A 115,343-nucleotide genomic window follows, 5' to 3' on the forward strand; every position below is an offset into this window, starting at 1 on the left:
CCCGCACCTCGGCGAGGCTCTCGAAGTCGGCGCGGAAATGCGCCGCCGGCCGCACCCGGGCCACCGCGTCGGCGAGACGACGCGGATCACGCCCCACCAGGACCACCTCGTCACCGCGCGCGGTGAACTGCTCCGCGGCGGCCAGCCCCACACCGGAGCTGCCGCCGGTGACCACGATCGTCGCCATCCCGCCATCGTATTCACGATCGTGGGGATCCGCGCCCGGTCATGGGTACCGTGGAGATGTGTGGATCACGGCGGTGGGTGGCGCGACGGTGCGCCGGATGGCTTGGTGGGTGCTGCTCACCTGCACGGTCATCGGGCTGGCGTCGATGCACACCCTCGGTCATGGGCGGGTCGCCGGCTCCCACGGGGCGCATCTCGCCGGCGGCCCGGCTTCCGCGCCGTCTCCCTTCCCTCTCGGGTCCTCCGCGCCGTCTCCCTTTCTCCTCGTCTCTTCCGCCTCGTCTGTCCTTGTCGCTCCTCTGGTCGGTCTTCATTCGGTCGGCTCTCTTGTGGGCGGGCCGGCTGTCGGCTCACCTTCGGAGGACCACGAGTCGGGTGGCGGGCATGGCTCGGCGTGGAGTGTCTGCCTGGCGGTGCTCGCCGGGCTGACGGCGGCGGTGTCGCTGCTGGCCTGGCTTCTGCTGCGACGGCGGGCCGGCTCCCCGGTGGGCGTGCCCGCGTTCGTGTTCTCCGCCGGGTGGGTGATTCCGAGGGCGCCGCCTTCGCTGCAGGCCGGCTTGCGGCTGGCGGTGACATCGGTGATGCGCATATAGCGGGATTTGTCGCCCGCTGTTGTCATCTCCGATCAAGGAAAGGCCCTCGATGTCCCGCATGTTGCTGCGCCGCGCCCTCCCGGCCGGCGCTCTGTCCCTGACCCTCGCCGTCACCGCCTGCAGCGGGGGTGGTCACTCCTCCGGCCACTCCGGCGCCGGAGCCACACCCGCATCCGCACCCGTCTCCGCTTCGCCCGGGGCCGTGTTCAACGACGCCGATGTGGCGTTCGCCGAGCACATGAGCGTCCACCACCAGCAGGCCGTCGTGATGTCGGCCCTGGCCGCCGAACGCGCCTCCGACCCCCGGGTGAAGGAGCTGGCGGCCACGATCGAGGCCGCGCAGTCCCCGGAGATCGCCACCATGGCCGGCTGGCTCTCCGACTGGGGCCGCCCACCCGTCGCCACGGGTGACGGCCACGGCACCGGCCACGAGTCGATGCCCGGCATGATGTCCGCCGCCGACATGACGAAACTGGCCGAATCCACCGGCGAGGCCTTCGACCGCCAGTTCCTCACCATGATGATCGCCCACCACGAGGGCGCCGTGACGATGGCCGAGGACCAGATCGCCGACGGCGCCAACCCGGAGGCCAAAGCCCTGGCCGCGAAGATCGTCACCGACCAGCAGGCGGAGATCGCCACCATGAAGGCGATGTTGTAGGGGCCGTCCGTCGTCGCGGTCGGCCTTCGTCGTACCACAGGATCGCGGCGGGCCGGGAAGAGACCGGGAGTGCCCTCTCCCGGGATCGCCCCGAACCCGCCGCGATCCTGTTGATGGCTCGCATCGTCCTCGGGCCGGAGTGTCGAACACCTGCCTCGGCATTGGTCCGCCGTCGGGCTCACCGTTCGCCCGAGAGGCGCGATGTGCGTCCGGTGCCGGTCACCCTTTGGCTTGCCGTTCGCCCGGGAGGCGCGATCTGCGTCCGGTGCTGGTCACCCTTTGGCTCACCGTTCGCCTGGGAGGCGAGGTGCGTCCGGTGTCGGTCGCCGTAAGCTCGCCGTTCGGCCGGGAGGCGATCTGCGTCCGGCGCCGGTCATCCTTTGGCTCGCCGTTCGCCCGGCAGGCGATATGCGCCCGGTGCGGGTCCGTTCGCGTTCGCCCCCCTTTGGGAGCCCGCAACTGCGCCCGATCCCCGCACTGGGTGACCCCCGCGCCCGTCCCCCGCCCGTGCCGCGTTTGCCCGTGCCGCGTCCCTTGAGCTTGATCTCGGTCAGTGGGTGTGGGGCTGGTGGCCGGCGTGATACCGGTGCGTCACCGCGTGGCCCTTGCCGCGAGCGATCAGCCACCGGTTGACCGGCACGGTCAGCACGAACGCCACCGCCAGGGCGAAGGCGAGCGAGCCCCAGAACAGGGGGTTTGCCAGGCCGGCCTCCATCGCGCCGGGCACCACGAGCATGATCGCGTTGTCGATGATCTCCATGACGACGATCGACACCGTGTCGGCGGCGAGTGCCACCTTCAGCGCGTCACGGACACCGATGCCGGAACGCAGTAGCGGCCGCATGGTCAGCGCATAGCCGAAGACGAACGCCAGTCCGATCGCGAGCGCCACGGTGGGGCCGGCGGTCCAGCCCAGCGCGGTGCCGATCACCATGCCGAGCACCTCGCCGATGGCGCAGCCGGTGAGGCAGTGCAGTGTCGCCTGTGCCGCCGTTCGCCACGAGGCGGATCCGTGCGTGCTGTGGTTCATGAGCCTCTCCCTCTACTTTGCGGTCAACATACCCCCAGGGGGTATCAGAGGGAAGGGGAGTCGTGTCCCGGGGGTTGTGACGCGTACCGCCGCGGTCTGTCGATCATCCGTTCTAAAAACCTGGTGGCGCGGGGCGCCCAAGGTTGCGTTTTTGTCGTAGGGGGGTGTTAGTCTCTGCGGTAGTTAGAACGGATGTTCTAAAGGATGTTCGTTCGGCTCCGGGAGCGTGTTTCGCGGCTCGCCTCCCGGGTGCGGCGCCCGCGAAGCGCTGCACACGTGGTCCGGGCATTCGCGGGTCCGGGCCTCGTTCAAGGCAGGCCGTCGCTCGCCGCCCCCGACCCCCGGTGGCGGGCGACGGACCAGCCGGCGGTGCCGGCCGGGTGTGGTGTGGGGAAGCTTCACACCTGGCCGGCTTGCCGTCGGGCGGTCCGAGTGGCCGCCCACCGGGGCTCCGGCCGCCCGTTGGAGCCCCGGTCTCCGGCTTGGGCCGGTAACGGCATGCTGCGTCTTCCTCCGCAGCGATCGGTTCGACCTACCAACGTCGGATGCGGAACGAGCGAGGAGAAACGACGATGGCGAGCACCCAGGCCCCGGACCTCATGGCGGCTCCCGGTCCGGCACACAAAACCCCGGCCCAAGCGCCTGCCGTCCCGGCCCAGCCAGGCCCGCCGCGGCTCGGCTCGGCTCCCGCCTCTCATCCATCTGCCGTCCCGGCTCAGGCCGGTCCCGCGCAGGTCGGTGCGGCTTCGCGGTCGGAGGCTCCTACGGTGCCGGCTCACATGCTGCCCCATCGCACTCCCGCTCAGCTGCTGGCGATCGCCCACGAGGGTTTGACCGAGGCGGCGACGACCGGGCCGGACGGGTTGCGCTACGCGACGGCGCATCTGGCCGCCCTGCGTGCGGCTGCGGCCTTGATCGCCGCGAGGGCCCGCCCTTCCGCGCCCGGGCGCAGAGCTCGTGCGACCAGCGCCTGGTCGCTGCTGGTCCTGGTGGCGCCGGAGTTCAGCGACTGGGCCGGCTATTTCGCTCTCGGCGCGAGCAAGCGCGCCGCCGCCGAGGCCGGCATTCCCCACGTGGTCAGCGCCCGTGAGGCCGATGACCTGCTACGGGCAGCCGAGCAGTTCGTCACCGTGGCCGAGTCCTCCCTCGGCTTCTCCTACCAGCCCCCACTGGCCGCATGACCACCCGCGGCGTCCCTGCCGTGCACACGCCTTCCCTGGCGGATGCGCGCCCTGAGCCTTCCTTCCGCCTCCTGAGATTCGTCAGCGGGCGTGCACTTCCGCCCCTGAGATTCGTCAGCGGGCGTGCGCTTCCGGCCTTCTCTTCGAGCCTCCACCGGGTGCGCTTCGCCGATGGGCGTCTCCTTCGGGCGTTCGCCGCGCGCGCTTTGCAGGTGGGTGCACATCTTCGCCGTCTCTCTCGGCCGCCCGCGTTGAGCCCTTCACCAGCGGTCGCATCCTCGGCCGCCCACCCCGCGCCCTCTGCCGGTCGGCGGGCTTCCTTGGACTTCCCCGCTGCCGGGCATTTCCGGCCCTCCCCACGGCCGGCACGAGGATTCACCTGAGTGCGTGATCAAGGGCGATGGTCGGCTGAGAGTGTGCCCGCCCGGCCGTGACCGTCGCCGGATATGACGACGGCGGCATTCGGCTGTGTTCGTGCGGTGTCCTCGGGTGGGAGACGTGGCTCGGTGTCTTCCGTCCCGGCGGGCATCCCGCTCGGAGCGTCGATGGGCGGGCTGCCGGTTCTTCTTCGGCGGCGGCGTCAGCCTTCTTTGGCGGGGCGTAGGCCTTCTTCGCCGGAGCTGACCGGGGTGAACGGTGGGGCGGCGTGGTGGTGCCGGTGGGGAGTCCGTTCATGTGACCGGGGTTGCCGTCCGGTGGTGCTTTACGGGGAGCAGCAGAGCGAGGCATGACGTGGCTGGGCGCATGATCAGTGGTGCGAACGCCCTCACAGGACTGGTCCGGACGGCTACCGGAACCGGTGAGCTGGACGTGGACCGGACGCTGCCGGTGGCGGCTGAGTTGAGTGGGCTGCTGCCGGGACGCGCGCTGCGCCGGGGCAGCACCGTCGCCGTTGCCAACGGGCAGATCCTGCCGGCCGGTGTGGACAGGTCGTTGCGGACTGCTTCAGCTAGGTCCTCTGACGCGGGCTCGACGTCCCGGCCGGGCATACCGGCGGGTCGCGGCTTTCCGCCGATCAGCGCAGACGTGCCGACCAGCCCGGGCCGGGCGGGATCTCCTGTGTCGTCCCGGGAGCTCGGGCCCGATCGTGCGGCCCGGCCCGGCCGATCCGATCCGACCGACGACACGGATCTTCCCAACCGTGTGCTGCCCGGCGGCGCCAGCGTGCCTGGCGGCGCCCGAGCTGGCGGTGCCGCTGGTCTGCCCGGAGGAGAGGGATCGGTCGGAGGGGCTGGTTTGTCCGGAGGGCGAGGAACGGTCGGTGCGAGTGATCTATCTGGAGGGGTGGGGCCGGTCGGAAGGGCTGGTTTGTCCGGAGGGCGAGGAACGGTCGGTGCGAGTGATCTATCCGAAGGGATGGGGCCGGTCGGAGGGGCCGGTTTGTCCGGAGGGCGAGGAACGGTCGGTGCGAGTGATCTATCCGGAGGGGTGGGGCCGGTCGGTGGGGCTGTTCTGTCCGGACGAGGGCCGGGTGGTGGGGCTGGTCTGTCCGGAGAAGGGGGACCGGTCGGTCGGGCTGGTCTGGCCGTGGGGGCCGGGGCGGTGAACGGGACCGGTCTGTCTGTCGGTGCTGGGCCGGTGGGAGCCGGGGGCTCGGTGGCGCGGGGTGGTGCGGGGCGGGACCCGGCGGCTGGGCGGGGACTTTCGCTGGTGGACGGCGGGGTGCGGGGTTCGGCGGCCGGGGTCGGGGTGTCGGCTGGTGGGGGGACCTCGCTGATGCTGGCTCTGTTGTCGGCGGCATCACGGGGTGGGGCCTGGTGTGCGGTTGTCGGGATGCCCGCGCTGGGGGCTGTCGCCGCTGCCGAGAGTGGCATCGTGCTCGAGCGGCTCGCGCTCGTTCCGGATCCGGGACCGGACTGGCCCACGGTGGTGGCCGCGCTGATCGACGGGGTGGATGTGGTGGTCACGGCTGTTCCCGGGCCGGTCTCGTCGTCGATCGTCAGCCGGCTGGCGGCCCGGGCGCGGCAGCGGGGGAGTCTGCTGGTGCCGTTCGGCGACTGGGCCGGGGCGGATGTAAGCCTGCGTGTCGGTGAGGGGCACTGGGAAGGGCTCGGGTCCGGGCGGGGCAGGCTGCGTCGTCGTGAGGTCACCGTGGTGGCGCAGGGTCGTGGAGCGGCCGCCCGCCCGCGGCAGATCACCATGTGGATGCCGGGTGTCGTGGTTCGTTCTGCCGCGCCCGGTGCCCGGCCTCCCACACCGAACACGCCGGAGCCCGTTACGCCGCCCTCGCCATGGGCCGGCGACAGGACGGATCGGGCCGGCGGCAGGGCAGATCGGGCCGGCGGCAGGACGGATCTGGCTGGCGGTGACGGTTCTGGGTCGCGCTTGCCGAGGACCGGTGACAAGGCGGAGTGGGCCGGCGAAAAGGCGGATCGGGCCGGCGGCGGGGCCGCACGGGCCGGTGGTGACGGATCGGGGGCGGCTCCTTCGCGGGTCGATGGCGGATCGGGGGGTGCCCGGCCGGTGATCGCCGGTGGCCCGTCGGCGCCGGGGGAACCCGGGACTGCCGTCGGCTCCACGGCCTCGTCCGGCGATCGGGGCCGGGTGGCCTCCGTGCCGGGGCGAGGGCTGTCGATCTGCCCGCCACCTTTCGAGGGGGAGGGCCCGCCACCTTCCGAGGGGGAGGGGATGTAGGTGGAGGCGGGGATTCGTACGTTGCTGGTCTGGTGTCCGGACTGGCCTGTCGTCGCCGCGGAGATCGTGGTCGGGGTGATGGCTTCGGAGCCGGTTGCGGTGTTCGCCGGGAATCGGGTGCTGGCCTGTTCCGAGGCCGCCCGGCGGGAGGGGGTTCGGCGGGGGCTCCGGCGGCGGGAGGCGCAGGGGCGCTGCCCGCGACTGGTGGTCGTGGAGCACGATCCCGGGCGGGATGCCCGGGCGTTCGAGCCGGTGGTGGCGGCGGTCGAAGAGGTGGTGGCGGGGGTCGAGGTGCTGCGGCCGGGGGTGTGCGCGGCGGCGGTACGAGGGCCGGCGCGCTACTTCGGCGGGGAGGAGGCCGCGGCGGAGCGGGTCGTCGAGCAGGTGGCGCTGGCCTGTGCGGTGGAGAGCCAGATCGGGATCGCGGACGGGGTGTTCGCGGCCGGGATCGCGGCGCGTACCGGGCGAGTCGTGGAAGCCGGTGGCAGCCGGGCGTTCCTGTCACCCGTACCCATTGATGCTCTTGAAGAACCCCAGCTCACCGACCTGCTGAAGCGTCTCGGGGTGGTGACCCTCGGGGATTTCGCGGCGCTGCCGCCGGGGGATGTGCTGACCCGGTTCGGGTTCGAGGGGGCGCTGGCGCACCGGCTCGCGTCGGGTGGGGACGTCCGGCCGCTCGCGGTGCGTCGGCCGCCGCCGGACCTGGCGGTCGAGGAGACCTACGACGAGACGCTGGATCGGGTGGACGTGGCCGCGTTCGCCGGGCGGGTGCTGGCTGAGCGGCTGCACGAGCGGCTCGCCGCGCACGGGCTGGCGTGCACCCGGCTCGGGATCGAGGCGGTCACCGCGGACGGGCAGGAGCTGGTCCGGGTGTGGCGGCACGACGGGATGCTGACGTCCGCGGCCATCGCCGAGCGGGTGCGATGGCAGCTGGACGGATGGCTGACGGGGGCCCGGCGCGGGCGGGTGGCCCAGCCCACGGCGGGGCTGGTGCGGCTGCGGCTGGTGCCGGACGGGGTGCTGGCGCATGTCGGGCTGCAGCCGGGGCTGTGGGGGGAGACGGGAGCCGGGCGGGAGCGGGCGCATCGGGCGTTCAGCCGGGTGCAGGGGCTGCTGGGGCCGGAGTCGGTGTTGACGCCGGTGCTCGGTGGCGGGCGGTCGCCGGACGATCAGGTGCGGCTGGTGCCGTGGGGTGACGAGCGGGAGCCTGAGCGGCCGGCCGCGGACCAGACCGAGCCGATTCCGGGGATCGACACCGTTCCTCTGTTGGGGGCGGGGAGTGAGGAACGGACGGCCGCCGGCTTCACCATGATCGAGGTGGGCCGGAAGCGGCGGCGCGGTAAAGCCGCCCGTCCGGCGCCGCTGCCACCGTGGCCGGGGCGGCTGCCGCGGCCCGCACCGGCGGTGGTGCCGGCGCATCCGCTGCCTGCGGCGGTGTACGACGAGGCCGGCGCCCCGGTCGGCGTGAGCGCCCGCCTGGAGGTGACCGGCGTCCCCGCCACGCTGCGGATCGACCGCCGTCAGCCGGTGGCGATCATCGGCTGGGCCGGTCCGTGGCCGGTGGACGAGCGCTGGTGGGCGCCGGGCGAGGCGCGTCGGCGGGCCCGGTTCCAGATGCTGTTGGAGGACGGCCGGGCGCTGCTGCTGTCGCTGGCCGGCGGTCACTGGATGGTGGAGGCGATCTATGACTGAGGACTGCGCCGATGGGCTTCAATAATCCGGACATCCCCTGGTCGAAGCTGGAGGGGGCACTGTCGGGGCGGACCGTGGTGGATCCGCTGGCGATCGACGGCGACGGCGGGGACTCGCCGGCCTGGTCACGGAAGCGGGAGCCGTACCGGGCCGCGCCGGGCCTGGTGCGGTCGGAGAGCCGGACGGCGTACGCCGAACTGCACTGCCATACCAACTTCAGTTTCCTGGACGGCGCGAGTCACCCGGAGGAGCTGGCCGAGGAGGCGGCGCGGCTGGGGCTGACCGGGCTGGCGGTGACCGACCACGACGGCCTGTACGGGGTGGTCCGGTTCTCGCAGGCCGCCCGGGAGCTGGAGCTGCCGACGATCTTCGGCGCCGAGTTGTCGCTGGGTCTGACCCGTCCGCGCAGTGGTGAGCCGGACCCCGAGGGGCCGCATCTGCTGGCGCTGGCGCACGGTCACGAGGGGTATGCCCGGCTGGCCCGGGTGATCTCCGAGGCGCAGCTCCGGGGCGGGGAGAAGGGCCGCCCCGACTACGGGAGTCTGGAGCAGACGGCCGAGCTGCTGCGCGATCACGTCCTGGTGTTGACCGGCTGCCGCAAGGGCCCGGTCCCGCTGGCCCTGGCCACGGGGGCCTCTCCGCAGCGGCCTACGAGCTGGACCGTCTCGTGGCGGGCTTCGGCTCCCCGAACGTGGCGGTCGAGCTGACCGATCACGGCGACCCGTACGACGGCGACCGCAACGACGTCCTGTTCGACCTGGCCGGCAGCCGTGGCCTGGAGGTGGTGGCCACCAACAACGTGCACTACGCGACCCCGTCGCGCCGTCGGCTGGCGACCGCCCTGGCCGCGGTCCGGGCCCGTCGCAGCCTGGACGAGATGGACGGCTGGCTGCCCGCGGCCGGGGCCGCCCACCTGCGCAGCGGGGACGAGATGGCCCGCCGGTTCGCCGACTATCCGGGCGCCGTGGAGAACGCCGCGATGTACGGCGACGGCCTGGCCTTCAGCCTGGATCTGGTGGCGCCCCGGCTGCCGGACTATCCGGTGCCGCCCGGCCACACCGAGATGAGCTGGCTGCGGGAGCTGACGATGCGGGGCGCCGCGGTCCGCTACCGGGACGATCCCAAGGCCTACGAGCAGCTGGAGTACGAGCTCCGCATGATCGAGGAGCTGGGCTTCCCGGGCTACTTCCTGGTGGTGTACGACATCGTCCGGTTCTGCCGGGCCAACGACATCTACTGCCAGGGGCGGGGCTCGGCCGCCAACTCCGCGGTCTGTTTCGCGCTGTTCATCACGAATGTCGACGCGGTGAAGCATCGGCTGCTCTTCGAGCGGTTCCTCACGGCGGAGCGGGACGGCCCACCGGACATCGACGTGGACATCGAGTCCGACCGGCGCGAGGAGGTCATCCAGTACGTCTACCGTCGATACGGCCGGGAGCACACCGCCCAGGTCGCCAATGTGATCTCCTACCGTCCCAGGTCGGCCGTGCGGGACATGGCGCGGGCCTTCGGGTTCTCCCCGGGCCAGCAGGACGCCTGGAGCAAGCAGATCGACCGGTGGGGCGACGTGGCGGCCGGCGAGGACATCCCGGACAGCGTCGTCGCGGCGGCGAACGAGGTGCAGGACTTCCCCGCCACCTGGGCATCCACTCCGGTGGCATGGTCATCTGCGACCGGCCGATCATCGAGGTCTGCCCGGTCGAGTGGGGCCGGATGCCGGGCCGCACCGTGCTCCAGTGGGACAAGGACGACTGTGCCGCCGTCGACCTGGTCAAGTTCGACCTGCTCGGGCTGGGCATGCTGTCGGCGTTGCACTACGCGTACGACATGATCCACGACGAGCTGGACATCGGGACGATGCCGCTCGACGACCCCGAGGTCTACGCGATGCTGTGCCGGGCCGACTCGGTCGGCGTCTTCCAGGTGGAGAGCCGCGCGCAGATGGCCACGCTGCCCCGCCTCAAGCCACACGAGTTCTATGACCTGGTCATCGAGGTGGCGCTGATCCGGCCCGGGCCGATCCAGGGCGGTTCGGTTCACCCGTACATCCGGCGGAAGAACGGTCTGGAGAAACCGGATGTGCCGCACCCGCTGATGGCGAACGCCCTGGCCAAGACGCTGGGGGTGCCGCTCTTCCAGGAGCAGCTGATGCAGCTGGCGATCGACGTCGCCGGCTTCGACCCGGCGGAGGCCGACCAGCTGCGGCGCGCGATGGGCTCGAAACGCTCCATGGAGCGGATGGAGAGGATCAAGAACAGGCTGTACGAGGGGATGGCCGCCAACGGGATCACCGGAGCGCTGGCCGACGACCTGTTCGTGAAGCTCTCCGCGTTCGCCAGCTACGGCTTCCCGGAGAGCCACGCCATGAGCTTCGCCTATCTGGTCTACGCGAGCGCCTGGCTCAAGCGCTACCACCCGGCGGCGTTCTGCGCGGCCCTGCTCAACGCGCAGCCGATGGGCTTCTACTCGCCACAGACGCTGGTCGACGACGCGCGGCGGCACGGGGTCGAGGTGCGGCGGCCGGACATCAACCGCAGCGACGCGGCGGCGACGCTGGAGACGACACCGCAGACCCGGCATCGCAGCGAGCCGGGGGAGCCCCCGCACACGTGGGGACTCGGCGGCCCGGCGGTCCGGCAGGGGCTCGCCCGCATTCGCACGATCGGTGACGACCTCGCCACGAGGATCGAGCGGGAACGGCGTGACCATGGCCCTTATCGGTCGATGACGGATCTTGCACGGCGTACCGGATGCTCTGCCGGCCATCTGGAGGCCCTCGCCACCGCCGACGCCTTCGCGAGTTTCGGGCTGTCGCGCCGTGAGGCGCTCTGGGCCGCGGGAGCGGCCGCCCAGGACAAACCGGACCGCCTGCCGGGGACGGTGACCGGCGTCGAGGCGCCCACGCTGCCCGGCATGAGCGATGTGGACGTGCTGGTCGCGGACGTGTGGGCGACCGGGCTGTCACCGGAGACGCATCCGGCGCGGTTCCTGCGGGCCGAGCTGGACCGGGCCGGGGCGCTGCCGATCGAGAAGCTGGCCGGGGTGGAGGGCGGTACCCGGGTGCGGGTCGGCGGCATCGTCACGCACCGGCAGCGGCCGGCGACCGCCGGCGGGGTGACCTTCGTGAACCTGGAGGACGAGACCGGGATGCTGAACGTGACCTGCTCGCCCGGGCTGTGGCTGCGCTACCGGCGGGTGGCCCGGACCAGCGTGGCGCTGCTGGTGCGGGGGCGGCTGGAGAAGGTGGAGGGGGTGCTCAACCTGATCGCGGACCGGCTCGACGCGGTGTCCCCACCAGTTACCACGACATCCCGTGATTTCCGGTGATTTGCACCTTTGGCGGTGTACGGTGCACTGCGAAAGTCATCCGGGGGTGCATCATGATCCGTACGATGATCGGTCTCGCCACAGCGTTCGCCGTGCTGGCCGGACCGACCGGACCGGCGACGGCTGCCGGTCCGTCGAAACTCACGCTCGCCTACGAGACCAGGTCGGTGAAGCTCACCTGTGCTCCCGCCGGCGGCGGCCACCCGAAAGCCGATCAGGCCTGCGCCACCCTGAGCGGTATCGGTGGCAACCCGGCCAAGCTGAAAGGCGGCGACTCGCTCTGCATGCTGCTCTACCAGCCCGTCACGGCCAGTGTGAAAGGCACCTGGCGAGGTAAGGCGGTGAAGTGGCGGCAGACCTTCGGCAACAGCTGCGAGATGACCCGCGCCACCGGTGTCCTCTTCGACTTTTAGATGGACGTCGCCGATAGGCTGCTCGCGTGGAAACTTCTGCGCGTACCGGCCGCCCGCACGTCACGGCTCGCACCGCCGCGGTCTGGGCCGTGCTGCGGCGTGAGCTCGACCGGCAGGCCGGCCGCGAGCTGACGGTGCTCGACGTCGGCGGCGGGACCGGCGGCTTCGCGGTGCCACTCGCCGAGGGCGGCCACACCGTCACCGTCATCGACGCCAGCCCCGACGCGCTCGCCGCCCTCACCCGCCGGGCCGCCGACGCGGGAGTCGCCGACCGGGTCCGGGCCGTGCAGGGCGACGGCGACGCGCTCGCCTCCCTCGTCGAGCCGGGCAGCGCCGACCTCATCCTCTGCCACTCGGTCCTCGAGGTCGTCGACGACCCGTCCCGCGTGGTCGCCGCGATCGCCGCCGCGCTCCGGCCGGGCGGCGCGGTCAGCGTCCTGGTCGCCGGCCGGGCCGCGGCGATCCTCGGCCGGGCCGTCAACGGGCACCTCAAGGCGGCCTCCGCGCTGGTCACCGATCCGGCGGGCCGGGCCGGGCCGCGCGACACGCTGCTGCGCCGCTACGACGCGACGGGCGCCACCGATCTGCTCACCGCCGCGGGGCTCCAGGTCGAGGACACCCAGGGGGTACGCGTGGTGGCCGATCTCCTGCCCGCCACGGTGCTCGAGGAGGACCCGCAGGCCGTCCTCGAGCTCGAGCTCGCGCTGAGCAACCGTGCGCCGTTCCGGGATGTGGCGTCCCAGCTGCACCTGTTCGCCCGGCGCCCGTTCAGCGGGGTCGTCCCGGGGCTGTCGTGACCAGCGACCCCGGCGCGCCTCGCCCGGACCCGCCCCTCCCCGCCTCGCCGGGCTTCGCGCCGGCTCCGGGTGGGCGGGTGCTGCCGCCCGTTCCCGAGGACGGTCTGCCGGCGGAGGCGTTCCGCACGGTGACGCCCGCGTACGGCGCCGGCAGTCTGGCCGACGTCATGCCGAGCGTGTCCGCCGTCCTGGGGGTGCCGGGCGCACCGGACGTCCTCGGCCTCGGCGAGCGGCTGGCCGGGGTGGACCGGATCGGAGTGCTGCTGGTGGACGGCCTCGGGGCGTACCAGCTGCCGACGGCCGCGCCGTTCGCGCCGACTCTCGCGTCCCTCTCCGGCCCGACCCTGACCACCGGGTTCCCGTCGACCACCCCGGTCAGCCTGGTGACCGTCGGCACCGGCGCACCGCCGGGAGCGCACGGGATCCTCGGCTTCACCGTCCGGCGGCCCGACGGGCGGACGCTCAATCACATCCACTGGGGCGACGACCCCGATCCGTACCAGTGGCAGCCTCTGCCGACCGCTTTCGAGACCGCCGCGGCCGCCGGGGTCGCCGTCACCCTGGTCAGCCGTTCTCTCTACCGGGGGAGCGGGCTGAGCGTCGCGGCCCACCGGGGCGCCCGCTATCACGTGGCCGACGACGGGCCGGCCGTCGCCGAGGGCATGCTGGCGGCGCTGCGCTCCGGGCCCGGCCTGGTCTACGGCTATCACCCCGACCTCGACAAGGCCGGCCACGAGTACGGGGTGGCCTCATCCGCCTGGCAGGACGCGGCCCGCGGTGTCGACGCGATCCTGGACCGTCTCGTCCACGAGCTGCCGCCGACCGCCGCGCTGCTGGTCATCGCCGACCACGGCCAGCTCAACGTGCCCGCCACCGACCGGTACGACCTGTCCACCGGCCCACTCGCCGCCGGACTGGCCGGGGTCTCCGGCGAGCCGCGGGCCCGCTACCTGCACGTTCTCGACGGGGCGCTGGACGATGTGCAGGCCACCTGGCAGGGCGTGCTCGGCGCGGACGCCCGGGTGATGCGCCGGGACGAGGCGATCGCCGAGGGGTGGTACGGACCGGTGGCCCCGGCGCACAAGGACCGGATCGGGGACCTCGTGGTCCTCTGCCTGAACCGGGCGGTCGTGGTGGCGTCCGCCTGGGAGCCGCCGATGGCGGGGCAGCTGGTGGCCTACCACGGGTCGGTCACGGCGGCCGAGATGACCGTACCGCTGTTGATCGTCCGATAAGATCTATTTGCGTCAGTCGATTTGTCCGCCTTCCGGCAGCAACTCTGCCGATCATGTGTTGAGGCAGCTCACGGCGCGTGATCAGGGCCACATGCTGCGGTGACGGACGCGTTGTGTGGCCGGGTGATCGGTCTTTTGGGACGAACCGATCTTCCGGACATGGAAAATCACCCGCACTCGGCGGTCGTCCCGCTTTCCGACCCGCCAAGCCGCTCGTAGACTTGCGTGGTAAGGCAGCCGACGGCTGCCCCGCATCATCACACCTGCACCACCCCGACCCCACCACGGGGCCGGACATGCGCCCGGGGAGGAATGCCGTGCCGCTCTCGGAGCACGAGCAGCGGCTGTTCGATCAGATCGAGCGGTCGCTTGCCGAGGACCCCAAGTTCGCCTCGGCTGTGCGGGCCAGCGACCCGCGTTTCCACGCACGGCGCCGGCTTCTCGTCGCCGCGTTCGTGATCGTCATTGGTTTGGCACTGCTCGTCTACGGAGCCGTCAGCCAGAACACGCCGCTCGGCGTTGCCGGATTCGTCGTGATGCTCGGATCGGCGGCCTTCGCCATGCAGTCACGCCGCCGCACCCAGACGCCCGACCTGAAATCCGTCGGCGGTACAGCGTCCCGACGCACCCGCCAGAGCCGCAAGAGCGGCGGCTTCCTCGAACGCCTCGAGGACCGTTGGCGTCAGCGCCCGGAGGGGCATCGCTGACCCAGCCGAGCCGGCCCTGACCCGGCTCCCGACGAACGGCGGCCGATCCCCGGCCGCCGTCGTCGTGCTTCCGCTTGCCCGGGCCGTCGTTCGTCGTGCTTCCGCTTGCCCGGGCCGTCGTTCGTCGTGCTTCCGCTTGCCCGGGCCGTCGTTCGTCGTGCTTCCGCTTGCCCGGGCCGTCGTTCGTCGTGCTTCCGCTTGCCCGGGCCGTCGTTCGTCGTGCTTCCGCTTGCCCGGGCCGTCGTTCGTCGTGCTTCCGCTTGCCCGGGCCGTCGTTCGTCGTGCTTCCGCTTGCCCGGGCCGTCGTTCGTCGTGCTTCCGCTTGCCCGGGCCGTCGTTCGTCGTGCTTCCGCTTGCCCGGGCCGTCGTTCGTCGTGCTTCCGCTTGCCCGGGCCGTCGTTCGTCGTGCTCCCGCTTGCCCGGGCCGCTGTCGTCGTGCTCCCGCATGCCCCGGCCGCCCCACAAGCGCCCGCTGCACCCGCCGTCCCGCACATCGCGCTGCGTCCGCCGTCCCGCATGTCGCGCGGTGTCGCTGTTCCGCATGTCGGGTTGTATCTGCTGTTCCGCATGTTCGCGCGGCGTCGCCGCCCCGCTTTCGCGTCGCCTCACTTCTGCGTCCGTGCTGCTTCTGCGTCCGTGCTGTGTCGCCGACCAACGTCTTCGTCCGCGCCTGTCCCTCCGCGCCCGATTCTCCACCGCGTCCGCAATGCCTGCTGCGCCTGCGTTGGTGCCCCTGACCCCGTGCCGCCGGACGTGGTCTCTGTCGCGTCCGTAATGCCCACTGCGACCGTATTGTCTCCTGGCCCGTGCTGCGATCTTGTGCATTTATGGCTAGGGCGATGACCAGGAACGTTGACGGGGTTGGCGATCTAGTATCGGCCCAGGGGCGTGCCCTCGACCCCGCGAAGGTTGGTGGTCATCGCACTAGATCACCTTTTGGAGGGTCCGCGCCGCCGTCGGCCAGCTGTACCTCAGCCCGGTCGTGAGGTCGCCGGAAACCGCCGACGCATTGGTATGCGTCGCCGGAAACCGCCGATGCATTGGTCCGGGGATTGGCCACCGGTGCTCCCGCCTCGCCGCCGCGATGACAGGCGCACACGAACACCGATTGTGCGACCCCACCCACGCCCCCACGACGACCCGCGCACACGAAACCCCGATCGTGGACGTTCATCACCGCCTGGACGATGACCAGCGCACACGCAACCGCTACGTGTGCGCCCATTACCGCAGGCGGCCACGCAGAAGATCAACCACACGAGGTGTCGCGGACATCGGCATCCCGACGTCGGCGACCCCTGAGCAGACCTCCCGCGGGCAGCGGAAACTTGATCCCGGAAGGTCTCCGGCGAAGCTCTCGAAGTCGGGGTCGATGCCGGGACGACACTCATATCCGCTGCCGGATCCCGGCCGTTCTCGCCGCCCCTGTACAGGCGGTGGCTGAACCCTGTCCCGGCACCGGGCACACCGACCGCGCCGGCCGCTCCGGTCAAGGACGCCGACCGCCCCGGCGCGGGGCGCTGTGCCCACCCGGCCCGCCGATCGGGTCGGGCTGCGGACAGGACAATCAACAGAATGGCGCTTCGATGGCCGTTTTCCATGTAGCCCGTGCAGACCCTCTCTTGGGGATGCGCGCGGGGTGCGCGGGGTGCGCGGGGTGCGCGGAGTGCGGGTGCGGGGTGCGGGGTGCGCGGGGTGAGCGGGGTGCCCGGGGTGCGCGGGGTGCGGGGTGCGCGGGGTGCGCGGGGTGCCCGGGGTGCGCGGGGTGCGGGGTGCGCGGGGTGCGGGGTGCGCGGGGTGCGCGCGGTGCGGGGTGCGGGGTGTGCGGGGTGCGCGGGGTGCGAGGCGGGCGGGGACGTGCGGGGCGTGCGGCGGCGCGGGGGGACGGATCGGCTCGGGGCACGGTGGGTCTTGGCCGGGACCACCGCATGGGCCCGGCGCTCGCGTTTCGGCCGGGAGCAGGGCCGACGTCGCGTGGTAGGACGGGACGACCCGGATTTGCGGTGCGGGGTGGCCGTACGAGAAAAGCGATGGACGCCGTCACGGAAGACGGCGCCCATCGCCGGCAGCGGACCGGAAGGGTCAGCGGGTTCGGGTGAGTAGGCGGCGGGGGTTGAAGCGGGTCATGGACTCGCGGAGGCCGGCGAGGCGTTCCGCGGTCCGGGTGGACCACTCGGACATGCCCAGGCGCCAGCTGAGCAGCACCGACGGCGGCAGCAGGGTGGCGCGGAGGCGGGTCCGACGGGAGGCCGAGCCGGACATGCCGGAGCGGATCCGGCGGAGCGCCGACGTCAGCTCGGCGCCCTGGAGGGGCTGCCGGGCGTAGCGTGCGCGTTCCTCGGCGGTGCCCAGCAGGGTCGCCGCGTCGGCCGGCTCGCCGGTCAGGGACAGGTCCCGGACCAGGCGCTGGGCGGTGACCCGTGGCGTCTCGGTCGGGTCGACCAGGACCTGGAAGTCGACCATCGAGTCGATCAGCTCGTCCCACGCGGCGTGCGCGTCATCGCGGGCCCGCCCGGTCTCGGCGGTGACGGTGAGGTCGGTGATGCCCTCCGCCGACAGCACCACCGGGGCCTCCGGGACCGTGGCGGCATGCCGTCGACGCCGCACCAGGACCCGGTGCAGGGCCGGGACCAGCAGGAGCGCCAGCAGCAGGGCGATGCCCGCGGCGATCCACAGGCCGGTCCAGTCGGTCGTCTCGGGGGCCGGGCCGGTGGTGCCGGCCTGATCCTCGCCGACGCCGGACTTGTCGGGGCCGTTGGCGGCGCCCGGGTCACCGGAGGAGTCCGGGGCGACCGCGCCGGGGCCCGTCGAGGTGGACGCGGTCGGCGTGGGCCGGTCGACGTCCGGCGCCCAGTTCGAGCCGGAGCGGGCCGAGCCGGTGACCCCGGCGGCCGGGGTGGCGTCGAACGGCACCCAGCCGAAGCCCTGGAAGTAGACCTCGGTCCAGGCGTGGGCGTTGCGGTTGGTGATCGTGTAGACGCCGTTGCCGGCCGGGGTGCCGCGGGTGAAGCCGAACGCCACCCGCGCCGGGATGCCGGCCGCGCGGACCATCCAGGCCATCGCCGCCGCGTACTGCTGGCAGTACCCGGTCTTGCTGGTCAGGAAGTCGGCGATCTCCGAGGCCTTGCCGGTGGTCTGGGTGGCCAGGCTGTACTGGAAGCCGTTGTCCTTGGAGAACCAGTTGTAGATCGCCCGGACCTTGTCGTAATCGGTGTTCTTGCCCTTGGTCAGCCGCGCCACCTCGGTCTCGACCGTGGCGTCGCCGGGAGTGGCGGTGTACGCCATCAGCGCGTCGTTCGGTGAGAGCGTCGGTGCCTGCCTCAGCTCCTCGGCGGTGTACCGGGCACGCAGGTAGGTGACGTCGTACGCCTGGTCGCGGGTGGTCGTCCGGCTGGAGTAGAGCACCTGCTGGTTCTGGTCGTACGCCCACGAGCCGTTGAGGTTGTCGACCCCGATGGCGTAGTTGTACAGCGGCGCCATGTTCTGTTGGAGATCCTTGGTGATCTCCACCCGGGCACGGTGCTCGGTGTAGCTGCTCAGGCGGGTCGCCGCCTGTCGCCGTGGATCGGGCAGGCCCAGGCCGAGCCCGCTGCCCCGGGGCGACTCGTTGCCGAAGCCGTTGGCGTTGAGCACGTCCGCGATGGCGAACCGCAGGTAGAACGGCTCGGGCTCGTCGGTGGTGACCTTGAGCAGCGGAATCGTGGTGGTGTGGTTGAGCTGGCCGCTGAGCGAGGCGAACAGGTTGATCTTCCCGCCGGTCCCGTTGCCGTTGCCCGGGCCCGTCCCGGAGCCGGTCTGGGTGAGCTGGGTGAGCAGGCCACCCTCCACGGTCGGCACGGCCAGCGGCAGCACCACGGCCACGAGCATGCCGGCCACGCCGATCCGCCGGCCGGCCGCGGCCAGCGGGGACGGCTCCCAGACGTCGACGTCGCGCCCGTCGCCGGTGAAGCGGCGGCCGAAGCGGCGCACCCGGTCGACGTTGTCGGCGACGAGCAGCCACATGAAGCCGGCCGCGCCGATGACGAACGGGATCGCCGGGACGCTGTCGGTGTAGACGGCGACCGGGATCGAGTAGATGGCGAGCATCGGCAGGCCGGCCAGGGCCGGCCGGCGGAACACCGCGGTCAGCAGGTCGACCACGATGGTGACCGCGCCGACGCCGAGGACGGCGACGAAGAGCAGACCGTCCCGGTCGGGAACCGGCACCCCGAAGGAGCGGGTGTCCTCCCCGGCCTCCCGGAGCAACTCCGCGAAGTGGGCGAAGGTGTCCGGAGTCGGGACGATGATCTCTTTACCGCTCGAGAACATCCAGGTCAGAGCGAGGAGCAGGGCCAGCGTCATGCCGGCGGCCTGCGCCCACGTGGGGAACCGGAACGTCCGGGTGGTCACCGCGGCGCCCTCGATCAGCGCCACGGCGAGCACGCACTGCGCGATCCAGGTCCACGACTCGAAGATCGCGGTGAGCGGTGCGGCGGCGAGAAGCGTGGCCCCCGCGGCCACCAGGCCGAGACGGCGGCGCCCGGTCATCGGGTCACCCCGCTGACCGTCGTCTCCGCCATCGCGGCGCGGTAGGCGAAGCCCTGCGACCCGCGGGCCACCGTCGGCCAGAGCGCGGCCAGGGTGTCGCCGTGCGTCACCGGAACCGACCGCCAGCCGGCCCGGATCAGCGCCAGCGACGCGGCCGCGTGCTCCCGCTCCGCCTCGGCGACGCCCGACGGCACCCAGGTGGAGGTGTCGATCGCGAAGCCGATGCAGGAGGCGCCGTTGCCGCGCAGGCCGCTGAGCAGCTCCGCCTCGGCCACCGTCAGCGCGCCGAACAGGCCGATCACCAGACCTCCGTCGTTGCGCCGCCGGACGTGCTCGATCAGCACCGAGACGTCGCTGGCCTGGTCGGATTTGACGTCGGCCAGAGTGTCCAGGATCAGGCCCTCGCCGCCGCCCTCGATCGCGTCGATGTCGGTGCCCGAGCCGGTCACCAGGCGCACCTTGTAGCCGCTCTCACGCAGGTGGACGGCGATGCTGGCGGCCGCCGAGACGGCCCACTCGAAGCTCGCGGTCGGGCCCTCGCCACGGTGGGCGAAGGCCCGGGTGTCCAGCACGACCGTGGCCCGGCTCTCCCAGGGCTGCTCCTCGCGACGGACCATCAGCTCACCGGTACGGGCGGTCGACCGCCAGTGCACCCGGCGCAGATCGTCGCCGCGACGGTACTCCCGGGTGGCCGCGTCGTCCTCGCCGTGCACCGCCACCGAGCGGGCACGGCTCTCGCCGGTCCCCGCATACTCCCCGGCGAGCCGCACCCGGGGGAGCGTGAACACCTGCGGGATCACGGTCAGCCGGTCGACGCTGGGGAACGACCGGGTCAGCTCGCACAGCCCGAACGGGTCGGTGAGACGCACCATCAGCGGGCCGATCGGGTAGCGGCCGCGCACGTCGGCACGCACCGTGTACGCCACCGAACTGGCCTGGTGCGCACCGAGGCGCTCCAGCACGACCCGGGGGCGGCTGCCCAGCGCGTACGGCAGGCGGTCCTCCAGAAGCATGGTGCCGGTGGGCAGCCGGGACAGGTTCTGCAGCCGCAGGATGACCCGCGCACTGGACCCGACCGGTGTCCGGGCCGGCTCGAGCGAGCGGGTGCAGGCCAGCTTGTACCGGCTGCGCCCGACATACCAGGCGGCCAGCAGCGGCAGCACGGCCAGCAGCACCGCCACCCGCAGCAGGTCGCTCTCGCCGAGGATGAGCGCGGAGACCGCGGCGGCGATCGCCGCGGCCAGGAACGAGCGGCCGCGCGTGGTGAGTCCCCGCAGCGCCTCCCGCATGCTCATCGCCCCCGGGACTCGTACGAGGCGCGGCCGTCCCGGGTGTCGTAGGGATTGCGGGCGTGCGGCAGTGGCAGCCGGTGCACGATCTCCGAGACGATGGCATCCGTGGTACGCCGGTTGAGCTGGGCGTCCGCGGTCGGGATGATGCGGTGCGCGAGGACCGGCACGGCCAGCGCCTGCAGGTCGTCGGGGAGCACGTAGTCGCGGCCCTCGAGCGCCGCCACGGCCTTGGCCGTGCGGATCAGCTGCAGCGTGCACCGGGGCGACGCGCCGAGCCGGATCTCCGGGGCCTCCCGGGTCGCGGTGACCAGGGCGATCGCGTACTGCTGCACGGCGTCGGCGGCGTGCACCGCGCGGGCCGTCTCGATCAGCCGCCGGACCGTGGCCGCGTCGGTGACCGCACGCAGATCGTTCAGCGGGTCGTGATCGTTCTGCCCGGCCAGCATGGCCAGCTCGGCCCGCGGGTCCGGGTAGCCCATCGCGATCCGGGCGGTGAACCGGTCGCGCTGCGCCTCGGGAAGGGGGTAGGTGCCCTCCATCTCGATCGGGTTCTGCGTGGCCACCACCATGAACGGCGCCTGCAGCTCGTACGTCGTGCCGTCGACCGTGACCTGCCGCTCCTCCATGCACTCCAGGAGGGCGGACTGGGTCTTCGGCGAGGCCCGGTTGATCTCGTCGCCGACCACCAGGTTGGCGAAGACCGCGCCCGGCTTGAACTCGAAGTCGCGCGTCTCCTGGTTGTAGACGCTGACGCCGGTCACGTCGCTGGGCAGCAGGTCGGGCGTGAACTGGATGCGCCGCACCGAACAGTCGATCGAGCGGGCCAGCGCCTTGGCCAGTTTCGTCTTGCCGACGCCCGGCACGTCCTCGATCAGCAGGTGGCCCTCGGCGATCAGGACCGCGAGCGCCAGCCGGACCGTCGCGCTCTTGCCCTCGATGACCTGCTCGATATTGGCCATGATGGCTTGGGCCGCGGCGCGGAACTCGGCGGTCGTCAGCGGGCCTGACGGCTCACCCCAGGTCGGCGTTGTCACGGGCCTCCTCCAAAACGTGTCTACCCCCGTAAGGCGGCGATCACCCACCGTCAAGGGCACCGTAAGGTCGCGGGCGCCCAGCGGCCGTGGGCCTCCGGCGCTCGTTGCCCGTCCCCACAGGTTAGCCCCGTCCGCGCGCAACGCCGAAAGGCCTGATCGAGGGGTATTCGGACGAACTCGGGCCATCCGCCATCCCAGGCCGGTCGCCTGTGGACAGCCGGGAGTATGTCACGCGCCCGCCATACCGGTCGCCGTCCGTGACGAACGGGGGGTATCATCCACGCATGGCTCGGTTCGTTCTGCTCCTTAGCCAGCCGTGCTGATCCGCTGACCCGACGCGGACCAGGCACGGCAACCCCTCCTGTGCGAGGGGCTTTTTTGTGCCCTTCGGAGCCTCCTGACCGAAATAAAGACGAGACGAGATGGTGAAGATGAGCGAGACCGAGACCCCGCCCTTCCGTTACACCGCCGCGCTGGCCGGCGACATCGAGCGGCGCTGGCAGGACCACTGGGACGCGAACGGGACGTTCCACGCGCCCAACCCGGCCGGCGAGCTGGCCGACCCCGAGCATCCCCGGGCCGGCGCTCCGAAGCTGCACGTGCAGGACATGTTCCCGTACCCCTCCGGCGCCGGCCTGCACGTCGGGCACCCGCTGGGCTACATCGGCACCGACTGTTACACCCGGTACAAGCGGCAGGCCGGCTACAACGTGCTGCACCCGATGGGCTTCGACGCGTTCGGCCTGCCCGCCGAGCAGTACGCGGTGCAGACCGGCACGCACCCGGCGGTCACCACCGCGGCGAACGTCGAGCGGTACCGGCATCAGCTGCGCCGGCTGGGGCTGGCGTACGACGACCGGCGCTCGTTCTCGACGACCGACCCGGAGTACTACCGCTGGACCCAGTGGATCTTCCTGCAGGTCTTCAACTCCTGGTTCGACCCCTCAGTGGGCAAGGCAAGACCCATTCAAGAGCTGATCGACTCGTACGAATCAGGCGCTCGTGGTCCTGAATGGGCCGGTCTGTCCGCTGTCGAGAAGCGCAAGGTGATCGACGACCACCGCCTGGCGTACGTCTCCGAGGCGCCCGTCAACTGGTGCCCCGGGCTGGGCACCGTGCTGGCCAACGAGGAGGTCACCCCGGACGGCCGGTCCGAGCGGGGCAACTTCCCGGTCTTCCAGCGCAGCCTGAAGCAGTGGATGATGCGGATCACCGCGTACGGTGACCGCCTGGTCGAGGACCTGGACGCGCTGGACTGGCCCGAGCCGGTCAAGCTGATGCAGCGCAACTGGATCGGCCGGTCCCGTGGCGCCCACGTCGACTTCCCGATCGACGGCAGTCACATCCGGGTGTTCACCACGCGCCCGGACACCCTGTTCGGCGCCACGTACATGGTGCTGGCCCCGGAGCACCGGCTGGTCGACTCGATCGTGCCGGCGGTCTGGCCGGAGGGCACCCACGACGTCTGGACCGGTGGCCACGCGACCCCGGCCGAGGCGGTGGCGGCCTACCGGGCGACCGCCGCGGCGAAGACCGAGGAGGAGCGGACCGCCGACGGCAAGGTCAAGACCGGCGTCTTCACCGGCGCCTACGCGATCAACCCGGTCAACGACGAGCGTGTGCCGGTGTTCATCGCCGACTACGTGCTGGCCGGCTACGGCACCGGCGCGATCATGGCGGTGCCCGCGCACGACGAGCGTGACTTCGAGTTCGCGACGGTGTTCGAGCTGCCGGTGATCCGGACCATCGAGACGCCCGAGGGCTTCGAGGGCGCCTATGTCGGCGACGGCGCGGTGATCAACTCCGGCTTCCTGAACGGGCTGAACAAGGACGACGCCAAGGCCGCGATGATCACCTGGCTGGAGGAGAACGGCAAGGGCAGCGGCGCGACCACCTACCGCCTGCGGGACTGGCTGTTCAGCCGCCAGCGGTACTGGGGCGAGCCGTTCCCGATCGTCTACGACGAGACCGGCCTGCCGATCGCGCTGCCCGAGTCGATGCTGCCGGTGGTGCTGCCCGACGTCGACGACTTCTCGCCGCGCACCTTCGACCCGGACGACGCGAACTCCGAGCCGGAGACGCCGCTGTCGCGCAAGAAGGACTGGGTGCAGGTCGAGCTGGACCTGGGCGACGGCCCGAAGACCTACACCCGCGAGACCAACACCATGCCCCAGTGGGCCGGCTCCTGCTGGTACGAACTGCGCTACCTGGACCCGAAGAACGAGAAGTCCCTGGTCGACCCGGAGAACGAGGCCTACTGGATGGGCCCGCGCTCCGAGGGCGACCCGGGCGGCGTCGACCTGTACGTCGGTGGCGTCGAGCACGCCGTCCTGCACCTGCTGTACGCCCGCTTCTGGCACAAGGTGCTGTTCGACCTGGGCCACGTCTCGTCGTTCGAGCCGTTCAAGAAGCTGTTCAACCAGGGCTACATCCAGGCGTACGCGTACCAGGACGCCCGTGGTGTCTACGTGGCGGCCGAGGAGGTCGTCGAGCGTGACGGCAAGTACTGGTTCGGCGACCAGCAGGTGACCCGCAGCTACGGCAAGATGGGCAAGTCGCTGAAGAACGTCGTCACCCCCGACGAGATGTGCGAGCAGTACGGCGCCGACACGTTCCGGGTGTACGAGATGGCGATGGGCCCGCTGGACGTCTCCCGTCCGTGGGAGACGCGCGCCGTCGTCGGTTCGCAGCGCTTCCTGCAGCGTGCCTGGCGCCTGGTCGTCGACGAGGAGACCGGCGCCGTCCGCGTCTCCGACGAGCCGCTGGACCCGAAGACCCGCAAGGTCCTGCACCGGATCATCGCCGGGGTCCGCGAGGACCTGGAGGAACTGCGGTTCAACACGGCCATCGCCAAGCTGATCGAGCTGACCAACACGCTGACCCCGCTGGGGACGGTGTCGCGGGAGGCGATCGAGCCGCTGGTGCTGATGATCTCGCCGTTCGCGCCGCACCTGGCCGAGGAGCTGTGGGGCAAGCTGGGCCACGAGGGCTCGCTGGCGTACACGGCCTTCCCGGTCGCCGACCCGGCCCAGCTGGTCGCCGAAGCGATCACCTACCCGGTGCAGGTCAACGGCAAGGTCCGCGGCCGGGTCGAGGTCTCCCCGGAGACGCCCGAGGACGAGGTACGCGCAGCCGCGCTGGCCGCCGTCGCCGAGGCGCTGGCCGGCAAGGAGCCCAAGAAGGTCATCGTGGTGAAGGGCCGCCTGGTCAGCGTCGTCGTCTGACCACTGCTTGGTACGGCCCGTCACCGGTTCCGGGGGCGGGCCGTCGGCCTGTTTGGATGGGCGCATGCCTGACGTGCTGCTCGTCGAACCGCTGACCGCACCCGTCGACGCGACCGTCCGGCCGCCCGGCTCCAAGAGCATCACCAACCGGGCGCTGCTCTGCGCCGCGCTCGCACCCGGCACGTCCACGCTCACCGGGGTCCTCTTCGCCGACGACACCCGCGCCATGATGGGCGCCGTGGCCGCGCTCGGCGCCGGTGTCGAGGCCGACGAGCAGGCCTGCACGGTCACGGTCACGGGCATCGACCCGGCCGTCGCGGGCGGCGCCGGCACGATCGACGCCCGCCAGTCCGGCACCACCTCGCGGTTCATCCTGCCCGCTGCGGCCCTCCTGCACGGACGAACCGTCGTCGACGGCGCCGAGCAGCTCCGGGCCCGGCCATTCGGGCCGGTCCTCGACGCGTTGCGGCAGATCGGCGCCGGCGTCGAGGAGCTGGGCAACCCCGGGTTCCTGCCGGCCGCCGTCACCGGGCCCGCCCACGGCGGAGCCGTCGAGGTGAGCGGCCACATCTCCAGCCAGTTCCTCTCCGGGCTGCTGATGGCCGGGCCGCTGATGGCCGGCGGGCTGGCCGTCTCGCTGACGTCGCCGCTGGTCTCGGTGCCCTACGTGGAGATGACCAAGGCGGTGATGGCGGCGTTCGGCGTCACCGTCGACGGGCTGACCGTTCCGGCCGGCGGCTACCGGCCCGCCCGCTACGCGATCGAGCCCGACGCCAGTGCGGCCTCCTACTTCCTCGGTGCGGCGGCCATCACAGGCGGTCAGGTCACCGTCTCCGGTCTGGGCGCGGAGAGCCTTCAAGGAGATGTACGGTTCGCCGACGTCCTCGAACGGATGGGCGCTTCGGTGAGCCGTACCACGGATTCGCTGACCGTCCGTGCCTCCGGCCGCCTACACGGCGTCGACGTCGACATGGCCGATATCTCGGACACCGCGCAGACTCTCGCGGCCGTGGCCGTCTTCGCCGACTCCCCGACCCGGGTCCGCGGCATCGGCTTCATCCGCGGCAAGGAGACCGACCGCATCGGCGCCGTCGTGACAGAGCTCCGCCGCGCCGGCATCGACGCCGTCGAGGACACCGACGGCTTCACCATCCACCCCGGCACCCCGAAGCCGACGCGTTTCGCCACCTACGAGGACCACCGCATGGCGATGAGCCTCTCCCTGATCGGCCTCCGAACCCCCGGCATCGAGATCACAGACCCCGGTTGCGTCTCCAAGACCTACCCCGCCTACTTCACCGACCTCGCCACCCTCTGACCCGCCCTACACCCAATCCCGCGGGCAGCGCCCGTGTCTCCGGACGGCCCCGGCGCCTTCGGGTGGCGCCCGTGCCCGGTGCCCGTGCCGCGCGCGTCGAGTGCCGTGGTGCGTTCCGCGTCCGCCTTCCCCCTCGCGCCGAGTTCGACCGTGCGGCTCAGGCCCGCCTTGCGTCCCGCGCCCGCGTTGTCCCGCGCCCTTCCCTGTACCCGTGTTCGTCCCCTAACGCGTCCGTTCTGCGCCCGGGCATCCGGGCCGCGTTCGCGTTCCCAGGTGGTGACGGCTCGTTCACCGGTGGATCCGTCACCCTCGACCTTGTTGATGCTCGTGCCACTCACGCCATCGCGGAACATCACGGGCTCGTGGTGACGAGTGCAGGATCGGATCAGTCGGGTTGCCGGCTTGATCGGCGCTCGCTCTTAGTCGGGGCGCTCAGAGCGCCCGTTCACCTCCCCGGCCGCCCTTGCGGCCCTCCTATGGGCGGTAGCTGAGCCCGGTCGCGATACCGGGTGAGCCGATCGTCCCCGCGATGGGCCGTGCGTTCACCTGGAGGACTGATCGGGTGCGGCCGCCACCAGCGAAGGTCCGGTGAGTGGGCAACCAGCCCGGCGGCGGCGCTGCGGTCCTGATCCGGGCCTGCGTCGCGCGGACCCTCGAGAACGGATAGCCGTGGTTGTGGGCCGATGGTCGTACAAGAAGGGCGGGGTTGGTGGTGATCACCGCCTGCGGTGGACCGGCGGGTCGGGCGTGGGGAGGCTGGAGTCGGGTGGGGAACGCCTGCGGTGGGTTGCCGGTCGGGCGTGCGGAGGGGCGAAGTGGGCGTGAAACGCCTTCGAGGTGGCGGCTGGCAGGGGGAAGGCGGCACCGTGGGGAGCGCCTGTGCTGAGTGGCCGGCCGCCAGAGAGGGTGCGCCACCGGGGGAGGCGACCCCGATGGGTCGCTGCCCGGCTCTCGAAGGGCCGGCATCGCGTGGGGGTGCGGAGGCGGCGGTGATCGCCGATAGGGGTCAGGCGGGGATGGCCTCGCGGCGGGCGGTGTGCCGCCAGCGGAGGATGATCGCGGTGGAGAGGATGAAGCTGAACACGGCGGGAGCGAGGGTGAGCAGGTTCATCTCGCCGGGGGCGGCGACCGCGGCGCCGATGATGGCGTAGGTGACCGTGGAGGGGATGGCCGCGATCGTGGTGCCGAGCAGGTAGCGCTTGCGGCACACGCTGGTGGCGCCGTAGGCGTAGCCGACCAGGCCGAACGGGGCCAGGGGCAGGAAGCGGACCAGCAGGACGGCGGCCAGGCCGCGGCGGTTGAGCCAGCCGTCGAGGCGGGCCAGGCGGCTGCCGGCTCGGGCCTGGAGGGCGCCCCGGCCGGCCCATCGGCCCGCGTAGTACGTGGCGACGGCGGCGATCACCGCGGCGGCCAGGGCGGCGGCGCCTCCGGTGACGGCGCCCAGGAGGGCGCCGCAGGTCATCGTGATGAGGGTACGCGGGACCAGCACCGACAGCAGCATGCCGCCGAGGACCGCGACCGCCACGACAGCGCTCGGGCCCATCGCGGACAGTGTCTCGGCGATCTCCCGGAGCGGGAGGAGCGCCGAGACTGCGGCGAGGGCGCCCACACCGACGGCGAGTAGGGCGATCCGGGTGGTACGACGCTTCCACCCGGGGGTGTTGCCGGCTTGCTCAACTGCCTGAGGGTCCGCGGTGTCGGTGCCCCGCGGGGCGATCAGGTTGTCGGTCATGCAGGCCTACCGCCCCAACTGTCGTCGGTTATGGACAAGGTCTCGGGATCGGGTCACGCCGGCTGCCACCGCGAGTGGTGCGGCGTGCAGCCGATCAGGTCAGGCGGGAGCCGCCGCGGCGAGTCGTTCGGACCGGAGCCGGTCGGCCCAAGTGTCGTCGAGAGGGGCAAGCCTATCCGCGCCGGTCGCCCAACGCAGTAGCAGATCGGCTATCGCCGGGTTGCGGGCGAGCGCCGGGCCGTGCGAATACGTGCCGAGGATCTTGCCGGCCCAGGCGCCCTCGGTCTGGCCGTCGTTGCCGATGCCGCCGGTCACCCGGGCGAGTGGCGCGGCGTGGGCGCCCAGATGCGTACGCCCACCGTGGTTCTCGAAGCCGGTGAGCGGCGGCAGGCCGAGCCGTGGGTCGATGTCACCGCGGAGCTCGCCGACCGCCCGGGTCTCGCCCCGGTCGGAGGTGATGTCCAGCAGTCCCAGCCCGGCGCACTTGGCCCCCTTGGCGTAGAACGAGTGACCGAGCAGCTGGTAACCGGCGCAGATGGAGAGGATCGCGGCGCCCTGGGCGACGGCCTGGTGCAGGCCCTGGTCGGCGATGAGGCGCTGGGCGGCCAGAGCCTGCGGGCCGTCCTCGCCGCCGCCGATCAGGTAGATGTCGGCGGTGTGCGGCATCCGCTGGTCGGAGCGGACCTCGTAGGTCTCGGCCGGGATGCCGCGCTCGGCGGCGCGCCGGGCGAGGATCAGCATGTTGCCGCGGTCGCCATAGGTCGAGAGCAGATCGGGGTAGATCCACACGATCCGAAGGGCTTCAGTTGACACGGTCCAACTCCGCTCGGATGTCCTGGAACGCCGTGTAGTTGGCGATCACTTCGAGGCGGCCGGGCGGCACCGACCGCAGCGCCTCGTCGAATGTCTGTACGTGCCGGAACTGCACCTGGTTCACCTGGAGGCGCACGGCCAGGTCGTACGCCCGGTCGCCGGTGATCAGCACGGGCCGGTCGCGCAGCGGGGAGAAGTCGACGTCGTAGAGCCACGACGTGTCGAGCCCGTCGGGGTCGCGCGCGTTGATCGAGAGCAGCGTCGGTGCCTGGTCGGCCATGTCGAAGGCCTCCAGCCAGCTCGCCGGGTTCTTCGCGAGGAGCAGCCGGATGTTGCGGCCGTCCCGGTCGACCTGGGCGTAGCGGCCGGCGATCGACGCGACCCGGGAGAGCCGGGGGAGCGCCTCGATCGGCCGGACCCCGAACTCGGCGGCCACGGCCAGGGCGGTCGCCGCGTTGCCGATGTTGACCTTGCCGGGCAGTTGCAGCTTGACCAGGTGCCAGTCACCTCGCGGGTCGATCACGCCCTCGTCCTCGACGACCCACTGCGGGCGTGGGCGGCGCAGCGGGCAGCCGGTGCACCACCAGTCACCCTGCTGGCGCTCGATCGGGTGGCCGCTCTCCGGGCAGACGAACGAGTCGTCGAGCCATCGCTGGCCGGCGCTGAACCAGGTGATCTGCTGGCTGCCGGACGCGGCCCACACCACCATCGGGTCGTCGGAGTTGGCGACCACCCGGATCTCGGGGTGGCCGGCGAGGGCCGTCTTCCACAACTGCGCCATCATCGCCACCTCCTTCGCCCGGTCGAGCTGGTCGCGGGAGAGGTTGAGCAGCGCCACGACCTTGGGCTTGGTCTGGTCGATGACCTGCGCCAGGTAGTGCTCGTCGACCTCGAGGACCGCGAACGGGGTGTGCCCCTCCTTGGCCAGCGCCGAGGTGTGGCCGGTCGGCATGTTGGCGCCGAACGAGTTGGTGGCGACCCGGCCGAGGACACCGACCGCGGCCGCGGTCAGGCGGGTCGTCGTGGTCTTGCCGTTGGTCCCGGAGACCAGCGCGACGGCACGGCCGACCGCGAGGTGGGTCAGCAGGTCAGGATCGATCTTGAGGCCGATCCAGCCGCCGATCACCGAACCGTCGCCGCGGCCCGCGGCCCTGGAGAGCGCCGCCGCGGTCTTCGACACGGAGGTCGCGACCTTGGCGATGAGAGGCATTCCGTCCGTCACGCCAGCGAGGGTACCGGACTCGAACGTTACGACGCGTTGCCAGACCGTCAAGATCACGATGTGGCCGGTGTTTTCCCCGGTCCGGGCTTTTCGGACGTGTGGCCCGTTAGTGACGGGACTATTTGTGTGTTCTGTTTCACCCGTAACCTTCAACGCAGCGTATCTGCCCCATTACCTTCGGTGGGAGCAATTGTCTCGTGGAGGTAACAAACTGGACACCGACAGATGTGCCAATCACGGAGCGTGACATTCCTCCCGCTGACGATCATGGCCGGACTCGGGTACCAAAGATTCGCCGGACGCATTCCGCTCGCCGGCCGCACCGGATCGGTTCACGCCGAGCCCTGCCCCGGGCCGGACCGGTGCGACACCGCAGTTGAGCCACACAGACAAGGCATTCGGGGCAGGGACGGGGGACCCAATACCGGTCCGTCCGGCGCCGCGGAGGCTCTCCGTGGCTCGCCGGGAGGACCTTGGGGTGAAGCCGCCCACCCGCGGCCGGGCAACCTTCCCGCCCGAACCCGACAGCTAACCTCGCAGGCGTGCCGGAGGGATCTCTTCACCGTGCACGAACACAGTTCGAGCCGGCGCCGCCGCGCGTCCATCGGCACCGGAACCGTCGCACTGTCCCTGGGTCTCTGCCTCTGTGCCGGGCAGTTGATCGCCGCGTCACCCGCGGCGGCCGCCACGACCCCCGCCGTCACCCCGGTCGCCGCCGCTGCGGTGGCACCGAAGGTCACACCCTCGATGTGGTCGGCGGCGAGCACCCGCAGCCTCAAGTGGGGCTCCACCCTCAAGGTCACCGCCAAGGTGATCGACCCCAACACCAAGCAGGTCGCCAAGGGCACCGTGCGGCTCCAGGGCTACAGCAACGGCGCGTGGCGCACCTGGGACACGGAGACCGTCAAGAACGGCGTGGTCTCGCTCACCGCCAAGCCGACCAGCACCGTCTGGGTCCGGACCGTCTTCACCGGGACCGGCTACAACCAGAAGGTCACCAGCAAGGTCAAGGTGACGGTCAAGGCCAGCGGTGCCAAGGTGCTGGCGGAGGCCAAGAAGCACAAGGGCGCGCTGTACAAGTACGGGGCGTCCGGCCCCAAGCGCTTCGACTGCTCGGGCTTCACCAAGTACGTCTACAAGAAGGCGGCCGGTAAGAGCCTGCCTCACAAGGCGAACACGCAGCAGAAGTACGGCAAGTCCGTCGCGAAGGGCAAGAAGCAGGTCGGTGACCTGATCATCTTCCGCAACGGGTCGTACGGCTACCACGCGGGCATCTACGCCGGCAACGGCTACGTCTACGACTCACCCCACACCGGTGCCCGGGTCGGCAAGCACAAGATCTGGAACAAGAACTACGTGGTGCGCCGCCTGGTCGCCTGACCGGTTGCACGGCGGCAGTAAGAAGTGTCGTCTGACCGGTTTGCACAGCGGCAGTAGTAAGTAAGGAATAGCAGCGACGCCCGTGGGGCGTGACCTGAGTCGGGTCACGTCCCACGGGCGTCTCTTGTGTTCGGGCGATGTGGATTCCACTGTGAGCGCCCACTTTCCTCCCCCGGGGTGCCCCACTTCCCTCCACGGGGGACCGGAATCGGGCTTCTGCCGGCATATCGGCGGGCGGTTTCGGCCCTCGCAGGCTCCATGTCGGAAACCAGACCTTGTTGATCATGGTCACGCCCTCCACTCCACCCCACCGCCTGTGAACTGGGATTACGTCCGTGAGAACGGCTCGTGAGGGTTTGCTTTTGGGTTGCAGGTGGAGGGAAGTGGAGTAGAGTGGGGCGCAGTGGCAGGGCGGAGGAGCGACGCCGGACCTGCCGGCCCGAGTTGACAGGCGATCCGCTCCCTCCGCGATGGAGCGGCCGCCACGGCAAAGGGGTGGGGGCCGATGTTCCTCGGCACGCACACCCCCCGCCTGGACGAGAAGGGCCGGCTGATCCTCCCGGCGAAGTTCCGTGACGGGTTGGCGGGAGGTGTCGTGATCACGAAAGGGCAGGAGCGCTGTCTGTACGTGTTCCCGATGCCGGAGTTCCAGCGCATCGCCGGTCAGCTGCGCGAGGCACCGGTCACCAACAAGGCGGCCCGGGCGTACAGCCGGGTCTTCTTCGCGAGTGCCCATGACGAGGTTCCCGACAAGCAGGGCAGGGTGACGATTCCTGCCCATTTGCGGGAGTATGCCAGTCTTGGTCGCGATCTCGTGGTGATCGGTGCGAGCACCCGGGTCGAGATCTGGGACAAGCAGTCCTGGGATGAGTACCTCTCGGCGAGCGAGGAAGAGTTCGCCGACATCGAGGAGGGGGTGCTGCCCGGCGGACTGTAGGCGTGGCACTCGGACGGCCGGCTGGTTCGGCCCGGACGCCACTGCCGCCGTACTGCGAGATCTCCAGCCGCTCCCGCTCCTGGCGCCTCTTCCCCGGCGCCAGGCGCGTGTCCGGAGCCGGTTCGCCGGCGCGGGACATGAGCGGATGGGGATCTGGCGGTATGGACGGGCGACCGGGCCGAGCGGCAACGGGACAACGAACGAGTGGGACGCGAGCGGGCACGGCAATGGGGGTCGACATGGGGGAGCCGCGAGGCACGCACGTGCCGGTGTTGCTCGAGCGCTGTCTCGAGCTGCTCGATCCCGCCCTCACGTTGCCGGGCGCTGTTCACGTCGACTTCACGCTCGGTCTGGGCGGGCACGCCGAGGCGGTCCTCGAGCGGTATCCGGAGGTGGTCCTGGTCGGACTCGACCGGGACACCGAGGCCCTGGCGCATGCCCGGCACCGGCTGATCCGTTTCGGTGACCGCGTGCACCTGGTCCACGCCGTCTACGACGAGCTGCCACGGGTTCTCGACGAGCTGGGGATCCCGGCGATCCACAGTGGGCTCTTCGACCTCGGGGTCTCCTCGTTGCAGCTGGACGAGGCGGATCGCGGTTTCGCGTATGCGCAGGACGCGCCCTTGGACATGCGGATGGACCAGTCCCGCGGGATGACCGCGGAGGAGGTCGTCAACACGTACGAGCCGGGTGATCTTGTTCGCGTTTTGCGGCAGTACGGCGAGGAGAAGTTCGCGCCGCGGATCGTCTCGTCGCTCGTGCGGGAGCGGGCGAAGTCACGGATCACCTCCACGGCGCGGTTGGCCGAGCTGGTGAAGGACGCCATTCCGGCCGCCGCGCGGCGAACGGGTGGAAATCCCGCAAAAAGGACATTTCAGGCACTACGCATTGAGGTGAACAGGGAGTTGGAGGCGCTCGAGGGAGCGGTTCCGGCGGCTTTGGACGCGTTGGCGCCACGTGGGCGCCTTGTGGTGATGAGTTATCAATCGTTGGAGGACAGGATCGTCAAGCGCGAGCTCGCCGCGAGGTCGCGCAGCACCGGGCCGGTCGACCTTCCGGTCGAGCTCCCGGGCACCGGTCCGAGCCTGAGGCTGCTGACCCGCGGGTCGGAGCTGCCCAGCGAGGCTGAGGTGGCGGCGAACCCGAGGGCGGCCTCGGTGAAACTGCGCGCGGTGGAGCGGATCGACGAGCAGGAGCAGGCGAGCAGGTTCGAGAAGGCGTTCGGCGCCGGCCGCGAGCGGCCCCGAATGTCTACAACGCGTGGGGGACGAGGGCGGATACGCCCGGGGGCGAATGTAGAGGGGGAGGGACGAGCATGAGCGAGCGATCCGAAGCGCCGCGGTCGGGGGGCCGATCGGCGCAGCCGCGCACCACGCGCCGGAGCAGCCGCGATGCCGAGACCACGAGGGGCGGCGCTCGGGGGACGCGCCGTTCCGAACCGGCCGACACGCGCCGGTCAGGGATCCGGAGCCGGGGGGCTCAGGATGCGGCACCGGTCGATGGCGCGACCGCGCTGTCGATCGAGGTGACGGGGGATCCGGCGCCGATCCCGGGTCGTCTGCGCCTCTGGGTGGCGCCGCCGATCCCGGTCCGGGCGCCGCGCGCCGCCTTCGCCACGGCGATCATCGCCGTGGTGCTGGTCGGTGTGGTCGGCATCCTGCTGATCAACACGGCGACCGTGGAGCAGTCGTTCCGGCTGGACGCGCTCCGCAACGAGAAGACCACGCTGGACCAGCGGCAGCACGACCTGCAGCGGCAGATCGTCGATGCGTCCGGTCCGGGCAAGCTGCACGCCGCCGCGAAGCGACTGGGCCTGGTCCAGGCCGAGAAGCCGGCGGTCGTCTGGCTGCCGAACGGCGAGATCGTCGGGATGCCGGTGCCCGGCAAGGGCCCGACGGCGCCGACCACCGACGACGGGCTGCGCGAGGACCTCACGCCGTCCGCCGCGGCCGGGCGGTAGGCCCGCATGTCGCCGCGAGCCGACGACGAGACACCGCGCCGGGGCACTTCGCCCCGGCGCGGTTCGTCGCGTGACCTGCCGGGCGAGGAGCCCGAGGAGACCCCACGCGACAACCGGCGCGGCCGCTCCAGCATCGGGGAGGCACGTGCCTACACCCCGCGCGGGCGGACCGTGGCCGAGCGCGGCCGGACGCCCCGTGAGAGCGGCCGCAACGCCGACCCCTTCCGGCCGGCGCTGCAGGTCCTCGACGGCGGCGAGGGTGGCCAGCGGAGCCGGGCGCGCGGCCGCACCACCGAGCCGCCGCCCCAGCGCGAGCAGCCCAAGCCCCGGGAGCAGGCCAAGCCCCGGGAGCAGGCCAAGCCCCGGGAGCAGCTCAAGCCCCGGGCGAAGGCGCGGGAGCAGGAGAAGCCGCGGGAAAGGGTCCGGACGCGCGAGCCGGAGCGGCCCCGGAAGAAGGCGCCGGAGCGCCGGAGGCCGGTCCCGGCGGAGCCGCCGAAGCTCGCCAGCAGCACCCGGCGGCTGCGGCTCGGCACCGTCCTGGCGCTCTCGCTCTTCGTCACCATCGGCGTGCGCCTGGTGGTGCTGCAGGTCGCCACCTCCCCGGCGGAGGCGGCCAGCCTGCTGGAGCTGCGCGAGAACAGGCTGAGCAGCGTCAAGCTGCCGGCGCCGCGCGGCAGCATCCTGGACCGCAACGGCAACGTCCTGGCGCACAGCGTGGAGGCGCGGTACGTCTACGCCGACCCGGAGAACGCGGGCCTGCGAAGGAGCATCCCCGCCACGGCCGCGAAGCTGGCGCCCCTGCTGGGTGTCCCGCAGTCCGAGCTGGCCGCGAACATGCAGCGCAAGCAGGTGCTCGGGCAGTGGACGAAGTTCCGCTACCTGGACCGCGGCGTGGACCTGGGGGTCGCCGAGCAGATCGACGCCCTGAACCTGGACGGTATCTACACGCACCCCGACGAGCGGCGTGACGTGCCCGGTGGTGACCTCGCGTCCAACCTGATCGGGTTCACCGGCGAGGAGGGGCGCGGCCTGGAGGGCCTCGAGGCGCGCTACGACAACCTGCTGCACGGCACCGACGGCAAGCGGGTCTTCGAGGTCGGCACGGGCAAGCTCAACAAGCCGATCCCGGGCGGGTTCCAGCAGGACGTCGAGGCCCGGCCGGGCAACTCGCTGCAGCTCACCATCGACCAGGACCTGCAGTTCCAGGTGCAGCGGGTCCTGGACTCGGCGGGCAAGAAGAAGAACGCGCGGGTCGGCGGCGCGGTGGTGCTCGACGCCCGTACCGGCGAGGTGCTGGCGCAGGCCAGCTATCCGTTCTACAACGCGGCGAAGCCGAATTCGGTGGATCCGATCGAACGCGTCGACATGCCGAGCGCCGTCGTCACCGATCCGGGGTCGAGCCACAAGGCGTTCATCTTCGGCGCGGCGCTGCAGGAGGGCGTCGTCAAGCCGGACGAGCTGATCCCGATCAGCCCGGCGATCAAGAAGGGCGACACCACCTTCGAGGACACCCACCCGCAGGAGAAGGGCAGCCGGATGACGCTGCCGGGGCTGCTCGCCTTCTCCTCGAACGTGGGCACCATCCTGCTCGCCGACCGGCTCGGCAAGGAGAAGGTCTACGAGTACCAGCAGAAGTTCGGGCTGGGCAAGGCCACCGGCGAGGGGATGCCGGCCGAGGCCGAGGGCGACCTGCTGGAGACGGCCGATTGGAGCGGCTCGTCGTACGGCTCGGTGCCGATCGGGCACAGCGTGTCGGCCACGCTGATCCAGATGGCGGCCGGGTACGGCGCGATCGCCAACGACGGCGTCTACATCCAGCCGCACCTGATCAAGGCGACCATCTCCGGCGAGGACGGTGCGGAGACGCCGGCCCCCACGCCGTCGACGCACCGGGTCCTGGACGCGGACGTCGCCAAGGAGCTGCGCCTGATCATGGAGTCGGTGACCACGGTCGAGCACGCCACCGGTCTCGCGGCTCAGGTGCCCGGCTACCGGGTGGCGGGCAAGACCGGCACCGGCAAGCTGCTCGTCAACGGGCAGTACACCAGCAACAACGCCAGCTCGTTCGTCGGCATGGCCCCGGCCGAGAACCCGCGTTACGTGATCGCGGTGTCGATGGACGTCAGTAGCGGTGGCGGCGGTGACGTCGCGGCTCCGGCCTTCAGCGAGATGATGTCCTACGTCCTTCGCCAGAACCATGTGCCGCCGTCCGGCACCAAGGCGCCAGATTTCAAGATCAAGGAATGACGCGGGTCGCATGGCGTTGACGACGAGCCGTCGGAGACGGGGTAGGGTCTGACGCCGTGTCCGGCATTCCACGTCCCGAGACCGTGGAGCCGTGCCTGCTGGCGCGGCTCGCGGAGCTGTTAACGGCCGATCTGACCGGCGGTGACGTCCCGGTTACCGGCATTACACACAGTAGTCGGGAGGTGCGCCCGGGTGATCTCTACGCGGCGCTCCCCGGCGCCAACCGGCACGGCGCCGAGTTCGTGGCCGACGCCGCGCGCTCCGGCGCGGTAGCCGTCCTGACCGACCCGGCCGGCCGTGCGGCGGCCGTCGCCGCCGGTCTGCCGGTTCTGGTGGCCGACGACCCGCGGGCGGTGCTCGGCGCGGCCTCGGCGGCGATCTACGGGGAGCCGTCGCGGCGCCTGCAGATGATCGGCATCACCGGGACGGCCGGGAAGACCTCCACGTCGTACCTGGTCGAGGCCGGTCTGCGGGCCGCGGGCAGGGTGACCGGGCTGGTCGGCACGGTGGAGACCCGGCTCGGCGACCTGGTGGTCAAGAGCGTGCGGACCACGCCGGAGGCCACCGACCTGCAGGCGATCCTGGCCACCGGTGTCGAGCGCGGCGTCGAGGCGGTGGTCATGGAGGTCTCCAGCCACGCGCTGGTGATGGGCCGGGCCGGTGGCATCCGCTTCGCGGCCGGTGGCTACACCAACTTCGGCCAGGACCACCTCGACTTCCACCCCACCTCGGAGGACTACTTCGAGGCCAAGGCCCGGCTCTTCGACGGCAGGTCCGCCGCCGAGGTGCTCAACTTCGACGACCCGGCGCTGCGCCCCCTGTTCAAGCCGTCGACGATCACCTATTCGGCGGCCGGCGACCCGGCCGCGACCTGGTGGGCCACCGATGTGCGCCCGTCCGATTTCGGTCAGCTCTTCACCGCGCACGGACCGGACGGCGTGACCGTCGAGACCGGCGTCACGCTGCCCGGCCTGCACAACGTCGCGAACGCGCTGCTGGCTCTCGCCCTGCTGGTCGCGGTGGGCGTGGACGCCCACGTCGCCGGCGCCGGCATCGCCGCCTGCCGTGGGGTGCCGGGCCGCTTGGAGCTGGTGCAGGCGCCCGGCGAGATCCTGGGTGTGGTCGATTACGCCCACAAGCCCAACGCGATCGTCGCGGCGCTCACCGCGCTGCGCGGGCTCGCTGCCGCGCGCGGTGGGCGGCTGATCTGCGTCATCGGCGCCGGCGGCGACCGCGACCAGGGAAAACGGCCTCTGATGGGCGAGGCCGCGGCGCAGGGGTCCGACCTGGTGATCGTCACCGACGACAACCCCAGGACCGAGGACCCCGCTTTCGTACGATCGGCGGTCCGCGTGGGCGCGGAAGAGGCGTCCACGCCCGCGAAGATCATCGAAGTGGCCGGCCGACGCTCCGCCATCGCCGAGGCCGTCCGCCTGGCCTCGGCCGGTGACGTGATCGCGGTGCTGGGTAAGGGCAACGAACTCGGCCAGGAGGTGAACGGCGAGGTGCTGCCGTTCGACGACCGTGTCGAGCTGGCAGCCGCTCTGGAGGCGCGCGCATGATCGACCTGACCCTGGCGGAGATCGCCGCGATCACCGGTGGCCGGGTCGTCGGCGACCCGTCGGTGCTCGTCACCGGCGACGTCGAGTACGACTCCCGCAAGATCGGCCCGGGCGGCCTGTTCCTCGCCTTCGCCGGTGAGAAGGCCGACGGCCACGACTTCGCGGGCGCCGCCGTCGAGCGGGGCGCCGCCGCCGTGCTCGGCTCCCGCGACACCGGCGTGCCCGGCGTCGTCGTGGAGGACCCGCTGGCGGCGGTGGCCGCCCTGGCCCGTGCCGTGGTGGCCCGGCTGGACGACCTCACCGTGATCGGGTTGACCGGCTCGTCCGGCAAGACCACCACCAAGGACTACATCGGGCAGCTGTTGTCCCGGCTCGGTCCCACGGTGGCGCTGCCCGGCTCGCTCAACAACGAGCTGGGTTTCCCGTACACCGTCCTGCGTGCCTCCGAGCGGACCCGGTTCCTGGTGCTGGAGATGGGCGCCCGCGGTGTCGGGCACATCCGGTACCTGACCGGAATCGCCCGCCCGTCGATCGGCGTCGTGCTGAACATCGGCGCCGCCCACATCGGCGAGTTCGGCTCCAAGGAGGGCACCGCGCTGGCCAAGGGCGAGCTGGTCGAGGCTCTCCCGGACACCGGCGTGGCGGTCCTCAACGCCGACGACCCGCTGGTGGCCCCGATGGCGTCGCGCACCTCGGCCCGGGTGGTCCTGGTCGGGTCGACCGGATCGCTGACCGCCTCGGACGTCACGCTCGACGCGGCCGGGCGGGCGTCGTACACGATCTCCGACGGCACCCGGTCGGGGGTCGTCCGGCTCACCACCGCCGGCGAGCACCAGGTCGCGAACACCCTGGCCGCGGGCGCTGTGGCGCTGGCCGCCGGGATGGACTTCGACGACCTGGTGACGGCGCTCGGCGAGGTCGGCATCGCCTCCGAGCGCCGGATGGACGTCTACACCCGCCCCGACGGGGTCACGGTCGTCGACGACTCGTACAACGCCAATCCGTCGTCGACCTCGGCCGCTCTGCGGGCGCTGGCGGCGATGGGCGGCGGCAAGCGCACCACCGCCGTGCTCGGCTTCATGGCCGAGCTCGGCGAGCACGAGGTGTCCGGTCACGCCGAGGTCGGGCGGCTCGCCGCCGAACTGGGCGTGGACCGGCTGATCGCGGTGACCGGCGGGGCGGGTCCGATTCTGGACGGCGCCGCCGCGGTGGATGGCTGGCGGGGTACGGGGCTCCTCGCCGACGACCAGGCCGCCGCGATCGAGATCCTGCGCCACGATCTGCGCGCCGACGATGTCGTGCTGGTCAAGGGTTCCCGGTACCGGACATGGGACGTCGCCGACTGGCTGCGGCGTACCGAGGAGGTTTAGCCCGTGAGGGCAGTAATCGTCGCGGCCGCGGTCGCCTTTCTCATCTCGCTCTTCGGCACGCCCCTCGCGATCCGGGTCTTCTCGGCGCTCAAGGCCGGGCAGCCGATCCGCACCATCGGACCCGCCACCCACATGGGCAAGCGGGGCACCCCGACCATGGGCGGCGTGGCGTTCATCATCGCCACCGTCTTCGCCTATGCCGCCGGGCATCTGGCGCTGACCACTCTGCCGGACCGGCAGATCGCCCAGGAGAAGCCGACCATGACCGCCCTGGTCCTGCTCGGCATCTTCGTCTTCTGTGGCGCGGTCGGCTTCCTGGACGACTTCCTGAAGGTGCGCAAGAAGAACTCGGACGGCCTCAGCGCCAAGGGCAAGCTGCTCGGGCAGCTGTTGATCGGCACCGTGTTCGGCATCGCCGCGCTGTACTTCCCGAGCACCAACGGCCAGACCGTCGCCAGCGAGAAGATCTCCTTCATCCGGGACGTGAGCTGGCTGGACGTCGGCAAGGTCGGCTCGGTAATGGTGTTCGTCTTCGTGATCATGGCGATGTCGAACGGCGTGAACCTCACCGACGGCCTCGACGGTCTCGCCACCGGCGCGTCGATCCTGGTCCTCGGCGCCTACTCGCTGATCGGGTTCTGGCAGTACCGGCACTGGTGCGGTGACAACGACTACGTCGGCCAGGCCGGCTCGCAGACCGCACAACACTGTTATCAGGTCCGGGACCCACTCGAGATCGCGATGATCGCGGCCGCGGCGGCCGCGGCCTGTGTCGGCTTCCTCTGGTGGAACACCAACCCGGCCCGGATCTTCATGGGTGACACCGGCGCGCTCGCGCTGGGCGGCCTGATCGGCGGCCTGGCCGTGGCCACCCGCACCACGCTGCTCTCGGTCATCATCGGCGGCCTGTTCGTCATCATCACGATGTCCGTGGTCATCCAGATCATCTCGTTCAAGACCACCGGTAAGCGGGTCTTCCGGATGTCGCCGCTGCAGCACCACTTCGAGCTGGCCGGCTGGAGCGAGGTCAACATCGTGGTCCGGTTCTGGATCATCGCGGGCATCTGCGCGGCGATCGGCCTGGGACTGTTCTACAGCGAGCATCTGGCGGTCATGGGGTAGTGCAGATCTCCCCGCGACACGCCATCGGCGTGACGGGGAGAGATGTGGACATCGGACGATGATGGGGGTATGGCGGACGACCGATCTCAGCAGGCCCGCCCGTCACTGAGCCGGCAGCTCCTGCCCGCCGTGCACGGGCTGCTGGCCAGACCCCTGTCCTCGTACTACCTGCTGATCGCGAGCGGCGCGCTGCTGCTGCTGATCGGTCTCACCATGGTCTTCTCGGCCACCAGCGTGAAGGCGTTCGCGGAGAAGGGCAACGCGTTCACCGAGATCAGCAGCCAGGCGGTGTACGCGCTACTCGGCCTGGTCGCCTTCTGGATCTTCCAGCGGCTGCCCACGGTCACGTTACGGGTGATCGGCCGGGGCCTGCTCGCCCTGTCCGTCGCCCTGCTCACCCTCCTGGCCGCCATGAACGCGCTGGCCTCGGTCGGGGTGCTGAGCCGCAACAGCGACGGCGACCCGACGCTCGGCCCGCTCGTGGCCGACCTGAACTGGCTGGTCTTCGGCTCGTTCAGCATGCAGCCGGGTGAGCTGGCGAAACTGGCCATGGTGCTCTGGACCGCCGACGTGATCGCCCGCAAGGGCCCGGCCCTGGGCCACTGGCGGGAGCTGGCGATGCCGCTGTTCCCCGTGCTCGGCCTGCTCTTCGTCCTCGTCGGCTACAACGACCTGGGCACCATGCTGGTGCTGCTGGCGCTGATCGTCGGCCTGCTCTGGGCGGCCGGGGTCCGGCTGCGGGTCTTCGGCGCGCTGGGCGTGCTGGGCCTGGCCGGCGTCGGCCTGCTGATCGCGGCGGCGTCCCGGGGCGCCGGCTCCGGCACCGCGGGCGAGGAGAACTACCGGTGGCGGCGGCTGACCGCCTTCCTGGAGCCGCTGGCCGACTGCGACACCACCACCGAGGCCGGGCGTTCCTGCTACCAGCTGGCGCAGGGCCGGTCGGCGATCTTCGAGGGCGGCTGGTTCGGCGTCGGCCTGGGCAAGAGCGCCCTCAAGTGGGGCTGGGTGCCGGAGGCGGGCAACGACTTCATCTTCGCGATCGTGGCCGAGGAGCTCGGTGTGGTCGGCTGCGGCGTGGTGCTGGCCCTGCTGTCGGTGCTGGCCTACACCGGGTTCCGGATCGCCCGCCGGGTCAACGACCCGTTCCGCCGTCTCGCCGCCACCGCCATCACCACCTGGCTGGTCGCCCAGGCCGTGATCAACATGGGTGGCGTGGTCGGCCTGCTCCCGATCACCGGTCTCCCGCTCCCGTTCATCTCCGCCGGTGGCACCGCGCTCGTGGTGACGATGGCGGCGGTCGGCATACTGGCGTCGTTCGCCCGGGCCGAACCGGACGCGGCGCGAGCGCTGAACGCCCGTCCGACGCCTCGGTGGGTGCGGCTACTCTGGGCCCCGCTGCCGCCGCTTCCCCCGCCGCGGCGGCCGGGACCGCAGCGTTCGCCTGCCCAGAAAGCGGGCAGCGGCGCGCTCGGTGAAGCGGGGGGCGGGAGGAGACGGTGATGGGGTCGCTGCGGTCGGTCGTGCTCGCCGGCGGAGGCACCGGCGGTCACATCTATCCGCTGCTGGCCTTCGCCGACGCCCTGCGCCGGCACTTCCCGGAGATCCGGATCACCACGTTGGGCAGCCCCAAGGGCATGGAGAACCAGCTGATCCCGGCGGCCGGCTACGACCTGCGCGGCATCCCGGCGTTCCAGTTGCCCCGCTCGCTCAACCTGGACCTGCTGCGCACCCCGGACCGGATGTACAAGTCGGCCCACGCGGCCGGCGAGGTCATCGACGAGGTGCAGGCCCAGGTGGTCGTCGGCTTCGGCGGCTACGTGTCGGTGCCGGCCTATCTGGCGGCGTGGCGTCGTGAGCTGCCGATCGTCATCCACGAGGTCAACGTGCCGCCCGGGGTCGCCAACCGGATGGGCATGAGATTCACCCGGCGCATCGCGGTCGGCTTCCCGCACCAGCTGGAGCAGGCCGAGGCGCTGCGCAACGCCCGCCTGGTCGGCGTCCCGCTGCGGACCGCGATCACCGGTATGGACCGGCCGGCCCTGCGCCCGCAGGCCCTCTACCACTTCGGGCTGCGCCCCGACCTGCCGGTGCTCTTCGTCTCCGGCGGCTCGTCCGGGGCCCGCACGATCAACCTGGCGGTGGCCGCCGCGGCCAAGCGGCTCGCGCACGCCGGCATCCAGGTGCTGCACGTGCAGGGCGGGCGCAACGACCCGTTCGAGGTGCCGACCGACCTGCCGGTTCCCTATGTCGTCGTGCCCTACCTGTCGGACATGCAGCTCGGCTACGCTGCCGCCGACCTGATGCTGTGCCGGGGCGGCGCGATCACGGTGGCCGAGACGACCGCGCTCGGCATGCCGGCGATCTACGTGCCCTACCCGTTCAGCAACCAGGAGCAGCGCCGCAACGCGCTGCCGGTGGTGGAGTCCGGTGGCGGCATGCTGGTCGACAACAGCGAGCTGACGCCGGAGTGGATCGAGAGCAACATCATCCCGTTGGCCCGGGACCGGCAGCGGCTGGCCGCCATGGGCTCGGCCGCGGCCCGCTACGGTCGCCGCGACGGTGACGAGCAGCTGCTGCGCTTCGTTCTCGAAGCCGTGAGCTGACAGAGCTTGATGAGGACTGAGGGAGTGACACTGTGAACACGGCGGAGCTGACGCCGGCCGGCGAGATGACCGCCGAGGACCTGGGCAGCGTGCATCTGATCGGCATCGGTGGTGTCGGCATGGCCGGCCTGGCCCGGTTGCTGCTGACCCGGGGCGTGCCGGTCTCCGGCAGCGAGCTGCGGGAGTGGCCGGCGCTGGCCGCGCTGCGGGCTCTCGGCGGCACGGTGCACATGGCCCACGAGCCGTCCAACCTCGACGGCGTGGACACGGTCGTCTACTCGACCGCGATCCCGCGGGACCATGTGGAGATGGTGGAGGCGCGCCGCCGCGGGCTGCGGGTGCTGCACCGTTCCGAGGCGCTGGCCGCGGCCATGACCGACCGGCAGACCATCGCGGTGGCCGGCACCCACGGCAAGACCACCACCACGTCGATCATGACGGTGATCCTGCAGCACGCCGGTCAGGACCCGTCCTTCGTGATCGGCGGGGAGATGTCGGCGGCCGGGTCGAACGGGCACCACGGGACCGGCCCGCACTTCGTGGCCGAGGCCGACGAGCACGACCGGACGTTCCTGATCTACCGGCCGCACGTGGCGATCATCACCAACATCGAGGGCGACCATCTCAACAACTGGGGCGACCTGGAGACGTTGAAGGCCGGCTTCCTGGAGTTCGGCGGTCTGGCCGACGGGTTCGTGGTGACCTGTGCGGACGGGCCGGGCACCGACGAGCTGATCGCGGGGCTCAAGGCGCAGGGCAAGACCGTCTACACGTACGGGGAGTCGGCCGGCGCGGATCTGCGGATCTTCGACGTCACCTCCTCGGTCAGTGGTGTGCGCTACCGGGCCGAGCTGGACGGGCAGCCGCTCGGTGAGCTCAAACTGGCCCTGCCCGGTACGCACATGGGGCTGAACAGCGCGGCGACCGTGCTCACCGCGCTGAAGCTGGGCATCGAGCTGTCGAAGGTGACCGAGGCGCTGGAGTCGTTCCCGGGCGTCCGCCGCCGCTTCGAGCGCAAGGGCATCGCGGCCGGTGTGCGGGTGTACGACGAGTACGCGTACCACCCGACCTCGGTGAAGGCGGCTCTGCGCACGCTGCGTGAGGTGGCCGGTGACGGCCGGCTGCTGGTGGTCTTCCAGCCGTACCGGGTGTACCGCACCCGTGACCTGGAGGCGGACCTGGCCGACGGTCTCGCGGTCGCCGACGAGGTGCTCTGCATGGAGGTCTTCGGGCCGGGCGAGACCCGCGGCCCGGGCGAGGGCGGCCGGGCGCTGACCGCGGCGATCGACCTGCCCGGCGAGCGCAAGGTCTTCATCCCGGACTGGGAGGACGTGCCGGCCGAGGTGGTGCGGCGCAGCCGTCCCGGCGACGTCGTGGTGACCATGGGTGCGCCGCCGATCTCGCTGATGGGCGACGAGCTGCTGGCCGCGCTGGCCGAGGCCGACCACCGGCCGGACCTGGCCGGGTAGCGACGATGGCCGGCGGGGGCTCGCGTAACTGGCGGCTGGTCCGGGCCGACACGGACGCGGTGCCGCCGTCGGCCCGGCGCTTCATGGCGCGGGCCAGGCAGCGGCGCCTGCGCGCCGCGATGCCCTGGCTGATCGGCGCCGGCGCGCTGCTGGCCGTCGGCGGTCTGGTCTGGCTGGTGTACGGCACCGCGGTGCTCGGGGTTCGCGAGGTCCGCGTGGTCGGGGCCCAGATCCTCACGCCGGAGCAGGTGCGGGCCGCCGCCGCCGTGGAGCCGGAGCTGCCGTTGGCCCGGGTCGACCTGGACGAGGTCGGCGCGCGGATCAGGAAGCTGCCGCCGGTGGACCGCGTGCTGGTGAGCCGGAGCTGGCCGTCGGCCGTGGTGATCGAGGTGGTGGAGCGGACGGCGGTGGCCGCCGTGCCGGCGCGGGACGGTCAGTTCGTGCTGATCGACGACGAGGGGGTGCCGTTCCGTGCGGTGCCCGCCGCGCCGAAGGGCCTGCCGCTGGCCCGGCTCGGCACGCCGGGGGCCGGTGACGAGAACACCGGCTCGGCCCTGACGGTGCTGGCCGCGCTCAGCGACGAGCTGCGCGAGCAACTGGTGGCGATCTCGGTGCCGTCGCCGGTGCAGATCCGGCTGGAGCTGCGCAACGGCCGGGTGGTCATCTGGGGTGACGACACCAAGAGCGAGCGCAAGAGCACGGTCGCCACGGTGCTGCTGAAGCAGAAGGGCGACGAGATCGACGTGAGCGCCGTGAAAGTGGTGACCATACGCTAGCCATCCGGTTATTCGGACAAAGCGTGATGAACGCAATAAAAGGTTCAAGGTTACGGGTGAGTCGGATACTCACCTCCTACGCGCACGCGACACGCCGCCCCGGGTCTTTGGATGCGGCGGCATGTCCGCATACGTTGCGTCGAGAGGTTCGACTGGTTGACATAACTCTGAACCTCTAGTAGAGGGTGAGGGTTTCCTCGCCTTCCTTTTCCTATGTATGGCAGCGGATGTCGAAGTGCGGTTCCCGGGACCGCAGGGGCCGTCGACATCCGCCAACCCCGGAAGGGATGGCTGAGCCCGATGACACCTCCGCACAACTATCTTGCGGTCATCAAGGTCGTCGGCATCGGCGGTGGTGGCGTGAACGCCGTCAACCGCATGATCGAAGTTGGGCTCAAGGGTGTGGAGTTCATCGCGATCAACACCGATGCGCAGGCACTGTTGATGAGCGACGCCGACGTCAAACTGGACGTCGGCCGGGAGCTGACGCGTGGCCTGGGGGCCGGCGCGCAGCCCGAGGTCGGCAAGAACGCCGCCGAGGACCACCGCGACGAGATCGAGGAGGTCCTCAAGGGGGCCGACATGGTCTTCGTGACGTGCGGCGAGGGTGGCGGCACCGGCACCGGCGGCGCGCCCGTGGTCGCCAACATCGCCCGCAAGCTGGGCGCCCTCACGATCGGCGTGGTCACCCGCCCGTTCAACTTCGAGGGCAAGCGCCGCCAGGTGCAGGCCGAGGCCGGCATCGACGAGCTGCGCAACCAGTGCGACACCCTGATCGTGATCCCGAACGACCGGCTGCTCGCCCTCGGCGACCGCGGCATCAGCATGATGGACGCGTTCCGTCAGGCCGACCAGGTGCTGCTCTCCGGTGTGCAGGGCATCACCGACCTGATCACCACGCCGGGTCTGATCAACCTGGACTTCGCCGACGTGAAGAGCGTCATGAGCAACGCCGGCAGCGCCCTCATGGGCATCGGCAGCGCCCGTGGCGACAACCGCGCGGTCGAGGCCGCCGAGAAGGCGATCTCCAGCCCGCTGCTGGAGCAGAGCATGGACGGCGCCCGCGGCGTGCTGCTCTCCATCGCCGGCGGTTCGGACCTCGGTCTCTTCGAGATCAACGACGCGGCGCAGCTGGTGACCGACGCGGCCCACCCGGACGCGAACATCATCTTCGGCGCGGTCATCGACGACGCTCTCGGCGACGAGGTGCGGGTCACCGTGATCGCGGCCGGCTTCGACGCGGGCGCGCCCGCCTACAAGCCGTCCGAGCCGGCGCGCAAGGTGCCAGCCCCGTCGACCGGGAGCTCGCTGCCCCCGGTCCCGCCGCCGGTCACCCCGCCGCCGAGCACGCCGTCACCGCGTACCAGCCGGGTGCTCTTCGACGACGTGGACGTGCCGGACTTCCTGAAGAACGGTTCCTGACGCGGCCTTTTGCGCCGTTTCGTGACGCCTCTCCCGTACCCCTCAAGAAGGTTGAACCTTGACCGACGCCGGACGGCGCGCTGAGCTCGCCGCCAATCTCGAGCGGGTGCGGGAGCGCATCGCGCAAGCCTGCGCGGCGGCCGGGAGGCCGCCGGACTCGGTCACCCTGACCGCGGTGACCAAGACCTACCCGGCGAGCGACGTCCTGTTGCTCGCCGGGCTCGGTGTCACCGACGTGGCCGAGAACCGGGATCAGGAGGCGTCCGCCAAGGTGGACGCCGTGCGCGCCGGGGGCGCGCGACCACGCTGGCACTTCGTCGGCCAGTTGCAGCGCAACAAGGTCAAATCGGTTCTGGGGTACGCCGATGTGGTCGAGTCGGTGGACTCGGTGCGCCTGGCCGACGCGCTGGGCCGGGCCGCCGCCGGGCGCGAGGAACCGCTCGAGGCGCTGATCCAGGTCAGTCTGGACGGTGATCCGGCACGTGGGGGCGTGTTCGGAGATGATCTCTGGCGGGTATCCGACGCGGTGACCTCATCGGAGGGTCTGCGACTCGGTGGCCTGATGGCGGTGGCCCCGCTCGGGGAGGACCCCGGCGCGGCCTTCGCTCGTCTGGCCGAAATCGCAGGTCAGATGGCCTCTCGGTATCCCGGCGCGACGACCGTCTCGGCGGGCATGAGCGGCGATCTGGAGGCCGCCGTCCGGTATGGGGCGACACACGTACGGATCGGTACTTCTTTACTCGGGATGCGAAACTCGCTGCGGTAGCCTTGCGGCGGGCAGCAAACTACACAGGTGTTGTTCAACGCGACGAACCGCCACGGGTCGCGCGTTGGGTGGCGCGGCGTCGCAGCGGGTCGTGGGTCCGATAAGGATCCGTTCCGGCTCGCAAGGGGGGACGCGGCACGCCGAGGGGGCGCGCGCCGCAACAGCGGACGGAGGGTGGGGGCATGGACTCTCGGCAGGGAGAGGTGGCATGAGCGGAGGCGCGTTTCGCAAGGCGGGCGTCTGGCTCGGCCTCGTCGAGGAGGACGACGACCGCGGTTATGACGACCGCGGCTACCGGGAGAGCTCCTACCGGTCACGTGAGCGTGACCGGGATCGTGACCGTGACCGCTACTCCAGCGATCGGTATTCGTCGGCTGACGAGTTCGCCGACGAGGACGACGAGGAGGAGCGCGCCGTCCCGCGTGCGCGCACCGAGCGCCGCGAGCGCGAGCGGCTCTCCACCGCACGGCAGGACCGTGACCTCGATCGGGATCGTGACCGGGACGAGAGCGAGCGCCTCGATCGGGCGAGCGTCCGCTCCATCACCCGGCCGGCCCCGGCGCCGGAGCAGTCCTCGTCGCTGACCTACTCCTCCCGGGAGAACCTGGCGCTCAAGCCGCAGCCGGTGGCCCACCCGCAGCCGGTGCACCAGCGTCCGGTCGAGGAGGAGCAGCGTTACCAGATCACCACGCTGCACCCGACGACGTACCGGGAGGCGCGGACGATCGGCGAGCACTTCCGCGACGGGGTGCCGGTGATCATCAACCTCACCGAGATGGACGAGTCGGACGCTCGGCGTCTGGTCGACTTCGCCGCCGGGCTGGCTTTCGGCCTGCGGGGTACGATCGAGCGCGTCACCAACCGGGTCTTCCTGCTGTCTCCGGCGAATGTCCAGGTCACCGCGGAGGACAAGGCCAAGATCGCAGAGGGCGGCTTCTTCGCCCAGGGCTGACCAGCTCTGGGCGGCCGCCCGTCGATCCTGCTCCGGCGGGTGACGCAAGATCCGGCTTTGATTGACCCGAACGAGGGATCCACCTGACGTGCTGTCGATCGTGCTCCAGATCCTCTACATATTGCTGTACCTCTTCATGATGGTGCTGCTGGCCAGGTTCGTGCTGAGTGCCGTCCTGCAGTACGGACGGCGCTGGCAGCCGAGCCGGGGGGCGTCGGCAGCCCTCGAAGCCGTGTGGAGCGTCACGGATCCGCCTCTCAGGGCGTTGAGGCGTGTGATCCCACCGCTGCGCATTGGTAACGTGAGTTTGGACCTGGCTTCCATCGTGCTGCTGGTTATCCTGTTCGTGCTCATGAACGTGGTACTCGCAAGATTGATCGCATCGCAATACAGCTAGACAGCAGCCCCAACCGCGGCCGCGACTGACCCGAGGAGTTTCGATGCCGCTGACCCCGGCCGACGTGCACAACGTCGCCTTCAAGAAGCCCCCGATCGGCAAGCGGGGGTATGACGAGGAGGAGGTCGACGCTTTCCTTGACGAGGTGGAGCGCGAGCTCGCCCGTCTCATCGAGGAGAACAACGAGCTGCGTGCCCAGGTGGAGCGCGGCGGGCGGGGTGGCGCTCCGGCCGGCCCGGGCGCTGATCCGCGTTTGGCAGCCGAGCTCAACGACCTGAAAGCGCAGCTGGACCGCGTGCAGCGGGACAAGACGGCAGCCGAGCAGGCAGCCCGTCAGATGCAGGCCGAGCTGGACCAGGTCCGTGCTCAGGGCCCCGGCCCCGGCGCTCCCGCCGGTGGCGCGGACGGCGAGCAGCAGGCCCTGCGTGTGCTCATGATGGCCCAGCGCACCGCCGACGACCACGTCGCCGACGCGCGCCGTGAGGCCGACAAGCTTCTCTCCGACGCCCGCTCCAAGGCGGAGGAGGTCACCCGCGAGGCGCGGGCCAAGGCCGACGCCCTCGAGCGGGATGCCCGTCAGCGCCACCAGGAGGCCATGGGCGGCCTGGACGCGAAGCGGACCGCACTGCAGAAGCACATCGAGGAGCTGAAGCAGTTCGAGCGGGAGTACCGCACGCGTCTGAAGGCGTACCTGGAGAGCCAGCTGCGTGACCTGGACGGCCGTGGCCAGGGCCTCGAGGCCGAGCTGACCCGTGCCGACTCCGGTCGTGCCATCGGCGGCTCCGGTGGTCTCGCCGCCGCCGGTCTGGCCAGCTCCTACAGCGGTGGCCGTACCAACTCCATCGAATCGGGCCGCTGACCGCAGCCCACCGCACCGCGACGAGGATGAGCCATGATCGTTGCTAGTCTCCTGCTCATCCCCGTCGCGGTTCTGTTTCTCGCGTTGGGCCTGGTCAACGGCTCAAGCAGTCTTCTCATAACCTCGATCGTGGTCAGTCTGCTGGCCGCGGTCGCCCTGGTCATCGGCACCCGTCAGGCCGCGGCCAAGCGTGCCGAGGTGCCGGTCGACCGGCCGGCCCGCCGGGAGTCGCCGCCCGTCTTCGCCGAGGACCCCGCTCCCGTCTCCGTCGACGATTCCGCCCGATATGACGAGCCCACCCCGGTCGATGTGGATCTCGAAGCGGACGCGGCACGGGCGGCCGGCGCCAGGGACACGGCGACCCGTCTGGGTGACCGGCGGGAGCCCGCCGCAGATTATGTCGATTCCGACTCCGCGGTCGATTCCGGCGCGCCCGCCGACGGGTCCGGCGAGCACGCCTGGCGGCCGGTGGCCGCCGAGACGATGGAGCAGGCCGACGAGTTCGCCGAGCCGGACGACGACGACCCGGACGACGAGCCGCTGCCGCAGTCGGTGCGGCCGGCCGACGCCGTGCTGATCGCACGGTTCGACACCGAGGTGCTGGTGGTCGACGGGCGTCCGCGTTACCACATGGCCGACTGTCCGCATCTGGTCGGCCGCCTGACCGAGGCGCTGCCGGTCAACGAGGGGGTCGAGCTCGGCTTCAGCCCGTGCGGCCTGTGCCGTCCGGTGGACCGGCTCGTCGCGGCCGTGGCCAACCAGCGTTGAGCTCGCGGCCGGCCGGGGTGTCGGTGGCAGTCCGGGTGCGGCCCGGCGCCGGGCGGACCAGGGTGGGCGGGTGTTACGAGGGGCCACACGGGCCGGCGCTGATCGTCGCGGTGGGCGCTCCCGCGGTCGACGGCAAGGCCACCGAGGCGGTGCGGAAGGCGCTGGCCGGCGCGCTGGGGGTGCGGGCCGGCGAGGTGTCGCTGCGGCTCGGCGCCACCAGCCGGGACAAGGTGTTCACCGTCACTGCGCCGCCTGACTCGTGGACGAGCCGACTCACGGAGCTTCGTGACAACGAATAGTGATCACAAGGTCACTGGGGGTGTATCGTCGGTGATTCGGCGAGCGGCTGGGCGCTTCCTGGTGCTATGTCTGATCTGGCAGTGATGGCGGGTTGTCGTGGTAGTTCACGTTCCGTATCCTTGCCACTCCCCGTCCGTGCGGGGCCACCGACCGTGTCGTGCGGGACGGACCAGACAGAGGGCGGCCCGGCCTACGGCCGCCCGTTTTTCGTAGACCGCTGATCGCCGCCGACGGCGGCCGAGGGAGCGACGATGGCCAAGGCAACGGAGACCCGGCCCGGATCCAACGGCGTTGCCGCGGAGCGGGTCCGCGACGAGGCGGAGACCGAACGGATCCGGCAGGCGCTGGTCGCGCGCCTCGACGAGCTGCAGGGCGAGTACGATCAGGCGCTCAGCGAGATCACCGAGCTGCAGCGCGAGCGGCTGGCCGACTCGGCCGGGGACGACCTGGCCGACACGGGCACCAAGACGTTCGAGCGCGAGCAGGAGATCACGCTGGCCAATACTCTGCTCGAGCGGATCACACAGGTCGAACGCGCGATCGATCGGCTCGGGTCGGGCAACTACGGTTGGTGCGAGCGGTGCGGCACCCAGATCCCGGTCGAGCGGCTGGCTGCGTTCCCCTCCGCCACGCTCTGTGTCTCGTGTAAGCAGTTGGAGGAACGACGCTGAACGCCGACGAACAGGCCGCGCAGGGGTTCAAGCCCCGTGCGGTGGCCGTCCTGGCTGCGACCGCGGTCATCGCCGTGGCGGTGGACCAGTGGGTCAAGCACCTCTCCACCGAGAACCTGGATCCCGGCGAGCCGGTCCGCATCCTCGGTGGCCTGATCTATCTGTCGCTGATGCGCAACGGCGGAGCCGCGTTCAGTCTCGGCAGCGACTACACCTGGATCTTCCCGGTGATCACCTTCGTGGTGGTCGGCGTGATCGGGTGGCTGGCGTTCCGGCTGCGATCGGTGCCGTGGGCCGTCTCCCTCGGCCTGGTGCTGGGTGGCGCCCTGGGCAACCTGGGCGACCGGCTGTTCCGCGCGCCCGGCCCGTTCCAGGGGCACGTGGTCGACATGATCAGCCTCTTCGCTCCGTACGCGGAGAAGTTCGCGGTCTTCAACATCGCGGACAGCTGTCTCACCGTCGGGGTCTGTCTGGCCGTGCTGCTGGAGCTGACCGGCCGTCAGCGTGACGGCACGCGCCTGGTGAACGAGAAGAAGACCGCACCGGCCGAGACCGCATCCACTCAGACCGCATCGACCGAGGCTGCATCGGCCGAGGCTGCATCGGCCAAGGCCAAGGAGGAGACCGCATGAGCGGGCAGCGTTCCCTGCCGGTGCCGGACGGGCTCGACGGGATGCGGCTCGACCAGGCCGTGTCCCGGCTCTTCGGGCTGTCCCGGACCGCGGCGGCCACCCTCGTCGAGTCCGGTGACGCGCTGGTCGACGGGGTTCCACGGCTCAAGTCGGAGAAGGTCGCAGCCGGCTCCTGGCTGGAGGTGACCCTCCCGTCGCCGGTCGCGCCGCCCGTCGTGGTGGCCGAGCCGGTGCACGGCCTCGGCATCATCTACAGCGACGACGACATCGTGGTGGTCGACAAGCCCGTCGGGGTCGCCGCGCACCCCAGCCCCGGCTGGACCGGCCCGACCGTGATCGGCGGGCTGGCCGCGATGGGGCAGAACGTGGCCACCAGCGGCGCCGCCGAGCGACAGGGCGTCGTGCACCGGCTCGACGTGGGCACCACCGGGCTGATGGTGGTGGCCAAGAGCGAGCAGGCGTACACCCATTTGAAGCGGGCCTTCAAGGAGCGCGAGGTGGAGAAGCGGTACCACGCCGTGGTCCAGGGACACCTCGATCCGCTGCGGGGCACCATCGACGCGCCCATCGACCGGCACCCGACCGCCGACTGGAAGTTCGCGGTCATGTCCGACGGGAAGCCGAGCGTGACCCACTACGACACGATCGAGGCGTTCCGGTCGGCCAGCCTGGTGGACGTGCGGCTGGAGACGGGACGGACGCACCAGATCCGGGTGCACATGTCGGCGATGCGGCACCCCTGCGTGGGTGACACGGCGTACGGGGCGGACCCGACGCTGGCGGCCCGGCTCAAACTGGACCGGCAGTGGCTGCACGCCCGGGAACTGGCATTCGCACACCCCCGAACGTATGAGGAGGTGCGGTTCGTCAGCGATTACCCTGACGACCTGAAACACGCGCTGGACGTCCTCCAGGACGCCGGCTGACCGTCGGGAGTGAACGTGGGCCCCGCGACCCGTATGCGGGCGGTCCTCGTCGGGTTCGGGGCCGCGGCGCTCCGGTTGCAGATCATGACCGGAGTGTCGCTGGTCGCTATCGGTGTACTGGTCCTCGTGGTCTTCCTCGCCGACCGGGAGCCGCCGGCCGGCGAGGAACCGGGTGACCTGCTGCGGGTGGGCGTCGTGGAGGGCCAGTCGGTCAGCGGCTATCTCCGGTCGTCGCGGGACGAGCTGACCCGCCTCAAGGACACGCCGGGGCCGGTCGCCGAGACGTGGGCGCTGGTCGCCTTCAACCGCTACGCGACAGCGGACGGCTTGCCCGGGATGCTGGCCGGCGCGCAGGTGGCCGAGGTGTATACGCGAGTGCCCCTGGAGGACGCGCGCACTCCGGTGCTCCGGATCCCGGTGGTGGAGCTGCCCGCCGACGTGACCGCGGGGATGATCGGGGCGGCTCGGGCCCGGGATCGAGAGCAGGCCGACTACCAGCGGCTGGGCGGGGAGCTGACCGGGGACGGGCGGACCGAGGCGCGGCTGCGGACGGCGTACGAGAGTGCCGCCCGGCTGGCCGCGCAGGAGGCGGCGGCGTACCGGGCGGGCTGCGAGTGCGTCTTCGCCGCGGTGGTCCGCGCCACGCCGGCGGTCCTCGACGGGATCTCGGCCCGGCCGTGGGTGCGGGTGGTGGACCCGGCTCCGGAGGTGAGCCGGCTGGATCGTACGGAATTCCGCCCTCCCCTGCCCGAGGAGGTGGACCTGGCGTCGCCGGACGCGTCGGCCGTGCCATCCCCGGTGGTGAGCGTTGCCTCACCCACCCCGGCACCGTTACCGTCGTCGATCGAGGCTGATGTGACATCCGCCTCACCAAACAATTCAGGCGGGACGCCCTCGCCTGCCGTATTCCCCTCCGACGGGTTGGGTGCCGTACCCTCGGCAGCGGAAGCGAGTCCAGCTCATGAAGGTGCCGGAGTGTCTCCCGTGGCGTCCAGCGGGGATTCCGGCCGTTAGGTTTTCCGTCCGGCGAAACGTTCGGGTGGAGGCTCGTGCACGACCGCCGCGGCAGCATGTGATCAAGAACGACCGGGGGATGGGCTGTCGGCCGGTGGCCCGAATAGGGTCTCATCCGTAGCCTGTCAGGGGCGAGCGAGACCATCGCCGTGAAAGATGCCGGGTAGGCGCAGAAAGGACGAGCCGTGGACGGGACCGAGACCGGCTGGGGCCGGCCTGCGGAACCAGCCCCGCGCTGGCGGGCGCTGCTCGACCGTGCCCGGCACGCCGGCCGCAGCGAGGAGCCGGAGGAGGCGCCCAAGCAGCCGGAGACGCCCCCGCAGCAGCAGCAACAGTGGGGTCAGCAGGGTCAGCAACTGCCGACCCGCGGCGCCGCGGCGGTGGGCCGCCCGGTCAATCCGCTCGACCCGAGGCAGGCGCCCCAGCAGCAGCCCGGGGGTATGAGCAGCGCCCGCCGGCCGAGCCGCAGCGCCCGGCCGTCCCGCAGCGGCCGATCAACCCGCTCGACCCCCGCTGGCAGGGCCGCCGCGAGCCGGAGCAGCCGCCGCAGCAGCACAACTTCTTCGAGCCGTCCCCGAGGGCGCAGCCTTCGCGCGACTACGGCTCGGGCCATCCGCCCAACGGGTATGCGCCGCCGGCTCCCAACGGTTACCAGCAGCAGCCCGCGCAGGCGTACGCCCCTCAGCAGGCGTACCCACCGGCGCCCGCTCCGCCGCAGCCGCAGATGCCGTCGCCACAGATGCCGCAGCCGCAGATGCCGCCGCCGCAGGCGCCCGCCCCGCAGCCGGCTCCCGGCCGGGCCGCCGCGCCGGTCTCCCCGGCGCCCGCCGCGGCCCGCATCGAGTGGCGGCAGCCCCGCTCCGAGGACGGCCTGGACCGCGCCGTCTCGATCATGCGGCGCAAGCTGGGCACGCCCCGGGTGCTGGCGTTCGCCAACCCCAAGGGCGGTGTGCACAAGACCACCGCGACCGTGCTGGCCGCGGCCACCATCGGCAGCGTCCGCGGGCGCGGCGTGCTGGCCTGGGACGACAACGAGCTGCGCGGCACCCTCGGCCTGCGTGCCGGCAGCGCCCGGCACGCGCGGACCATCAAGCACCTGCTGGCCGATCTGATGCGGATCGAGAGCCTGCACGGCGACGCCCTGCTCCAAGAGCTGGACGCCTATCTGCGGCACGCCTCCGACGGGTCATACGACGTGCTCGCCGGCGAGGAGAACCCACGGTTCGCCCAGCGGCTCGACCAGGGGACCGTGCGCCGGGTGATGGACCTGCTCCGCCGGACCCACGACGTGATCTGCGTCGACACCGGCAACAACGTGGAGAGCGTCAACTGGCAGACCGTCATGCGGTCGGCCGACCAGTTGGTGATCACCACGGTGCCCCGGGAGGACGCCGCCTTCACCGCCGACTGGATGCTCGACGTGCTGGAGGAGGGCGGGCAGGGCGACATGGTGGCCAACGCCGTGACGCTCATCTCGTGCCCGTCGCCGGGCAATCTGCCGCTGCTGGAGGACTTCAAACGGCACTTCGCGACCCGGACCAGGGCGGTCGCCGTGGTGCCGTACGACCCGGCCCTGGAGGTCGGCTCCTCCATCGAGTATGGCGACCTCCAGCAGGAGACCCGGCAGGCGTGGCTGCGCGCGGCGTCGGTGATGTTGGAGCCCTTCGCGGAGTAGGTTCTGTCATACGCCGGGGCTAGGCTTCACGGCACCGTTCGCGGAAGAGGGGGTTCCGGGTGTCTGACTCGTTTGTGCACCTGCATGTGCACACAGAGTATTCAATGCTCGACGGGGCGGCCCGCGTCAAAGAACTTCTCTCGGAGGCGAAGCGGCTCGGCATGCCGGCCGCGGCGATCACCGACCACGGCAACATGCACGGCGCGTATGACTTCTACAAGCAGGCAAAAGACGCCGGAGTGATCCCGGTCATCGGCGTCGAGGCGTATGTGGCGCCCGAGTCCCGGCTGGACAAGAAGCGCATCAAGTGGGGCCGGCCGGAGCAGAAATCGGACGACGTCTCTGGTAACGGTGCGTATACGCACATGACCATGTGGGCGCGTAACGCGGTCGGCCTGAAGAACCTTTTCCGGCTCAACTCGCGGGCCTCCATCGAGGGCCAGCTCGGTAAGTACCCGCGGATGGACTTCGACATCATCGCGGAGCACTCCGAGGGCATCATGGGCACCACCGGCTGCCCGTCCGGCATCGTGCAGACCCGGCTGCGGCTGGGCCACTTCGACGAGGCGCTCAAGTCCGCCGCGATGTATCAGGAGGCGCTAGGCAGGGAGCACTACTTCCTGGAGATCATGGACCACGGTCTGTCGATCGAGAAGCGGGTCCGCGACGGCCTGCTGGAGATCGGCAAGAAACTGGGCATCCCGCCGCTGGTCACCAACGACTCGCACTACGTGCACGAGGAGCAGTCCGCGGCCCACGACGTGCTGCTGTGCGTGCAGACCGGCAGCAACGTGGCCGACCCCAACCGGTTCCGCTTCGACGGCTCCGGCTACTTCGTGAAGTCGGCCGACCAGATGCGCGCCGTCGACTCGTCGGAGGCGTGGCAGGACGGCTGCCGCAACACCCTGCTGGTGGCCGAGAAGGTGGACATCGAGGGGATGTTCACCTTCAAGAACCTGATGCCCCGGTTCCCCATCCCGGACGGGTTCACCGAGGAGGAGTATTTCCGGCACGTCGCCTTCGAGGGCCTGCGCCGGCGCTTCCCGGACGGCATCCCGGAGACGCACGTCAAACAGGCCGACTACGAGCTGGGCGTCATCATCTCGATGGGCTTCCCGGCGTACTTCCTGGTGGTCGCCGACTTCATCCAGTGGGCGAAGAACAACGGCATCGCGGTGGGCCCGGGCCGTGGCTCGGCGGCGGGGTCGCTCATCGCGTACGCCATGGGCATCACCGACCTCGACCCGCTCCCGCACGGCCTGATCTTCGAGCGGTTCCTCAACCCCGAGCGCATCTCGATGCCCGATGTCGACATCGACTTCGACGACCGGCGGCGGGCCGAGGTGATCCGCTACGTCACCGAGAAGTGGGGCGACGACAAGGTCGCGCAGATCGCCACGTTCGGCACGATCAAGGCCAAGGCCGCCATCAAGGACTCGGCCCGGGTCCTGGGGTATCCGTTCGCGGTCGGCGACAAGATCACCAAGGCGATGCCCCGGACGTCATGGGCAAGGGCATCACCCTCGGCGGCATCTTCAACAAGGACGACAAGCGGTACAACGAGGCCGGCGAGGTCCGCGGCCTCTACGAGACCGACCCGGACGTCAAGAAGGTCATCGACACCGCCCGGGGCATCGAGGGCCTGATCCGGCAGACCGGTGTGCACGCCGCCGGCGTCATCATGAGCGCCGAGCCGATCATCGACCACATCCCGCTGATGCGCCGGGCCAGCGACGGCGTGATCATCACGCAGTTCGACTACCCGACCTGCGAGACGCTCGGCCTGCTGAAGATGGACTTCCTGGGCCTGCGCAACCTGACCATCCTCGACGACGCCAACCGCAACGTCGAGCTCAACCACGGCCGCAAACTCGACCTGCTGTCACTGCCGCTGGACGACCCGAAGGCCTATGAGCTGCTGTCCCGCGGCGACACGCTCGGCGTGTTCCAGCTCGACGGCGGACCCATGCGCTCGCTGCTGCGCCTGATGAAACCGGACAACTTCGAGGACATCTCCGCCGTCCTGGCGCTCTACCGCCCCGGCCCGATGGGCGTCGACTCGCACACCAACTACGCGCTCCGCAAGAACAAGCTCCAGGAGATCACCCCGATCCACCCGGAGCTGGAGGAGCCGCTGCGGGAGATCCTCGAGCCGACCTACGGCCTGATCGTCTACCAGGAGCAGGTGCAGCGCGCCGCGCAGATCCTCGCCGGCTACACCCTCGGCCAGGCCGACCTGCTCCGCCGCGCCATGGGCAAGAAGAAGAAGGAGATCCTCGACAAGGAGTTCATCCCGTTCCGGGACGGCTGCCGCGAGCACGGCTACTCCGACGAGGCGATCCAGGCGGTGTGGGACGTGCTGGTCCCGTTCGCCGGCTACGCGTTCAACAAGGCGCACTCCGCGGCGTACGGTCTGGTGTCCTTCTGGACCGCCTATCTGAAGGCGCACTATCCGGCCGAGTACATGGCCGGTCTGCTCACCAGTGTCGGCGACGACAAGGACAAGATGGCCATGTATTTGGCGGAGTGCCGCCGCATGGGCATCCAGGTGCTGCCGCCGGACGTGAACCAGTCGGCCGGGCCGTTCACCCCGGTCGGCAAGGACATCCGGTTCGGCCTGGGTGCGGTCCGTAACGTCGGCGGCAACGTGGTCGAGGCGATCGTCCGCTGCCGCAAGGAGAAATCCGAGTATGCCGACTTCTACGACTTCCTGTCCAAGGTCGACGCGGTGGCCTGCAACAAGAGGACGATCGAGTCGCTGATCAAGGCGGGCGCCTTCGACTCGATGGGGCACAGCCGCAAGAGTCTGCTCGCCGTGCACGCCGAGGCCATCGATGCGTACGCGGACGTCAAGCGCAACGAGGCCGCCGGGCAGTTCGACCTGTTCGGGGCGTTCGGTGACGAGGCCGGGGGCTCGGCCGCGGTCAGCATGCCCCCGATCGGCGACAGCGAGTGGGACAAGCGCGACAAGCTGGCCTTCGAGCGGGAGATGCTCGGCCTCTACGTCTCCGACCACCCGCTCGCCGGTCTGGAGGTGATGCTGGCCAACGCGGCGGACACCAGCATCGCGGCGCTCAACGAGGAGGGCTCGGTCCCCGACGGGCAGGTCGTCACCCTGGCCGGCATCCTCACCGGCGTCCAGCGGCGGATCACCAAGCAGGGCCGGTCGTGGGCGTCGGCCACCCTGGAGGACCTGGCCGGTGGAGTCGAGGCGCTGTTCTTCCCGAACACGTACGAGCTGGTCGGGCAGTACATCGCCGAGGACGCGATCGTGGTCGTCAAGGGCCGTATCGACCGGCGTGACGACCAGGCCCGGATCATGGCGATGGACATGTCCATCCCCGACATCTCCCACAACCCGGACAACAAGCCGGTCACCCTCACCATGCCGATCACCAGGTGTACGCCACCGATGGTCGACTCGCTCAAGGAGATCCTGGTGAGCCACCCCGGCGACACCGAGGTGCATGTCCATCTGCAGAACGGCAGCCGGACCACCGTCATGCGGCTCGGTGGAGTCCGGGTCGCGGCGACTCCCGCCCTGCGCGCCGACCTGAAGATGATCCTCGGCCCGTCGGCCGTGGCCTGACGGTCCCGGCTGATCTGGAAGGATCGCAGGGTGGCGTACCCGAGTGAACAGCAGCCTTTCGAGGGACCGGCGCCGACGGACTGGCGACAGTGGTTTCGACTGCAGGGCCGGCCCCGGCCGTTGCAACGGTCGTATTCCGTCGCCTTCGGTGTGGCGGCCGTCATCGCCGTCCTCGGGGCACTCCTCGGGCTGCTCTGGGGCTGGCTGGCGCCGACGATTCCGGTGGTCAAGCTCGCCGACGGCTCGATCGTGGTCACCGACCCGTCGCCCGAGCAGTACATTGCGGCTGACGGCTGGTTCACCCTGCTCGGCCTCGGGTTCGGGCTTATCGTGACGATCGGCTCGTGGCTGGTGCTGCGCCGCGACCGCGGGCCGTTCCTGCTGCTCGGCATCGTGGGCGGCACCTTCGTGGCCGGTCGCTGGGTGGCCCCGGCAGTCGGGGAGCTCCTCGGCCGCGACGCCTACCTGGACTGGACGGCGGCGGCGGCCCAGGGCGCCACCTATCTCGCGCCGCCGGAGGTGCAGTCGCTCGGGCCGAAACTGGTGCCGGCCTTCATCGCGGCGATCGTGGTCACCCTCCTGGCGGGCTGGTCCAACGATCCGGATCTCGATCATCCGGGCGCGCACCCGGGCTACGGGCCGAACCATGACTACCCGCCCTACGGGCCGGGCCCCGGTGACCAGGCGCCGGGCGGTGAGCCCGCCCCGTATGCCATGCCGGGCGGGCACCCTTCGCCTTATGCGGTGCCGGGTGATCAGTCTTCGCCTTATGCGGTGCCGGGTGACCAGTCTTCGCCTTATGCGGCGCCGGGTGACCAGCCTTCGCCTTACGCGGTGCCGGGTGACCAGTCTTCGCCTTACGCGGTGCCGGCAGATCAGACCTCGTCTCTTACGCAGTCGTCGGGGACGGCCGGCAATGGCGTGGCCCCTGAACGGCCGGACACGGAGCCGGCCCAGCCGCCCGCCGCTTCCGGACGGCCCCGAGAGGAGCCACGCCAGCCCTCCTGAGGGGCCGCATCAGCCCGGGAGCCGCGGTGCGGTCCGGCGGGGGTGCGGACATCGCGGGGTAGGCCCGCGAGGGGGCCGATGCGGTTGGGGAGTGGTGGACCGTACCCGATCAGGCTCTAGTTCGGGCTGACCGGCCGCGCCAGGTCGGAGAGCGGGACCGGCACCGCTCTGACCCGGGCCAGCAGGCCCGCCTCGCGGGTGAGGATCCTCAGCTCGGTGCGGAGACGGCCGGCGGTGTCCGGGGTGGCCAGGAGCATCTGGCGTTCCTCGACGGTGAGCTGGGCGGTCGCGGCGATCAGGTGGGACAGGACGGTCGGATCGTCGGGCACCTGCTCCAGGACCTCGCTGTTGGGCCGCAGCAGCTCCAGATAGGTGCGGAACGCGGTCAGCACGCGCGGGGCCAGCAACTGGGCGGTGGCGCTCGGCTCGTCCTCGTCGGGCAGCCACTCGACCTGGGCCGTCAGGTACGGCTCGGCGCCCTGCTCGACGCTGAGGACCGTGAAACGGCGGCGGCCGACGGTCATGATGTCGAAGCGGCCGTCCGGCAGCTCGGTGACATGTCGCAGCTCAGCGGTGCAGCCCACCTCGTAGAGGTCGGCGGCGGCAACCGGAGGGGCGGGGGCGGCGCCGTCCTCCCCGGGATCGGGCGTGACCTCACTGCCATGCCTGAGGGTGACGACGCCGAACTCGTGCGGTGTCCCCTCGGACTTGGCCACCAGCTCACGCACGAGGGCGCGGTAACGCTCCTCGAAAATGTGCAAGGGCAGCACCAGACCGGGGAAGAGCACCGTGCTCAGCGGGAAGACCGGCAGCCGATCGCTCACGCTCTCAGCCTAGTCGCCCGCAGACCATGGTCAACCCGCTGAGGCGCCGCGCATCGGTATTCAGCCACTCGGAGCGGTCACGTTCGATGTCGCGCGCCGGCGGCCGTGGCGGTGGCGGCCGGTTGCGATGGCGGCGGCCGGTGTAGCGGTGCCCGCCGCGCCGGCTTCCGGAAGGCCTGGTCCGGCGCCTGCTGGCGTCCCAACGCCTGGGCCCGGCCGGTCGCTGCGGAAACCCGGTCGCGGGGCCGCATAGACTGGCCGGGTGCTGAATCGGATCGACCTGCGCGGCTCCCAGCGGGACCCGCGCGGACTGCTGCCCCGTGCCCAGCTCGACGTCTCCGTGGCCGTCGAGAGTATTCGCCCGGTCGTCGAGGCGGTCCATGCGCATGGGTTCAGTGCGATCCGGGAGGCGACCGAGAAGTTCGACGGCGTCACCCTGGAGCGCCTGCGGGTGCCGGCCGAGGCGATCGCCGCGGCCGAGGTGGCGCTCGAGGCCGACGTGCGCGCGGCCCTGCTCGAGGTGATCAAGCGGGCCCGCAAGGTGCACGCCGACCAGCGGCGCACCGACGTGACGACCCAGGTGGTCGACGGCGGCACGGTGACCGAGCGCTGGGTGCCGGTGCGCCGGGTCGGTCTCTACGTGCCGGGCGGCCTGGCCGTCTACCCGTCGACCGTGGTGATGAACGTGGTGCCCGCCCAGGAGGCCGGTGTGGAGGGCCTGGTGGTGGCGTCGCCGCCGCAGGCGTCCAACAACGGCCTGCCCGACTCGCGGGTGCTGGCCGCGTGCGCGCTGCTCGGCGTCACCGAGGTCTACGCGGTCGGTGGCGCGCAGGCGATCGCGATGCTGGGCTACGGCTCCGACGGCGCGGACGAGTCGGACCGCTGCGAGCCGGTCGACGTGATCACCGGGCCGGGCAACATCTGGGTGACCGCGGCCAAGCGCCTGTTGCAGGGCCGGGTCGGGATCGACGCCGAGGCCGGGCCGACCGAGATCGCGATCCTGGCCGACGACACGGCCGACCCGCGGCACGTCGCGGCCGACCTGATCAGTCAGGCCGAGCACGACCCGCTGGCCGCTTCGGTCCTGGTGACCCCGTCGCCGGAGCTGGCCGACGCGGTCGAGGCCGAGCTGGCGAAGCAGGTCGCGGTGACCAAGCACACCGAGCGGGTCCACACCTCGCTGAGCGGCGAGCAGTCCGGGATCGTGCTGGTCGACGACCTGGAGCAGGGGCTGCGGGTGGTCGACGAGTATGCGGCGGAGCACCTGGAGATCCAGACGCGGGACGCACGGGAGTGGGCCATGCGGGTCCGTAACGCCGGCGCGATCTTCGTGGGGGCGTGGGCGCCGGTGTCGCTGGGCGACTACGCGGCCGGCTCCAACCACGTGCTGCCGACGGCCGGCTGTGCCCGGCACTCGTCGGGGCTGTCGGTGCAGTCGTTCCTGCGGGGCATCCACGTCGTGGAGTACACCGAGGACGCCCTGCGCGACGTCGCGGGCCACGTGGTCGCTCTGGCGAACGCCGAGGACCTGCCCGCCCACGGCGACGCGGTCCAGGTTCGCTTTCCGTCCGGTTCCGGGGCGGTCGGAGGGGGGTTCGCGTGACCACCGTCGACGACCTTCCGATCCGGGAGGACCTGCGGGGCCAGACACCTTATGGGGCGCCGCAGCTCGACGTGGCGGTCCGGCTGAACACGAACGAGCACGCCTTCGCGGTGCCGCAGCCGGTGATCGAGGAGATGCGCAAGCGGCTCGACGCGGAGCTGGCCGACCTCAACCGCTACCCCGACCGGGACGCGGTGGGGCTGCGCACCGATCTGGCCTCCTACCTGGGCCACGGCCTCGGGTTCGAGTCGGTCTGGGCGGCGAACGGCTCCAACGAGGTGCAGCAGCAACTGCTCCAGGCGTTCGGCGGCCCGGGGCGGACGGCGCTGGGCTTCGGCCCGTCCTATTCGATGCACCCGCTGCTCGCGGCCGGCACCGGCACCCGCTGGATCGGCGCGCTGCGCGATCCCGACTTCGGGCTGCGGGCCGACGCGGCGGTCGCCGAGATCCACCGGCACGACCCCGACCTGGTCTTCCTCTGCTCGCCGAACAATCCGACCGGCACCGCGCTCGACCCCGGGGTGATCGACGCGGTCCTCGGGGCGGCGCGGGGCATGGTGCTGGTCGACGAGGCCTATTTCGAGTATGCGCGGACCGGCGCCCGCAGCGCGATCGAGCTGCTGCCCGGCCACCCGCGCCTGGTCGTCACCCGGACGATGAGCAAGGCGTTCGGGTTCGCCGGCGGGCGGCTGGGCTACCTCGCCGCCGACCCGGCCGTGGTCGACGCCGTCCAGTTGGTGCGCCTGCCGTACCATCTGAGCGCTCTGACCCAGGCGGCCGCGCGGGCCGCGGTCGCGCAGAGTGCCGCCCTGCTGGCCACGGTCGAGCAGATCAAGGTGCAGCGCGACCGGATCGTCGGCACCCTGAGGAAGTGGGGGGTCGCGGTCGCGGACAGCGACGCCAACTTCGTGCTCTTCCGCACCGGTGACGATCAGAAAGCGGCCTGGCAGGCGTTCCTCGACCGGGGCGTCCTCATCCGCGACGTCGGACTCGCCGGCTGGCTGCGGGTCACCGCCGGCACCGAATCCGAGACAACCGCCTTCCTGAACGCCGCCGAGGAGATTCTGCTGTGAGTCGTGTCGGGCGCATCGACCGCGTCACCAACGAGACCAAGGTGCTCGTCGAGATCGACCTCGACGGCACGGGCAAGGGCGACCTGCACACCGGGGTCGGCTTCTACGACCACATGCTCAACCAGCTGGCCAAGCACGGCGGGTTCGACCTCACCGTGCGGACCGAGGGCGACCTGGAGATCGACTCGCACCACACCATCGAGGACACCGCGATCGCGCTCGGCGAGGCCTTCGCGCAGGCGCTCGGCGACAAGCGGGGCATCCGGCGGTACGGTTCGGCGACGATCCCGATGGACGAGGTGCTGGTCCGCGCGGCCGTCGACCTGTCCGGCCGGGCGTATGTGGTGCACGACGAGCCGCTGCTGGTGCCGTACATCGGCCCGGTCTACGCGACGAGCATGACCCGGCACATCTTCGAGGCGTTCGGCCACGCGGCCAAGGTGACCCTGCACGTGGACGTGTTGCGGGCCAGCCGCCCGGGCGGTCACCCGGACGCGCATCACGTGGTGGAGGCCCAGTTCAAGGCGTTCTCCCGGGCGCTGCGCGAGGCCGTCGAGATCGATCCCCGCAATGCCGGGGCGCTGCCGTCGACCAAGGGGGTGCTGTGATCTCCCTGGTGCTGTTCGTTCTGGCCGGCATCCTGGTCGGCGGGGTGGTCCAGCTCGTCCGATCGGACGCCACGAGGTTCAGTGTCGCGCTCACCGCGGTGCTCGCCCTACTGGCGACTGCGGGCGGGTTCGCCTGGTGGCCGGGGGAGGCCTGATGGCCGCGAGTGTCGTCATCCTCGACTACGGCTCGGGCAACCTGCGGTCGGCGGAGCGGGCGGTGGCCCGTACCGGCGTGGACGTGACCGTGACCAGTGACCTGTCGGCGGCCGCGGCGGCGGACGGTCTCGTGGTGCCCGGTGTCGGGGCGTATGCGGCGTGCATGGCCGGGATCGAGGCGTTGCAGGCCGGGCCGGTGATCGCCGAGCGGGTCGCGGCCGGTAAACCGGTGCTCGGCATCTGTGTGGGCATGCAGATCCTGTTCGAGTCGGGGGTGGAGCACGGCGTGGAGACCAAGGGTCTCGGCCTGCTACCCGGCTCGGTCACGAAGCTGTCGGCCGAGCGGATCCCGCACATGGGGTGGAACACGGTGGACGTGCCGGCGGGGTCACGGCTTCTCGCCGGGCTCGACGCCGAGGCCCGGTTCTACTTCGTCCACTCGTACGCCGCCCAAGACCTTGATCTTCTGGAGAGCGCCCGGGTGACCACCGCGTCGCACGACCTGCCGTTCGCCGCGGTGGTCGAGGCCGGCGCCCTGAGCGCCGCCCAGTTCCACCCGGAGAAGTCGGCGGACTCGGGTTACCGGCTGCTCAGTAACTGGGTCGCGACCCTGTGAGCAAGGAACGCGCGAGACGGCGGGCCGAGCGGCTCGCCGTTCTCGAACGGGAGAAGGCCGTCCGCGCCCGCCGGACGGGCCGACGGGAGCGCCGCCGTTCCTTCCTCCGTGGCCTGAAGCCGCGTCTGGGCCGGGACGGCCGGCTCTATCACCGCAGCCGGCGGCAGCGGATCGGCATCGTGGTCGTCACACTGCTGGCCGTCGTCGCGGTCTGGACGCTCATCCCGGACCTGCCGTTGCGCATCATCCTCACCGCCATGCTCGTTCTCGCCGTGCCGGCCCTCGTCGTCGTGGTGCTCGGCCGCCGAGCGTGAGAGAGCCTGACGCTTCTGTCGTGCGTAAGTAGTGCCTGAAAGCCTCTTAGGGAGAGATACGTGACCCTCCAACTGCTGCCCGCCGTCGACGTCGCCGACGGTCAGGCCGTCCGCCTGGTGCAGGGTGCCGCCGGTTCGGAAACCGCATACGGTGACCCGCTCGAAGCGGCGCTGGCCTGGCAGAACGACGGCGCCGAGTGGATCCACCTGGTCGACCTGGACGCCGCGTTCGGCAAGGGCTCCAACGCCGACCTGCTCGCCGAGGTGGTCCGCCGCCTCGACGTGAAGGTGGAGCTGTCCGGCGGTATCCGCGACGACGAGTCGCTGACCCGGGCGCTGGCCACCGGCGCCCAGCGCGTCAACATCGGCACCGCCGCCCTGGAGGACCCGGAGTGGTGCGACCGGATCTGCGGTGAGTACGGCGACCGTGTCGCGATCGGTCTCGACGTGCGCGGGCGGACCCTGTCGGCGCGCGGCTGGACCCGGGACGGCGGCGACCTGTACGAGGTGCTGGCCCGGCTCGACAAGGCGGGCGCGTCGCGTTACGTCGTCACCGACATCACCAAGGACGGCACCATGCGTGGGCCGAACCTGGATCTGCTGCGCGAGGTGTGCGCCGCCACCGACAAGCCGATCATCGCGAGCGGTGGTGTCTCCACGCTCGACGACCTGCGTGCCCTGGCGACGCTGGAGCCGGTCGGGGTGGAGGGCGTCATCGCCGGCAAGGCGCTCTATGCGGGCGCGTTCACCGTACGAGAAGCTCTTGCCGTTCTCGGTTGAGTCTCCACGCCTCGCGTAGTGCCTGTTCGGCGGCCCGGATCGCGGGCCGGGCCGCCGCCGTGTCACGCCAGGCGAGCACGACCCGGCGGGTGGGTGTCGGGTTCACCCGGACGGCCCGGGTGCCCGGGGGAAGCTCCGCGCGGGCCAGCCGGGGGATGAGCCCCACGCCGAGCCCGGCCGCGATCAGGGTCAGCTGGGTCTCGAACTCGCCGACCTGGAAGTCCGGGATCACCCCCGGCAGGCTGCGGATCAGATACTCGTAGCAGACGTCGCCGGCCCGGACGCCGATCCAGCGCTCGTGCCGGGCGTCCTCCAGCGTGACCTCCCCTGTCAGTCGATGGTCGCTGGGCACGATGAGGTCGGCGTGGTCCTCCCCGAGCGTGACCTTGCTGACACCGTCGGGGTATCGCAGGGCGACCTCCGGCCAGTCGTCGAGGACGGCCAGGTCGACGTGGCCGCGGCGGAGCATCTCCACCCCCTCGTGCGGGTTGACCTCGATCACACTGAGGCTCAGGCCGGGATGGTCGGCGGTGAGTGTGCGCAGCGCGTGCGGCAGCAGCGCCCGGCACGCGGTCGCGAAGGTGGAGACGGTGAGCCGCCCGGTGACCGTGTCCCGGTGAGCGGCGAGCGCCGCCTCCGCCTCGTCGAGGCTGGTCAGCACCCGCTCGGCGTGGCCGGCGAGGAGGCGGCCGGCCTCGGTGAGCCGCAGTCGCCGCCCGTCCTTCTCGACCAGGGTGGAGCCGGTCTCGCGCTCCAGCTTGCCGATCTGCTGCGAGATGGCCGAGGGTGTGCAGTGCAGCGCCTGACCGGCGGCGAGGACCGTGCCGTAACTGGCGACCGCGTGCAGCGCCCGGAGCCTGCCGAGGTCAATCATGTAGCGATGCTACATCCTGGGTGTAGGTTATTTTGCTGGTCCTTAACGGTTGTGTGGGGCCAGGCTGAACCCCATGAGAGCTCGTGACCTGGCTCTGGCGGTCGCCGTGGCGGCCGTCTGGGGCTTCAACTTCGTCGTCATCCACGTCGGGCTGGAGGCCTTCCCGCCGCTGCTCTTCTCGGCTCTCCGGTTCGCGCTGGCCGCCTTCCCGGCGCTGCTGCTCGTCGGCCGGCCGCAGGTCCCGTGGCGCTGGGTCGTCGCGGTCGCGCTGGTTCTCGCCGTCACCAAGTTCAGCCTGCTCTTCATCGGGATGGAGGCGGGCATGCCGGCCGGGCTCAGCTCCCTCGTGCTGCAGAGCCAGGCGGTCTTCACGATGCTCTTCGCGGTGCTCCTGCTCCGTGAACGGCCGCGCCCGGTGCAGCTTGCGGGACTGGCCGTCGCGGTCGCCGGGGTGGTGCTCGTGGCCGTCCGCACGACCGCGCCGCTGCCCGCCTTCCTCCTGGTCATCGGCGCCGCCGCGGCCTGGGGACTGTCCAACGTCGCCACCCGCAGGGCGTCCCCTCCGGACACGCTGCGCTTCATGGTCTGGGTCAGTGCCGTGGCCACCGGCCCCCTCGTGGTGCTCACCCTGATCGTCGACGGCCCGGCAGCCGACCTCGCCGCACTGCGCGCGATCGACACCCCGGCGGTGCTGTCGCTGTTCTACATCGCGCTGATCTCCACCCTCGCCGGCTTCGCCGCCTGGGGCTTCCTGCTCAAGAGGTACGGCGCGGCGACCGTCGCCCCCTTCTCGATGCTCGTCCCCTTCTTCGGCATCGCCTCGGCCGCGCTCTTCCTGGGTGAGCCGGTGCAACCGATCGAGGTGGCCGGCGGTGTCCTGGTGGTGGGCGGGGTGCTTCTGGGATTGGTCAGGGCCCGCCCGGTCGTCACGAAGGAGCTGGCTAGGGTGGGGGCATGACGGTCGCGGTTCGTGTTATCCCCTGCCTGGACGTGGACGCCGGGCGGGTGGTGAAGGGTGTCAACTTCGTCGACCTGCGCGACGCCGGCGACCCGGTCGAGTTGGCCGCCGCCTACGACGCGGCGGGCGCCGACGAGCTCACCTTCCTCGACGTGACCGCCTCGTCCGACGACCGCGGCACCATGCTCGATGTGGTACGCCGTACCGCGGAGACGGTTTTCATCCCGCTCACCGTCGGCGGTGGCGTCCGCTCCCCGGAGAATGTGGACGTGCTGCTGCGGGCCGGCGCCGACAAGGTGGGCGTCAACACGGCGGCGATCGCGCGCCCGGCGCTCATCCGTGAGATCGCCGAGCGGTTCGGCAATCAGGTCCTGGTGCTCTCGCTCGATGTGCGACGCTCCGCGGAGCAGCCGAGCGGCTGGGAGGTCACCACCCACGGCGGCCGTCGCAGCGCCGGTCTCGACGCGATCGAGTGGGCGGCCCGGGTGGCCGAGTTGGGCGCCGGCGAGATCCTGCTCAACTCGATGGACGCGGACGGCACCAAGGCCGGTTTCGATCTGGATCTGATCCGCGCGGTGCGGGCCGTCGTCGACATCCCGGTGATCGCCAGCGGTGGCGCGGGGGCGGTCGAGCACTTCGCGCCGGCCGTCGACGCGGGGGCGGACGCGGTGCTCGCGGCGAGCGTCTTCCACTTCGGTGACCTCACGATCGGCGAGGTCAAGGAGAGCCTGCGCGAGGCCGGCAACCCGGTCCGCTAACGCCCGTCGGCCAGCCGCAGACTGTATTCGCGGACGGCGAGGTTGTAGGTCTGCTCGTCGAGCGACCAGTCGGCGTCACCCGGCACGGCCTGCCGGTTGAGCTGGGCCTGGAGCGTCATCACCGCGGAGGACAGGCCGCTGAACGGGCGGGTCCGCCAGAGCTGCTCACCCGGCGGGGCGACCTGGATCAGATCGTCCTCCACCGTGAGCAGCCCGGCACCGGCCAGCCGGCGCACCGACTCCTCCAGCTCGGCCCGCTCGGGCACGCTGTGGTGCAGGAAGTCGGCAGCGGCCAGCACGTCGGCCAGTGTCGCGCCGGTCACCGGCAGCGCGGCGTGCAGTGCCCGGTCGCGCTCCAGGCGCTCGGCGATGACAGCGGAGACGAAGATCCATGCGTCGTTCCAGTTCCAGCCACCGGCCCCCATGTCGCAATGATGCCGTGCGGTGGCGTCACCGGGAAGCGATTGTGTCCGGAAGATCACTGCGGGCCGCCACCGGCACCGTCAGCGGCGGGAGGAAGAGTTGCACGAGTGGGCCGATGGCCAGCGCATAGGCGATCGTGCCGACCCCGACGGTGCCGCCCAGCAGGAAACCGGCGCCCAGCACGGTCAGCTCGATGCCGGTCCGGATCACCCGCAGCGGCAGCTTCGGGAACCTCGCGGCCAGCCCGGTCATCAGCCCGTCCCGCGGGCCCGGGCCCATCCGGCTGCCGATGTAGAGGCCGGAGGCGAACCCGTTCAGCAGGATCCCGCCGACTAGATAACCCACCCGCGCCGGCATGGCCTGACCGGCCGGCAGCACCGCGAGGGCCGCATCCGCGGCGAAACCGACCACCAGCAGATTGGCCACCGTTCCCAGGCCCGGTCGCTGGCGCAACGGGATCCAGAGCAGCAGCACGGGTACGCCCACCAGCAGCACGATCCAGCCGAAGCTGATGCCCGTCACCTCGGAGAGCCCCTGGTGGAAGACGTCCCACGGGTTGAGACCGAGACCGGATTCGACCATCAGAGCCATGCTCACGCCGTAGAGGACCAGCCCCACGAAGAGCTGGGGGACGCGACGATACAGGTTCATGACAGCCAGTCTTGATGCCAATCCGGCGATGCTAAAGTGCCAATTCATCGGAGGTGGCTATGACGACATCGGTTCGTGGAGACCAATTGGCCCGCCTGCTCGGTCGGTGGCACGCCCTGCCCGGCCGTCGGCGCAGCCCCGACTACGCGGCCCTGGCCGGCGCCGTCCGCGGCCTGCTCTCCGACGGGCGGCTGGCCCTCGGCGTCCGCCTCCCCGCCGAGCGCGAGCTCGCCGAGGCTCTCGCCATCAGCCGGACCACCGTGTCCGCCGCCTACCGGGCACTCCGCGAGACCGGCCACCTCGCCAGCCGCCGCGGCGCCGGCAGCTGGACCACCCTGCCGCACGGGCACCGGGTCGCCTCGTCCGGACTGTGGACCCCCGAGGACGACCTCGACATGATCGACCTCGGCTGCGCGGCCTCCGCCGCCCCCGTCGAGATCGTCCCGGCCGCCCGTGCCGCCGCCGACGACCTGCCGCGTTACCTCGGCAGCGCCGGCTACCACCCGACCGGCCTGCCCGAGCTGCGCGCCGCCGTCGCCGACGGATACACCGCCCGCGGCGTGCCCACCTCGGCCGAGCAGATCCTCATCACCAGCGGCACCCAACAGGCCCTCGACCTGGTGCTGCGCCTGTCCGTCCCGGTCGGCGCGCCGGTCCTGGTGGAGACGCCCACCTACCCCAACGCGCTCGCCGCGCTCGCCGCCCGCCGGGCCCGGATCAGCACCCACGGCCTCGACATCGAGGACGGCTGGGACGGCGAGATGCTCCTCGGCGCGCTGCGCCAGATCAGACCCCGCATGACGTACGTGATACCCGAGTTCCACAACCCGACCGGCCACCTCATGCCCACCGAGCTACGCGAACGCCTCGTGGCCGCGGCCCACTCGACCGGCGCCGACCTGATCGTCGACGAGTCCTTCGTGGACCTGCCCCTCGACGGCACGGACATGCCACCCCCGGTCGCCGTCTTCGACAGGCACTCCCGCGTCACGTCGATCGGCGGGATGAGCAAGGCGTACTGGGGCGGCCTCCGGATCGGCTGGGTGCGCGCGTCCGCGCCGCTCGTGCAGCGGCTCGCCGCCATCCGGGTCGGCGTCGACATGGCCAGCCCCGTCCTCGAGCAGCTGGTCGCCGTCCACCTGCTCCGCATCGCCGACGAGATCGTCGCCGCCCGCCGGGCCCAGCTGCGATTCCGCCGCGACACCCTGGTCACCGCCCTGCGCGAACAGCTCCCGGAATGGCGGCTCGTCGTCCCGCGCGGCGGCGTGACCCTCTGGGCCGAGCTCGACGGGCCGATCTCCAGCGCCCTGTCCCGCGCCGCCGAGGACGTCGGGGTGCGGCTCGCGCCGGGCCCCCGGTTCGGTCTCGACGGCACCCTGGAGCGCTTCCTGCGCCTGCCGTTCACCCTGCCGGCCGACGATCTGGCCGAAGCGGTCCGCCGGATCGCGTCCGTCCGCCACGACCTGGACCACGCCACCCGCCCCACCTGGCGAACCCCGGTCGTCATCACCTGACAGGTTTCTCCTCGGTGGCGAATCCTCGGGCTGCTTAGGCGCGACCCTCGGAGGCCGATGGGTAGGGAGTCCATCCCCCAGGAGGCACCATGTCACTCCGCACCCAGCGCCGCCTGGCGGCGGTCACCGCCGTGGTGGCCGCCGTTGTGCTCACGCTGGCCGCACCGGCGCACGCGGCCGCTCTGACCAGCGTCGGCTGGTCGGTGTCACAGCCGCAACCGGGCACCACCAACGTTCGGTACACCTGGTCGTTCACCACCGCGAGCGGCCCCTCAACGATCAACTACGTCACGATGACGGTGCCGGCCACCACCGCGGTCCCCGGCGTGCTCACCGTGCAGGACTACTACGGCGTAGGCATCGGCACCGCGACCTTCGGCGCCGGAGTGGTGACCTTCCAGGTGACCACACCGGCATCGATCGCGGCCGGCACACCGATCCTGATCTCCATCGACGGGTTCACCAACCCGACCACGCCCGGAAACGCGTACACCAGCACCGTCACCACCGAGCTCGCCGGCCACGCCGCGGTCGACACTGCCGCGAGCAACGCCGTCGCGATCAACGACACGTCCACCGCGGTCACCGTGGTGATCGCCCGGTCCACCGCGTTCGCCAGTAACACCACCGGATTCGACCTGCTCATGGACGCGGCGATCCCCGGTCAGGACAGTCAGCACAAGGACGTCCAACTCACCGTGAAGACGAACGCGGCGAGCGGTTACACCCTGCGGACCCAGATCGACCACCAGCCGCGCGGTGTCAACAACCCCGCCGTGACGCTGCCGGCCGTCGCCGGATCAGTGGGCGGCACCGTCGCCTCACCGCCGGTGAACACCTTCGGTTACAAGGTCCAGAGCAGCACCGGCAACGGTACCGCGGGCAGTCAGATGAGCACCGGATACGCCGGCTATACCGCCGGCATGTGGGGCACCGCATTCTTCTCCGGCGTGCCGACCAACAGCGACACCATCACCCTTCGCAACCAGGCCTACATCGACTTCCTGCAGAAGGCCGACACGTACACCGCGAGCATCACCTACTCCGTGACACCCACCTACTGACGTCCGACAACGAGGAGGCACACCGGTGCGAAAGCTGACAGCCGCTCTGACCTCGGTCCTGGTCACGGTACTCGCCGTGCTCGGTTCCGGGCCGTCGGCCGCGTCGGCCGCGCCGATGTTCTCCCCGTCGTCGTCGGGCACCGCCGACTTCGCGGTGAGCACTTCGTCCGAGCGCCTGCTCCCGGATGCACAGGGCCGGATCCGGACGCACCTCACCGTTGCCAACAACAGCGGCCACGAGCTCGTCGCCCAAATCCGGTCCGCCGGAGTGCTGCCGCGGGACGACGGCCAGATCGAGTACAGCGAACAGCCGGACCCGGCCTGGTCCGCGGCGGCTGAGTATCCGTCCTCGCTGAAGCTGGCGGCACACACCTTTCAGCGTGTGCCGGTCAGCCTCACCGTGCCGTCCGGGCTCCTGCCTGACATCTACCTGCTGGGCTTCGTGGTCGAGGCTCAGGCCACCGGAACCGGCATCCGCGTCTATCACCAGATCGGCGCTCTCCTACAGGTCGAGCTGCCCGGTCCCCGCGAACGGCGGATGGAGGTCGAGATCGCCCCGACCGGCATGATCCACCTCGGATCGAGAATGACCAGCTCCTACCTGGTGAGAAACACCGGCCCCTCGGCGGCACTCGGCCGCGGCCAGGTCCGGGTCGACTCCCGGCTCACGGACGACAACGTCGGCGTCTACCGGGGGTCCGACGACGTCCAGCTCTTCCCCACCGCCACCAGCCGCACCCTCGAATACGCCTACGAAGTGCACGGACTCTTTCTCATCGCCCGGCCCAAGGCGCAGATCCTGTACGGCGGCAGCAACGGCCTCGCCTACATGGCCGAGGACGACGGTAGGGCCGTCCTGATCATCCCGTGGCTCACCCTGATCCTGCTCGCCGTCACCGCGGTGCTGCTCAGCGCGTACTGGTACTGGTATCGCCGCCGCCGGGAGATGGCACGGCGCGAGCTGATGGCCAGGCCGAAGCCGCAGCACCGCCGGACCCGGACCCGGCGAAACGACGCGGCATGCGCCGGCTGAACCGGCGTGGCGTCGCGCTGACCATCCTGCTCACCATGGTGGCGGGACTGTTCGGCGTGCCGGCCGCACCGGCGCTGGCTGCCGCCGGCGACCTGACCACCTCCGCCGGCAGCACCGGCAACACCAACTCGGGCAACGCGCTCACGGTCGGGATCGGGCCGCGTGGCATGGTGCTGCGCGGCACCAGCCTGTACATGGCCGACCAGCAGGACCACGTGATCCGCCGGGTCGACCTGACCACCGGGACCCTCTCGGTGGTGGCCGGCATGGGCGCCGCCAACGGCCAGGGCGACGGGGGCCCGGCCACCGCCGCAGGCATCAATGCGCCGTGGGATCTCGCCTTCGACTCGGCCGGGAACATGTTCATCGCCGCGATGAGCAACCACCGGATCCGGAAGGTCGACACCACCGGCGAGATGAGCACGTTCTACGGCACCGGCGCGACCACTGTTCTCAACAACCCACAGGGCGTGGGGCTCGACGGCTCCGACAACGTCTTCGTGGCCGACACCGGCAACGCCCGGATCGTGAAGATCACCCCGGGCGGTGCGGGCGTTACCTTCGGCACCGGGTTCGCGCTCACCGAGCCCACCAACATCGCCTTCGACAGTACCGGGAACGTGCTGGTCAGCGACTGCAACAGCGGCCTCGACGGAGCGATCTACCGGTACAACGCGGCCGGCACCGCCCGGACCCTGATCGCAGGTAACGGCACCAGCACGTTCGGCGACGGCGTCGCCGCGACCGCCAGCGGGCTCGAATGCCCGCGCGGCATGACGGTGGACACGACGACCAACACCGTCTACCTCGCCGAGGCGGGAAGCAACCGGATCCGGCGGTTCACCATCGGTGGCACCATCACCACGATCGCCGGGACCGGCACGGCCGGGATCGCCGGTGACGGTGCCGCCGCCACGGCGGCGACCATCGAATACCCGAACGACGTGGTCCGCGACGCGGCGACCGGCACCCTCTACCTCTCCCAGGGCGGCACCCAGTCCGTCCCGACCTGGGGCATCCGGCGGTTCACCGTCGGCGGCAACATCTCCACCATCGCCGGGAACCGATGGGCGACCTACAGCGGCGACGGAGGCGCCGCCACCGCAGCGCAGCTCTACCACCCCGGCGGGGCGGACTTCGACAGCTCCGACACGATGTACATCGCCGACACCGACAACAACCGGATCCGCAAGGTGACACCCGGCGGAGTGATCAGCACCGTCGCCGGCACCGGACTGGCCTCCGGCGCGGTCGGTGACGGCGCCGCGGCGGCCAGTGCCCAAGTGCGGAAACCACAGGATGTGGCGGTGGACGGCAGCGGCAACCTGTACATCGCCGACTTCGGGCTGAACCGGATCCGCAAGGTGACACCCGGCGGCGTCATCAGCACGATCGCCGGTACCGGCACCGCCGGCTCGACCTGGACCGGCACCGCTACCACCACCCAGATCAACAAGCCGTACGGGATCGCCGTCGTCGCCAACGGGGACGTCTATTTCGCCGACAGCGGCAACAACCGGGTCCTCCGGATCAGTGGCGCCACCATCAGTGTCGTCGCGGGAACCGGTACCGCCGGCGCTGCCGGTGACCACGGCGCGGCCACCGCGGCGTTGCTGAACGCGCCCCGGGACGTCGTCGTCGACAGCGGCGGTGACGTCTACATCGCCGACAGCGGCAACAAGGTGGTCCGCCGCGTCCGGAGCGGGATCATCATCCGCGTCGCCGGCGTGTACGGCACCGCCGGCGGCAACGGCGAGGGCGGCCTCGCCACCGCCGCCACCATGGACATGCCGGCCGGCCTGGCCCTCGGTACCAACGGGGACCTGTACATCGCCGACGGCGCCGGCACCAACTCGGGAACCGGCTCGCAGGTGGTGCGCCGGGTCGACAAGCACGGCGTCATCCACCTCGTCGCCGGGCGGCAGGGCAGCTACTCGTATGCCGGTGACGGTCTCGCCGGCGCCAGCACCTCCACCCGCCTGCACACCCCGGCCCGGCTGGCCTTCGACTCCTCCGGCAACCTGCACATCGCCTCCTCCGGTGAACTCCGGATCCGGCAGATCAGCCTTCAGACGTCGGCCGCCTGGTTCTGGGTGTCGGACGCCGGCCTCAGCGCCACCCGGGTGGTCTACGGCTGGGAATTCGTCTCCCGGTCGGCCACCGCGATCAAGAGCATCACCCTGACCGTGCCGGTGTCCGCCACCACGAGCGTCTACCTGGTCGATGCCGTCAACCTGCCGACCACCGGCACGGTGTCGCTGAGCGGCGGCGTGGTCACCTACACGCTGGCCGCCACAGTCACCGTGCCCGCCGGACGGCACATGCATCTTTCGATCGCCGGCTTCACCAACACCGGCTCCGGCGGGTTGCAGTACAGCACGATCACCACACTGACGTCGGGCGGGGCGGCCGTCGACGTGTCCACGAGCGGCGGGGTCTACTTCTCCCTTGCCGCGCCTGTCCTGCCGGTGCCCCGTCCTGCGGCGGCGGTCACCTCCCCAGTCGCCACGAAGATCTACGTCGACCCGCTGCTGCAGCCCGACACCACAGTGGTCACCACGCTCACTGTCAATGTCAACGCGACGAACGGCTACGCGCTCACGGTGTCCGGCACGGCGCTGACCGGCGTCAACGGGACCCTCGCCCCGGTCTCCGCCAACCTGGCGAGTGCGGTCGCGAGCGTCTCGTTCGGCGTGAACCGGATCGGTTACACGGCCACGGTGACCGGTCAGGGCTCCTACAACGCGACGGCCGGCAGCTACGCGGGATACACCACCGGCGGCGAGACCGCGGTCACCAGCACCAGGCCGACCGTGGTCACCGGAGACACCGTGCAGATCACCAACCGGATCAGGATCGACTATCTACAGACGGCCGGCACCTACAGCGGGACCCTGTCCTACCAGGTGACCGGCGACCACTGAGCAGATCGGCCAGGCGCCGTCCCTCTTCGATCAGGCTCCGGACACCCGGGAGGGAAGCCACGCCCGTGTGACGCCTTGCGGCCGGGAGGGGAGGCCCGCGTCGCGGTGTGGGTGGGGAGGCGTGGTTCGGCGAAGGAGGGCCAACGCCGTACCGGAAGAGGGATGGGAAAAGGCCGGCGGACCGTGAGGGGACCGCCGGCCTGGAGTGGAACGGGTGTCAGATCTGGGCGAGGCTGCCCGCATACATGGTGTCGATCTGGGAGGCGAAGTTCGTCTCGACGCTGCGGCGCTTGATCTTCATGGACGGGGTGACCTCGCCCGCCTCGATGCTGAGGTCGCGCGGGAGGATCGCGAACTTCTTGATCGTCTCCCAGCGGTTCAGCTTGGCGTTGAGCTCGGCGATGTAGCCCTCGACCAGCGCGTGCGTCTCGGGCGCGGCGACGATCTCGGCGTAGCTCTTGCCGGCCAGCGGACCGGACGCCGCCCACGTGCTGATCGCGTCCTCGTCGAGGGCGATCAGCATGGTGACGAAGTTGCGGTTCTGGCCGACGACGACCGCCTGCGAGGTGTACGGGCAGACCGCCTTGAACGCGCCCTCGATCGCCGACGGGGCGATGAACTTGCCGCCCGAGGTCTTGACCAGGTCCTTCTTGCGGTCGGTGATCTTCAGATAGCCGTCGGCGTCGAGCTCGCCGATGTCGCCGGTCCGCAGGAAGCCGTCCTCGGTGAACGCCTCGGCGGTGGCCTCCGGCAGGTTGTGGTAGCCGCGCATGATCGGGGCGCCGCGCATCAGCACCTCGCCGTCGCTGTCGATGCGGACCTCGAGGTCGCCGAGCGGCTGGCCGACCGTGCCGATCCGCAGCTTGCCGTTGCGGTTGACGAAGTTGGCCGCGCAGGCCTCGGTCATGCCGTAGCCCTCGAGGATCGGCAGGTTCGCCGCGGCGAAGAACTCGGAGATGTCCCGGCTGAGCGCCGCCGAACCGCTGACCAGCACCTTGATGTTGCCGCCGAGCTTGGCCTGCAGCTTGGAGAAGACCAGCTTCTCGGCGATCGAGTACTGGATCGCGAGACCCGCCGGGACCGGCTTGCCGGCCTGCTGGAACGCGACCCGCTTCTTGCCGGTGGCGACCGCCCAGGTGAAGATCTTCGGCTTCAGGCCGGTGCCGGAGAGGCCGCTGGTGACGGTCTTGTTGTAGACCTTCTCGTAGATGCGCGGCGGGGCGCACATCAGCGTCGGCTTGATCACCGCGAGCAGGTCGATCAGCTTGTCGACCCGGCCGTCGACGTAGGTCGGCACACCCACGTGCAGGATGCCGCAGAGCAGCGTCTTGCCGAACGCGTGCGACATCGGCAGCCACAGGTAGTGCAGGTCGGTCGGCGAGAACAGGCCGAGGGACTCCTGCGCCACGCCCTCCCAGGTCCAGCCCTTGTGCAGCAGCTCGACGCCCTTGGGGCGGCCGGTGGTGCCGGAGGTGTAGATGAGGGTCGCGACATTGTCCGGCCCGAGCTGGGCCACCACGTCGTCGATCAGGCCCGGCTCGCGGGTCAGCGCCTGGGCGCCGAGCTGCTCCAGCTCGGCCAGGGTGATCTGCGGCGGCGTGGCGCCGGCGTCGGCGGGGCCGTCGATCAGCACCACCTTCGTCACGGCGGTGGCCGCGCCGGAGATCTTCAGGGCCTGCTTCGCATTCTCCGCGATCAGGATCTTCGACCCGGAGTCGGACACGATGAACGCCGTGTCCTCCGGCTCGGTCGTCGGGTAGACCGTCGTGGCGGCCGCGCCGGCCACGTTGATGCCCAGGTCGACCAGGATCCACTCGAGCCGCGTGTTGGACAGGATCGCCACCCGGTCCTCCAGGCCGATGCCCAGCTCGCGCAGCCCGGCGCCGATCGCCCGGGTGCGCTCGCCGACCTGCCGCCAGGTCAGCCAGGCCGGGCCGCTGTCGTCCGCGTTGGGCCCCGCCAGGGCCTGCGCATCCGGAGTCTTGGCCACGCGCTGGAAGAGCATGTCCGGGATGGACCGGTAGGGAACCTCGAGAGCCATTCGAGCGCCGCCTTCAACCATTCACGGGGGGTACGTAACGTCAGTGTTACCGCAGAGTAATGCGCGGGCGGCATCACGGCTAGAGCCGGGATCATGCCCATCCTAGTCGGGGTGGCACTACGTTGTCCGGCATGACTTTTCTCGTGGTCGGCGGCACGGGCGTCGACACGGTGGTCCCGGTGGCGGATCTGCCCGTGCTGGGCGCCGACTCGGCCCGCCCGCAGGGTCCGATCGAGGATCACGTGTCGCACACCGGCACCTGTGTGGCGCTGGCCTTGCATGCGCTCGGTGAGCAGGTCTCGGTGATCGACACGGTCGGTGACGACGAGCTGGGCGGGCGGGTGAGAGCGGCGTTCTCCCGATGGGGGATCGGCCTGCGAGCCGCGCCCGCCCCGGCCGGCACCCGCCGCGCGGTCAACCTGATGAGCCCGGACGGACGGCGGCTCTCCCTGTACGACGGGCGCGACGTGCCCGGATACCGGCTTCCCGAGGACTACTACCGGCCGTTGCCCGCCGGGGTCCGGCACGTCCACGTGACGATCATGGACTGGGCCCGGCACCTGATCCCCGAGCTGCGGGCGGCCGGGGTGACGATCTCCACCGACCTGCACGACTGGGACGGCGACAATCCGCACCACCTCGACTTCGCGCTCGGCGCCGACCTGGTCTTCGTCAGCGGCGTCCAGCTCGCCGACGGCGCCGCCTCCCGCATCCTCGCCGACGGCGTGGCGTCCAGGGTCGTGGTCACCCACGGCGGCGAGGGCGCCGACCTGCACACCAGGGACGGGGTCGTGCACCGGGACGCGGCCGACCCGGGCGCGCCGGTCGTCGACACCAACGGGGCCGGTGACGCGTTCGCGGCCGCGTTCCTCAGCGCCTGGGTGGCCGGGGCCGACGACGGCGTCTGTCTCGGCCAGGGGGTGATCGCCGGGGCGTACGCGTGCACCGCCCCGGTCGGCGCGGGCGCCTTCATCGACCGGGCCGGACTCGCCACCCGGTGGAGCTGACCCTCGGCCCGGCATCCGGTGGCGCGGGCCGGACCGTCGCGGTCTACCGGGCGCTGCGGGCCGCCATCCTGGACGGGCGGGCCCCGGCCGGGCACCGGCTGCCGTCGACCCGGGCGCTCGCCGCCGACCTGGGTGTGTCCCGGGGCAGCGTGGCCGGCGCCTACGAGCGGCTGACGGCCGAAGGGTTCCTGACCGCGCGGGTCGGCGCCGGCACGTTCGTGACCGCGGGCGCGCCCCGGCCCACGGCGGCCCGGCGTGCCATCGCGGGCCCGCTGCGCCCGCACCCCGGCTGGACGCTCACCCCACTGCCGGTCAGCGGCGAGGCTCCGCCGCCGCGTCACGACTTCCGGACCGGGATCCCGGACGCCCGGCTGTTCCCGTTCGACACGTGGCGCCGCCTGGTCGCCGCCGAGCTGCGGCTGGGCGCCAACGGGCCGGGCACGTACGCCGAGCCGTCCGGCCACCCGGCGCTGCGCGAGGCGATCGCCCGCTACCTGGGGTACGCCCGGTCGGTCCACGCCACCGCCGAGGACGTCGTCATCACCAACGGCGCCCAGCACGCCCTCGACCTGATCGCCCGGGTGCTGCTGCGCCCCGGTGACGTGGCCGCCGTCGAGGAGCCCGGATACCCACCGGCCCGGCGCCTGTTCACCTCCCTGGGCGTACGCGTGACCGGCGTGCCCGTGGACGCCGAGGGCCTGGTCGTGTCGGCGCTGCCGGACCGGGCCCGGCTGGTCTACGTGACCCCGTCGCACCAGTTCCCGCTGGGCCGGGTGATGAGCCCCGCCCGGCGCCGGGAACTGCTGGAGTGGGCCGGGTCCCGGTCGGTGGCGATCGTCGAGGACGACTACGACAGTGAGTTCCGCTTCTCGGCGCGGCCGTTGGAGCCGCTCTGCACGCTCGACCGGGGTGGCCGGGTGCTCTACGTGGGCACCTTCTCCAAGAGCATGATGCCCGCGATGCGTACCGGGTTCGTGCTGGTCCCACCCGGTCTGCGGCCCGCCGTGGTGGCCGCGCGGCAGGTCGGCGACGGCCACGGGCAGACGGCTGTGCAGGCGGCGCTGGCCCGGTTCATCGACGAGGGGCTGTTCGCCCGGCACGTGCGGCGGGCCGGGCGCGCCTACCAGGACCGGCATGCGCGGGTCACGGCGGGACTGGCCCGGATCCCGGCGCTCGACGTCATCCCGACCGCCGCGGGACTGCACGTCGCCGCGCTGCTGCGGCCCCCGTACCGCAGCAGCGCGGCGATCCTCGCGGCGGCCCGGCGGCACGGGCTCGCCCTGGAGGAACTGGCCGCCTACTCGGCCGCGCCGGACGGCGCCAAGCAAGCCGGGCTGGTCGTCGGGTTCGGCGCGGTCGATCCGGCGCTGATCGAGGAGGGCCTGGACCTCCTGGGCCGGCTGATCGCCTGATAGACCAGCGAACCCCCGGCGATCACCAGGCTCAGCAGCGCCGGCAGCCCGTTCAGCCAGAGCAGTCCCACCACCGCCACGAACGCGGTCCCGGCCACCAGCCGCGGCCACACCCCGGTGAGCAGCCGCAGCGCCGCCGCCGTGCCGATCACGTAGACCAGGGTGAAACAGCCGGTGGTCAGCAGCGCGGCCGTGTGCAGGTCGAACGGCAGCAGCACACACGCGATGCCGGCCAGGAAGATGAAGGTCAGCGAACGCCTCTGGGCGCCGAACACCCGGGCCGGCAGCGCGCCCTCCTTCGCCAGCGCCACCCCGAGCCGGCTCGACCCGGCGAAGTAGGCGTTCACCGCGCCCAGCGTCAGGACCACCGCGATCACCGCGGTCAGCGCCCGTACCGGGCCGCCCAGCCCGATGGCGAGCAGATCGGCCAGCGGCGCCCGGCTGCCGGCCAGCGACGGGCCCAGTGCGAGCACGCTCACCGCCGCCACGGCCAGGTAGAGCACACCGACGACGGCGACCGCGATCAGGGTGGCCCGGGGCACGTCACGGCGCGGATTCCGGTACTCCGCGGACAGCGACGACAGCGCCTCCCAGCCGGCGAAACCCCAGACCAGCAGGGCGGCCGCGGCGCCGATCCCGGACCAGCCGTGCGGCGCGAACGGGGTCAGATGATCCCAGTTCAGGTGTGGCAGGGCGGCCAGCACGGTCACCACCAGCATCGTCGCCAGCGAGATCGAGAGCACCACCTGGACCCGGCCGGAAATGCGAAGACCGAACAGATTCATGAGGTACGCCGTACCGACGATCACCAGGAACGTGGCGAGCTCGGTGGCCCGGCCGCCACCCAGCACATCGGAGACGTACCCGCCGGTGAACGCCACCGCCACCGGCGCGCCGAGCGGGACCGCGAAGTAGAACGTCCAGCCGACCGCCGCCGCGACCCTCGGGCCGAACGCCATCCCCGCATAGGTGGAGACCCCGCCGGCGTCCGGATAGCGTGCTCCCAGGGCCGCGAACGTCCAGGCCAGCGGGGCGGAGAGGACGATCAGGGCGAGCCAGGCCACCAGCGACGCCGGGCCGGCCGCGTCGGCGGCCAGCGCGGGCAGGGAGATCAGCCCGGTGCCCAGGACGGCGCCGACGGACAGCGCGGCGCCCTGGGTGACGGACAGGTCGGTGCGAGCGTTCATGGCACGAACCTACGGGCGGATTGGCGTGACGTTCGAGCCAATTCCGGTGTGATCGGATGGGCCAATCAGACGCCGAGGCGGGCGGTGCGCAGACGCTCGGCCAGCTCGGGGCCGCCCTCGATGGCGACCCGGGCGGCGCGCTGCCGGCCGAAGAAGAAGACCGCCAGCTCGCCCACGTCGCCGGTGATCCGCACCCGCGGCTCGCCACCCACCCGGATCGGCGGGAACCCGGTCGCCTCGACGTCCGCGCCGATCCCGAGCCGCCGCAGCGAGCCGCGGATGATCAGCTTGAGATTGCGGTGGAGCGTGGTCTCCAGGCCCCGGTCCAGAGCCCGTGGCTGCCACCCGCCGGCGCCGCGGCGCACGTCCTCGTGATGGATGAACATCTCCATGGTGTTCGCCAGCGGATCGACCAGCGGATTGCTGATCGGGCTCCAGACCGGCGGCCGGCGCAGCTGACCGATCAACTCCGGGTACGGCAGCGCGGCCCGCGCCAGCCGGATCCGCTCCCCGAGCCCGGCGAGCGGCTTGACCAGGATCCCGAGCGCGGAGTCGGGCCGCCGCTCCCGGACCACGAGGTGCGCCGCCAGATCCCGGGTGGTCCACCCCTCGCAGAGCGTCGGAGCGTCCGGTCCGGTGCTGGTCAGCAGGTCGGCGAGCTGCTCCCGCTCACTGCGGGCGTAGTTGGTCATCAGTCGATGTTATGCAGGACGACCGTCTCCCCGGCAACCGGCGCGAGACACGAGTTCGCGCTGCATGCGGCATATCCGACGGTAACCTCCCAGCGATCGCCGTCGCCGGCGCGCACCGGAACGGTCAGGGTGACCGGCCCGTCCGGGTAGACCGGCACCATCAAGTCCAGGCCGGCCGGGCGCAACTCGGTCACCGTGCGGTCGGCGGTGGCCGGCCCGGTGGCGGTCAGCGCCCCGCCGGGCCGCGCCACCGTGGGGAAGCCGATGCCGTCCACCCCGCCCTCGGGGAGATCCATGCTGTACAGGTGGAAGCCCTCGGGCGGGGTGAAGGTGGCGGTCAGCGCCCCGGCCCGCACGGCGAGGGTCACGGTGACGCCGCCGGCCTCGTATCTGCCGGTCATGTCCGGCGCCGGTGAGCCGGAACAGGCGCTCAGCGCCAGGACGGCGGCGAACGCGGCGAGCCTCTTCACTTCGCCGCCGGGGCCCACTCGGTGAGGAAGGCGCTCACGTCGGCCGGCGTCATCGAACGGGCTCCGGCGAACGAGCCGTCGTTGGTGGCCACCCGCACCTTGCCGGCCGGCGTCAGCACGACCAGCGCCGGGATGCCGCTCATGGTCAGGTCGACACCCCAGCGCTCGGCCACGTCCAGGTTGCGGTCGAACTCGCCGACGTCGACGCTGACCACCTCGAAGCCCTCGGCGAGCTGGGCATTCACCGCCGGATCCTCGGCGATCCGGGTGAGCACACGGCAGTCCAGGCACCAGTCGGCACCGAAGTCGACGAGCACGTTGCGGCCGGACTTCTTCGCGGCGGCGAGTGCCTTCGTGATGTCGTCCCCGGCCTTGCGGGCCGGGTCGTAGTCACCGAGGGCCACCACCGGGCCGGTCGCCGAGGCGGACGGGGACGGGGCGGACACGACGGGGCTGGTGGACGCCGTGGCCGGAGCCGGTACCGCGGGCGGCGACTCGGTGGCGCAACCGGTCAGGGCGGAGAGCGCGAGCACGGCCGGGAGCAGCGTACGCCGCATGTATTTCCCTTCATTGATGATCATGCGGCGGGGAGCTTATCGGGACTTGTTCGTTGAGCGCTGCCTGGTTTTCCGGCCGCCTGTGGGGCGCCGGTGTAATCGTGGCCACAATGTAAACGGGTGCGCAGTGGGCAAGGATGGACCGGTAAGGTCGGACGTGCCGACGAATGCTTACCAGTCAGGTAGGAATGTGACCAGCGGGACCGGCGATGACGTGCTGGTGCGGGGGCTGCGGGTGCTGGGCCGGGCGATCCGGACGGAGCCACGTCTCTTCACGATCAGTGCGATCGGCAGCAGTTTCTTCGGCTTTCTGATCATTGCGAACTCGTACATCGTCGGTGCCGTGATCGGCCGGGTGGTGGTGCCGGCCTTCGCGGAGCGGCGGGTGGGCACCGGTGGCCTCGCGCTGACCGTCGCGGTCCTGCTGGGGCTCAGCGTGCTGCGGGTGGCGAGCATCTGGGCGCGTCGGCTGGGTGCCGGGTTCATGCAGTTCCGGCTGCAGGCGCGGTACCGCCGTGCGGTGACCCGCCGCTACCTGTCGCTGCCGCCGGAGTGGCATCAGCGGCACGCCACCGGCACCCTGCTCTCCAACGCCGGCTCGGACGTGGAGGCCGCGTTCGCGCCGATCGCGCCGCTGCCGTTCGCGGTCGGCACGATCGTGATGATCGCCGGGGCGCTCGTGGCGCTGTTCCTCACCGACTGGGTGCTCGCCCTGGTCGGGGTCGCGCTTTTCCCGGTGCTGTTCGCGCTCAACTTCTTCTACTCGCGACGAATGGCGCCGCGGCAGATCCACGCCCAGCGGATGCGGGCCAAGGTCGCCGCGGTGGCGCACGAGAGCTTCGACGGCGCGCTCGTGGTCAAGACGATGGGCCGGGAGGCCGACGAGTCGCGCCGGTTCGGGGTGTTCGTCAGCGAGCTGCGTGACGCGCTGATCTCGGTGGGCCGGCTGCGCGGCGTCTTCGACCCGCTGATGGAGAGCCTGCCCAGTGTCGGCACCCTGGCCGTGCTGCTGATCGGCACGTGGCGGCTGCAGTCCGGCGCGATCACCGTGACCGAGGTGATCAGTGTCGCGTTCCTGTTCACCGTGCTGGCGTTCCCGGTCCGGGCGATCGGCTGGGTGGTCGGCGAGCTGCCACGCAGTGTCGCCGGCTGGGAGCGGGTGCAGGCGGTGCTCGCGGCCGAGGGCGATCTGACCTACGGGGAGGGTGACCTGCCCGGCACGGGCCCGGCCGAGCTGCGGTTCGACCGGGTCGACTACCGCTACGCCGACGGCCCGCCGGTGCTCTCCGACGTGACCTTCGCCGTTCCGGCCGGAAAGACGGTGGCGCTGGTCGGCGCGACCGGCTCCGGCAAGTCGACGATCGCCGCGCTCGCCATGCGCCTGGTCGACCCGGGGTCCGGCAGCGTGTCACTCGACGGGGTGAAACTGCCCGATCTGTCGGCGCCCGCGCTGGCCGCGGCGACCGGCCTGGTCCCGCAGATCCCGTTCGTCTTCGACGACACCGTCCGGGGCAACGTCGCGCTGGACCGGCCGGGCATCGACGACGACGCGGTACGCGCCGCGCTCCGCCTGGCCCAGGCGGACGCCTTCATCGGCGCGCTGCCGGACGGACTGGACACCGAGGTCGGCGAGCGGGGCACGTCGCTCTCCGGCGGGCAGCGACAGCGGCTCACCCTGGCCCGTGCGCTGGCCGGCCGCCCGCGGCTGCTCGTGCTCGACGACGCCACCAGCGCCGTGGACCCCCGGGTGGAGGCGGCGATCCTCGGCGCGCTGCGCGAGTCGGGTACGTCGCTGCTGGTGGTGGCGTACCGGCGGGCCAGCATCGCGCTCGCCGATCAGGTCGTCTACCTGCACCGGGGGCGGGTGGTGGCGACCGGCACGCACACCGAGCTGATGGACTCCCAACCCGGTTACCGGGATCTGGTCACCGCGTACGAGAAGGCCGACAAATGAGCGAGGTGGGGACTTTCGACACCATCCGGCGGGGGCTGTCGCTCTCGCCGGAGCTGCGGACCGGGATGGCCGGGACGATCGGCCTGGCGATCCTGCAGATGTCCGGGCGGGTGGCCGTGCCGATCGCCGTGCAGCAGGGCATCGACCACGGCATCAACGGCCCGTCCGGCCCGGACCCGGCCGCCGTGCTCGTCGTGGTGGCGCTGACCCTGGCCGCCCTGATGATCTCGACGCTCTGCGGCTATCTGATGACCCGGCGGCTGTTCACGGTCAGCGAGACCGCGCTGAGCGGCCTGCGGTCGCGGACCTTCCGGCACATCCACGATCTGTCGATGCTGCACCAGCAGTCCGAGCGACGCGGGTCGATGGTGTCGCGGGTGACCGGCGACGTGGACCAGATCTCCCAGTTCCTGCAGACCGGCGGCATCCAACTGCTGCTGGCGGGTGGTCAGCTGATCGTCTCCACGGTGGTGATGTTCGTCTACTCGTGGCAGCTCACGATCGTGGTGCTGCTCTCCTTCGGGCCGGCGATCGGGGTCATCCGGCATTTCCAGAGGCGGCTGGCGGGCGCCTACCGCGCGGTCCGCGAACGCAGCGGTGTGATGCTCGGCACGGTGGCCGAGTCGGTGGTCGGCGCCACGGTGATCCGCGCGTTCGGGGTGTCCGGCCGGACCTCCCACCGCCTGGACACGGCCGTCGACGACCTGCGGATCGCACAGCAGCGGGCGATGCGTACCAGCGTGATGAGCTTCTCCAGCGGCGAGATCAGCGCCGGCCTGGCACTGTCCGGTGTGGTGGTCGTCGGTGTCCTGCTCGGGGTGGACGGCGACCTCACGGTGGGCCGGCTCACCGCGTTCCTATTCCTGGTGACGCTCTTCATCCAGCCCGTGCAGATCGCCACCGAGCAGCTCAACGAGGCGCAGAACGCGGTGGCCGGCTGGCGGCGCATCCTCGACGTGCTGGACGTCGACCCGGATGTCGCCGACCCCGACGACGAGGGTGTGGAGCTGCCGCCCGGCCCGCTGTCGGTGCGCTTCGACGACGTGTCGTTCCGCTATCCGGGCGGGCCGATCGTGCTCTCCGAGGTCGACCTGACGCTCGACGCGCGCCGCAAGTATGCGGTGGTGGGGGAGACGGGCAGCGGCAAGACGACGTTCGCGAAGCTGCTCACCCGTCTGATGGACCCGGCCGAGGGCACCGTCCTGCTGTCCGGGACGCCGCTGACGACGGTGCGGTTCTCGTCGCTGCGGTCGCGGGTCGTGATGGTGCCGCAGGACGGGTTCCTCTTCGACGCGACGATCGCGGAGAACGTGCGTTTCGCCGAGCCGTCGCTCACCGACGGGCAACTGCGGGCGGCCTTCACCGAGCTGGGGCTCGGTGACTGGCTCGCCGGCCTGCCGGCGGGGCTTGCGACCGCGGTGGGCGAGCGGGGCGAGTCGCTCAGCGTGGGGGAGCGGCAGTTGGTGGCGCTGGTACGCGCGTACGTCGCCGACCCGGATCTGCTGGTGCTCGACGAGGCGACCAGCGCGGTCGACCCGGCCACCGAGGTCCGGTTGCAGTACGCGCTCGACCTGGTGACCAGGGGCCGGACCACGGTGGCGATCGCGCACCGGCTGTCCACGGCGGAGTCCGCGGACGAGGTGATCGTGGTGGATGCGGGCCGCGTCGTTCAACGCGGCCCGCACGCCCGTCTCGTCACCGAGCCGGGGTCGATCTACGCCAAGCTCTACGCCAGCTGGTTGGAGCAGACACGCTGACCAGCTTCTGACCGGCCGTGGCCGGTGAGATGAGCGCGTCGCCCGCAGCGGCCGCGGTCACCGCGACCGCTGCGAGAGGCCCGCCATTTCAGCGATTCATGAGCCTGCCCGTGGACCTATCGGGCGTAGTACTCGACGACCAGCTGCTCGTCGCAGAGCACCGGGACCTCGGAGCGCTGCGGGACACGGATCACCGTGGTGCGCAGGTCCTCGAGGACGGTCGACAGGTACGGCGCGGTCGGCCCGTCGATGTGCGTGCCGGTCGCCGCGATCTGGAACGGCGGCTTCTGCCGGCTGGTCTCCTTGACCTCGATGACCTGGCCGGGCTTCAGCTTGTAGCCGGGACGGTCCACCTTCTTGCCGTCCACGGTGAAGTGACCGTGCACGACGAGCTGGCGGGCCTGGTAGATGGTCCGGGTGAAACCGGCCCGGAACACGGTGGCGTCCAGCCGGCGCTCGAGCAGCGTGACCATGGCCTCGCCGGTCTTGCCCTCGGCCTTGTGCGCGGCGTCGTAAGCCGCACGCATCTGGACCTCGCTGATGTTGTACTGGTGGCGCAGCCGCTGCTTCTCCAGCAGCCGGACCTGGTAGTCGGAGGCCTTACGCCGGCCACGGCCGTGCACGCCCGGCGGGAACGGACGCCGCTCGAAGTACTTGACGCACTTACGCGTCAGAGGGATGCCGAGGGCCCGCGAGAGCTTCGCCTTGGGTCGAGAGTTGTTCAACTGCGATCTCCTGTTACGGTTAGCCTTGCCTAACTTAGGTAAGCCTAACCGGTGCCCGGAGGTGCTCGTCATGCAACCCAGTCCCGCCGAGATCGCGCGCACGCTCGCCGCCGGTCACCTGCCCGCCGTCGCCCACATCGCCTGCCGCCCCGGACCCACTCCGGTCCGGCACGTCACGGATGGCCAGGGTCGTGTGCTGCTGCTCGTGCCCAGCGAGGGTACTCTCGCCGGCGCACTGCGCCCGCAGGACGGCAACGACGACACCGCGCTCGTTCTGGACATCCGCGACGTGCCGCCGATGGCGTCCTCGCCGTCCCTGGGCCGCATCTGGGTGTCCGGCTGGGCGGCGAGACTCGATGGCGACGACGCCCGGGCCGCCGCGCTCGACTACGCCGACACCGACGCCTGCGGAGACCTGCTCGACATCGGCGAGAGCCAGGCCCTCTACAGGATGGAGGTCGCCGAGGTCCGCTGGGAGCGCAACGAGAAGCTCGTCGAGATCGACCCGGACGACTACGCCGAGGCCACCCCCGACCCGCTGCGCGCTGTCGAGTTCGACCTGATCGCCGACCTCGCCGACCACCACGTGAGCGAGATGAGCGACTACGTGCGCCGCCAGCTGGGCTCCGAGGCCCGCCCCGGCGACGAGCCCAGGGTCGTGCGGATGGACCGCTACGGCTTCCTGGTGCGGATGGGCGGCCGCAGCGCCCGTCTCGCCTTCCCCCGCCCGGTCACCGACCGGCACGATCTGGCGCACCTGCTGCACCCGATCCTCTGCCGGCGCTGCTGCAACAGCGCCACCTAGGACGAGGCGGGATCGGCGCGGCGACCTTCTGCCGCCGTCATGCCGCGCCGATCCCGTCTTCGAGCCCTGCCACCCGGTGCCGCGGGTGGCAGGGCTCACATCTTCGCACCTCTAGAGCGACAGGATTCGATCCAGGAACTCGCGGTAGCCGCGCATCGCCATCCGCATGCTCTCGGTGTCCGGGGTGTCGGTGCCGCGCAGCGGGTCCAGTTCGTCCCGCTCCGCCAGCAGCACCTCGGTCAGCTCGTTCACCGCGTCGGTGAGCAGGTCGTGCGCCCGCGTGAGCGCGGTGACCGGGTCGTCGACGAACTCCGCCTTCACCTCGTGCCACGCCGCCCGGAAGTGGCGGGCCGCGTCCTCGTCCCAGATGGTGCGGCCGATCAGCGCCTCATCGCCACCCTGCTCGGCGGGCGGCTCCTCGGTCTGCGCCGCGCGACGGCCGGACCGGCGGATCGGCTCGGCGTCCTCCAGGCTGGCCGACCGGCGGGATGCCGGCACGGGCGCCTCCTCGGCCGCCTCCTCACGGGCCCGGCGGGCGGGCGGCGCCGGCGGGAAGGTCAGGAAGTCCGACGGCGGCGTGACCGTCGACACCGACGGGGCGGCGGGAGTGACCGACGCCACACCGTAGGCCTCGGCCGGGCGGCCCAGGCTGTAACCGGTCGGGGCGAAGCCGTACCCACCCTCGGCGGACGACGACAGGCCGGTGTCGCCGAGGTCGATCGTCAGGTCCGGTGGCGTCCGCGACGCCGGGATCTGCACCGGGGCCGACGCCACGGCCGGAGCCTCCGGCGCGGGCGAGACCGGGGCGGGCACGGCCGGGTCGGCCGGTTCCGGCGCCGGGCCGGGCAGCCCGGACACCGGCTGCAGGGTCCCCGCCGGGTGATCAGGGGTGAAATCCGCGACCGTGTACGGATTCGGTGCGTACGCCGGCGACACCGGAGCACCCTGCACCGGACCGCCCGAGACCGGAGTGCCCGGAATCGACGGGATCGGCTGGGTCAGGCCGGGCACCGAGGCCCAGCCGGCGGCCGCGCGCGGCGGATCGGCCGGAGCCTGCCCCGCCGACTCCTCGGCCGGCTCACCCGAGGCGTCCGGGGTGGCCTCGCCGGTCTGCGCGTAACCGGGCGCGCCTACCCGTCCGTTCATGTCCTCACGTCCGTTCTCGTCGCTGGGTCCCGCCACCTCGGCGGCCTCCTGGCCGGCGTCCGGCGGAGTCTGATCCACGGGCTCGTCCACCGGTGCGGCGCCGGCCGACTCCACGTCGGTCGGCTCGTCACCGATCTGAGCCCCGCCGTCCGCGGTCGTGGCGGCGGGCTCCGGATCGTCGCCGAAGTGCAGCCGCCCGGCACGTCCGCCGAGATGGAAGCCGCTCTCCGGCGCACCGGACTTTACGTCCTGCACCGGTTCCACCTCGTCCTCCGGAGGTACTGAGTGATCAGGATCGCCGTGCCGTTCCGGATCGGCCGGGCCGGACTCCGGGAGATGACGGTGCCCTTCCCGGCCCGCCCGGTTCAGGCCGAACGGATCGGCCGCCCCACTCGGATGGCGGGCGGCCGAGGCGATCGGGGCCAGCGGTGGGATCGGCCGGCTGCGGAAGGTGCCGAGCGGCGATCCGTGCAGCAGATCGGCCGGGGTCTCCAGCGGCTCGTCGGCCACCGGCTCCGGCTCCGGCCGGACCTGCCAGAAGCGGGCCAGGCCGGGCGAGGGCAGTGCGTTGTCGGGGCTGGACGTCGGCTCCATCTCGGTTCACCACTCCCGTTGCGGGTCCGCGCCCGCCGGGATGCCGAGGATCCGCGCTTCTCAGTCGTGCGGCACACCGGGCGGCGGGCGCCGGGCATTCAGGCACGTACCGCGCTTCCCGGCGACGGTACCGCTCCGGATCGCCGAGCACATCCCCGGTTACCGGATCGTGGGCCCCCTGCGGGTCGTTACGGCTGTGACCGGCGATGAGGGAGAATCGCATCCGTGCCCGTACCCGATGTAGAGACCACCCTGGATCCGGCCATCGCCGCCCGCCTCAAGCGCACCCCCGACGGCCTCGTCGCGGCGATCGTGCAGGAGCACGGCACCGGCGACGTCCTGATGCTCGGCTGGATGGACGACGAGGCCCTGCACCGCACCCTGACCAGCGGCCGGGCCACCTACTGGTCCCGCAGCCGCGGGGAGTACTGGGTGAAGGGCGAGACCTCCGGCCACCACCAGCACGTGCGCAGCGTCTCCCTCGACTGCGACGGCGACGCGCTGCTGGTCACCGTGGTGCAGACCGGCGCCGCCTGCCACAACGGCACACACACCTGCTTCGCCGACGACCTGCTTGCGGAGGGCCAGTGACCAGCGGAGCCACGTTCCCCGACGAGGCGGGATTCGTCGCCGCGCGCAAGCGGGTCGTCCCGGTCACCCGCAAGCTGCTGGCCGACGGCGAGACCCCGATCGGGGTGTACACGAAGCTCGCCGGCGGCCCCGGCACCTTCCTGCTCGAGTCCGCGGAGCAGGGTCTGGCCTGGTCGCGGTATTCGTTCGTCGGGGTCCGCAGCGTCGCCACGCTGACCGAGCGGGACGGGCGGGCCGAGTGGCTGGGCACGCCCCCGACCGGGGTGCCGCTCGGCGGCGACCCGGTGGTGGCCCTGCGCGAGACGGTGACCGCGCTGACCGGCGCCCTCGACGAGAGCCTGCCCCCGCTCACCGGCGGCCTCGTCGGCTACCTCGGCTACGACCTGGTCCGCCGCTTCGAGAAGCTGCCGTCGACCGCCGCCGACGACCTGCGCCTGCCCGAGCTCGGCATGATGCTCGCCACCGACCTGGTGGTGCTCGACCACCACGAGGGCTCGGCGCTGCTGGTGGCCAACGCGGTGCTCGACGCGGACGCCGACGACGCGGCCCGCCGTGCGGCGTACCACCAGGCCGTCGGCCGGCTCGACGCGATGACCACCGCGCTGTCCCGGCCCACCCCGCCGATGGTCTCCACGGTCGACCGCCGCCCGGCCGGTGAGCCGGTCAGCCGCACTCTTCCGGGTGAGTATCAGAAGGCGGTCGAGGAGGCCAAGGAGGCGATCCGGGCCGGCGAGTGCTTCCAGATCGTGGTGGCGCAGCGGTTCGAGCGGCCCACCGACGCCGCCGCGCTCGACGTCTACCGGGTGCTGCGGGCCACCAACCCGAGCCCGTACATGTACCTGCTCCGCTTCGACGACTTCGACATCGTCGGCTCGTCGCCGGAGGCGCACCTCAAGGTGAGCGCCAACCGGACCGCGCTGCTGCACCCGATCGCCGGCACCCGCTGGCGGGGCGCCACCCCCGAGCAGGACGCCGCGCTCGCCGCCGAGCTGCTCGCCGACCCCAAGGAGCGGTCCGAGCACGTGATGCTGGTCGACCTGGGCCGCAACGACCTGGGCCGGGTCTGCGAGCCGGGCAGCGTCGAGGTGCCGGAGTTCGCCCGGATCGAGCGGTACAGCCACGTCATGCACATCGTGTCGACCGTGGTCGGCCGTCTCCGTGACGACCGGACCGCCTTCGACGCCCTGGCCGCGACGTTCCCGGCGGGCACGCTCTCCGGCGCGCCCAAGGTGCGGGCCATGGAGATCATCGAGCAGCTCGAGCCGACCCGGCGCGGCCTCTACGGCGGCACGGTCGGCTACTTCGGCTTCGCCGGCGACATGGACATGGCGATCGCCATCCGGACCGCGCTGCTCAAGGACGGTGTGGCGTACGTCGGCGCGGGCGCCGGCATCGTCGCGGACTCCGACCCGGCCGCCGAGGAGCAGGAGACCCGCAACAAGGCCGCGGCGGTGCTCGCCGCGATCGCCTCGGCGGAGACCCTGCGCGCCGCCCGATGAGGACGTATCCCGCAGCCGTCGTCTCCGGCCTGGCAGGGGGCGGGCTCGCGCTCTTCGCGGCGACCCGCGTCTGGTCCGCCCAGGTGGAACAGCGGCCCGGATTGTCGGATCTGCGGACGGAGCAGACCGGCGCGGACCTGCAACCGTGGCTCATCGGCCTGGCGGTCGTCGCGCTCGCCGGGACGGGGGCGCTGCTGGCCACCCGCGGCGTGGCCCGGCGTGCGCTGGGAGTGCTGCTGGCGCTGACCGGGGCCGGCGTGGCGGTGGGTGCGATCCTGGCCCGGGCTGGTGCCGACCCGGGCGCCGCCGGCACGGTCTGGCCGGTCGCCTGTGTCGGCGGGGCCGCGGCGGTGGTGGTCGCCGGCGTGCTCGCCGCGCGTCACGGTCACCTCTGGTCGGCGATGTCCTCGCGGTACGAGCGGTACGAACGGCGCCCGGCCGCCCCGGTAGTGGTGGAGACGGACGGCCCCACCGCGGGCCGGGACCTGTGGGACGCCCTGGACCGTGGCGAGGACCCGACCGCGCGCTGAGCGGTGTGTTACCGGCGGGCGCCGGTCAGCGGCTCGGCCCGACGGCGCCGGGCCGGGGCGCCGGCGAGCATCGCGGCCACCGCGCGTGCGGTCTCCACCCGTGCGGCGGCCCGGGCACGGTCGGCCTGGATGGCGTCCCACGCGTTCTCCTGCGCGGTCCGCACGTTGTCCGAGCCGACGACGGCGCGCTGGACGCCGGTGGCGACCTCGGCGGCGACCGAGACGAGGACTCGGGACATGACGGCGAAATTCATCGGCTGGGGTAACTCAGTGGCCATGAGGTCGACTCCGCATCATCGTCCGGCCGGCAGGCGGCGTGCGGGAAAGAACCCGGACGCCGGGACAAGTCTGCCCGAGTCACATGATGGTGGAGTCCTATTTCCGCCGGGTGACACTCGTGTCAACGTCGAGTGGCATCGACCGAACGGGGGAGGTGCCCCTGCACAACGGCGAGATGACCGTTGGCGCGATGTGAGCGAGGAGACATCCGCGACGGGCAGCCAGGCATTATGCCGCAGTCCATTCCGTGAGGCGCGCCATACCCCCGGCCCCCCGTCACCCGGTGTCACCTCTTAGCATCGGGCCGAAGACACCCGGAGAGGGGAGTCATTAGGTGACATCCGATCAGGCGGAAGCGGGCGACGGCGGACCCGCTGGCGGAGCGGCAAAGCAGAACGTTCTCGAGGAGATCCTCGCCGGCGTCCGCGAGGACGTGGCGGCGCGGCAGGCACAGGTGCCTCTCGAGCGGGTGCGGGAGCTCGCAGCGGCGGCCCCGCCCGCGATCGACGCGTACGCCGCGTTGCGCAAGCCCGGCGTGGCGGTGATCGCCGAAGTGAAGCGGGCATCGCCGTCGAAGGGCGCGATCGCCGACATCCCCGACCCGGCCGAGCTGGCGGGGGAGTATGCGCAGGGCGGCGCCCGGTGCATCAGCGTCCTCACCGAGGGCCGGTGGTTCGGCGGCTCGCTGGACGATCTCGCCGCGGTTCGCGCCGCCGTGAAGATCCCGGTGCTGCGCAAGGACTTCGTGGTCTCCAGCTATCAGGTGCACGAGGCGCGCGCCCACGGCGCCGACCTGGTGCTGCTGATCGTCGCGGCCCTCGAGCAGAACGTGCTGGTCGGCCTCCTGGAGCGCATCGAGTCGCTGGGCATGACGGCCCTCGTCGAGGTGCACAACGAGGAGGAGGCGGACCGGGCACTCGAGGCGAACGCGAAGGTCATCGGCGTCAACGCCCGCGACCTGCGCACCCTCGAGGTGGACCGGTCGGTCTTCGAGCGGATCGCCCCCGGCCTCCCGCAGAGCGTCGTGAAGATCGCCGAGTCCGGTGTGCGCGGCCCGCACGACCTGATCCGGTATGCGTCGGCCGGCGCCGACGCCGTGCTGGTCGGTGAGGGCCTGGTGACCCAGAAGTCGCCGCGTGACGCGGTGGCCGAGCTGGTCAACGCCGGCAACCACCCCGCGACGCCGAGGCCGGTCCGGTGACGGCCCCGGCTCTGCCGGACTTCGCCGGGCACTTCGGGAAGTATGGTGGCCGGTTCGTGCCCGAGGCGCTGATCAAGGCCCTCGACGAGCTGGACGCCGCGTACCGGTCGGCGAAGCAGGACCCGGAGTTCCAGAAGACCTTCGAGGGCCTGCTGCTCAACTACGCGGGCGTGCCGTCGCTGCTCTACCGGGCGAACCGGCTGTCCGAGGCCCTGGGCGCGGAGATCCTGCTGAAGCGGGAGGATCTCAACCACACCGGCGCCCACAAGGTGCGCAACGTGCTGGGCCAGGCACTGCTCGCCAAGCGGATGGGCAAGCCCCGGGTGATCGCCGAGACGGGCGCCGGGCAGCACGGCGTGGCCAGCGCGACCGCGGCCGCCCTGCTCGACCTGGAGTGCGTCGTCTACATGGGCGAGACCGACACCCAGCGTCAGGCGCTCAACGTGGCCCGGATGCGGATGCTCGGCGCGACCGTGATCCCGGTGACGAACGGGTCCCGTACGCTCAAGGACGCTCTGAACGAGGCGCTGCGGGACTGGGTCTCCACCGTCGAGACCACCCACTACCTGCTGGGGACCGCGGCCGGCCCGCACCCGTTCCCGGAGCTGGTGCGCGACTTCGTCGGCGGCATCGGCGTCGAGGCCCGGGCGCAGTGCCTGGAGCAGCTCGGCCGCCTGCCGGACGCGGTGGCCGCGTGCGTGGGCGGCGGTTCCAACGCGATCGGCATCTTCCACGCGTTCGTGCCCGACGAGGGTGTGCGGCTGTACGGCTTCGAGGCCGGCGGCGACGGCGTGGAGACCGGCCGGCACGCGGCGTCGATCACCGGCGGCACGGTCGGGGTGCTGCACGGCAACCGCACCTATCTGCTGCAGGACGAGGACGGTCAGACGATCGAGTCGCACTCGATCTCGGCCGGGCTCGACTATCCGGGTGTCGGCCCGGAGCATGCCTGGCTGCACGACACCGGCCGGGCGGTCTACGAGCCGGTGACCGATGCCGAGGCGATGGCCGCGTTCCAGCTGCTGTGCCGGACCGAGGGGATCATCCCGGCGATCGAGAGCTCGCACGCTCTCGCCGGGGTCGCGAAGATCGCCCCGCGCCTGCGCGAGGAGCTGGGCCGGACGCCGACGATCGTGATCAACCTGTCCGGGCGCGGCGACAAGGACGTGCACACCGCGGGCGCCTACTTCGGCATCCTCGACCAGGTCGAGACGGTCGTGCCGGGGGAGAACACGTGAGCATCGCGGAGACGTTCGCCAAGGCGAAGGCGGAGAACCGGTCGGTGCTGGTCGGCTGCATGCCGGCCGGCTTCCCGACGGTCGACCACAGCATCGAGCAGATGATCGCGATGCACGAGGCCGGCTGCGACGTGATCGAGGTCGAGCTGCCGTACTCCGATCCGGTGATGGACGGCCCCGTGATCCAGAAGGCGAGCGACATCGCGCTGGCCAACGGCGTCCGGACCAGGGACACGCTGAAGATCATCGACGCGGTCTCGTCGGCGGGTGCCACGGTCGTGCTGATGACCTACTGGAACCCGATCGAGAAGTACGGTGTCGACGCGTTCGCCCGTGACCTGGCCTCGGCCGGCGCGACCGGGCTGATCACGCCGGACCTCATCCCGGACGAGGCGGCCGAGTGGATCGCCGCCTCCGACGCGCACAAGATCGACCGGACGTTCCTGGTGGCGCCGAGCTCCACCGACGAGCGGATCGCGATGACCCTGGAGCACTGCCGGGGCTTCGTCTACGCGACCGCCTTGATGGGTGTCACCGGCGCCCGCAAGAGCGTGTCGTCGCAGGCCCCCGAGCTGGTGCAGCGGATCCGGGCGGTCGCCCCGCAGATGCCGGTCGGCGTGGGCCTGGGTGTCGGCAACGGCCCACAGGCCGCCGAGGTGGCCGCGTTCGCCGACGGTGTGATCGTCGGCAGCGCGCTGATCCGCTGTGTGCTGGACGCCGAGGACCGCGCCACCGGTCTGGGCAACCTGCGTGCCCTGAGCGCCGAACTGGCCGAGGGTGTGCGCACGCGCTGACTGTGACGACGCTGAGGGCGCCGGTTGAATTCAGCCGGTGCCCTGGGCATCACAGATCGACCGCGCGACGGTAGCGTGTGCACCCGTGATAATCGCCGCCATCCCCAGCCCCACCGAGTCGGTGTGGCATGTGCTCGGGTTCCCGATCCGCGCGTACGCCCTCTGCATCATCCTCGGCATGGTCGCCGCGACCCTCATCCTGGAGAAGCGGCTGCGCAATCGCGGGGCGGCGCCGTGGGTGTCGCTCGACATCGTGGTCTGGGCGGTGCCGTTCGGCATCATCGGCGCCCGGATCTATCACGTCATCACCTCTCCGGCCGACTACTTCGGCTCCGATGGCGACCCGGTCAAGGCGTTCTTCATCTGGGAGGGCGGCCTCGGCATCTGGGGCGCGGTGGCCGGCGGTGCGGTCGGCGCATGGATCGCGGCCCGGCAGATCGGCATCCCGCTCAGCGTCGTGGCCGACTCCCTGGCTCCGGGGCTTCCGGTGGCGCAGGCGATCGGCCGGCTGGGCAACTGGTTCAACAACGAGCTGTACGGCAGTGTCACCACCCTGCCGTGGGGCCTCGAGGTGCACGAGATGGACCCGTCGAACCCCGGCCACGCCGTGATGATCGACGGCGAGCCGGTGACGCGTCCCGATCTCTACCACCCGGCCTTCGCCTACGAGCTGGTCTGGAACCTGGGCGTCGCCGGGTTCGTGTGGCTGCTGGACCGGAAGTTCAAGTTCGGCCGGGGCCGGGCGTTCGCGCTGTACGTGATGGCGTACACGGTCGGCCGCTTCTGGATCGAGATCCTCCGTGAGGACACCGCGACTCACTTCTTCGGCATCCGGCTCAACGTCTACACCTCGGCCATCGTCTTCCTGGGCGCGGCGATCTACTTCTTCGTGATGAAGGGCCCGCGCGGTTACCTGGTGCCGATCGAGGCGCCGGACACCACGGCCGCGCCGGTCGCCGGCGCCGACGCCGACAGTGACGTCTCGCAGGTGGACGTGACCGCCGCCGGCAAGTCCGCCGAGCCCAAGCCGCCGATCGCCTATCGCCTGGTCACCGAGGAGCAGTTCCTGGAGTACCAGCAGACCGGCGCCCTGCCGGAGGAGGAGACGGCCGGGGAGCTCGAGCCGGTGGCCGCCAAGTCCGGCGACGGCGAGGCGGCCGAGCCGTCCGGCGAACCGTCCGGCAAGGACTGATCCATGCGCACGGCCGTGGTGGTGGGCGCGGGGATGGCCGGCCTGGCCGCCGCGGGCGCGCTGTCGCGTTCCGGCTGGCGGGTCACCGTCCTGGAGCGTGCCGAGCGGGTGGCCGCGCCGCCGACCGCGGTGGTGCTGTGGCCCAACGGCCTGCGCGCGCTGCAGTCCCTCGATCCGGACGGCGGCTGGACGGCGATCGCGGCGCCGCTGCCCGACGGCGGGGTCCGTCGCCCGGACGGGCAGTGGCTGGTGACGCCGCGGGCCCGGTCCGGCGCCGGCGCGGCACCCGCGGCCGCGCATCTGGAGGACGTGTACGACGCGCTGGTCGCGGGTCTCGGCGACGTGGAGATCCGCACCGGGTTCGAGGCGACTACGATCCGGGCCGGGCTGCGGAGCCGGCCGGTGGTCAGTGACGGCCACACCACGATCGAGGCGGACCTGCTGGTCGGCGCGGACGGCATCGACAGCCGGGTGCGTGCCGCGGTGGCCCCCGAGTCGGTGGCGGTCGGTTCCGGCTTCGCGGCCTGGCAGGCGGTCATCCCCGCCTTCCGGGTGCCACGGCTGGACGGCGACCGCTGTGTGGGCGGGGAGACGCTCGGCGCCGGTTACCGGTTCGTGGCGATCCCGCTCGGTGATCACGCGGCCGGCCGGGGCGGGGTCTACTGGGTGGCCACGGCCGCCGGGGCGGCCCGCCCGGAGGCACCCGCCACCCAGCTCGCGTTGCTGCGTCGCTGGTTCTCCGGCTGGCACGAGCCGGTCGGTGCGCTCCTGGAGGCCACCCGTCCGGAGGATCTGGTCCCGCAGGGGGTTCGCGAGCTGCGCCCGCTGCCGCGTTCCTACGGTTTCCCGGCCGGTCCGGGCGGGGTGGTCCTGGTCGGCGACGCCGCGCACGCCATGCCGCACCATCTCGGTCAGGGCGCGTGCCTGGCCTTCGAGGACGTGGCGACGCTGCGGTCGCTGCTCGCCGATGTCGAGCCGGGCGCCGCGCTGACCGCGGCGGTCGAGTCCTACAGCCGTCTGCGCCGCCCGCGCACCACCACGGTGGTCCGGCAGAACCGGCGGATGTCCGCGGTGGTCCAGGCGCGCGGCCGGCTCGCGCTCCGCGCCCGCGACGCGGCGCTCAATCACATGCGGCCGCGTCTGCTGGCCCGCTCCCTGGATCCGTCCGCCGACTGGAACCCGCCCGAGTAAAGCCCGGAAAATGCAAATCCGGTCCCGGTGGGCCTTTCACGTCCGGCAATGCGGGAATTCAGCGCCGCTATTCCTCTGGTACGCACGAAACCGCACACGACCGCACCATTCCCGTCCCGTCGGTCCCGCGCGACGCCACCCGAGCTCCCGGCCGAAGGGCGACCGCCGGGCATGGGCGGTGGTCGCGGTACGGCCCGTGCCGCCGTCTCGGGCGCGGCCGGGACGACGGGTTGGGCGCTGCCGGGGGCGCGCTCAGACTTCGGGACGGGGTGGATGGAAGATCTCACATTCCCGTTCACCTGTTTGTGAAGATCATCTGCCGTGGATGTGGTGCTGGTCGTGACCAGGGCAACGGTCCAGCGGTAAGTGCTCCAGGCCGTGATGGTGCTTACGGCGTACCATCATGTGGGAAGTGTGAGGAATCGCTGACGCCGCGCAGGGCCACCTCCTTAAAGGGCCGCGGCGGCCGGTTCGGCGATGCAGGCGGTGCCCACCCGCCGGAAGCCGACGCGGGTGTAGAGCCGGGCCACGTCGTCGTCGCCGGCCGAGAGGAAGACCAGGTCGACGCCCTCGTTCATCAGGCGCCCGGCGATCGTGGCGGTGAGCTGCGAGGCGTAGCCGCGACGGCGCGCCGACGGCAGCGTGGCCACCCCGACGACCTCCGCGACGTCACCGCAGCGCTGGCTGGTCGCGGTGGCGAGGATGCCCTCGACCGGTGACTCGGCGACCGCGGTGAGGTAGTCGCCTCCGGCCGCCATGTCCCGCGCCTGCTGCAGGGCCTCGGCCGTCAGCGTCTCGCCCGCGTCCCGCTCGGCCGGCCCGGCACCCTCGATGACCAGCGCCTTCTCCGCCGCCTCGAGGGGCGCCTGATAGGCGGGCGCGCCGAAGGCGAGCCGGGCCACCGTGCGGGCGTGCCGCAGGTCGTCGGCGAACGTGGCCGACGCCGGGTCGAGGTAGCGGATGGTCGCGTCGCGCAGCGGCAGGTCCGGGACGAGGGCCGCCGGATCGAGCGCGAGCAGCGGGGCGAGCAGCACGTCGAGACCGGCCGACCGGGCGACGGCCAGCAGGTCGGGGGTGGTCTCGTGCACCCACTCGAAGGTCTCCGGCAGCCCGAGCTCGCGCTGGCGGGCCCGGGTGTCGAGGATGTCGGCGGCCGAGGGGGTGTGCGAACCCGGTCTCGGCCGGGCATAGTAGGGCCAGCCCTCTCCCTCGCGGATGAAGAGAACGAGAGACCCGATCTCTTCGACTCGTGTCCAGGGTCGGGGCAAAGCGTCGTAAAACCGCTCGAGCCGGTCGAAGAGGCTGGAATCCACTGGCGCCATCGCGCGAGACTACCGGTCCGCACACCGGCTGTGCTATTCAGTTCGTCCACAGTTCGGTGCGTGACCGCACGAGGTGTGATCAATCCGCATCTGGCGGAGATCAGAGGCTCTTAACGTAGACTCAAGAGACTTTGCAGGGCCGACGTCGTCCCGACCTCAGAATGAAACACCAGTGACGACAGGAGGCCCGGTGGCATATCCGCACCCCCAGGGGCTTTATGACCCTCAGACGGAGCGCGACGCCTGCGGTGTGGCATTCATTGCCGACATTCACGGTCGTCGCTCCCATGATGTGGTGGCCAAGGGTCTTACCGCGCTGATCCGGCTCGATCACCGGGGCGCACGCGGCGCCGAGCAGAACACCGGTGACGGCGCCGGCATCATGATCCAGATCCCGGACGAGTACTACCGTGCCGTGGCCGGCTTCGAGCTGCCGCCCGCCGGTCAGTACGCGACCGGCCTCGTCTTCCTGCCCACGGACCTCGACGATGCGGCCCGTGCGACCAAGGTGTTCGAGAAGTACGTGCTCGTCGAGGGCGGCGAGGTGCTCGGCTGGCGCGACGTCCCGGTCGACCCGTCCGACCTCGGCGCCACCGCGGAGGACGCCCGTCCCGCGATCCGCCAGGTGTTCCTCTCCGCGAACCGGCTCGTCGACTCGCCCGCCGGCCCGGCCGGTGCGGCTCTGAGCGGCATCGAGCTGGACCGGGTGGCGTTCTGCATCCGCAAGCAGGCCGAGCGCGAGACCTCGCAGCGCGGCGTCGCGGCGTACTTCCCGTCGCTGTCCTCGCGGACCGTCACGTACAAGGGCATGCTCACGCCCGAGCAGCTGCCGGCGTTCTTCCCGGAGCTGTCCGACGAGCGGGTGTCCAGCGCGATCGCCCTGGTGCACTCCCGGTTCTCGACCAACACGTTCCCGTCGTGGCCGCTGGCGCACCCGTACCGGCTGATCGCCCACAACGGTGAGATCAACACGATCCGTGGCAACAAGAACTGGATGGCCGCCCGGGAGGCGCTGCTGTCCACGCCGAACCTGCCGGGCAGCATCCGGCGCCTGTTCCCGATCAACTCGCCGGAGGCGTCCGACTCGGCCAGCTTCGACGAGGTCCTCGAGCTGCTGCACCTGGCCGGCCGCAGCCTGCCGCACGCCGTGCTCATGATGATCCCCGAGGCCTGGGAGAACGACCCGGAGATGGAGCCCTCGCGGCGCGCCTTCTACCGGTTCCACGCGAGCCTCATGGAGCCGTGGGACGGCCCGGCCGCCGTGGCGTTCACCGACGGCACGATCATCGGCGCCGTGCTCGACCGCAACGGCCTGCGCCCGGGCCGGTGGTGGCACACGAAGGACGGCCTGGTCGCGCTCGGCTCCGAGGCCGGCATCATCGACGTGGACCCGGCCGACGTGGTGGCCAAGGGCCGCCTCCAGCCGGGCAAGATGTTCCTGGTCGACACCGCGGCCGGCCGGATCGTGCACGACGGCGAGATCAAGGCCGACCTGGCCGCCGCCGAACCGTACGCTGACTGGCTGCACGCCGGGCTGATCGAGCTCAACGACCTGCCCGCGCGTGAGCACGTCATCTACACGCACGACTCGGTCCTGCGCCGTCAGCAGGTATTCGGCTACTCCGAGGAAGAGCTGAAGATTCTGGTGGCGCCGATGGCGCGGTCCGGTGCGGAGCCGCTCGGCTCGATGGGCACGGACACGCCGATCTCGCCGCTGTCGACCCGGCCGCGGCTGATGTTCGACTACTTCCACCAGCTGTTCGCGCAGGTCACCAACCCGCCGCTGGACGCGATCCGCGAGGAGCTGGTCACCAGCCTCTCGACGACGATCGGGCCGGAGGGCAACCTGCTCAAGCCGGGGCCGGCCAGTTGCCGGCAGATCGTCCTGCCGTACCCGGTGATCGACAACGACGAGCTCGCCAAGATCCTCTCCATCGACGAGGACGGCGACCTGCCCGGGTTCAAGGCGGTCCGGGTCTCCGGGCTGTACCCGCTGCGCGACGGCGCGGCCGGCATCAAGGCCCGGCTCACCCAGATCTGCCGGCACGTGTCGGAGGCCATCGAGGACGGGGTGCGCATCCTCGTGCTCTCCGACCGCGACTCCAACGCCGACCTGGCGCCGATCCCGTCGCTGCTGCTCACCGCGGCCGTGCACCAGCACCTCGTCCGCGAGCAGACCCGGACCCAGGTGGCGCTGGTCGTCGAGTCCGGTGACTGCCGCGAGGTGCACCACGCCGCGACACTGATCGGCTTCGGCGCGGCGGCGGTCAACCCGTACCTGGCGTTCGAGAGCGCCGAGGACCTGATCGCCACCGGAGCGCTGACCGGTGTCGACCCGCGCAAGGCGGTCCGCAACTACATCAAGGCGCTCAGCAAGGGCGTCCTGAAGATCATGTCCAAGATGGGCATCTCGACCGTCTCGTCGTACTGCGGCGCGCAGGTGTTCGAGGCCGTCGGCCTGGACAACAAGCTGCTCCAGCGCTACTTCGCGGGCACCTCCGGCCGGATCGGCGGCGTCGGTCTCGCCGGGATCCACGAGGAGATCAAGGCGCGGCACGCGAAGGCGTACCCGGCGAACAAGGCCGAGCGGGCGCACCGCCGGCTCGAGGTCGGCGGCGAGTACCAGTGGCGCCGCGAGGGTGAGCTGCACCTGTTCAACCCGGAGACGGTCTTCCTGCTGCAGCACGCCACGCGCAGCAAGCAGTACGACGTGTTCCGCCGCTACACCGACAAGGTCAACGAGCTGTCGGCGCAGGCCGGTCACCTCCGTGGCCTGTTCCGGTTCGACCCGGACCGTACGCCGATCCCGATCGACGAGGTCGAGCCGGTCAGCGCGATCGTCAAGCGGTTCTCCACCGGCGCGATGAGCTACGGCTCGATCTCGGCGGAGTCGCACGAGACCCTGGCCATCGCCATGAACCGGCTCGGCGCCAAGTCGAACACCGGCGAGGGCGGCGAGGACGTCGAGCGGCTGTACGACCCGGAGCGCCGTTCCGCGATCAAGCAGATCGCCTCCGGTCGTTTCGGCGTGACCAGCGAGTACCTGGTCAACGCGGACGACCTGCAGATCAAGATGGCGCAGGGCGCGAAGCCCGGCGAGGGTGGCCAGCTGCCCGGCAACAAGGTGTGGCCGTGGATCGCCAAGACCCGCCACGCCACCCCGGGCGTCGGCCTGATCTCGCCGCCGCCGCACCACGACATCTACTCCATCGAGGACCTGGCCCAGCTGGTCCACGACCTCAAGATGGTCAACCCGCAGTCGCGGGTGCACGTCAAGCTGGTCAGCGAGATCGGCGTGGGCACGGTCGCGGCGGGTGTCGCCAAGCTCAAGGCCGACGTCATCCTGATCTCCGGCCACGACGGCGGCACCGGCGCGTCCCCGCTCAACTCGCTCAAGCACGCCGGCACCCCGTGGGAGCTGGGCCTGGCCGAGGCACAGCAGACGCTGCTGCTCAACAAGCTGCGCGACCGGGTCACCGTGCAGGTCGACGGCCAGCTCAAGACCGGCCGTGACGTGGTGGTCGCCGCACTGCTGGGCGCCGAGGAGTTCGGTTTCGCCACCGCGCCGCTGATCGTCTCCGGCTGCATCATGATGCGGGTCTGCCACCTGGACACCTGTCCGGTCGGCATCGCCACGCAGAACCCGGTGCTGCGCGAGCGGTTCACCGGCAAGCCGGAGTTCGTCGAGAACTTCTTCCTCTTCCTCGCCGAGGAGGTTCGCGAGATCCTCGCCGAGCTCGGTTTCCGCAGCATCGACGAGGCGATCGGCCACGCCGAGGTCCTCAACGTGACCGAGGCCGTGGACCACTGGAAGGCCAAGGGCCTCGACCTGTCGCCGGTGCTCTACGTGCCGGAGCTGCCCGAGGGCGCCGCCCGCCGGGGTGTCGTCGCCCAGGACCACGGCCTGGACAAGGCGCTGGACAACCAGCTGATCGAGCTGGCTCAGCCCGCCCTGACCGACGGCCTGCCGGTGCACGCCGAGCTGGCCGCCCACAACGACCAGCGCAGCGTCGGCGCGATGCTCGGCGGCGAGGTGAGCCGGCGGTACGGCGGCAACGGCCTGCCCGACGACACCATCTCGTTCACCCTGCGCGGCACCGGTGGCAACTCGTTCGGCGCCTTCCTGCCGCGCGGTGTCACCCTGCGCTTGATCGGCGACTCCAACGACTACGTCGGCAAGGGCCTCTCCGGCGGCCGGCTGATCGTGCGTCCCGCCGAGGACGCGCCGTTCACCGCCGAGGACAACACCATCGCCGGCAACACCATCCTGTACGGCGCGACCGGCGGCGAGATCTTCCTGCGCGGCCGGGTCGGCGAGCGGTTCGCGGTCCGCAACTCGGGCGGCGTCGCGGTCGTCGAGGGCGTGGGCGACCACGGCTGCGAGTACATGACCGGTGGCGTCGTGGTGGTGCTCGGCCCGACCGGCCGTAACTTCGCGGCCGGCATGAGCGGCGGCAAGGCGTTCCTGCTGGACCTGGACCAGTCGCTGGTCAACCCGGAGCTGGTCGACCTCGGCCCGCTCACCGACGACGAGCGTGACCAACTGCGCTCGCTCGTCGAGAAGCACCACGCGGAGACCGACTCGGCCGTGGCCGGCCGCCTGCTCAAGGACTGGAGCGCGGCGGTGGAGCGGTTCACCGCCGTGGTGCCGCGCGACTACAAGCGCGTCATGGAACTGATCAGGACCGCCGAGGCTGCCGGTCGCAACGTGGACGAGGCGGTCATGGGAGTCACCAGTGCCTGACCCTAACGGTTTCCTCCGGTACGAGCGGCAGCTCCCGAAGCGCCGGCCGGTGCCGGTGCGGATCCTGGACTGGAAAGAGGTCTACCCGCCCGCGGGCGAGGAGCTGATCCGTGACCAGGCGACCCGCTGCATGGACTGCGGCATCCCGTTCTGTCACGACGGCTGTCCGCTCGGCAACCGCATCCCGGACTGGAACGACCTGGTCCGGACCGGGGGCTGGGCGGCCGCGGCGGACTCGCTGCACGCCACCAACAACTTCCCCGAGTTCACCGGCCGGCTCTGCCCGGCGCCGTGCGAGGCGGCGTGCGTGCTCGGCATCGGCGACGACCCGGTGACGATCAAGCAGGTCGAGGTGGAGATCGCCAACTACGCGTTCGGCGCGGGCCTCACACCGCAGCCGGCGCCGGCGTCCTCCGGCAAGTCGGTCGCGATCGTCGGCTCGGGCCCGGCCGGCCTGGCCGCCGCCCAGCAGCTGGCGCGGGCCGGTCACGCGGTCACCGTCTACGAGCGCGACGACCGGATCGGCGGGCTGCTGCGGTACGGCATCCCCGACTTCAAGATCGAGAAGCACGTCATCGACGCGCGGCTCGCGCAGATGTCGGCCGAGGGTGTGGAGTTCCAGACCGGCGTCGACGTGGGCGCCGACATCACCGCCGACGACCTGCGGGACCGGTATGACGCGGTGCTGCTCGCCGCGGGCGCACTCGCCGGCCGGGACACCCCGGACACCCCGGGCCGCCACCTCAAGGGCGTGCACCTGGCCATGGAGCATCTGGTCCCGGCCAACCGGATCGTCGCGGGCCTCGCCGAGACGACGCCGATCGACGCCAAGGGCAAGCACGTGATCATCATCGGCGGCGGCGACACCGGCGCCGACTGCCTGGGTGTCGCGCACCGGCAGGGCGCGGCGTCGATCACGCAGCTCGACCAGTATCCTCTGCCGCCCGACGTACGTACCGGCGTCAAGGACCCGTGGCCGACGTGGCCGCTGATCCTGCGCAACTACGCCGCGCACGAGGAGGGCGGCGACCGCGTCTTCGGCGTGGCCGTGCAGGAGTTCGTCGGCGACGACCAGGGCAACCTGGTCGCGATCCGCATCGCCGACGTGTCGGTGCAGCGCATCGACGGCGTGCGCACGGTCGCTGTCACTCCCGGCTCCGAGCGCGAGTTGCCCGCCGATCTGGTCCTTCTCGCGATCGGATTCGAGGGTACGGAGGACCAGCCCCTGCTCCGGCAGTTCGGCCTGACCCGTAGCCGGCGCAACGTGCTGGACGCCGACCAGGGCTGGCAGACCGCCGCCGAGGGTGTCTTCGTCGCGGGCGACATGCACAAGGGCGCGTCCCTGATCGTGTGGGCGATCGCCGAGGGCCGGGCCGCCGCGGCCGCCATCCACCAGTACCTGGGCGCGGCCGGAGAACTGCCCGCCCCGGTCCGTTCGGATTCGCAGCCGCTGTCCGTCTGATCCGCGTTAGCAGTCCGGGCCCGTCACCTTTCGGTGGCGGGCCCGGCGCCTTTCCGGCGGCCGTCAGCAAAACGGGCGTTAATGGGCGAGCGGGCCATCAAGGCAATGGCGCTCGTCGATCGATGGCGGAGGATCGGCCCACCCGGGACGGCCGGCGCGCCCGTTCGGGCCGTGCGGACGGCCGGTTCATCGCTTCACATCGATCTCGTGGACGCCTCTTGCGCTGGCAGGGGCGGGTGTGGCGCGTACTCCCCGATGGGGTTGGGGCATGTGCCGTCGGAGGCCTGGAGCGGACCGCTAGTCTGGACCGGCGGTCGCTGAAGCCCGCGGACGACGCAGCGCACCCCGCCACACCTCGCGGGTTGACCTCGCCGTCGACACCCGCAGTTCATGCCGATGACCGGGGTCGGCCGCCGGGCCGCCCCAGGAGAAGGACTAGCCTGATGGCCGTGACACGCCGCGTAAAGATCGTCTGCACGATGGGGCCCGCCACCAAGTCACCCGAGCGCATGCTCGGACTGGTGGAGGCGGGCATGAACGTGGCCCGGATGAACTTCAGCCACGACACCCGGGAGAACCACCGGGAGATGTACGAGCTGGTTCGCGCGGCCGCCGAGCAGGCCGACCGCCCGGTCGCCATCCTGGCCGACCTCCAGGGTCCGAAGATCCGTCTCGGCAAGTTCGCCGACGGCCCGCACCGCTGGGAGACCGGCGACCGCGTCGTGATCACCAGCGAGGAGATCCTCGGTACCAAGGAGCGCGTCTCCTGCACCTACAAGAAGCTCCCGCACGAGGTCAAGGTCGGTGACCGCCTCCTGATCGACGACGGCAAGGTCGCGATCGAGGTGACCGAGGTCGAGGGTGAGGAGATCCACTGCCTGGTCACCGAGGGTGGCCCGGTCAGCAACAACAAGGGCGTCTCGCTGCCCAACGTCGCGGTCAGCGTCCCGGCGCTCAGCGACAAGGACGAGCAGGACCTGCGGTTCGCCCTGGGTCTCGGCGTCGACCTGGTGGCGCTGTCGTTCGTCCGCGCCCCGGAGGACATCGACCTCGTCCACAAGATCATGGACGAGGAGGGCCGCCGGGTCCCGGTCATCGCCAAGGTGGAGAAGCCGGAGGCGGTCGAGCACCTCGAGGCGATCGTGCTGGCCTTCGACGGCGTCATGGTGGCCCGTGGTGACCTCGGTGTCGAGCTGCCGCTCGACCAGGTCCCGCTGGTGCAGAAGCGCGCCGTCCAGCTGTGCCGGGAGAATGCGAAGCCGGTCATCGTCGCGACCCAGATGCTCGACTCGATGATCGAGAACTCGCGTCCGACCCGCGCCGAGGCGTCCGACGTCGCCAACGCGGTGCTCGACGGCGCCGACGCGGTCATGCTGTCCGGCGAGACCTCGGTCGGTAAGTACCCGGTGCTCACCGTCAGCACGATGGCCAAGATCGTCACCACCACCGAGTCCGGCGGCATGGGCGTCCCGCGCCTGCAGCACGACCCGCGCACCCACGGTGGCGCGCTGACCGTCGCCGCCTCGCAGATCGCCCGCAACATCGGCGCCAAGGCGCTCGTCGCGTTCTCGCAGACCGGCGACACCGTCAAGCGGCTCTCCCGGCTGCACTGCGACCTGCCGCTCTACGCGTTCACCCCGGTCTCCGAGGTGCGCAACACCCTCGCCCTGAGCTGGGGCGTGGAGACCTTCCTGACCGACTTCGTCGAGCACACCGACGACATGTTCCGGCAGGTCGACGCGAAGATGCTCGGCCTCGGCCTCGCCAAGCCCGGCGACTACGTGGTCGTCGTGGCCGGCTCCCCGCCGAACGCGCCGGGCTCCACCAACACGCTCCGTGTGCACCAGCTGGGCTCGCTCGTCGACCCGGCGACGGTGTGACGTCCTGCACGTGAGAGGCAGCGCGTCACCCCGTCGGTCGTAAAGTGACAGCGTGACGTTGCTGCAGGGACAGGCCGCCGTCGACCAGCTTCTCGAGCTCCTCGATCTGAAGCAGGTCGACGCGGCCACCTTCCAGGGCGAGAGCCCACAGACCGGCGCCCAGCGCGTGTTCGGCGGCCAGGTCGCCGGGCAGGCCCTGGTCGCCGCGGGCCGCACGGTCGACCCGGGCCGCCACGTGCACTCGCTGCACGGCTACTTCGTGCGCCCCGGCGACCCGACCGTGCCGATCACCTTCCACGTCGAGGCGATCCGCGACGGGCGGTCCTTCTCGGTCCGCCGGTCGACGGCCAAGCAGCACGGCAAGACCATCTTCTTCATGTCGGCGTCGTTCCAGGTCCCCGAGGAGGGGCTGGACCATCAGGAGCCGACACCGATCGACGTCCCCGAGCCGGAGGACGTGCCGACGATCCTGCACTGGGCCGAGAAATACCCGGAGCGGATGGCCATGTTCAAGGCCTCGCCCCGCTCGGTCGACGTCCGCTACGTGGGCGTGCCCGGCTGGGTCCCACCCGGCGACCGCGACGCCGACCCACTGCAGCGGGTGTGGATGCGCCTGGACGGCCGGCTGCCCGACGACCAGTTGATCCACGCGTGCGCGCTGACCTACGCCTCCGACATGTCATTGCTCGACGCGGTGCTCTCCACCCACGGCGAGGTGTGGGGCCCCGGCGGCGTCATCGGGGCCAGCCTCGACCACGCCCTCTGGTTCCACCGGCCGTTCCGCGCCGACGAATGGTTCCTCTACGACAGCTCCAGCCCGTCCGCCAGCGGGGCTCGCGGTCTCGCCAACGGCCGCATGTTCACCCGCGAGGGGCGGCACATCGCGAGCGCCGTCCAGGAGGGCCTGCTCCGCCGGATAGGCGGCTGAGCTCCCTCCGCTCCTCGTCGGTCACTTCGCCGGTTCGCCACTCTCCGTCTGTTTCGCCGGTCTGCGCCGGCCTCCGCAGTGCCTTCCTGTGTCTGTCGGCTCGACTGCCGCGCATTCTCTGCCGGCTTCATGGCCGATTTCGTCGGTCGGTGACCCCGCCGGTGGGGATCTCGGCCTGGCGACCGGCCGACATCAGATCCGCCACCGGCGGGATCGGGGGACAAGCCTCCCCGCCGGCCGCGCTCTCGCGCCTGTGCCCGCGTTCGCGCCCGTGGCCACGCCCAGGCCTGTGCCCGCGCCCGTGCCCGCGCCCGCGCCCGCGCCCGTCAGGCTTGCCGGCCGTGGCGTTCGACTTCGCTCTCCACGCCCTCCGGGGTGTCCGGGACCGTGGGGATGTCCCTGCCCGCGTCGACCATCGCGCCGGCCCGCGGTCCGGTGATTCCGGCCTGGGCGAGCATCGCGTCGAGGTCGGCCGTGGTCCGGACCACCTGGTCGTGGAAGCTCTCGCCGCCCGGCGGCGTGGAAGCGGGCGCCGCCTCGCCGGCCGGCCGTGCCCGGTGACGTGCCCGGGACTTCGCCGGCGCGCCCTCGAAGTCGGTGAGCCCGGCCGCATAACCGGACACCCCGGCGGCCCGTTCCGGCGGCAGCTCCAGCACGTCTTTGCGCGGCCCGGCGACCTCCCGCAGCCGCAGCGCGGTCACCAGGTCGGCGATCGCGCGCAGCGTTCCGAGCGCGCCGAGGACCACGATCACCATCGGACCGGTACGCCCGAACGAGCTCGACGAGAAGAACCCGAGCCCGGCCTGGAGCACACCGATCGTGACGAGCAGGCTCCATGTCCGGTCGGCGCCCCGGGTCATGATCCCGACCGCGACGTCGACGGCGCCGCGCACCATCAGGTACCACCCGATCAGCGCCGCCGGCGTGGTGTAGGTGGAGTCCTGGACGTCCCACATCAGCAGCCCGCCGGTCGCGGCGAAGAGCACGGTGAGACCCGCGTTCAGCCACCACGTCCGGGTTCCGGCGAGGGCGCGCAGCAACTCGCCGACGGCTCCGAACAGCACGATCGGCCCGGCGACCGAGGCGATGTCGATCGGTTCCAGGCGCAGCACCGACCAGGAGATCACGAGCCACGCCGCGCCGGTGAACATCAGGAAGCCCCACATGCCCCCGCGCCGGACGGTCGAGGGTGAGGATCCGGACCACAACATGAGGCCTCCTGAGGATGCTGTCCCTGCCATGACAGCATCCCGGGCAGCCCGGGGCCCGGGGTTCGCGCAGATTGCTCGCTTTACCGTGGCCTTTTCGGCCTGTAACGCAACGGTCATCGGTGTGTGATTGATTGTCCGGTAATTGCGGTGGCCGAACACTCGGGGAAATGGATTTCCCCGGACGGCGCATCAATGTGGCCGGGCCGCCACCGTGTCACATAGACGGACGCCAGAGGGGGTGGACGTGGTCGGCGCCCGTCAGGCGATATTTGTGCCCCCGGTGGGATTCGAACCCACACTGTATGGTGTTTGAGACCATCTTCTCTGCCGGTTGGAATACAGGGGCGGCACCGCACGACGACGGTATGCCTCAGCACGGCGTGAGATGGTCACGCCAGGATGAGACTCCGACAGCCTACCTACTAGGCTTAGGGCGGCGACACCCACATACCGGGGTGTCGCGACATCGACGTTCTGGGGGTAGGGGTTTCCGTGGCCGACACGCAGGGTGGCGCCGAGCGCAAGCGGGTGCTCATCGCCGAGGACGAGGCCCTGATCCGGCTGGACCTGGCCGAGATGCTCGTGGAGGAGGGCTATGACGTCGTCGGTGAGGCCGGCGACGGCGAGACCGCCGTCCGGCTGGCCGAGGACCTGAAGCCCGACCTGGTGATCCTGGACATCAAGATGCCGATCATGGACGGTCTGGCGGCGGCCGAGCGGATCGCCGGTGGCCGGATCGCGCCGGTCGTCATCCTGACCGCGTTCAGCCAGCGTGACCTCGTCGAGCGCGCGCGTGCCGCGGGCGCCATGGCCTACCTGGTGAAGCCCTTCCAGAAATCCGATCTGGTGCCGGCGATCGAGATCGCCCTCTCCCGGTATTCGGAGATCTCCGTGCTGGAGTCCGAGGTCGCGGGCCTGACCGAGCGCCTCGAGACGCGCAAGTCGGTGGAGCGCGCCAAGGGCGAGCTGATGACGAAGTACTCGATGACCGAGCCGCAGGCCTTCAAGTGGATCCAGCGTGCCGCCATGGACAACCGGATGACCATGCGTGAGGTTGCGGACCGCATCCTGCAGGAGTCCCCGGGGGAGCGACGCCCGCTTAGGCTGGTCGGTCCGGGTGTTACGAGCCGGTGGTGCGGATCACGTGCCACCGGTTTTCTATTGGCTCTTGACGAAAGGTTGAGGCTCCGTAACGGCTTTGTTACGACCGGCTGCTCAGCTGCTTGGCAGGCTATGATCCGCCAGTCCTTCCGCGATACATCTGGCGGGGATTTCTGCTGCTAAACACAAGGAGCATCGTTGCGTAGAGCCGTGATCATCTTCACGGCCGTTCTCGGTTTCCTGTTCACTTCCCTGGGTTTCGGCGCCACGAGCGCTTTAGCCGAGGGTGAGGCGTTGCAGGGCACGTTGATCAATGCGGGCCAGCCAGTGGCGAACGTGGTGATCAAGGTGTCGGACCAGGGCGGCACATCGGCCGGTGAGGCGAAATCGGGCGCGGACGGCAAGTGGGTGGTCGCGCTCAAGGCTGCGGGCACCTACAAGGTCGATCTCGACACCGCGACGCTGCCGCAGGGCGTGGTCGTCACCACGGGTCGATCGAGTCTGACGTTGACGGTGTTCGAGGGCGCGGCGCGGAACGTGCTGTTCCCGCTCGGCTCAGGCGCCACGTCGGGGCCTGGCGCGCCGGCGCCCGAGGACGACGGCAACTCGTCGGTGGCCCGGGTTCTCGACCTGATCTACACCGGTATTCATTTCGGTCTGATCATCGCGCTGGCCGCTCTCGGCCTGTCGCTGATCTTCGGCACCATGGGACTGACCAACTTCGCGCACGGTGAGCTGATCACCTTCGGCGCCGTAAGCGGTTTCTTCCTCAACGTCACCCTGGGTCTTCCGCTGGAGCTCGCCGCGGTCGCCGCGGTGATCCTCGGTGGTGCCTTCGGCTATCTGCAGGACCGGCTCTTCTGGGGCTGGCTGCGCAACCGCCGTACCGGCCTGATCGGCATGATGATCATCTCGATCGGTCTGGCGCTGGTGCTCCGCTACCTGTACCTCTACTTCTTCGGCGGATCCACCCAGCAGTACGCGCAGTACGTGGCCCAGCCCGGTATCAGTGTCGGCCCGATCTCGATCGCGCCGAAGAACCTGATCATGGACGGCATCGCGATCATCGTCCTGATCGCCGTCTCGCTCGCGCTGGTCATGACCCGGCTGGGCAAGGCGACCCGGGCGGTGTCGACCAACCCGGCCCTGGCCGCCGCGTCCGGTATCAGCGTCGACTCGATCATCCGCCTGGTGTGGACCATCGGTGGCGCCCTCGCCGCGCTCAGCGGCGTGATGCTCGGCGTCTTCCAGGGCGTCGGCTACCAGATGGGCTTCCAGATCCTGCTGCTGGTCTTCGCCGCGGTCACCCTCGGTGGTCTCGGTACGGCCTTCGGCGCTCTGCTGGGCAGCCTGGTCGTCGGTCTCGCCACACAGCTGTCGACCCTGTGGATCCCGACCGAGCTCAAGAATGTCGGCGCCCTCGCGGTGCTGATCGTGATCATCCTCGTCCGGCCCCAGGGCATCCTGGGCCGCCGCGAGCGGATCGGCTGAGGGAGGTCCGATGAACTTCGAACTCATTGCCGGCGTCTCTCTCGAGTCGCTGATCAATGCTCAGATGATCGCCTACGCACTGGCGGCGATCGGTCTGAACGTGCACTTCGGTTACACCGGCCTGCTGAACTTCGGCCAGTCGGCGTTCCTCGGCGTCGCCGCCTACGGCCTGGCCATGAGCGTCGCCACGTTCGGTCTGCCGTTCTGGGTCGGCCTCGGCGCCGGCCTGCTCGGCGCGGTCGTCCTCGCACTGTTGCTCGGTATCCCGACGCTGCGGCTGCGTGCCGACTATCTGGCGATCGTGACCATCGCGGCGGCGGAGATCGTCCGGCTGCTGTTCCGGTCGGTGTCGCTCAACAAGTGGACCGGTGGCTCCGACGGCCTCCAGGCGTTCTCCGACGACTTCTACGCCATGAACCCTTACAGTTCGGCGCTGGAGATCGGCAACCTGATCAGCTTCAGCGCGCGTGAGCTGTGGATCATGACGGTCGGCTGGGTGCTGATCGCGATCTCCGTGCTCATCGTCTTCCTCGCGATGCGCAGCCCGTGGGGCCGTGTCATCAAGGCGATCCGGGAGGACGAGGACGCGGTTCGCAGCCTCGGTAAGAACGTCGTCTCGTACAAGATGCAGGCCCTTGTCCTCGGTGGCATCCTCGGCTCCCTCGGTGGCTACGTCATCGCGCTGGGCAACGCCGCCGTGCAGCCGGACACCTTCGGCACCGAGTTCACCTTCTACGCGTACGCCATCGTCATCCTCGGTGGCGCGGCCCGGGTCTTCGGCCCGGTCGTTGGATCGATGATCTTCTGGTTCCTGCTGGCCTTCATCAACGCCCTGCTGCCGTCGGCCATCGACGCCGGGTACATCCCGGACTGGCTGATGACCAAGACGCAGGCGGGCGCGGTCCAGTACATCCTGGTGGGCCTGGGCCTCATGCTCCTGCTGATCTTCCGTCCGCAGGGCATCTTCGGTGACAAGAAGGAGGTCATGCTCGATGGCCGCTGACACCAATGTCCCGCCCGGCGTGGCAAAGGCGCGGGAAGCCCTGAAGGACGTCCCGCACGAGCCGGGCGCCAAGAAGAAGGACCCGATCCTGGTCGCCGACAAGGTGGTGCGGCGCTTCGGCGGCCTCACCGCGGTGCAGGTCGGCCACATCGAGATCCAGCGCGGCGCGATCACCGCCCTGATCGGCCCCAACGGCGCCGGCAAGACGACGTTCTTCAACCTGCTCACCGGCTTCGACAAGCCGAACGAGGGGAACTGGAACTTCAACGGCAGCCCGCTCGCCGGCGTGCCGCCGTACAAGGTGGCCCGCAAGGGCATGGTCCGTACCTTCCAGCTCACCAAGGCCCTGTCGCGTCTGTCGGTCATCGACAACATGCGGCTGGGCGCCACCGGGCAGAGGGGCGAGTCGTTCTGGCAGGGCCTGATCCCGGCGCTCTGGAAGAGCCAGGAGCAGGAGATCACCGAGCGGGCCGACGAGTTGCTCGCCCGGTTCAAGCTCGACGCCAAGCGCGAGGACTTCGCCGGCAGCCTCTCCGGCGGCCAGCGCAAGCTCCTGGAGATGGCGCGGGCCCTGATGGTCCAGCCCGAGATGGTGATGCTCGACGAGCCGATGGCCGGCGTCAACCCGGCCCTGACGCAGTCGCTGCTCGGCCACGTGAAGAGCCTGCGGGAGGACGGCATGACCGTTCTCTTCGTCGAGCACGACATGGACATGGTCCGTGACATCAGCGACTGGGTGATCGTGATGGGCCAGGGCGAGGTGATCGCCGAGGGCACACCCGACACGGTGATGGCCGACCCGCGGGTCATCGACGCCTACCTGGGCGCGCACCACGACGGCATCGCGCACGACTCCGCCGAGGTGGCCGCCGAGGTCGAGGGAGGTAAGTCTGATGAGTAGTGGCTCCAGCAACGAGATCCAGGACCGCTCCGCCCACCTGGCCGCGGCCGAGGGCGCGCTGGTCCGTGCCGACGACCTGATCGCCGGCTACCTCCCGGGCGTCAACATCCTCAACAACTGCGATCTGTACGCCAAGGAAGGCGAGCTGGTCGGCATCATCGGCCCCAACGGCGCCGGTAAGTCGACCCTGCTCAAGTCTCTCTTCGGTCTCGTGTCCGTCCGGTCCGGCGCCGTCACCCTGC

The 115,343-nt window shown here is 71.2% G+C and carries 91 protein-coding genes, 1 tRNA gene, 5 pseudogenes and 1 riboswitch (2 of these 98 running past the window's edge); of the genes and pseudogenes, 74 read left to right on the forward strand and 23 right to left on the reverse strand.

Features of this window, described 5'->3' with window-relative positions; all coding sequences use genetic code 11:
• Positions 1-187, reverse strand: partial view of an SDR family NAD(P)-dependent oxidoreductase gene (locus tag ACQPZW_RS08055; protein WP_433794199.1) — the beginning only. It extends 605 nt beyond the left edge of the window; only the first 187 of its 792 coding nucleotides appear in the window; its start codon is at positions 185-187; its stop codon lies off the left edge, out of view.
• 58 nt (positions 188-245) lie between these two features.
• Here ACQPZW_RS08055 and ACQPZW_RS08060 point away from each other — a divergent pair, with 58 nt between their 5' ends.
• Both ACQPZW_RS08060 and ACQPZW_RS08065 read left to right on the forward strand, forming a co-directional pair.
• Positions 246-779: a hypothetical protein gene (locus tag ACQPZW_RS08060; protein ID WP_433794200.1), complete on the forward strand. Its 534-nt coding sequence runs from the start codon at positions 246-248 to the stop codon at positions 777-779.
• 49 nt (positions 780-828) lie between these two features.
• On the forward strand, positions 829-1,440 hold the full coding sequence (locus ACQPZW_RS08065; RefSeq protein WP_433794201.1) for a DUF305 domain-containing protein: 612 nt from the start codon (positions 829-831) through the stop codon (positions 1,438-1,440).
• 550 nt (positions 1,441-1,990) lie between these two features.
• On the opposite strand, the gene ACQPZW_RS08070 is transcribed toward ACQPZW_RS08065, so the two are convergent.
• Entirely contained in the window at positions 1,991-2,470 is a 480-nt protein-coding gene (locus ACQPZW_RS08070) for a DUF4396 domain-containing protein (RefSeq protein ID WP_433794202.1), read from the reverse strand.
• A gap of 779 nt (positions 2,471-3,249) precedes the next feature.
• Between ACQPZW_RS08070 and ACQPZW_RS08075 the strand changes: the two genes are divergently transcribed.
• The 9 genes and pseudogenes from ACQPZW_RS08075 (at position 3,250) to ACQPZW_RS08115 (ending at position 14,456) form a co-directional block, all read left to right on the forward strand.
• Positions 3,250-3,651, forward strand: coding sequence for an SAV_6107 family HEPN domain-containing protein (locus ACQPZW_RS08075; protein WP_433794203.1), 402 nt, complete (start codon positions 3,250-3,252; stop codon positions 3,649-3,651).
• Between the two features lie 1,405 nt (positions 3,652-5,056).
• Positions 5,057-5,197, forward strand: a complete 141-nt coding sequence (locus ACQPZW_RS08080; protein ID WP_433794204.1) for a hypothetical protein — start codon at positions 5,057-5,059, stop codon at positions 5,195-5,197.
• Between the two features lie 11 nt (positions 5,198-5,208).
• Positions 5,209-5,850: pseudogene (locus ACQPZW_RS08085) on the forward strand (hypothetical protein); the annotation flags it as partial.
• Positions 5,851-6,297: 447 nt separating this feature from the next.
• Positions 6,298-7,977 (forward strand): DNA polymerase Y family protein, encoded by a 1,680-nt coding sequence (locus ACQPZW_RS08090; RefSeq protein ID WP_433797467.1) that lies wholly within the window; start codon positions 6,298-6,300, stop codon positions 7,975-7,977.
• A gap of 11 nt (positions 7,978-7,988) precedes the next feature.
• Positions 7,989-11,304, forward strand: a pseudogene (locus ACQPZW_RS08095) (error-prone DNA polymerase).
• A gap of 65 nt (positions 11,305-11,369) precedes the next feature.
• On the forward strand, positions 11,370-11,717 hold the full coding sequence (locus ACQPZW_RS08100; protein ID WP_433794205.1) for an SSI family serine proteinase inhibitor: 348 nt from the start codon (positions 11,370-11,372) through the stop codon (positions 11,715-11,717).
• Positions 11,718-11,743: 26 nt separating this feature from the next.
• Positions 11,744-12,514 (forward strand): methyltransferase domain-containing protein, encoded by a 771-nt coding sequence (locus ACQPZW_RS08105; RefSeq protein ID WP_433794206.1) that lies wholly within the window; start codon positions 11,744-11,746, stop codon positions 12,512-12,514.
• A complete protein-coding gene (locus ACQPZW_RS08110) occupies positions 12,511-13,749 on the forward strand; it encodes an alkaline phosphatase family protein (protein ID WP_433794207.1) in 1,239 nt (412 codons plus the stop codon). Before ACQPZW_RS08105 ends, ACQPZW_RS08110 begins: the two co-directional genes overlap by 4 nt.
• A 317-nt stretch (positions 13,750-14,066) precedes the next feature.
• Positions 14,067-14,456: a DUF3040 domain-containing protein gene (locus ACQPZW_RS08115; protein ID WP_433794208.1), complete on the forward strand. Its 390-nt coding sequence runs from the start codon at positions 14,067-14,069 to the stop codon at positions 14,454-14,456.
• A gap of 2,082 nt (positions 14,457-16,538) precedes the next feature.
• Here the strand turns inward: ACQPZW_RS08115 and ACQPZW_RS08120 are convergent.
• From ACQPZW_RS08120 to ACQPZW_RS08130, 3 genes are read right to left on the reverse strand one after another with little or no spacing between them, the layout of a single operon-like run.
• The gene (locus ACQPZW_RS08120) at positions 16,539-18,983 is read right to left on the reverse strand and encodes a transglutaminase TgpA family protein (protein ID WP_433794209.1); all 2,445 of its coding nucleotides are present in this window, start codon (positions 18,981-18,983) and stop codon (positions 16,539-16,541) included.
• Positions 18,980-20,272 (reverse strand): DUF58 domain-containing protein, encoded by a 1,293-nt coding sequence (locus ACQPZW_RS08125; protein ID WP_433797469.1) that lies wholly within the window; start codon positions 20,270-20,272, stop codon positions 18,980-18,982. Before ACQPZW_RS08125 ends, ACQPZW_RS08120 begins: the two co-directional genes overlap by 4 nt.
• 2 nt (positions 20,273-20,274) lie before the next feature.
• A complete protein-coding gene (locus tag ACQPZW_RS08130; RefSeq protein WP_433794210.1) occupies positions 20,275-21,309 on the reverse strand; it encodes an AAA family ATPase in 1,035 nt (344 codons plus the stop codon).
• Between the two features lie 422 nt (positions 21,310-21,731).
• Here ACQPZW_RS08130 and leuS point away from each other — a divergent pair, with 422 nt between their 5' ends.
• Entirely contained in the window at positions 21,732-24,533 is a 2,802-nt protein-coding gene (leuS, locus tag ACQPZW_RS08135) for a leucine--tRNA ligase (protein ID WP_433794211.1), read from the forward strand.
• A gap of 64 nt (positions 24,534-24,597) precedes the next feature.
• Positions 24,598-25,851 carry a 3-phosphoshikimate 1-carboxyvinyltransferase gene (gene aroA, locus ACQPZW_RS08140; RefSeq protein WP_433794212.1) on the forward strand — a complete coding sequence of 418 codons (1,254 nt, stop codon included), beginning with the start codon at positions 24,598-24,600 and terminating at the stop codon, positions 25,849-25,851.
• A 1,006-nt stretch (positions 25,852-26,857) separates the two neighbouring features.
• On the opposite strand, the gene ACQPZW_RS08145 is transcribed toward aroA, so the two are convergent.
• From ACQPZW_RS08145 to ACQPZW_RS08155, 3 genes are all read right to left on the reverse strand, one after another.
• Complete coding sequence (locus ACQPZW_RS08145) at positions 26,858-27,583, reverse strand: TVP38/TMEM64 family protein (protein WP_433794213.1); 726 nt, start codon at positions 27,581-27,583, stop codon at positions 26,858-26,860.
• Between the two features lie 99 nt (positions 27,584-27,682).
• Complete coding sequence (locus ACQPZW_RS08150) at positions 27,683-28,396, reverse strand: type 1 glutamine amidotransferase (protein WP_433794214.1); 714 nt, start codon at positions 28,394-28,396, stop codon at positions 27,683-27,685.
• The gene (locus ACQPZW_RS08155; RefSeq protein ID WP_433797470.1) at positions 28,386-29,606 is read right to left on the reverse strand and encodes a MurT ligase domain-containing protein; all 1,221 of its coding nucleotides are present in this window, start codon (positions 29,604-29,606) and stop codon (positions 28,386-28,388) included. Before ACQPZW_RS08155 ends, ACQPZW_RS08150 begins: the two co-directional genes overlap by 11 nt.
• A gap of 395 nt (positions 29,607-30,001) precedes the next feature.
• Positions 30,002-30,176: riboswitch (cyclic di-AMP (ydaO/yuaA leader) on the forward strand.
• A 6-nt stretch (positions 30,177-30,182) separates the two neighbouring features.
• Here ACQPZW_RS08155 and ACQPZW_RS08160 point away from each other — a divergent pair.
• The 26 genes and pseudogenes from ACQPZW_RS08160 to ACQPZW_RS08285 all read left to right on the forward strand — a co-directional run bounded on the left by ACQPZW_RS08160 (position 30,183) and on the right by ACQPZW_RS08285 (position 60,023).
• Positions 30,183-30,998: a C40 family peptidase gene (locus ACQPZW_RS08160; RefSeq protein WP_433794215.1), complete on the forward strand. Its 816-nt coding sequence runs from the start codon at positions 30,183-30,185 to the stop codon at positions 30,996-30,998.
• 505 nt (positions 30,999-31,503) lie between these two features.
• Complete coding sequence (mraZ, locus tag ACQPZW_RS08165) at positions 31,504-31,935, forward strand: division/cell wall cluster transcriptional repressor MraZ (RefSeq protein WP_433794216.1); 432 nt, start codon at positions 31,504-31,506, stop codon at positions 31,933-31,935.
• A gap of 227 nt (positions 31,936-32,162) precedes the next feature.
• Positions 32,163-33,254, forward strand: coding sequence for a 16S rRNA (cytosine(1402)-N(4))-methyltransferase RsmH (rsmH, locus tag ACQPZW_RS08170; RefSeq protein ID WP_433794217.1), 1,092 nt, complete (start codon positions 32,163-32,165; stop codon positions 33,252-33,254).
• A 206-nt stretch (positions 33,255-33,460) separates the two neighbouring features.
• Positions 33,461-33,895, forward strand: a complete 435-nt coding sequence (locus ACQPZW_RS08175; protein ID WP_433794218.1) for a hypothetical protein — start codon at positions 33,461-33,463, stop codon at positions 33,893-33,895.
• Between the two features lie 6 nt (positions 33,896-33,901).
• The gene (locus ACQPZW_RS08180; protein WP_433794220.1) at positions 33,902-36,142 is read left to right on the forward strand and encodes a penicillin-binding transpeptidase domain-containing protein; all 2,241 of its coding nucleotides are present in this window, start codon (positions 33,902-33,904) and stop codon (positions 36,140-36,142) included.
• A 56-nt stretch (positions 36,143-36,198) separates the two neighbouring features.
• A complete protein-coding gene (locus ACQPZW_RS08185) occupies positions 36,199-37,704 on the forward strand; it encodes a UDP-N-acetylmuramoyl-L-alanyl-D-glutamate--2,6-diaminopimelate ligase (RefSeq protein WP_433794221.1) in 1,506 nt (501 codons plus the stop codon).
• The gene (locus ACQPZW_RS08190; RefSeq protein ID WP_433794222.1) at positions 37,701-39,074 is read left to right on the forward strand and encodes a UDP-N-acetylmuramoyl-tripeptide--D-alanyl-D-alanine ligase; all 1,374 of its coding nucleotides are present in this window, start codon (positions 37,701-37,703) and stop codon (positions 39,072-39,074) included. Before ACQPZW_RS08185 ends, ACQPZW_RS08190 begins: the two co-directional genes overlap by 4 nt.
• A 3-nt stretch (positions 39,075-39,077) precedes the next feature.
• The gene (gene mraY / locus ACQPZW_RS08195) at positions 39,078-40,196 is read left to right on the forward strand and encodes a phospho-N-acetylmuramoyl-pentapeptide-transferase (protein ID WP_433794223.1); all 1,119 of its coding nucleotides are present in this window, start codon (positions 39,078-39,080) and stop codon (positions 40,194-40,196) included.
• A gap of 69 nt (positions 40,197-40,265) precedes the next feature.
• Positions 40,266-41,696, forward strand: a complete 1,431-nt coding sequence (locus ACQPZW_RS08200; RefSeq protein ID WP_433794224.1) for an FtsW/RodA/SpoVE family cell cycle protein — start codon at positions 40,266-40,268, stop codon at positions 41,694-41,696.
• On the forward strand, positions 41,696-42,799 hold the full coding sequence (gene murG, locus ACQPZW_RS08205) for an undecaprenyldiphospho-muramoylpentapeptide beta-N-acetylglucosaminyltransferase (protein ID WP_433794225.1): 1,104 nt from the start codon (positions 41,696-41,698) through the stop codon (positions 42,797-42,799). The genes ACQPZW_RS08200 and murG overlap by 1 nt, the downstream gene beginning before the upstream one ends.
• A gap of 32 nt (positions 42,800-42,831) precedes the next feature.
• Positions 42,832-44,268: a UDP-N-acetylmuramate--L-alanine ligase gene (gene murC / locus ACQPZW_RS08210; protein ID WP_433794226.1), complete on the forward strand. Its 1,437-nt coding sequence runs from the start codon at positions 42,832-42,834 to the stop codon at positions 44,266-44,268.
• 5 nt (positions 44,269-44,273) lie between these two features.
• Entirely contained in the window at positions 44,274-45,044 is a 771-nt protein-coding gene (locus tag ACQPZW_RS08215) for a cell division protein FtsQ/DivIB (protein ID WP_433794227.1), read from the forward strand.
• 300 nt (positions 45,045-45,344) lie between these two features.
• Entirely contained in the window at positions 45,345-46,466 is a 1,122-nt protein-coding gene (gene ftsZ / locus ACQPZW_RS08220) for a cell division protein FtsZ (RefSeq protein WP_317787628.1), read from the forward strand.
• A gap of 58 nt (positions 46,467-46,524) precedes the next feature.
• Entirely contained in the window at positions 46,525-47,232 is a 708-nt protein-coding gene (locus ACQPZW_RS08225) for a YggS family pyridoxal phosphate-dependent enzyme (protein ID WP_433794228.1), read from the forward strand.
• Between the two features lie 208 nt (positions 47,233-47,440).
• Positions 47,441-48,184, forward strand: a complete 744-nt coding sequence (locus tag ACQPZW_RS08230; RefSeq protein WP_433794229.1) for a cell division protein SepF — start codon at positions 47,441-47,443, stop codon at positions 48,182-48,184.
• 88 nt (positions 48,185-48,272) lie between these two features.
• Positions 48,273-48,581 carry a YggT family protein gene (locus ACQPZW_RS08235; protein WP_360335858.1) on the forward strand — a complete coding sequence of 103 codons (309 nt, stop codon included), beginning with the start codon at positions 48,273-48,275 and terminating at the stop codon, positions 48,579-48,581.
• A gap of 43 nt (positions 48,582-48,624) precedes the next feature.
• Positions 48,625-49,440 carry a DivIVA domain-containing protein gene (locus tag ACQPZW_RS08240; protein WP_093610607.1) on the forward strand — a complete coding sequence of 272 codons (816 nt, stop codon included), beginning with the start codon at positions 48,625-48,627 and terminating at the stop codon, positions 49,438-49,440.
• Positions 49,441-49,473: 33 nt separating this feature from the next.
• Positions 49,474-50,208 carry a hypothetical protein gene (locus ACQPZW_RS08245; RefSeq protein ID WP_433794230.1) on the forward strand — a complete coding sequence of 245 codons (735 nt, stop codon included), beginning with the start codon at positions 49,474-49,476 and terminating at the stop codon, positions 50,206-50,208.
• Positions 50,209-50,225: 17 nt separating this feature from the next.
• Positions 50,226-50,507 (forward strand): DUF167 domain-containing protein, encoded by a 282-nt coding sequence (locus ACQPZW_RS08250; protein ID WP_433797471.1) that lies wholly within the window; start codon positions 50,226-50,228, stop codon positions 50,505-50,507.
• Positions 50,508-50,759: 252 nt separating this feature from the next.
• A complete protein-coding gene (locus tag ACQPZW_RS08255) occupies positions 50,760-51,179 on the forward strand; it encodes a TraR/DksA family transcriptional regulator (protein WP_433794231.1) in 420 nt (139 codons plus the stop codon).
• The gene (lspA, locus tag ACQPZW_RS08260; RefSeq protein WP_433797472.1) at positions 51,176-51,811 is read left to right on the forward strand and encodes a signal peptidase II; all 636 of its coding nucleotides are present in this window, start codon (positions 51,176-51,178) and stop codon (positions 51,809-51,811) included. The genes ACQPZW_RS08255 and lspA overlap by 4 nt, the downstream gene beginning before the upstream one ends.
• Entirely contained in the window at positions 51,808-52,737 is a 930-nt protein-coding gene (locus ACQPZW_RS08265) for an RluA family pseudouridine synthase (RefSeq protein ID WP_433794232.1), read from the forward strand. The genes lspA and ACQPZW_RS08265 overlap by 4 nt, the downstream gene beginning before the upstream one ends.
• A 15-nt stretch (positions 52,738-52,752) precedes the next feature.
• On the forward strand, positions 52,753-53,751 hold the full coding sequence (locus ACQPZW_RS08270; protein ID WP_433794233.1) for a hypothetical protein: 999 nt from the start codon (positions 52,753-52,755) through the stop codon (positions 53,749-53,751).
• A 185-nt stretch (positions 53,752-53,936) separates the two neighbouring features.
• Positions 53,937-55,426, forward strand: a pseudogene (locus tag ACQPZW_RS08275) (MinD/ParA family ATP-binding protein).
• 59 nt (positions 55,427-55,485) lie between these two features.
• Positions 55,486-59,015 (forward strand): annotated as a pseudogene (dnaE, locus tag ACQPZW_RS08280) (DNA polymerase III subunit alpha).
• Positions 59,016-59,045: 30 nt separating this feature from the next.
• Positions 59,046-60,023 (forward strand): hypothetical protein, encoded by a 978-nt coding sequence (locus ACQPZW_RS08285; RefSeq protein WP_433794234.1) that lies wholly within the window; start codon positions 59,046-59,048, stop codon positions 60,021-60,023.
• 116 nt (positions 60,024-60,139) lie between these two features.
• On the opposite strand, the gene ACQPZW_RS08290 is transcribed toward ACQPZW_RS08285, so the two are convergent.
• Positions 60,140-60,847, reverse strand: coding sequence for an LON peptidase substrate-binding domain-containing protein (locus tag ACQPZW_RS08290; RefSeq protein WP_433794235.1), 708 nt, complete (start codon positions 60,845-60,847; stop codon positions 60,140-60,142).
• Positions 60,848-61,109: 262 nt separating this feature from the next.
• On the opposite strand from ACQPZW_RS08290, the gene hisD reads away from it, so the two are divergent.
• Genes hisD through priA form a run of 7 tightly spaced genes read left to right on the forward strand, consistent with a single transcriptional unit; the run spans position 61,110 to position 65,997 of the window.
• The gene (hisD, locus tag ACQPZW_RS08295) at positions 61,110-62,450 is read left to right on the forward strand and encodes a histidinol dehydrogenase (protein ID WP_433794236.1); all 1,341 of its coding nucleotides are present in this window, start codon (positions 61,110-61,112) and stop codon (positions 62,448-62,450) included.
• Positions 62,447-63,523 carry a histidinol-phosphate transaminase gene (locus ACQPZW_RS08300; protein WP_433794237.1) on the forward strand — a complete coding sequence of 359 codons (1,077 nt, stop codon included), beginning with the start codon at positions 62,447-62,449 and terminating at the stop codon, positions 63,521-63,523. The genes hisD and ACQPZW_RS08300 overlap by 4 nt, the downstream gene beginning before the upstream one ends.
• Positions 63,520-64,131, forward strand: a complete 612-nt coding sequence (gene hisB / locus ACQPZW_RS08305) for an imidazoleglycerol-phosphate dehydratase HisB (protein WP_106316996.1) — start codon at positions 63,520-63,522, stop codon at positions 64,129-64,131. The genes ACQPZW_RS08300 and hisB overlap by 4 nt, the downstream gene beginning before the upstream one ends.
• The gene (locus tag ACQPZW_RS08310; protein ID WP_433794238.1) at positions 64,128-64,286 is read left to right on the forward strand and encodes a hypothetical protein; all 159 of its coding nucleotides are present in this window, start codon (positions 64,128-64,130) and stop codon (positions 64,284-64,286) included. Before hisB ends, ACQPZW_RS08310 begins: the two co-directional genes overlap by 4 nt.
• Positions 64,286-64,903, forward strand: coding sequence for an imidazole glycerol phosphate synthase subunit HisH (hisH, locus tag ACQPZW_RS08315; protein ID WP_433794239.1), 618 nt, complete (start codon positions 64,286-64,288; stop codon positions 64,901-64,903). The genes ACQPZW_RS08310 and hisH overlap by 1 nt, the downstream gene beginning before the upstream one ends.
• Entirely contained in the window at positions 64,900-65,217 is a 318-nt protein-coding gene (locus tag ACQPZW_RS08320; RefSeq protein ID WP_433794240.1) for a hypothetical protein, read from the forward strand. The genes hisH and ACQPZW_RS08320 overlap by 4 nt, the downstream gene beginning before the upstream one ends.
• 60 nt (positions 65,218-65,277) lie before the next feature.
• Positions 65,278-65,997: a bifunctional 1-(5-phosphoribosyl)-5-((5-phosphoribosylamino)methylideneamino)imidazole-4-carboxamide isomerase/phosphoribosylanthranilate isomerase PriA gene (gene priA / locus ACQPZW_RS08325; protein ID WP_093610577.1), complete on the forward strand. Its 720-nt coding sequence runs from the start codon at positions 65,278-65,280 to the stop codon at positions 65,995-65,997.
• On the opposite strand, the gene ACQPZW_RS08330 is transcribed toward priA, so the two are convergent.
• Entirely contained in the window at positions 65,963-66,871 is a 909-nt protein-coding gene (locus ACQPZW_RS08330) for a LysR family transcriptional regulator (protein WP_433794241.1), read from the reverse strand. The two genes, priA and ACQPZW_RS08330, sit on opposite strands and share 35 nt — an antisense overlap.
• Before the next feature lie 73 nt (positions 66,872-66,944).
• Between ACQPZW_RS08330 and ACQPZW_RS08335 the strand changes: the two genes are divergently transcribed.
• Together ACQPZW_RS08335 and hisF are read left to right on the forward strand one after the other, a co-directional pair.
• The gene (locus ACQPZW_RS08335; protein WP_433794242.1) at positions 66,945-67,829 is read left to right on the forward strand and encodes an EamA family transporter; all 885 of its coding nucleotides are present in this window, start codon (positions 66,945-66,947) and stop codon (positions 67,827-67,829) included.
• Positions 67,826-68,587 carry an imidazole glycerol phosphate synthase subunit HisF gene (gene hisF, locus ACQPZW_RS08340; RefSeq protein ID WP_433794243.1) on the forward strand — a complete coding sequence of 254 codons (762 nt, stop codon included), beginning with the start codon at positions 67,826-67,828 and terminating at the stop codon, positions 68,585-68,587. Before ACQPZW_RS08335 ends, hisF begins: the two co-directional genes overlap by 4 nt.
• Here hisF and ACQPZW_RS08345 read toward each other — a convergent pair.
• Positions 68,584-69,012, reverse strand: coding sequence for a hypothetical protein (locus ACQPZW_RS08345; RefSeq protein ID WP_433794244.1), 429 nt, complete (start codon positions 69,010-69,012; stop codon positions 68,584-68,586). The two genes, hisF and ACQPZW_RS08345, sit on opposite strands and share 4 nt — an antisense overlap.
• Positions 69,013-69,037: 25 nt before the next feature.
• A complete protein-coding gene (locus ACQPZW_RS08350; protein ID WP_433794245.1) occupies positions 69,038-69,661 on the reverse strand; it encodes a YczE/YyaS/YitT family protein in 624 nt (207 codons plus the stop codon).
• A gap of 59 nt (positions 69,662-69,720) precedes the next feature.
• Between ACQPZW_RS08350 and ACQPZW_RS08355 the strand changes: the two genes are divergently transcribed.
• The 4 genes from ACQPZW_RS08355 (at position 69,721) to ACQPZW_RS08370 (ending at position 76,196) form a co-directional block, all read left to right on the forward strand.
• The gene (locus tag ACQPZW_RS08355) at positions 69,721-71,175 is read left to right on the forward strand and encodes a PLP-dependent aminotransferase family protein (protein WP_433794246.1); all 1,455 of its coding nucleotides are present in this window, start codon (positions 69,721-69,723) and stop codon (positions 71,173-71,175) included.
• An 89-nt stretch (positions 71,176-71,264) separates the two neighbouring features.
• Positions 71,265-72,239, forward strand: a complete 975-nt coding sequence (locus tag ACQPZW_RS08360; protein WP_433794247.1) for a hypothetical protein — start codon at positions 71,265-71,267, stop codon at positions 72,237-72,239.
• Positions 72,240-72,264: 25 nt separating this feature from the next.
• Positions 72,265-73,272: a COG1470 family protein gene (locus ACQPZW_RS08365; RefSeq protein ID WP_433794248.1), complete on the forward strand. Its 1,008-nt coding sequence runs from the start codon at positions 72,265-72,267 to the stop codon at positions 73,270-73,272.
• Positions 73,260-76,196: a hypothetical protein gene (locus tag ACQPZW_RS08370; RefSeq protein WP_433794249.1), complete on the forward strand. Its 2,937-nt coding sequence runs from the start codon at positions 73,260-73,262 to the stop codon at positions 76,194-76,196. The genes ACQPZW_RS08365 and ACQPZW_RS08370 overlap by 13 nt, the downstream gene beginning before the upstream one ends.
• Positions 76,197-76,413: 217 nt before the next feature.
• Here the strand turns inward: ACQPZW_RS08370 and ACQPZW_RS08375 are convergent, their stop codons facing one another.
• Positions 76,414-78,237 carry an AMP-dependent synthetase/ligase gene (locus ACQPZW_RS08375; RefSeq protein ID WP_433794250.1) on the reverse strand — a complete coding sequence of 608 codons (1,824 nt, stop codon included), beginning with the start codon at positions 78,235-78,237 and terminating at the stop codon, positions 76,414-76,416.
• 131 nt (positions 78,238-78,368) lie between these two features.
• On the opposite strand from ACQPZW_RS08375, the gene ACQPZW_RS08380 reads away from it, so the two are divergent.
• Both ACQPZW_RS08380 and ACQPZW_RS08385 read left to right on the forward strand, forming a co-directional pair.
• Entirely contained in the window at positions 78,369-79,244 is an 876-nt protein-coding gene (locus ACQPZW_RS08380) for a carbohydrate kinase family protein (protein WP_433794251.1), read from the forward strand.
• Entirely contained in the window at positions 79,235-80,656 is a 1,422-nt protein-coding gene (locus ACQPZW_RS08385; protein ID WP_433794252.1) for a PLP-dependent aminotransferase family protein, read from the forward strand. The genes ACQPZW_RS08380 and ACQPZW_RS08385 overlap by 10 nt, the downstream gene beginning before the upstream one ends.
• On the opposite strand, the gene ACQPZW_RS08390 is transcribed toward ACQPZW_RS08385, so the two are convergent.
• From ACQPZW_RS08390 to ACQPZW_RS08405, 4 genes are all read right to left on the reverse strand, one after another.
• Entirely contained in the window at positions 80,542-81,843 is a 1,302-nt protein-coding gene (locus tag ACQPZW_RS08390; RefSeq protein ID WP_433794253.1) for an APC family permease, read from the reverse strand. The genes ACQPZW_RS08385 and ACQPZW_RS08390 overlap by 115 nt on opposite strands.
• A 65-nt stretch (positions 81,844-81,908) precedes the next feature.
• Positions 81,909-82,535 carry a TIGR03085 family metal-binding protein gene (locus tag ACQPZW_RS08395; RefSeq protein ID WP_433794254.1) on the reverse strand — a complete coding sequence of 209 codons (627 nt, stop codon included), beginning with the start codon at positions 82,533-82,535 and terminating at the stop codon, positions 81,909-81,911.
• The gene (locus ACQPZW_RS08400; protein WP_433794256.1) at positions 82,535-83,005 is read right to left on the reverse strand and encodes a hypothetical protein; all 471 of its coding nucleotides are present in this window, start codon (positions 83,003-83,005) and stop codon (positions 82,535-82,537) included. The genes ACQPZW_RS08395 and ACQPZW_RS08400 overlap by 1 nt, the downstream gene beginning before the upstream one ends.
• Entirely contained in the window at positions 83,002-83,586 is a 585-nt protein-coding gene (locus tag ACQPZW_RS08405) for a thioredoxin family protein (RefSeq protein WP_433794257.1), read from the reverse strand. Before ACQPZW_RS08405 ends, ACQPZW_RS08400 begins: the two co-directional genes overlap by 4 nt.
• A 166-nt stretch (positions 83,587-83,752) precedes the next feature.
• Between ACQPZW_RS08405 and ACQPZW_RS08410 the strand changes: the two genes are divergently transcribed.
• Positions 83,753-85,516, forward strand: a complete 1,764-nt coding sequence (locus ACQPZW_RS08410) for an ABC transporter ATP-binding protein (protein ID WP_433794258.1) — start codon at positions 83,753-83,755, stop codon at positions 85,514-85,516.
• A complete protein-coding gene (locus ACQPZW_RS08415; RefSeq protein WP_433794259.1) occupies positions 85,513-87,273 on the forward strand; it encodes an ABC transporter ATP-binding protein in 1,761 nt (586 codons plus the stop codon). The genes ACQPZW_RS08410 and ACQPZW_RS08415 overlap by 4 nt, the downstream gene beginning before the upstream one ends.
• A 116-nt stretch (positions 87,274-87,389) precedes the next feature.
• On the opposite strand, the gene rpsD is transcribed toward ACQPZW_RS08415, so the two are convergent.
• Positions 87,390-87,998: a 30S ribosomal protein S4 gene (gene rpsD / locus ACQPZW_RS08420; RefSeq protein WP_433794260.1), complete on the reverse strand. Its 609-nt coding sequence runs from the start codon at positions 87,996-87,998 to the stop codon at positions 87,390-87,392.
• Between the two features lie 70 nt (positions 87,999-88,068).
• Here rpsD and ACQPZW_RS08425 point away from each other — a divergent pair, with 70 nt between their 5' ends.
• Entirely contained in the window at positions 88,069-88,803 is a 735-nt protein-coding gene (locus tag ACQPZW_RS08425) for a DUF2470 domain-containing protein (RefSeq protein ID WP_433794261.1), read from the forward strand.
• 111 nt (positions 88,804-88,914) lie between these two features.
• Here the strand turns inward: ACQPZW_RS08425 and ACQPZW_RS08430 are convergent, their stop codons facing one another.
• Positions 88,915-90,543 carry a hypothetical protein gene (locus tag ACQPZW_RS08430; protein WP_433794262.1) on the reverse strand — a complete coding sequence of 543 codons (1,629 nt, stop codon included), beginning with the start codon at positions 90,541-90,543 and terminating at the stop codon, positions 88,915-88,917.
• A 225-nt stretch (positions 90,544-90,768) separates the two neighbouring features.
• Between ACQPZW_RS08430 and hisI the strand changes: the two genes are divergently transcribed.
• The 3 genes from hisI to ACQPZW_RS08445 are packed head-to-tail and all read left to right on the forward strand — an operon-like array spanning position 90,769 to position 93,163.
• On the forward strand, positions 90,769-91,134 hold the full coding sequence (gene hisI / locus ACQPZW_RS08435) for a phosphoribosyl-AMP cyclohydrolase (RefSeq protein WP_433794263.1): 366 nt from the start codon (positions 90,769-90,771) through the stop codon (positions 91,132-91,134).
• Entirely contained in the window at positions 91,131-92,633 is a 1,503-nt protein-coding gene (locus ACQPZW_RS08440; RefSeq protein ID WP_433794264.1) for an anthranilate synthase component I, read from the forward strand. The genes hisI and ACQPZW_RS08440 overlap by 4 nt, the downstream gene beginning before the upstream one ends.
• Positions 92,630-93,163, forward strand: coding sequence for a Trp biosynthesis-associated membrane protein (locus tag ACQPZW_RS08445; protein ID WP_433794265.1), 534 nt, complete (start codon positions 92,630-92,632; stop codon positions 93,161-93,163). Before ACQPZW_RS08440 ends, ACQPZW_RS08445 begins: the two co-directional genes overlap by 4 nt.
• Before the next feature lie 8 nt (positions 93,164-93,171).
• On the opposite strand, the gene ACQPZW_RS08450 is transcribed toward ACQPZW_RS08445, so the two are convergent.
• Complete coding sequence (locus tag ACQPZW_RS08450; RefSeq protein WP_433794266.1) at positions 93,172-93,402, reverse strand: hypothetical protein; 231 nt, start codon at positions 93,400-93,402, stop codon at positions 93,172-93,174.
• A 449-nt stretch (positions 93,403-93,851) separates the two neighbouring features.
• On the opposite strand from ACQPZW_RS08450, the gene trpC reads away from it, so the two are divergent.
• The 5 genes from trpC to ACQPZW_RS08475 all read left to right on the forward strand — a co-directional run bounded on the left by trpC (position 93,852) and on the right by ACQPZW_RS08475 (position 99,058).
• Entirely contained in the window at positions 93,852-94,643 is a 792-nt protein-coding gene (trpC, locus tag ACQPZW_RS08455) for an indole-3-glycerol phosphate synthase TrpC (protein WP_239143398.1), read from the forward strand.
• Positions 94,640-95,881 carry a tryptophan synthase subunit beta gene (gene trpB, locus ACQPZW_RS08460; RefSeq protein ID WP_433794267.1) on the forward strand — a complete coding sequence of 414 codons (1,242 nt, stop codon included), beginning with the start codon at positions 94,640-94,642 and terminating at the stop codon, positions 95,879-95,881. The genes trpC and trpB overlap by 4 nt, the downstream gene beginning before the upstream one ends.
• Positions 95,878-96,675: a tryptophan synthase subunit alpha gene (trpA, locus tag ACQPZW_RS08465; RefSeq protein WP_433794268.1), complete on the forward strand. Its 798-nt coding sequence runs from the start codon at positions 95,878-95,880 to the stop codon at positions 96,673-96,675. The genes trpB and trpA overlap by 4 nt, the downstream gene beginning before the upstream one ends.
• 85 nt (positions 96,676-96,760) lie before the next feature.
• Positions 96,761-97,867, forward strand: a complete 1,107-nt coding sequence (gene lgt / locus ACQPZW_RS08470; protein ID WP_433794269.1) for a prolipoprotein diacylglyceryl transferase — start codon at positions 96,761-96,763, stop codon at positions 97,865-97,867.
• A gap of 3 nt (positions 97,868-97,870) precedes the next feature.
• Positions 97,871-99,058: an FAD-dependent oxidoreductase gene (locus ACQPZW_RS08475; RefSeq protein ID WP_433794270.1), complete on the forward strand. Its 1,188-nt coding sequence runs from the start codon at positions 97,871-97,873 to the stop codon at positions 99,056-99,058.
• Between the two features lie 449 nt (positions 99,059-99,507).
• Here the strand turns inward: ACQPZW_RS08475 and ACQPZW_RS08480 are convergent, their stop codons facing one another.
• Complete coding sequence (locus tag ACQPZW_RS08480) at positions 99,508-100,380, reverse strand: GNAT family N-acetyltransferase (RefSeq protein WP_433794271.1); 873 nt, start codon at positions 100,378-100,380, stop codon at positions 99,508-99,510.
• 172 nt (positions 100,381-100,552) lie between these two features.
• Here ACQPZW_RS08480 and gltB point away from each other — a divergent pair, with 172 nt between their 5' ends.
• The 4 genes from gltB to ACQPZW_RS08500 all read left to right on the forward strand — a co-directional run bounded on the left by gltB (position 100,553) and on the right by ACQPZW_RS08500 (position 109,394).
• The gene (gene gltB, locus ACQPZW_RS08485) at positions 100,553-105,124 is read left to right on the forward strand and encodes a glutamate synthase large subunit (protein ID WP_433794272.1); all 4,572 of its coding nucleotides are present in this window, start codon (positions 100,553-100,555) and stop codon (positions 105,122-105,124) included.
• Positions 105,117-106,586, forward strand: a complete 1,470-nt coding sequence (locus ACQPZW_RS08490; RefSeq protein ID WP_433794273.1) for a glutamate synthase subunit beta — start codon at positions 105,117-105,119, stop codon at positions 106,584-106,586. Before gltB ends, ACQPZW_RS08490 begins: the two co-directional genes overlap by 8 nt.
• Before the next feature lie 443 nt (positions 106,587-107,029).
• Positions 107,030-108,466: a pyruvate kinase gene (gene pyk / locus ACQPZW_RS08495; protein ID WP_433794274.1), complete on the forward strand. Its 1,437-nt coding sequence runs from the start codon at positions 107,030-107,032 to the stop codon at positions 108,464-108,466.
• Between the two features lie 52 nt (positions 108,467-108,518).
• On the forward strand, positions 108,519-109,394 hold the full coding sequence (locus tag ACQPZW_RS08500; RefSeq protein WP_433794275.1) for an acyl-CoA thioesterase: 876 nt from the start codon (positions 108,519-108,521) through the stop codon (positions 109,392-109,394).
• 326 nt (positions 109,395-109,720) lie between these two features.
• On the opposite strand, the gene ACQPZW_RS08505 is transcribed toward ACQPZW_RS08500, so the two are convergent.
• Both ACQPZW_RS08505 and ACQPZW_RS08510 read right to left on the reverse strand, forming a co-directional pair.
• Positions 109,721-110,605: a hypothetical protein gene (locus ACQPZW_RS08505; RefSeq protein WP_433794276.1), complete on the reverse strand. Its 885-nt coding sequence runs from the start codon at positions 110,603-110,605 to the stop codon at positions 109,721-109,723.
• Positions 110,606-110,877: 272 nt separating this feature from the next.
• Positions 110,878-110,951, reverse strand: a tRNA-Leu gene (locus ACQPZW_RS08510).
• A gap of 146 nt (positions 110,952-111,097) precedes the next feature.
• Here ACQPZW_RS08510 and ACQPZW_RS08515 point away from each other — a divergent pair.
• The 5 genes and pseudogenes from ACQPZW_RS08515 to ACQPZW_RS08535 form a co-directional block, all read left to right on the forward strand.
• Positions 111,098-111,703, forward strand: a pseudogene (locus ACQPZW_RS08515) (ANTAR domain-containing response regulator); the annotation flags it as partial.
• A 213-nt stretch (positions 111,704-111,916) separates the two neighbouring features.
• A complete protein-coding gene (locus ACQPZW_RS08520; RefSeq protein WP_433794277.1) occupies positions 111,917-113,197 on the forward strand; it encodes a branched-chain amino acid ABC transporter permease in 1,281 nt (426 codons plus the stop codon).
• A gap of 10 nt (positions 113,198-113,207) precedes the next feature.
• The gene (locus ACQPZW_RS08525; RefSeq protein WP_433794278.1) at positions 113,208-114,200 is read left to right on the forward strand and encodes a branched-chain amino acid ABC transporter permease; all 993 of its coding nucleotides are present in this window, start codon (positions 113,208-113,210) and stop codon (positions 114,198-114,200) included.
• Positions 114,190-115,101: an ABC transporter ATP-binding protein gene (locus ACQPZW_RS08530; RefSeq protein WP_433794279.1), complete on the forward strand. Its 912-nt coding sequence runs from the start codon at positions 114,190-114,192 to the stop codon at positions 115,099-115,101. Before ACQPZW_RS08525 ends, ACQPZW_RS08530 begins: the two co-directional genes overlap by 11 nt.
• Positions 115,094-115,343: the beginning of an ABC transporter ATP-binding protein gene (locus tag ACQPZW_RS08535; protein ID WP_433794280.1), read on the forward strand. 530 nt of this gene lie beyond the right edge of the window; the window shows 250 of its 780 coding nt (coding positions 1-250); the start codon lies at positions 115,094-115,096; its stop codon lies beyond the right edge, outside the window. Before ACQPZW_RS08530 ends, ACQPZW_RS08535 begins: the two co-directional genes overlap by 8 nt.

The organism is Actinoplanes sp. CA-252034 (assembly GCF_050956125.1).
In the GTDB taxonomy this organism is placed as follows: domain Bacteria; phylum Actinomycetota; class Actinomycetes; order Mycobacteriales; family Micromonosporaceae; genus Actinoplanes.

Coding starts and splice junctions, on each gene's coding strand:
- ACQPZW_RS08430 (WP_433794262.1), bottom strand. CDS start 90,543: ATGGAGCCGACGTCCAGCCCCGACAACGCACTGCCCTCGCCCGGCCTG.
- ACQPZW_RS08530 (WP_433794279.1), top strand. CDS start 114,190: ATGGCCGCTGACACCAATGTCCCGCCCGGCGTGGCAAAGGCGCGGGAA.
- ACQPZW_RS08075 (WP_433794203.1), top strand. CDS start 3,250: ATGCTGCCCCATCGCACTCCCGCTCAGCTGCTGGCGATCGCCCACGAG.
- ACQPZW_RS08415 (WP_433794259.1), top strand. CDS start 85,513: ATGAGCGAGGTGGGGACTTTCGACACCATCCGGCGGGGGCTGTCGCTC.
- ACQPZW_RS08445 (WP_433794265.1), top strand. CDS start 92,630: ATGAGGACGTATCCCGCAGCCGTCGTCTCCGGCCTGGCAGGGGGCGGG.
- murG (WP_433794225.1), top strand. CDS start 41,696: ATGGGGTCGCTGCGGTCGGTCGTGCTCGCCGGCGGAGGCACCGGCGGT.
- ACQPZW_RS08350 (WP_433794245.1), bottom strand. CDS start 69,661: ATGAACCTGTATCGTCGCGTCCCCCAGCTCTTCGTGGGGCTGGTCCTC.
- ACQPZW_RS08505 (WP_433794276.1), bottom strand. CDS start 110,605: ATGTTGTGGTCCGGATCCTCACCCTCGACCGTCCGGCGCGGGGGCATG.
- ACQPZW_RS08475 (WP_433794270.1), top strand. CDS start 97,871: ATGCGCACGGCCGTGGTGGTGGGCGCGGGGATGGCCGGCCTGGCCGCC.
- ACQPZW_RS08360 (WP_433794247.1), top strand. CDS start 71,265: ATGTCACTCCGCACCCAGCGCCGCCTGGCGGCGGTCACCGCCGTGGTG.
- ACQPZW_RS08405 (WP_433794257.1), bottom strand. CDS start 83,586: ATGATCATCAATGAAGGGAAATACATGCGGCGTACGCTGCTCCCGGCC.
- pyk (WP_433794274.1), top strand. CDS start 107,030: ATGGCCGTGACACGCCGCGTAAAGATCGTCTGCACGATGGGGCCCGCC.
- ACQPZW_RS08145 (WP_433794213.1), bottom strand. CDS start 27,583: ATGACCGACAACCTGATCGCCCCGCGGGGCACCGACACCGCGGACCCT.
- ACQPZW_RS08240 (WP_093610607.1), top strand. CDS start 48,625: ATGCCGCTGACCCCGGCCGACGTGCACAACGTCGCCTTCAAGAAGCCC.
- ACQPZW_RS08215 (WP_433794227.1), top strand. CDS start 44,274: ATGGCCGGCGGGGGCTCGCGTAACTGGCGGCTGGTCCGGGCCGACACG.
- ACQPZW_RS08070 (WP_433794202.1), bottom strand. CDS start 2,470: ATGAACCACAGCACGCACGGATCCGCCTCGTGGCGAACGGCGGCACAG.
- ACQPZW_RS08370 (WP_433794249.1), top strand. CDS start 73,260: ATGCGCCGGCTGAACCGGCGTGGCGTCGCGCTGACCATCCTGCTCACC.
- ACQPZW_RS08395 (WP_433794254.1), bottom strand. CDS start 82,535: ATGACCAACTACGCCCGCAGTGAGCGGGAGCAGCTCGCCGACCTGCTG.
- hisF (WP_433794243.1), top strand. CDS start 67,826: ATGACGGTCGCGGTTCGTGTTATCCCCTGCCTGGACGTGGACGCCGGG.
- ACQPZW_RS08345 (WP_433794244.1), bottom strand. CDS start 69,012: ATGGGGGCCGGTGGCTGGAACTGGAACGACGCATGGATCTTCGTCTCC.
- ACQPZW_RS08425 (WP_433794261.1), top strand. CDS start 88,069: ATGCAACCCAGTCCCGCCGAGATCGCGCGCACGCTCGCCGCCGGTCAC.
- ACQPZW_RS08100 (WP_433794205.1), top strand. CDS start 11,370: ATGATCGGTCTCGCCACAGCGTTCGCCGTGCTGGCCGGACCGACCGGA.
- ACQPZW_RS08155 (WP_433797470.1), bottom strand. CDS start 29,606: ATGCCTCTCATCGCCAAGGTCGCGACCTCCGTGTCGAAGACCGCGGCG.
- ACQPZW_RS08125 (WP_433797469.1), bottom strand. CDS start 20,272: ATGCGGGAGGCGCTGCGGGGACTCACCACGCGCGGCCGCTCGTTCCTG.
- rsmH (WP_433794217.1), top strand. CDS start 32,163: ATGGGGGTCGACATGGGGGAGCCGCGAGGCACGCACGTGCCGGTGTTG.
- ACQPZW_RS08200 (WP_433794224.1), top strand. CDS start 40,266: ATGGCGGACGACCGATCTCAGCAGGCCCGCCCGTCACTGAGCCGGCAG.
- ACQPZW_RS08480 (WP_433794271.1), bottom strand. CDS start 100,380: ATGGCGCCAGTGGATTCCAGCCTCTTCGACCGGCTCGAGCGGTTTTAC.
- ACQPZW_RS08265 (WP_433794232.1), top strand. CDS start 51,808: ATGAGCGGGCAGCGTTCCCTGCCGGTGCCGGACGGGCTCGACGGGATG.
- hisH (WP_433794239.1), top strand. CDS start 64,286: ATGGCCGCGAGTGTCGTCATCCTCGACTACGGCTCGGGCAACCTGCGG.
- ACQPZW_RS08180 (WP_433794220.1), top strand. CDS start 33,902: ATGTCGCCGCGAGCCGACGACGAGACACCGCGCCGGGGCACTTCGCCC.
- ACQPZW_RS08450 (WP_433794266.1), bottom strand. CDS start 93,402: ATGTCCCGAGTCCTCGTCTCGGTCGCCGCCGAGGTCGCCACCGGCGTC.
- ACQPZW_RS08525 (WP_433794278.1), top strand. CDS start 113,208: ATGAACTTCGAACTCATTGCCGGCGTCTCTCTCGAGTCGCTGATCAAT.
- ACQPZW_RS08335 (WP_433794242.1), top strand. CDS start 66,945: ATGAGAGCTCGTGACCTGGCTCTGGCGGTCGCCGTGGCGGCCGTCTGG.
- ACQPZW_RS08190 (WP_433794222.1), top strand. CDS start 37,701: ATGATCGACCTGACCCTGGCGGAGATCGCCGCGATCACCGGTGGCCGG.
- aroA (WP_433794212.1), top strand. CDS start 24,598: ATGCCTGACGTGCTGCTCGTCGAACCGCTGACCGCACCCGTCGACGCG.
- ACQPZW_RS08120 (WP_433794209.1), bottom strand. CDS start 18,983: ATGACCGGGCGCCGCCGTCTCGGCCTGGTGGCCGCGGGGGCCACGCTT.
- ACQPZW_RS08390 (WP_433794253.1), bottom strand. CDS start 81,843: ATGAACGCTCGCACCGACCTGTCCGTCACCCAGGGCGCCGCGCTGTCC.
- ACQPZW_RS08355 (WP_433794246.1), top strand. CDS start 69,721: ATGACGACATCGGTTCGTGGAGACCAATTGGCCCGCCTGCTCGGTCGG.
- ACQPZW_RS08255 (WP_433794231.1), top strand. CDS start 50,760: ATGGCCAAGGCAACGGAGACCCGGCCCGGATCCAACGGCGTTGCCGCG.
- ACQPZW_RS08375 (WP_433794250.1), bottom strand. CDS start 78,237: ATGGCTCTCGAGGTTCCCTACCGGTCCATCCCGGACATGCTCTTCCAG.
- ACQPZW_RS08245 (WP_433794230.1), top strand. CDS start 49,474: ATGATCGTTGCTAGTCTCCTGCTCATCCCCGTCGCGGTTCTGTTTCTC.
- ACQPZW_RS08330 (WP_433794241.1), bottom strand. CDS start 66,871: ATGATTGACCTCGGCAGGCTCCGGGCGCTGCACGCGGTCGCCAGTTAC.
- ftsZ (WP_317787628.1), top strand. CDS start 45,345: ATGACACCTCCGCACAACTATCTTGCGGTCATCAAGGTCGTCGGCATC.
- ACQPZW_RS08230 (WP_433794229.1), top strand. CDS start 47,441: ATGAGCGGAGGCGCGTTTCGCAAGGCGGGCGTCTGGCTCGGCCTCGTC.
- ACQPZW_RS08065 (WP_433794201.1), top strand. CDS start 829: ATGTCCCGCATGTTGCTGCGCCGCGCCCTCCCGGCCGGCGCTCTGTCC.
- ACQPZW_RS08380 (WP_433794251.1), top strand. CDS start 78,369: ATGACTTTTCTCGTGGTCGGCGGCACGGGCGTCGACACGGTGGTCCCG.
- mraZ (WP_433794216.1), top strand. CDS start 31,504: ATGTTCCTCGGCACGCACACCCCCCGCCTGGACGAGAAGGGCCGGCTG.
- leuS (WP_433794211.1), top strand. CDS start 21,732: ATGGTGAAGATGAGCGAGACCGAGACCCCGCCCTTCCGTTACACCGCC.